Below are 115343 nucleotides of genomic sequence, written 5' to 3' on the forward strand. Positions count from 1 at the left end.
CTCCCGCCGGAAGTCCCCCTGGACTCCCTGCCCGCCGCCCCGCGCGGCCAGATCACCTTGGGGCTGGCGGAATCCACCCTGCGCCCCGTCCATCTCGACTTCCGGACGGACCCGCACTTCCTGGCCTTCGGCGACGTCGAATCGGGCAAGAGTTCCTTGCTGCGCGCCCTCATCACGGGCATCTGCCAAACCACCACGCCCGACGAAGCGCTGATCCTGGTCGGCGACTACCGCCGGGGCCTGCTGGGTGTGGTCGACCAACCGCACCTGCTCGGCTACGCCGGTGCGGAGAACACCCTGACGGACCTGGTGAACCAATGCGCGACCGCGATGCGCAACCGGCTCCCCGGCCCGGACGTCACGCCCGAACAACTGCGCAACCGCTCGTGGTGGCGCGGCCCGGACCTGTACGTGGTGATCGACGACTACGAACTGGTTGCCATCGCCGGACGGAACCCGGTGCTGCCGTTGCTGGAATTCCTCCCGCAGGCAAGGGACATCGGCCTGCACTTGATCCTGGCCCGCTCCTCGGGCGGCGCCGGACGAGGCTTGTACGAGGCGGTCATCCAACGGGTACGGGAACTGGGCTCGCCGGGTCTGATCATGTCCGGAGGAAAGGAAGAGGGCGCGCTGCTGGGCGATGTGAAGCCCTCGCCGCAGCCTGCCGGTCGAGGAACGCTGGTATCGCGACGGCACGGGACGGAACTGGTGCAGGTGGCGTGGACCAAGCCGGTGGAGGATTGAGCGGACTCAGCCGGGGCAGGAAACTTACGAAAGCCCGAGGACCGGGTAAGCCTTCTCGATCGCGGTCAGCCCCGCCACAACCTCCGCCAGCTGCGCGTATTCAAGCTCCTCGAGCCGGAACAACAACCGGTTCCCGCTCGAATGGTCGGCGACTGCGACGCCCTCCGCCTCGACCCGTCCATCAGCGGCGACGGTCACCGTCAGGTCCAGCCAATCCTCCAGCGACGTCAGCCGCGCACTGCCGCCGGACTCCGGGCAAGCCGCCAACTGCTGCCGGAACTCCCGCAGTTCGTTGGCCCGCAATCCGGCGTCCAAGCGCGCGGTGAACCCGCCCGACACGATCTCGATCGGGCTGACCAGCCAGTTCCCGTCCCAGAAATCGTCCGCGCCCGGATGCATCCGCCCGTGCACAGCGATCACCAGACGATCCCCGCGCGGCGCGCCGAACGTGACCGTGTGCATCCCTCTCCCCGGTAGTTGCCCGTCAGTTCTGCCAGCATATGCAGTCCGCGAGCGAGGGAGCCCTGATGCCCGGTCTGATCGAACTGGCTTACACCACCGGCGGAGGCGTCGTCGGCGCCGCGCTGACGAACTACCTCACCAAGGTCCAGGAACGCCGCCACCTCCGCGCCGAGGTCTAGCGGCGGCTCGAAGCGATCCGCGCGATTTTCGGCGGCGTGCCCGATATCCGGATCGGCCGGCCTCCGAACACCGCGGCCAGCCGGAGATCCCTCGCCGACGCACTCGGGATCGTTGCCGTCCTCGAAGACGGAACGGACGCCCACCGCGCCCTCCGCGAAGCGCGGAAACCACCAGCCTCCTGCTCGCCGTCCTCTGGCATCCGTGGCGAGCCCGGCTCCGAGTACGCGGCCGGATTCGCAAGCTCCGCGTCGCCGTGCACGCGCTGCACCTTCAGCAGCGAGCCGCCCTCACCGTGCTACCCGTCCGAAGCAAGCCGAGACCCTGCACCGGCGGCTGGACCCGGACGGCACCCTCCGCGAAACGTGGATCGAAGACCGACTTCCGTAGGTTACCGGATTTCCAGATGTTGCCTACGGTCGGGAAATCACCACCGAGGCGGAGGGATTTTCCATGCGTTACGCGAAAGCGGCGGCCGTGGTCGCCGGGGCTGCGATGGCGTTCGGGGTCGGGGCGGCGGTCCCGGCGAGTGCCGACACGCACATCATCGGCGGCACCACCGTGCAGTCGGCCCCGTGGGGCGCCCAGGTGTTCTGGGACGACGTCACCGACTACGGCGGCTTCGAATGCTCCGGCACGATCATCGCCTCCCAGTGGGTGCTCACCGCGCAACACTGCCTGAACAAGGGCGGCATGCACGTCAAGGTCGGCGACGTCGCGCTGGGCAAGGGCACCGAGGCCGCCGTCGACGAGCAGAAGGCCTCGCCGAACGGTGACATCGCGCTGCTGCACCTCAAGTCCGCCGTGGACACCACGTTCATGAAGCTGGCCGACAAGGACCCGGAAAACGGTGCCACCAACCAGATCTACGGCTGGGGCCGCACCAAGGACCAGAGCCCGCCCTCGGACACGCTCAAGACCGCGGACGTCCAGGTGACCGGCGAGAGCACGGACGCCTTCAACGGCAAGGCAATCGCGAGCAAGGGCGTCACCGGCTCCTCCTGGCACGGAGACTCCGGCGGCCCGCAACTGGCCGACGGCGTCCAGGTAGGCGTCTGCTCCACCGGCGAAAACTCCGGCAGCGACGAACACGGCACCCAGAACTACGCCAGCGTCGCCAACAGCCGCGACTGGATCAAGCAAACCGCAGGCGTCTAACCGCCGCGTACGTGAAGGGCTCCTTGCGGGAATCTGTTTCCCACAAGGAGCCCTTCACGGCATCCGGAGCCGGAATCGTCCGCCACCGCCCCCGCGACGCACCCAACCGCACACCGCGAACCCCACCCAACCACCCACCCCACTCACCAAACCGCCACCGACACACCCAACCCACCAAGCACCCACACCACCCCCGCACCCCGATACGAAGCCTCCCCTGCGGTCTGGGGGTGCTTGTCAAGGCATCTTTCCCGCCTTGACAAGCACCCCCAGACCGTCAGCACACTCGGGCTTCGGGGTGCCCCACGCAACCCCGGGGCGCAATGTCGCCGCCAGGCGACGAGCCGAAAGGACCCCAAGCACAACCCCCGCAACAGCTCCGCTGCTCGAGACCCGAACTCCCCCAACGCGTCAAACCGATACGCAACCCCCTTGTGCACCCCCGTGCTGCCGCTCGTGAAACGACCCACCGATCTCCTCACGCCTCCACAAGGCACCGGTTCCTCATACGCGGCAAGGATCTCCGGCCCCACCGAAAGCACCCAAGCCCCAGCGCCTGCACAGCCACCTGCGCGGCCCACCCCTCCGGCGCGCGCCGCAGCGAATCCAGCAACCCCTGGGGAAATGCCATGACACCGTCCTCCCCGTCAGGCCATCCGACCGCGGCTGGCCCAGCCACCGGTGCCGGAGAGATCTCAGAATCCCCTCAGCGCATGCCGCTCAGCGGGAACACGCGCCGCCAGCACGCCGCCCAGCGCCACTACCGTGACCAACCCGGCCGTCGCGGCGAGCGTCCAGAAGTCCGGCCGCACGATCGACTGTCCGCGCATCGCCTGCCAAGCAGTAATCGCGACGACCCCGGCGTAGCCGACCGCCCCTGTCCACACCAGCCGACGCCGCACGTTTTCGTTCGACAGCACCGGATACCGCCGAGACAACGCGACCAATGCGAGCGCCAGCAGCGGCAACGCCTGAATCGCATGGATCCCCACGAAATGCGGGATCCGCAGATCTCCGCCGACCGTGCTCCAGCCCAGCAGCGGCAACCCCGGCCCGCCGTCCTCGAGACCGACCGTGTGGCCACCGATCATCGAGGGTTTCCCGCCGCCGTCCAGCACCCGCTGCTGCGCCGGACTGGCCGAGAACATCATCAGTGCCAGGCCCATTCCACCCGCCGCGAGCGTGGTTCCCCACCGCAGCGCGGAGGTCAGCGCGCGGTCCGGGAGCTTTTGGAACAGCAGCAGGACGACCACCGCCGCGGTCGCGCCCCACGCGGTGAACGCGCCGGTGGCCAGGACGTTGCCGATCGTCACGTCGGCGGCCGTCTCGTGGTTGAAGTGCAGCGGACGGTCCTGGACGAGCACCTGCCACACCAGCAGCGCCATGTCCGTGCCCATGCCGACCGCGAACGCCGTGCCCATCCACCAGCCGGCCCGGCGGCCGCGCTTCGCCAGCGACAACAGCCACGCCAACGTCGGCGCGTACAACGCCACCGAAACCGCGAATTTGAACGGTTTAGAGCGTGTCTCACTTGGACTATGGGTGAGGTCCGGGCATGATCGTGATCTGTGATGGACGAGTTGTCGCGGCGTCTGGTGCCCGACGAGTTATGGGCGCTGGTGGAACCGTTGATCCCGCCGGGCAAGACGCGGCCGCAGGGCGGCGGGATGTCGCGCGTCGACGATCGGGCGGTGTTCACCGCGATCGTGTTCGTGCTGACCAGCGGATGCGCCTGGCGGCATCTACCGCCCAGCTTCGGGGTCACCGTGCCGACGGCGCATCGCCGATTCGCCGAATGGACCGAGGCCGGACTGTGGCGGCAGGTGCACCAGGCTGTACTGGACGAACTGGGCGCCACAGGCATGATCGACTGGTCCCGCGCGGTCCTGGACGGAGCCTCCGTCAGGGCCAAAAAAGGGGCGGTCTGACCGGACCGAGCCCGGTCGACCGGGGCAAACCCGGTTCCAAGATCCACGCGCTGTCCGACCGCGCCGGCCTGCCCCTGACCGTCGGGATCTCCGCGGCCAACACCCACGACAGCCACGCCCTGCGGCCGTTGGTCAACGCATTGCCGGCGATCCGGTCCCGCCGCGGACCGCGGCGCCGGAAACCGGCCAAGCTGCACGCGGACAAGGCCTACGACATCCCCGCCCTGCGCACCTGGCTCCGCCAGCGCGGGATCGTCCCGCGCATCGCACGCAAGGGCATCGAATCCGCCGAGAAACTCGGCAAACACCGGTGGGTGATCGAAAGGACGATCGCCTGGCTGACCGGCTACCGACGCCTGACCATCCGCTACGACCGCAAACCCAGCCACTACCTCGCCTTCCTCACCCTCGGCGCCGCCATCACCTGCTACAAGAAACTCGCCAAATGAGACACGCTTTTAGCCCAAAGCGGCGCGTTGACGAGCGTGCGATCATCCAGCAGCAGCCCGAACACGCACGCGACCGCCAGCAGCACCATCGCCCCGGCCAGCACGCCGAGCGGGCGGTGCAGCCGGAACACTCGCAATCCCCAGGAAGCCATGCGGCCAGCCTGGTCGCACGCGGGGAGACGAGCACTGGCGTCGTCCCCCGTCTCGAGGGTAGGGCGCGCCCCACCTGTGGGTAATAGTGCCGTCAAAGCGACCGGCAGTTGTGCCGTTTGACCGGACCCGCTCTTTTTCTAGCGTGACATTCACACCGCGCGGCCCACCGCGCACCGGGATTTTCCACGAGAGGGAAGGAGGTGGCCCGTCAGATGTCCAGTCCGGGATTCCAGGCAGATTCCGCTGCCATGACGCGCGCCGTCCAGGGCTTCGAGGAAACCGCTTCGAACGCGAAGACGACGATGGCCAGCTTGGAATCCGAGCTGACCGAAACGCTGCGGAACTACAAGGGCGACCAGGCGGTCGCCTTCTGGGACCTGCAGCGCAGGCTTCAGGAGAAGATGGGCGCCGCCGTCCGGGAGCTCGACACCATGTCGCAGCTCGTGCACACCAGCCACGCGAACTACAACGCGGGCGACGCCGACGTGCACCAGAGCTTCCAGAGCGTCAGCCACACCGTCGAGGGCAACGTGATCCCTCGCCTCAACCCCTGAGAGAGGACAAGACACCATGGCTGACGTCGTAGAAATCAGCTTCGGGGCCTTGCAGCACAGCTCCGCGTCGCTCGCCGCCAAGGCGAAGGCGCTGACCTCCCAGCTGGAGCAGCTGCACCAGAACCTGCAGCCGATCACCCAGACCTGGTACGCCTCGGGCAGCTCCGCCGGTGAAGCGGCGCGCGCGTCCGAGACCCGGCTCCGCCAGGCGACCGCCGACATCGTCGCGATCATCGCGCAGTTCGGCGCCAAGGTCGGCGACGCGCACGATCTCCAGCACCAGCTGGAGAACCGCAACCAGGGCTTGTTCGCCTGATCCGGCCCCGACGCCGGCCGTCCGGGGCGGGACCACCCCCGCCCGCTCCGGACGGCCGGCTTTCCCGCGTCCTGCCGCACGAGAGGTCACCGGCCGATGCCCGACCAGTCGTACTACGTCCACCTGGAATCGCTGACGGACTTCGTCCGGGAGCTGGAAACCCAGATCCACGCGATGTCCCGGCCGAACGACTTCCTGCGCACCCTCGGGGAGCATCCGCTGCTGTTCGGGGAGTTCGGGGAAGCCGCTTCGCTCGCCGACGCCCACCGCGCCGCGGTCGCCGAAATGCAGGGCCTGCTGGAGCAGGTCCGCGGGGCGATCACGTTCGCGCAGGACGTCACCACCACCGTCGCCGACGGATACGCCCAGGCCGACCAGTCGGTCGCGGGCGACCTGCACCGATCGGGACAGCAGACTGGTCTGCTGGACCCGGTTTTTTCGTTGCTGGGCCTCGATTCTTCAGGGGGTAAGAACGCATGAGCGGCCCTCGCACCAACTTCGCCGGCTACACCCACCAGCAGCTTTACGCGATGCTGCAGGCGGGCGACCCGACCACCGCGCGCGCCGCGGCCGAACAGTGGAATTCGGCCTCGCGCGGGCTGTACGACCAGGCCGAGAACCTGTCGGATCAGCTCACCGACTTCTCCAGCTCGTGGACCGGCGGCGCGGCCGACCAGTACCGGACCATGATGACCGACCTGGTCGGCGGCATCCGCAAGGTCGCCGTCACCGCGCAGGGCATGCGCGACATGCTGGAGGACGCCGCGGACGCGCTGGTCAAAGCGAAGGCCGAGATGCCGCCGCCGGTCGCGGTGCCGGACGTCTCCCCCGCCGACGTCGCGCTGGCGGTCAACCCGCCGCTGCTCCCTCCGGACACCCCGCCGGCCACGATCATCGCCGCGACACAGCAGCGGCAGCAGGCGATCGCCAACGTCGAAGCGCAGCAACAGGCCGCCAACGCCGCCGGGTCCGCACACGCGAAGGCGATCGTCGTCATGAACAACCTCGCGACGAATTACGACACTGCCGAGGATTCGATCCCGGTTTCGCCGAACGCGGCCGCCCCGCCTCCTAAGCAGCTTCCCGGCGGCGGCGCCTCGACCGGCGGCACTGGCGCCGGAAGCATCGGCGCGATCGGCAACAGCCCGGACGGCGGAACCGCGGTCGGCGCCCCGATCGACTCGCACCCGCTGCCCACCGACGGCGGGCAGCTCCCCGGTGCCGAGCCCGGGCAGCCGGGCCAGACCTCGGCGGGCAGCCCGCTCTTCGGCGACATGTTCACCGCCGGTCTCGCGGCCGCGTCCGCCGCCGCGTTCGGCCGCTTCGGCTCGATCATGCCGAAAGTTCCGTCGTGGGCGTCGGGCAAGAACGATAAAAACGACAAGAAAGACCAGGACGGCAAGAAGGGGGACGAGCCGGTCGTCCCTCCGGGCACGAAGCTCGGCGCCGGAGCCGGCCCGGCAGGCGGTGGCGGCGGCGGAATTCCGGTCGGCGGCGGGGAAGCTCCGTCGATCGACGGCGGCGGCATTCCGTCCGGCGGCGGCCTCAGCGGTTCCGGGGAAGCTCCGGCCGCGCACTCCGGGCTCGCCGGGAACGCGCCGTCGAACGTCCTCAGTGGACTCGCGGGCGGTGCCGCCGGTGCGGCGGGCGCGGCGGCCAAGAGCGCCATGCCGATGATGCCCATGATGCCGATGGGTATGGGCGCCGGTGCCGACCTGGGGTCCGGCCGCCGGATTCCGGCGTGGCTCGTCGAAACCGAGAACGTATGGGGCCAGCAAGCTCCGGTCGCGCCCTCGGTCATCGGCGAAGAGCCGGCCGACCAGCCGTGACCGACGGCTACCGGGTCGTCCCGGCGAAACTCGCGACCGCGGCGTCCGGATTGGACGGTCGTGCCGGTGCGCTCCGGACCGTGCAGCAGGCCGTGGCGGGCGAACGCGTGCCCGCCACGGCCTTCGGCCAGGTGTCCGCGTCGTCCGGATGCGCCGCCGGGCTGGCGAAAACGCTCAGTGCGCTAGCCGCGGACGTCGACCAGCGCATCGTGCGCGCCCAAGTCCTTCGCGACGGCCTCACCGCGTCGTCGGCGGGTTACCGGCGCGCTGACGAGCAGGTCGCGGCGATGTACCGTTCGCTCCTGCCCGAAGATCCGGTGCCGTCAGCCGGAAAATCCGCCAGCAGCGGCGGATGGGCCGGGACCATCGCGGCCAACCGGACGAAGGTTTCCGACGCGCTCGCCGCCGAACGGACCCGCCTGGCCGGGCTGTCCGATCCGGACGCCGTCGCCCGCTCGAAGCGGCGGATCGCGTTGTACCAAAGCATTCTCGACGACCACCGGCAGATCCTGCGGTTCGATCCGTCCGGCAACGGCCGGATCGCCGAACTGGTCGGCTCGATCCAGCCGGGCACACGCAATGTCGGGCTGTTCGTGCCCGGTGTGCACACCCGGATGGACACCTTTCAGTCCTACGCCGACCTCGGCCGCAGCCTCGTCGCCGCCGACCCGAGCGGCCGGACCGCGATGGTCGTGTGGGCCGACGGGGTGTTCCCGCAGAACGTCACCACCGAGGGCGCCGAAGCCAGCTACGCGCAGACGATGGCCCCGAACCTCAAGGCGTTCGGCGACGAACTCCGCGGCCAGGTCGACGCCCAGACCGGCGGCGCGGCCACGATCACCGCGATCGGCCACAGCTACGGCGGCGCCACCGTCGGGCTCGCTGACCAGCAAGGCTTGCCAGTGGACCGGGTGCTGCACGTAGAGTCGGCGGGCATGGGACACGGCGTATGGAGCCCCGCGGACCTGCCGCCGAGCCAGGCCGGCGTGCAGCGGTACTCGATGACCGCACCGCTGGACCCAATCATCCTCGCCCAGGGCAACGCCGGTGCGCTGGAATGGACCGGCATCGGCCACGGGGCCGACCCGGACACCTTCCCGGGCGTCACCGAACTCACCACCGGCCACGACGCCGCGGGCGACGTGCAGTGGGGCCTGTCCTCGCACAGCGGCGTGCTCAAACCGGGTTCGGATTCATGGGAGAACATCTACGGCGTGCTGACCGGCGGCCACGTCACCGAGGCACCCGTGCCGGTTCCGGCGGTGCTGCCGTGATCACGCGCGAGTTGAAGGACCTGGCCGCCGAGCTGACGAACGTCATCGACAGTGTCGCTGCCGCGTTCGGCCGGCGCGCACTGCCCACAGTGGACGGTGAGCTGGACTGCGATCCCGCGCAGCCGGGGCATTTGGTGTGCTGGCAGTACGGCGTCCGGATGGAAGACAGCCCGGCCGCATTGCGAGTGCTGGGCGAAGCTGTGCGTCCGACGCTGGAAGCGGCGGGCTGGGAATCGTATGACCGCAGCACTTACCGGGAAGTGATCGCGCGCTTTTCCCGCGACGGCGCGGATTTCAGCGTGCACATCGCCCGCGACGGACGCGGCGTGGCGATCATCGGCTCGACCCGTCTCGTGCGCGCTAATCCCGGTTAGAACCGCGATCGCCGCTCACGAGACCTCACCCCCGGAACCGCGAGGGCCGCCACCCGCGCCGTCGTCCCCTCCGGAACGCCGCCACGCCAATCCCGGCCGCAGCAGCCACCGCGACCCCGCCCACCGCGACGACCCCGGCCGCCACATCCGACGTCGGCCGAGCTTGCGCCGCAGCGGGAACCACCTCGGGCAGCTCAGACCGCACCGCCGCCGCGCTCGGACCGGGCGCGTTGGCTGGCAATGCCGAAGACACCGCGGCGTAAGCGTCGACCATTCCCTAGCCCCGGCGCGGATCGTGTGCCCCGGACGGCGGGCGGGAAGCGGTGAGCAGCAACCGGTTCACCACCTGCTCGCCCTTCAGGTCCGGATGCGCCGAGCGAACCAGCGCGGCCACCCCGGCGACATACGCCGCGGCCAGGCCCGGGTCGGTGATCGGCCACCGGTGCGCGACCGCGCCCCCGCCGCCCGCCGACGTGCTCACCAGATTCGCGCCCGGCGCGGCGATTCCGAGGTAATCCCCGGCTTCGGTCTGGACCGGCGCGCCGGATTCGTCCGTCGAGCCGACCGCGACCACGCCCGCCGACGCCGTCGGATAAGTATGCGCCCCTTGCTGAGCGGCCGCCGCGGCCGAAATCACCACGGCCCCGCGCGCCTTCGCGTGGTCGAGCGCCGCGCCGAGCGCCGGGCTGTCCGAACCCGCCGGTACCGCCACGAGAATCACTCCCGCGCCGCGGTCGACCGCCGTGTCGATCGCGCCCGCCAATGCGCCCGGATCGCCGCCGCCGTCCGAGGAAGAGCCGTTGCTTTCGGTGTAGCGCAAGGGAAGCAGCTTCACCCCGGGCGCGACGCCGGTGAAGGTGGTCTCGTTCGCCGGCTGCGCGCCGACGATGCCCGCGGCGATCGTGCCGCGGCCGTCGCAGTCGGAATCCGCGGTGCCCGCGCCGCCGAGCACCTGTCCCGGCCCGAATTGCGCGTTCTGCTTGTCGACGCCGGTGCCGATCACCGCGACGGTCTGGCCCTCGCCCCTGGTCAGCGCCCACAGCCGCGGCGGGTTGACCAGCCGTTGCCCCCAGGACACCGGCCCGGTGTACGGACCGGACGGATTCGCGCACGAAGCCGCTCCGGCCGAGGTCGCCGTGACGGGCACGCCGAGCGCCACGAGCGCGGCCACCGCTCCGGCGGCAATTCCCCGCACCGCGGCCCCCTCCCCTTGTCCGACAAGGAGATTCTAGTGGAGAGCGGGCCGCGGCGACAGGGTTAACGCAGGTCCATCCCGAGATCCAGCGCGGGCGAGGAATGCGTGAGCCCGCCCACCGAGAGATAGTCCACACCGGACTCGGCGTACGCCCGCGCGCGGTCGAGCGTCAGCCCGCCGGAGCACTCCAGCCGCGTCTTCGGCGACAGCTCGTCCCGCCGCACGACCGCCTTCACGCACTCCTCCGGGGTGAAGTTGTCCAGCAGCACCTCGTCCGCCGCGGCGGCCAGTGCCTCGTCCAGCTGGGCCAGATCGTCTACCTCAACCTCGCACGGCAGCTGCGGCGCGTGTTGCCTCGCCGCAGCGAGAGCCGCGGTGACCGAGCCGGCCGCGACCACGTGGTTGTCCTTGATCAGCACCGCGTCGCCAAGGCCCATCCGGTGGTTCACGCCGCCTCCGCACCGCACGGCGTACTTCTCCAGCAGCCGCAACCCCGGCGTGGTCTTGCGCGAATCCCGTACCGAGGCACCGGTTCCCTCGAGCGCGGACACCCACGCCGCGGTCGCCGTCGCCACTCCGGACAGGTGGCACAACAGGTTCAACGCCGTACGCTCCGCCGTGAGCAGCCCGCGCACCGGACCGCGCAGCACGAGCACCGGCTGCCCCGCGACCGCGGGCGAACCGTCCTCGCGGATCGAGACGACCTCGTAGTCGTCACCGAGCACCTCGTCGAAAACGGCCAGCGCCACCGGAATCCCCGCCACGACACCGGCGACGCGCGGCGTCAGCTCCGCCACCGCACGGGCGTCCGCCGGGACCGTGGACGCCGTCGTGGCGTCCGGCCCGTACCGCAAATCCTCTTCCAGCGCGGTGGTCACGACGCGCCGCACGTCGGCGACGTCCAGCCCGTCCACCACCAGTGCCTGGACAACTGCTTCGGAGAATTCCCCGCTCATGCCACCCCTTCCAGCGACGCCGCCTCGACCAGCACTGGCTGTCCCGACGGGCTCAGCCGGATCAGCTGGCTCCGCCGCAGCCCTTCGTCCCGCTCCGGGAAGTCCGTCCGCACGTGACATCCCCGCGATTCTGTCCGCCGCTCCGCCGCGGCGAGCAATGCCTGTGCCACCACGGTGAGCGCCGCGTCCTCAACCGCGCTGTGCGTCCACAACGGACTGTCCTTTGTCGACAAATCGAGCACCGATCCGGCGGCGGCGAGCCCGTCCGCGTCCCGGCCGATCGCCGCGTACCGGCTCATGACCCGTTGCAGCGCATCACGTTCCGCCGTCGGCGCGACTGTCCTTTCCGGAATCCGCCCGCGCGAAGGATCCGGCAGCAACCCAGCAGCCAGGTCCGCGGCGACCGCCTCGGCGGTCCGCTGCCCCACGACCAAACCTTCGAGAAGACTGTTGGACGCCAGCCGGTTCGCCCCGTGCAGCCCGGTCCTAGCCACCTCGCCCGCCGCGTACAGTCCGCGCACGGTCGAGCGTCCGTCCACAGTGGCCACCACGCCGCCGCACGCGAAGTGCGCCGCCGGAGTCACCGGGATCGCGTCCACCGCCGGGTCGATCCCGAGCACCGCGCACGCCGCGTGCACCGTCGGGAACCGCTTCGCGAAGCCCGGAATGCCAGTGGCGTCAAGGAAAACGTGATCGTCGATGCCACCGGGAGCCAAGGCCTGCCGCCGGGTGATCGCCGCCGCGACGACGTCACGGGGAGCCAGATCGCCGAGCGGATGCACCCCGGCCATCACCGACGCGCCCGCACCGTCCACGAGCGTCGCGCCCTCGCCGCGCACCGCCTCCGTGACGAGCGGACACCGTCCGCGCGCGCCCGGCGTGTACAGCACGGTCGGGTGAAACTGCACGAACTCGATGTCGGCCACCGCCGCGCCGGCGCGCAACGCGAGCGCCAGCCCGTCGCCGGTCGCGATCTCCGGATTGGAGGTCGCCTGGTACAGCTGCCCGAACCCGCCGCTGGCCAGCACCACCGCGGACGCGCGCACGACGCCCGGCACGCCGTTGCGGTCGAGCACCGTCACTCCGGCCACCTCGCCCGCAGCCGTGCGCAGCGCATCGACCGCGATGTGGTGCTCCAGAACCGGAATCCGCCGTTCGCCAGCCTGCGCGACCAATGCGCGCTCGACTTCGGCACCGGTCGCGTCGCCGCCCGCGTGGATCACCCGGAACGCACTGTGCCCGCCCTCGCGAGCGCGCGACAGCCCACCCGAGCCGTGGTCGAACACCGCACCGTTGTGCCGCAGCTCGGTGACTGCCGCCGGACCACCGCCGACGATCGACCGCACGGCGTCCTCGTCGCAGAGCCCGGCTCCCGCGGTGAGCGTGTCAGCCGTGTGCTTCTCGACCGTGTCGCCTTCGTCGCGCTCGCCATCGAGCACCACGGCCACGCCGCCCTGCGCCCACCGGGTGTTGCCGTCGGCGACCGCCGCCTTCGTCACGACCAGCACGTGCAGCCCGAGTTCGCGGGCCCGCAGCGCCGCGGACAGCCCCGCCACGCCGCTGCCGATCACCACGACATCGGCCCGCGCCTCCCAGCGCGGATCTGGTGAGGTTTTCGCCTGATCGGCGTTAACTAGGCCGCTCATTCCCCACCGCCAGGCTGCCCGATTTCGATCATCCGCTGCACCGACGCGCGGGCCCGCGAGGCCGTCTCCGGGTCGACGTGGACCTCGTCCGCGCCCTCGGTGAGGCTCCGCAGCAGTGCGGCCGGGGTGATCATCTTCATGTACCGGCACGACGCCCGGTCGTTCACCGCGCGGAAGTCGATCTCCGGCGCGGCCTTGCGCAGCTGGTGGATCATGCCGATCTCGGTGGCCACGAGCACCGAGGTCGCCTTGGTGTCGCGCGCCGCGTGGACCATGTCGCCGGTGGAGAGGATCTTGACCCGCTCCGGGGCCACCGCGCCCTCGCCGGCCAGGTAAAGCGCCGACGTCGCGCAGCCGCATTCGGGGTGGATGAACAGGTCGGCGTCCGGGTTCTCCTCAGCCTGCGCGGCCAGCTCAGCCCCGTTGATGCCGGCGTGCACGTGGCACTCCCCGGCCCAGACGTGCATGTTCTCGCGCCCGGTCACGCGCTTGACGTGCGCGCCGAGGAACTGGTCCGGCAGGAAGAGAACTTCCTGGTCAGCCGGGATGGACGCGACCACGTCGACCGCGTTCGACGACGTGCAGCAGATGTCCGTCTCGGCCTTGACCTCGGCCGTCGTGTTCACGTACGAGACGACCACCGCGCCCGGGTGCTCGGACTTCCACTCGCGCAGCTGGGCGCCGGTGATGGAGTCGGCGAGCGAGCAGCCGGCCCGTGCGTCCGGGATCAGCACCGTCTTCTCCGGGGCCAGGATCTTCGCGGTCTCGGCCATGAAGTGCACGCCGCAGAAGACGATGGTGGACGCGTCGCTGCTGGCCGCGATGCGGCTGAGCGCCAGCGAGTCGCCGGTGAAGTCCGCGATGTCCTGGATCTCCGGGACCTGGTAGTTGTGCGCGAGCAGCACCGCGTCGCGTTTGCGGGCGAGCTCCCGCACGCGGGCCGCCCAGTCCGCGTCCGCCTCGACCCCGCCGTAGGGAGTCAGGTCCTGGTCAAGCGTGGTGGTCATGTCTTCGGCCCTCTCGACTTTCGCCGGCCTGGCGAACCGGATCGACCCCGGTTCCGCCCCATCCGGTTTTCGCCTTATAATCGAAAACCGTGCGAAGCCATCTTAACACCCGAGCCCCCCTAGCCCACGAGGTTCTGGCGGCAGTCCTTCAAGTGCGCTCGGACACACTGCGCGTGCTGCTGTGGCGCCGAGCGCTCGATCCGCACCTCGGCCGCTGGTCGCTTCCCGGCGGCCGGCTGCGCCCCGACGAGGACGTCGAGACGTCGATCCGGCGCCAGCTCGCGGAGAAGGTGGACGTGCGCCAGCTGAAGCACGTGGAGCAGCTCGCCGTGTTCAGCGCACCCGACCGCGTCCCCGGTCCGCGGGTCGTGGCCACCGCGTTCCTCGGCCTGGTCCCCTCCGACGTCGACCCGGCGGTCCCCGAAGACACCGAGTGGCACGACGTGGACGCCCTGCCGCGCACCGCGTTCGACCACGAGGCGATCGTGCTGCGCGCCCGCGACCGGTTGCGGTCGAAATTGAGCTACACCAACCTGGGTTTCGCACTGGCCCCCGAGGAATTCACCATCTCCGCGTTAAGGGGGCTGTACTCCGCCGCACTCGGCTACAAGGTGTCCGCGACAAATCTTCAACGGGTACTTCAGCGACGTGGTTTGCTCATCCCCACCGGACACACCGCCGCCCCCGGCCGCACCGGCGGACGACCTGCGGCGCTGTTTTCTTTCGCCGCGAAAGACATGCACATCACCGACCCTTTCGCCGTCCTGAAGCCCCCGCCGCGACGGTAAACACGAACTGCGCCGGGGCTCGGCAGCCCGTACCGTGGACGCGTGACCGAGCCAGAGCAATGCCCCAGCGGAACGGCGACACTGCCGTTGTTCCCGCTGCAAACGGTGCTGCTCCCCGGTACGCACCTGCCGCTGCACATCTTCGAACCGCGCTACCGGCAGCTGACCGCGGACCTGGTCACCGGCACCGTCCCGGAGCACGAGTTCGGCGTGGTCGCCCTGCGCGCGCCACTCGTTCGCGAGGTCAGTGGTCTGGACCATGTGTACAGCGTGGGCTGCAGCACGATCCTGCGCGAAGCGAAACGCCTCCCCGACGGCCGCTACGACGTAGTCACGCGCGCCGCCCGCCGCTTCCGCCTGCGCGAACTGCACCGAGCGTCCGCGCCCTACCTGATGGGCGTGGTCGACTGGCTTCCTGACGACCCAGTCCCCGCCACAGCGGAATCGACAGCCCGCCAACTAGCGGAAGTAGCCCGAGGCGCCCACGAGCGATACTGCGAAGCCGCCTGGCACGCAGACGACTGGCACCCCCCACACGACGACGCCGACCTGGGCGAACTCGCCTACCAGCTGGCCGCCGACTGCCTTCTCCCGCTGGAAGACCGGCAACTGCTGCTGGAGGAAACGCACCCGCTGCGCCGCCTGCGCATAGTCTGCCGCCTGCTCACCCGAGAAGCCGGTTTCCTGGAAACCCTGGGCGCGGTGCCGCTGCCGCCGACCGAACTGGCCACCTTCAGCAAACCCGCAGACCTGAACTAGCCGCCCGCCTGGCGCTCCGCTCCCTCCGTGAGGGACCCCTTCACGGACTCAGATTCCCTCAATGAGTCCTTCACGGACCCCGCCGCCGCCGCAACGCACCCACCGCCACATTGGGGTGCCACCCGCACGCCGCGAACCCCACGCGACCCCTACCCAAGCCGCGCACCCCACTCACCAACCGCCACCGACGCACCCAACAGTCGAGGCACCCACACCACCCCCGCACCCCGATACGAAGCCTCCCCTGCGGTCTGGGGGTGCTTGTCAAGGCATCTTTCCCGCCTTGACAAGCACCCCCAGACCGTCAGCACAATTAAGCTTCGGGGTGCCCCAACGAGGCCCACGTGCAACGTCGCCGCCAGGCGACGAGCCGAAAGGACCTAAGAACAACTCACCCCAACCGCCGCCCAAGATCCTCGCGGCCGTTCCACGCGGTCATCAACGCGTAAACCAAACACGTCACCAACGGCGCGGCCAGCACCACCCACCCGGTCTCGATCCGAGGCGCCTGCTCGAGCACCGCCCCCAACGCAGGCGGCGCGTCCACCGAATACTTCGAATTGGCGAACGCGGGCCCCATCTGCGTCCCCAGCCAAGCCGCCACCAACGCCCCGCCAGCAGCGGCCACCAGCACCACCGGCCCGCGCCGCTCCCGCAGGAACCACACCACCAGCCCGATCAGCAACCCGGTGGCCATCGCCAGAAACCCGAACACCGCCAGATCGTCGAACCGATGCCAGCTCTCCAACTCCAAAGGCGCCAGCTGGCCGTTCGTGCCGATCACCCGCACCCGCTCAGCCGGAGCCAGCAGAGACCACAGCCAGCCCATCGGAATCCCCAGCAACGCAGCCGTCGAGAGAACGCTCACCGCGGGCAGCAGATCAGCCTTCACCACCACGCGAGGACGCTGCGGCGGAAACAACACCGGCACCGACCAACCCTCAGCCACCGCTGACGACCGATGCGCCGCCTTGCCCGCGGAATCGACCACCCGAGGCTCCCTTCCCTGCGCGTGCGTTCCCTGCGAGTGTGCGGGACCGAGAGTAACTGGTTGTGCTCCGTTGTATGGCCGCGACTCCGTGTTGGATTGCCGCGACTCGGTGTTGGATTGCCGCGACTCCGTCGCGGCGGAGAAATCGCCTTTATCCGGTTTCTTCCCTCCCGATCCGCTCGGCCTGGGGGCCGAGCGGATCGCTCAGTCCAGAAACCGGGGCGATTTCTCGTGCCGGGCAAGTGAGGACGTCAAGTGCCGGAGCTGAGTGCGGGAAAGAAGGGTTAGTTCTGGGTGGAGGCGGCGGTGAAGGCTTCCGGGTCGAACTCTCCGCCGAACCACGGCGACAGGCCTTGGCGGGCTTGTTCGACGAAGGTGTCGGGGTCCGCGGCGCCCAGTCCGGCCGGGAGGGCGCCCAGCAAGGGAGCACCGGCGGCCACGGGGAGGTCGCGGAGGTTTTCCAGGGAGGCCAGGTCCGGATCAGCGGGCCAGGAGCCGATGATGACGCCCACGACGTTCAACCCGCGCCGAGTGGCGACCTCGGCCGTCAGGGCAGTCGTGTTGAGCGTGCCCAGCCCGGCTTGCGCGACGAGAACCACCGGCGCGCCCAGCGACCACGCCACATCCGCCAGCGTGCTCCCCTGCGGATCGAACCGGACCAGCAGCCCGCCCGCACCCTCGACCAGGGTCAGATCGTGCTCCGCGTCCAGCTCGCTGGCCGCGGCGGCGATTTCGCCAGGGCCGACGGTCGGGAGCCCGGAGCGGCGGGACGCGGCTTCCGGGGACAGCGGATCCGGGTAGCGCCGCAGCTCGCGGATCGTCAGGTCCTTGCCCGCCATCCGCACCACCTCGGCGAGGTCGCCGTCCTCGCCGGGGAGCACGCCTGTCTGCGCGGGTTTCAGCACCGCGACGCGTTGCCCCTGCGCGAGGGCCAGCGCCGCGATCGCCGCGGTGGCGACCGTTTTGCCGACGTCGGTCCCGGTTCCGGTCATCACGAGCGTCGTCACGAGCCATCAAGATATTGACGTGCTCCCCGATGTCAACACTCGGGGTTCCCTCGCGCGCACCCGGGGGCACGCGCGAGGGCCCGGGTCAGCCGGCCGGGGCAGCCGCGGGCGCTCCCGCGGCCACGAACTCGCCCTTCGCCGGGTCGGCGAGGTACACCTGCGCCGCGCCGACGTCGAAGTACAGCCCGGTCAGCGCCAGCTCGCCGCGCGCTTCCGCCTCGGCCACCAGCGGGTACTGCCGCAAATGCGTCAGCTGCTGCAGGACGTTGTGCAACGCCAGCCGGTCCGGTTCGCGCTCCGGCCGTTCCCCGTCGAGGGTCACCGCCCCGGCCCGCTTCCGGCTCGGTTCGGCGTGCACCAGCCAGGTCGCCAGCGCGGTGTCCGCGGGCGGACCGCTGGCCAGCGCGCCCATCGCACCGCACGAGGAGTGCCCGCACACCACGATTTCCCGCACCCCCAGCACCCCGACGGCGAATTCGATCGCCGCGTTGGTCGACGGATCGGCCTGTCCGGGCGGCACCAGGTTGCCGATGTTGCGGATGGTGAACAGATCGCCCGGACCGGACGTGGTGATCAGGTTCGGCACGATCCGCGAATCACCGCAAGTGATGAACAGCGTGTGCGGCTGCTGTGCGTGCGCGAGCCCGCTGAGGACGTCCTTCAGCAGCGGCGCGGCCCGGCGCTGGAACTCGGTCGCGCCCCGGTGCGTGCGCTGGCCGGGCACCCGCACGTCCGCGGCCTGCCAGGCCGACCACGGAGCCAGCCACCTCGGCATCGCACCGGCCGCCGCGGTGCGCCGGAGCGTCGGGCGGCCTTCCTTGCCCTTCGCGAACCACGGATGCCCGATTTCGTCGACGACCACGGTGCCGCCGGTTCGCTCATGCGCCTGCTGCCAGGCGGAGATGCTTTCGAACGCCGCGTGGTCGAGGTAATCGGCGACCAGCTCCAGCGTCACCTTCGAGCCCGCCGGAATCGTGCCGAGCACCTTCGTCAGCCGCGGCACGGACAGGAACGTCAGCACGCCTTCGACGATCACGCGCCATTCGCCGCCGTGGCGCTCGGCATGCACGCCCGACCACACGGTCCGGCGCAGCATCAGCAGCACGGCCAGGACGATCCCGGCGAGCACCCCGGTCAGCAGGTCGAACACGACCACCCCGGCGACGGTCACCAGGTAGAGCGGCAGATCGCCGTGTCGCAGCACCTGCCGCAGATGTCCGGGATTGACCAGCTTCGCGCCGACGTGCACGAGCAGCCCGGCCAGCGCGGCCAGCGGGATCGACTTCAGCAGCCCGGCGAGCGCGACCACGAACACCAGCACCCACACGCCGTGCAGGACAGCCGACGCCCGCGTGCGCGCCCCCGCCGCGACGTTGGTGGAACTGCGCACGATCACGCCGGTGACCGGCAGTCCGCCGAGCGCACCGGACACCATGTTCGCCGCGCCCTGGCCGATCAGTTCGCGGTTCAGGTCGGCGCGCGGGCCGTTCTGCAGTTTGTCGACCGCGACCGCGGACAGCAGGCTTTCGACGCTGGCGATCAGCGCGATCGTGAGCACCGCGACCGCGACCTGGCCCCATCCGCCGTCCGGCAGCTGCGGCGCGAAGCGGATCTGCAGCAGATCACCGGGCAGTTCGACACGCGGCAGCGTCATCCCGGCGGCAACGGACACGAGCGTCGCGACGGCGATCGCGGCCAGCGGTCCGGGGATTTTCCTTACCGCTGAAGGAAGTTTGGGCCACCCCAGCAGGATGGCGAGGGTCAGGACGCCGATCAGCGCGGCGGCGTCGTGGTGCGCGGCGATCTGCGCGGGCAGCTGGGCGATGTTCTCCAGCGCCGAACTCCGCGCCTTTCCGCCGAGCAGCACGTGCAGCTGGCCGAGCACGATCGTGACGCCGATGCCGGCGAGCATCCCGTGCACGATCGCCGGCGAGATGGCCAGCGCGGCCCGCGCGACGCGGCTCAGGCCGAACAGGATCTGCAGCGCACCGGCGAGGACAGTGATCAGGCAGGTGACCGCCCAGCCGAAGGTGGAAATCGTCTCGGCCATCAGCACGGTCAACCCGGCGGCGGGCCCGCTGACCTGCAGCGGAGAACCGCCGAGGGCACCGGCGACCACGCCGCCGACGACGGCGGCGATCAGGCCGGCGACGATCGGTGCGCCGGACGCGAGCGCGATCCCGAGCGAAAGCGGGACCGCGACGAGGAAGACCACGAGCGAGGCGGGCACGTCGTGGCGAAGCACGGCAAGTCGTCTCATGATCACCAGGAAACCGGCAACCCTGTGAAATGTCCGCTATGTACCACTCCACGGAGTGGATCTTTATCGAATAACCCACGATCGGGTTGCGCAAATCGGACATATCCACTACGGGCAGCCGCGCCAAACCCGAAGTAACCTCAGGCCTTCGCCGCGGCGGCCCGCATCGCCGACGTGACCACCTCCAGGTCGGCGTCGGTGCTGACGTACGGCGGCATCGCGTAGATCAGGTCCCGGAACGGTCGCAGCCACGCACCTTCGGCCGTCACCACTTCGGTCGCGACGCCCAGGTCCACCTCGTGATCGAGTTGCAGCACACCGATCGCGCCCAGCACTCGCACATCCACGACATGCGGCAGCTCCCGAGCCGGTTCGAGTCCTTGCCGCAGCGCGGTTTCGATCCGGGCGACGTCGGCCTGCCATTGACCTTCAGCCAGCAAACCGAGCGAAGCGTTGGCGACCGCCGACGCCAGCGGATTTCCCATGAACGTCGGGCCGTGCGCGAGCACCGGCAGCTCGCCGCGCGTGATGCCGTCGGCGATTTCAGGCGTGCACAACGCGGCGGCCATGGTGAGGTAGCCGCCGGTGAGCGCCTTGCCGAGACACAGCACGTCGGGCGTCACGCCGGCGTGCTCGGCCGCGAAAAGCTTGCCGGTACGGCCGAATCCGGTCGCGATCTCGTCGAACACGAGCAGGACGTCGTGCTCACGAGTCGCTTCGCGCAGCGCGCGCAGGTAACCGGGATGGTGAAACCGCATGCCGCCCGCGCCCTGCACCACGGGTTCCACGATCACCGCGGCCAGTTCGTCCGCGTGCTGCTCGATCGCCTTCGCCAGTTCGTCCACATAGGACTGATCGACCGGCGCGTCGAACCCGGACGGCGGCACCGGCACGAAAACCTGTTCCGGCAGCACTCCGCGCCACAGCGAATGCATGCCGCCGTCCGGATCGCAGACGCTCATCGGCGTGAACGTGTCGCCGTGGTAGCCGCCGCGCCAGGTCAGCAGCCGGTGTTTGCCGGGCAGCCCGCGGGAACGCTGGTACTGCAGGCACATTTTCACCGCGACCTCGACCGAAACCGAACCCGAATCGCACAAGAACACGTGCTCGAGCCCGTCCGGGGTCATCTCGACCAGGGTTTTCGCGAGCGTGATCGCCGGTTCGTGGGTAAGCCCGCCGAACATCACGTGGCTCATCCGCCCGGCCTGCTGCGCCAGCGCCGCGTCGAGCACTGGGTTCCGGTAGCCGTGCACCGCCGCCCACCAGGACGACATGCCGTCGACCAGTTCTCGCCCGTCGGCGAGCTTCAACCGCACCCCGCTCGCCTCTTCCACGAGCAGGGGCGGCACGCGGCCCGGCATCGGCGCGTACGGATGCCAGACGTGCGCGGCGTCAAGAGCGAGGAGATCGGCAGCACTGGGTTCCACCCGCCGACCCTAACCGGGCGGCGGGCGGATCCGCAGTGACAGCCGCTACTCCCCGTTCGGCCGCACCGGCAGCGCCAGCACGCCGTGCACCAGCGAACTCGGCCGGTAGACGATGCTGTCGGCCGGCACCGCGAGGCTCAGCTTCGGGAACCTCGCCAGCAGCGAGCCCAGCGCGATCTGCGCCTCCAGCCGGGCCAGCGGGGCGCCGACGCAATAGTGGATGCCGTGCCCGAACGCGAGATGCCCGCCGGGCGGGCGCGTGACGTCGAGCGTGTCCGGGTCGGGGAACTTCTCCGGGTCCCGGTTGGCCGACAGCAGGGAGACCTGCAGGAACTCGTCGGCCGGGATGGTGGTGCCGCCCGCCTCGACGTCCTCGACCGTGTAGCGCAGCGTCGCGAAGTTGATCGGCCCGTCGAACCGGAGGAATTCCTCGACCGCGCCGGGCATCAGGCTCGGGTCGGCGCGCAGTTTCTCCGCTTGTTCGGGCACCCGCAGCAACGCGAACGTGGCGTTGGCGATCAGGTTGACCGTGGTCTCGTGCCCGGCGACCAGCAGCAGGAACGCCATCGAGATCAGTTCGTTCTCGTCGAGCGAATCGCCTTCGTCGCTCGCGTGCACGAGGTCCGACAGCAGATCCTCCGCCGGCTCGGCGCGTTTGCTCGCGACCAGTTGCTGCAGGTAGTTCTGCATGGCCCGCGCCGCGGCGGCTTGGGACTCCTGGTCCATCGCGAACGACAGCAGCGTGTGCGACCAGGCGGTGAACTCGCTGCGGTCTTCGACGCGCACGCCGAGCAACTCGCAGATCACCGTGATCGGCAACGGCTCGGCGAACGCCTGCACCAGGTCGATCTCGTCGTGCCGGGCCATCTCGTCCAGCAGCGCATCGGCGATCTCCTGGATCCGCGGCCGCAGCCGGGCGACGGTGCGGGCGGTGAACGCCTTGTTCACGAGCTTGCGCAGCCGGGTGTGGACCGGCGGGTCGCTGTTGAGCATGTGCCGGGTGAGCAGAGTGCCGAAGTCAGGCCCCTGGACGTCCTGGCCGACCTTCGCCGCGATCACCCGCTGCACGTCCGTGCTGTCCTTGCTGACCCGCGGATCGTTGAGCAGCTCGCGCGCCTGCTCGTATCCGGTGACCAGGTAAGATGGAATGCCGCGCCCGGCGGTAATCGGGCACACCGCACCGGATTCGCGCCGCCGCGCCAGCCATTCGTGCGTGCTCTGCCACAATTCCTCGCCCGCGAAAGGGAGTTCCCCGGTTCGTTCGTCGACGCTCACTGATGGGGCCCCCAGTGCAGTTCGGTCAGCGTTCGGCCAATGCCGCCTCGACGCGCTCGACCACCTGCTTCCAATATGCCCGCTGCTCGGCCTTTTCCGCCACGTCCGCGAGCCGCTCCTGGCGGATCTTGAGCGTGCTGCGCTTGCCGAGGTCCGCGACCTCGAGCTCCAGCAAGGAATCGTGGTCCCAGTCCGTCGGACGCCAGGTGAGCCGCACGCGGTCCTCGGAATAGCTGCGGATTTCGCCGGTCGTGCCGTGTTCGGTCTCGTATCCGGCCCCGCGTTCGCGCGGCAGCTCGACGCCGGGGCCCAGCCAGATCTCCACGCCGTCCCCCACCAAGAACTCCCACACCCGGCTGCCCGGGTACGGCATCGTGCGGGAAACGGCTGTCTCCCAACCACTCCGTCCGGTCTTGCCCGCCTCGTTGGCCATGCCGCCATCATGGCATCGGGGACCGACGGAAACCGGTGCGGGATCATGCGATCGTGCGCTACCGCCCCATCTCCCCCGACGCCCTCGCCGCCGAGCTGACCGAGCGCGTCAACGCGCTTACCCACCGCCGACGAATCGCCGTCGCGATCGACGGCGCGGCGGGAACGGGCCCGCTCGCCGAGGCGCTGATCGACCCGCTGAAGCTGCTCGGCCGGGCCGCTCTGCGCGTGCCCGCCGCCGGATTTCTGCGACCAGCGTCACTCCGTTTCGAGCACGGGAAACGGAATCCGGACGCGCGGTATACCGATTGGCTCGATTTAGGCGGTCTGCGCCGGGAAGTCCTGGACCCGCTCGCCGACGACGGAAGCGGCGAAGTGCTGCCCGCGCTGTGGGACGCCGAACGCGACCGGGCGACCCGGCTGCCGCGCGTCCCGGTCCCGGACCGCGGCGTCGTCCTGGTGGACGGGGAGTTCTTGCTGGGCGCGGGATTGGCGTTCGATTTCGTGGTGCATTTGTGGCTTTCGCCGGGTGCGCTGCGCCGCCGCGTGCCGGACGAATGGGCGTTGCCCGCTTTCGAACGCTACGAAAACGAAGTCGATCCCAGCGCCCTCGCCGACGTCGTGGTCCGCGTGGACGACCCGCGCCACCCGGCGATTTACGAACCCTGATCCAGGGTCAGCGCACCGCCGCCACCGGATCGCCGTCCAGGAGCGTCGAGAGGCGGTGCGCCATCGTGTCCCAGCGCCAGCTCTCGGCGACCCAGGAACGGCCCGCCTCGCCCATCCTGCGAGCCCGGACCGGGTCGGACAGCAGGGCCGAGAGAGTCTCCGCCAGCTGGCCCGGGTCGCGGCCGTCGACCACGTGGCCGGTCACCTCGTCCAGCACCGCCTCCGGCGCGCCGCCGGACGTGCCCGCGACCACCGGCAGTCCAGTCGCGGACGCCTCCAGGTAGACGATGCCGAGCCCTTCCACGTCGAGCCCCTTGCCGCGCGTGCGGGCAGGCATCGCGAAGACGTCGCCCGCGTTGTAGTGCGCGGGCAGTTCCTCCCAGGGCACCGAGCCGGTGAAGACCACGTCGTCGGTCACGCCGAGCGCCGCGGCCAGCTGAGTGAGGCGCTTGCGGTACGGGCCGCCGCCGACGAGGAGCAGCGCCGCGCCGGGCACGCGCTCGCGGATCGCGGGCAGCGCGGAGATCAGCATGTCCTGGCCCTTGCGGGGAACGAGCCGCGAAACGCAGACGACGGTCGGCCGGTCGCCGAGCCCGTGCCGAGCGCGGATTTCCTCCCGACCGGCCGGGTCCGGAGCGAAAACCGTGGTGTCGACGCCGCTCGGCAGCATTTCCAGCCCAGCATGCCGACCGAACGCGGCGGCGAACCGGCTACGCGTGTACTTGCTGACGTACGTGACGACGTCGACCGTCTCGCCGATGCGCCGCAGTGCTTGCCGCGAGCCCGGAAGCATCGACCAGCCGACTTCGTGCCCGTGCGTGGACGCGACGATCCGGCGCGCGCCAGCCTGCCGCAGCGGGTGGCCCAGCAGCGCGAGCGGGGCGGCCGCGCCGAACCAGACCGCCTCGCAGTCGCGGGCGCGCATGATCTCCTTCGCGCGGCGCAGGACGTCGGGCGTAGGCAGCATCAGCGACGTCGGATGACGGACCACTTCGAACGGCGCGGCGGCGTCGAACTCGACGTGCGAACCGCTGCTGCGCTCCCAGGACGGCGCGTAGACGACGAGGTCGTCCGCGGGCAGCCGGGTGGCCAGCGAATTGAGGTAATTCTGGATGCCCCCGGGGCGCGGCGGGAAGTCGTTCGTCACGAGCAGGGTCCTCAGCACCCCCGCAGGCTACCGACGAGCGATCCTCGTCGGAGACGACACCGGTGCGGTGCCGCCCCGGGGAAAGCGGGAACGACCGCTCGAGCGACCCGGCGCGCCCACGGACTGGCTCAGCAGCGGCGACACCTCGACCACATCACCGGCAGCCAGCGCGCATCCGGCGAAACCGACAAACAATCCCCCCACGCACAAACGCCGGGGCGACACCGCATTCGCGGCACCACCCCGGCGAAAGCAGGAACAACCAGTCAAACGACCCGCCGCCGCCGCGGACTGGCTCAGCAGCAACGAACCTCGAGCCGCACATCCGACGAACAGCACACACAAAAACACCGGGGCGGCACCGCATGTGCGGCACCGCCCCGGCGGAAGCGAGAACGTCCGGTCAGGCGACCCGGCGCGCGCCCACGTACTGGCTCAGCAGCGGCGAGACCTTGACGACGTCGCCGCTGGTCGGCGCGTGCACCATCATCCCGTTGCCGATGTACATGCCCACGTGCGACACCGGCGAGTAGTAGAACACCAGGTCGCCGGGCTGCAGCTGGCTGCGCGGAACCGGCGTGCCGGTGGTGCTCTGCTGCTCGCTCGACCGCGGCAGCGAGATGCCGGCCTGCTTGTAGGCCCACTGCATCAAGCCCGAGCAGTCGTACGAATCCGGCCCGGTCGCGCCCCACACGTAGGGCTTGCCCCGCTGGCTCAGCGCGGCCTGGACCGCCGCCGCGGCGGCGGGGCCCGCGTTCGCGAGGTCCACCGAGATGTCGCCGCCGGTGTCCTTCTGCGCGTTGCGGTCGGACTGGCTCAGCAGCGGCTCGGTCTTCTTCAGCTCGGCGATCTGGTCGTCGAGCGTCTTCTTCTTGGCGGTGATGTCGTCGGTCAGCTTCGCCGCGGCGTCGCGCGCCGCGGTGGCCCGCTGCGCGGCGTCGGCGGCCAGCTTCTCGGCGGCGTTGGCCTGGTCGACCGCGCCCTGGAGCTTCTCGAGCGCGGCGGCCTTCTGCCCGGCGATCTGGTCGAGCGCTGACGAACGGTCGAGGAACTCCTGCGTCGACGTGCCCGCCAGCAGCGCGGACAGCTTGTTCATCTGCACGCCGGACAGGAACGACGCGTTCGCGAACTTGTCGACGTCGACCTTGTACTTCTTCACGTTCTCGGCGGCCTGCGCGGAGAGGTTGTGGGCGTTGGCGACGTCTCCGTTGGCCTTGTCGAGGTCGCCCTGCCGGGCGGCGAGGTCGTCCTTCGCTTTGAGGAGATCCTCGTTCGCCTTCTCCGCCTGCGCCGCGAGGTCGCGGTACTTGGCGAGAGCGTCCGAACCGGAGTCCGGCGGGGCCTGGAGGACGGGGAGGGGGGAAGCGGCTGCGGTGCCCGCAGGCTGCGCCGCGGTGACGATTGCGATCACCGAGGCGGCCGCGAGGGCGCCTGACACCACGCGCTTGACTGGATGCGACTGCACGGCCGCGCGGGTCTCCTTTGCTCGTCGGGCCGCCGTGGCCGGAACCCCGGGCGCGGAAGAGGTCGGGGGCCCTCTTCGCGCACGCTGTCCGTCCGCGTTCCGGCCGTCGTGTTCCACAACAGCTTTTCCCGCGCACGGTGTTTGGTTCCGGTCCTGACTCCCCGACAAAGCCGAACCGGCGGCGATCCCGCGTCGCCGTCGTTCGACGGCTGCCTGGCGCGAGATCTCGGCTAGGTTACGAAAAGACCTTCGGCGCGTCCACCGGGCCCCCCGTAAAAACTCTCCGTAGTCCGGCGAAACACCATCGGACCAGCACGGCAGCTGGATGTGACTTAGGTCATACGCTGCGGCAGCTCAAACGAGCCTCTCGACTACTTACCGTTCACCGCACCCCAGCGACCGCTCGGCGAGCCAGTGTCACCCACTGGTGTCACGCCGACCTACTGTCGGTCTCCGGAACCAGGCGCAGCCGAGGCACCATCCCCGCCTCGGCGAGCGCGTCGACCGCCCGCCGCTCGTCCGCGTCCCAGACGAGGCCGACCGGCGGCCCGAGCAGCACGCTGACCACGCAATCGGCACACGCCGCCCCGCGCACCGCACACCGGTCGCAGTCGACGACGAACGTGTCGATGTCCTCGACCGCGACGTCCACCGCACCGGCTGGCCGCCGCTCTTCCCGGAGGGAGGCAACGGGTTTCGTGCTCCGTGGCGCTCCCGCGCGCCGCCGCATCGAGCGCCGAGGCTCGGCGAGGTCGGCAACTTCGCCTGGCGAGTCCGCGGGCTCGTGGGCATCGGGCCGCATCTGCTCCTCACTCAGCGAACCCGCCGCCGCCTCTCCGCTCGGCCGCGTCTCCGCACCGCTCCCCTCGCCGTGCCGCCGCAGAGCACCAGCCGCGCCCGCCGCTTTTCCATCGGAACCAGCCGAAACGCCGCTTTCCCGGCGCGCTTCGAGGTCCCGGTCCCGTGCCTGGGCCGTGGCCGGACTCACCCCAGTGGCAAGACTCACCGTCGGACCCGCCCCGCCCGGGTGACCGCCCCGGTCCGGCGGCCGCGACCGTTCCGCCGCCGCGCCGTCCACAAAACCGGCCCGATCCCCCGGACCAGCCTCAGCGCGAACTCCCGCACTGCCGTCGGCTGTGTTCGCCCGCACGCCGGATCCGGTCCCGAACCGCTCCTGCTTCTTCTCGCCCATCGCCGAGCCTCCGTTCGTCCGCGAGGCTCCCGGACCGCTTCCGGGAATCGCCTCGGGAACAAACGGTAGGAAGCACCACCGACAATTTCGGACGCCCGCACGACGGGCAGGATCAGACTCGACCCAATCGGCTGACCAGCACCGCCGCCGGAGCGGGATGCGCACCGGCCGCGCGGACCGAGTCCGCCACCGCCCGGTCGGACGTCGCGACGACCATCGGACGGCCCTTCGGCTCGGCCGCGACCAGAGACCGGATCACGTCGTCGGCAAGCACGCCACGCTCGGAAAACAGCACTCGCACCCCGCGCGGCACCGCGGCGGGCACCGACAGCACACCAGCCCCGTCGAACACCACCGTGACCTCCGCCGACGTGCGCGCCGCCAGCGCCGAAAGCTGATGCACCAGCCGGTCCCGCTGATCGGCCAGCGCCAGCTCCGGATAACCCGTTTTGGTGACGTTGTAGCCGTCCACGATGAGATGGACGTTCGGCAGCGCCAGATGCCGGTCGAGCGCCGTGACGTCCTGGATCCGCCCGCCCGGGCCGAGTCCGGACCGCGCGCCGCTCACCATGTCGGCGGGCCGTGCGCCGCGGTCGCCCAAAGCGAGTTCGCGGCGCAGGCCGTGCACAGCGCCGTCGATCGTGTCCACGAGCAACGCCAGCCGGACCTCGTCGGCCTCCCTGGCCTCGCGCGCCGACTGCCGGGCCATCTCGGCGTCCGCCACCGCCCGTTCGGCACGCGTGCGTTCCGCCGCGACCCGGCGGCGTTCCCGGTCGAGCTGCGCGTTCAGCATCTCGATCTCGCGTTCCCGCGTCGCTCCTCCGTCGGCCAGTTCGGCCCGCGCCGCCTCGGCCGCGTCCTTCGCCTGCCGCAACTGCACGCCCTGCTCACGCAGCCGGCGCAGCAGCTTCTCGACCTCGGCCTCGCGTTCGCCTCGTGCGCTCTCGACCGCCGCGCGCGCCTCTTCCAGCTCGGCCCGCAGATCGGCGATTTCCGCTTCCAGACGTTGATTCCGAGCCAGCGCCGCGTCCCGCTCAGCGCGCAGCGCCGTTTCCTCAGCATTCTTCGCGACCAGCCGCACGCGTCCGGCCGCACCGGATTCGCCGAGCAGCACCGCGGCGGCAGCGGCCGCGACGGAATCCGAAACGTTCGGGTCCAGCGCGTCGGTCCGGTGCTCTCGCAGCCACTCCAGCACCGCGGTCCGGAACTGCGCGGAGTCCCCCAACGCGGTCAGCAGCGCGGTGCCGCCGAGCTTCGCACGCTTGGCCGGGGCGAACTTCGCGACCGGCCGCAGCTGCCGCGGCACGTCCGCGACCGGCAGTTTCGCGACCGCGGCCGCGGCCAGTTCGGCGATCCGCTCGCGCACCGCCTCCGGCAGGCTCGTCCACGTCGCCGGTTCCGGACACGTCCCCGCTTCCGGGGCCTCCGCGTCCTCCTCCGCCCGCGCCGGAACCGCCGAGGGGCCGACGGCCTCCTCGGTTTCCTCCGGTTCGACGGGCTGGGGGTGCATTGGTCCAGGGTAGGCCCCGCCGCCGGATCCCGCGCCGCACCGGCCCGTTCCGCTGGTCACCATCGGGCCACGGGCGGTGCGCGCGAAGATTGTCGGTGGTCGGTCCTACTGTGCGCGATCATGGAGACCCGACCGAGGCCGGATCAGGCTCAGCTGGCGTTCGACGAGCTCGGCACCCCGCTGCGGGACACCACGTTCGTCGTGTTCGACCTCGAGACCACCGGCACCAAACCGGGCCCGGACGGGATCACCGAGATCGGCGCGGTCAAGGTCCGCGCCGGTCAGGTGCTGGGCGAGTTCGCGACGCTGGTCAACCCGGGCACGCCGATCCCGCCGCAGATCGTCGAACTGACCGGGATCACGCAGGCGATGGTCTACGACGCGCCGCGGATCGAACGCGTGCTGCCGGCCTTCCTGGAGTTCATCGGCGGCGCCGTGCTGGTCGCGCACAACTCCGGCTTCGACACCAGCTTCATGAAGGCAGCCTGCGAGGGGCACGGCTACGTCTGGCCGCGCCCGACCGTCGTCTGCACGGTGAAGCTCGCGCGCCGCGTCATCCCGCGCGAAGAAGCACGCAGCTACCGGTTGTCGTCGCTGTCCATGCTGCTCGGCGCGCGCACCCGGCCGACGCACCGCGCGCTCGACGACGCCCGCGCCACCACCGACGTCCTGCACGCGCTGCTGGAACGCGTCGGCAACCTCGGCGTGCACACCGTCGAGGAGCTGATCGACTACCTCCCGGACGTCACGCCGGCCCAGCGCCGCAAGCGAAACCTCGCCGCCGACCTCCCGTCGCGGCCCGGCGTGTACCTCTTCAAGGGACCGCGCGACGAAGTCCTGTATGTCGGCACCGCGCGCGACCTGAGGCGACGCGTACGGACGTATTTCACCGGTTCGGAGAGCCGGGGCCGGATCCGGGAAATGGTCGCGCTGGCGGAGCGTGTGGACGCCATCGAGTGCGCGCACTCCCTCGAAGCCGAGATCCGCGAACTGCGCCTGATCGCCGCGCACCGGCCGGCGTACAACCGGCGCTCGAAAAATCCGCACCACGGCTGGTGGATCAGCCTCACCGACGAAGCCTTTCCGCGGCTTTCCGTGGTGCGCCTGCCGCGCGCGGGCACGCTTGGGCCGTTCCGCAGCCAGGCCGACGCGCGCACCGCCGCCGAAACCCTCGCCGACGCCTCCGGTCTGCGCACCTGCACCCAGCGCATCTCCGCCACCTCCGCGTCCGGAACGCCGTGTGTCCTGGCCGAACTCGGCCGCTGCGGGGCTCCGTGCGCGGGCAGGCAGACCGTCGCCGAGTACTCCCCCGCCGTGGAGGCCGCCCGCGGACTCATCGCCGGTCACGACGGCCGTCCGTTGCACCTGGCCGCGGCGAGGCTGGAGGAGATGTCGGCACGAAGGCATTACGAACAGGCCGCCCGCCACCGCGACGAACTGGCCGGACTGGTCCGCGCCGTCGGCCGCGCACACCGGCAGGCCGCGCTCGCGTCGGTCGCGGAACTCATCGCCGCCGCCCCGGACGGCAACGGCGGCTGGGAACTGTCCGTCATCCGCTACGGCAGGCTCGCCTCCGCCGGGGTCGCCCGCCGCGGGGTCCCGCCGATGCCGGTGGTCGAATCCCTCGTCGCCGCGGGCGAAACCGTGCTGCCCGGCGACGGTCCGCTGCGCGGTGCCCCCGGCGAGGAAGTCGGAATCCTGCTGCGCTGGCTCGCCCGCCCCGGCACCCGGCTCGTCCGCACCACGCGGCCGTGGGCCGAGCCCGCCGCTGTCGCCGGATGGCAATCGTGGCTCGCGAGAGTGGCCGACGCCCGCTCCCTCGAACATGTCGCCGGATGACGCGCCCCGCGGCCGACGACGCCGGGGGCCGCCTGGGAACCTCCGCCGACGTCCCGCCCCATGACCGGGACGGGCCAGACCGGCGGCCGGGATCGGGGTTGTTGTCCAGTCAGATAGCGACGAATCGGGCGCTTCGTGGAGCCTGGCGTCCTTTGTGGACGCTCAGCAGCCGGTGAGACCACTCCGTTCCACCAGCGCCGGGGTCGAACACGTCGAGGCCTGAGACGCCCCGCTGCGGCGTGTTCGGGCGCGTTCCCGGCTACGATCGCGCTCGTCGGTTACCGCCAGGAAGTGGGAGGAACGCTGTGATCACGGCGATCGTGCTGATCAACGTAGAGGCCGAGGAAATCCCGCAGGCCGCGCAGGCGATCGCGGACCTCGACCAGGTGTCCGAGGTCTACTCGTGCGCAGGGGACGTCGACCTCATCGCCACCGTGCGCGTGCAGGCCCACGAAGACCTCGCGGACCTGATCCCCGGCCGGATCGGCAAGGTCCGCGGCGTGCTCGACACCGTCACCCACATCGCGTTCCGGTCCTACTCGCGGGCCGACACCGACTCCGCGTTCGAGATCGGCGTCGAAGGAGCCTGAGGTGCCGGGAATTGTCGTACCCCCGGGCTAACGTCCGGGGCATGACGACACCGCGGCTGGCCGAGGTCACCAGGGACAACGTGGGCGCGGCCTGCGATCTGTCGGTGGCACCGCACCAACAGGATTACGTGGCCCCGGTCGCCCGCTCGCTGGCCGAGGCCTACACCCAGCCGGACGTCGCCTGGCCGAGGCTGATCTATGCCGGAGACGACCTCGTCGGGTTCGTCATGGCCGCCTTCGATCCGGGCTGTCCGATCGACTACTTCCGCTGCGGCATCTGGCGGCTGAACATCGCCGCCGAGCACCAAAAGAAGGGCTACGGGAAGTTCGCCGTCGAAGCGGTCCTGGCCGAAGCACGCCGCCGCGGAGCCGAATCGGCGACGGTGCTCTGGGCGCCCGGCGAGCACAGCCCTGAGCCGTTCTATCTGCGGCTGGGATTCCAGCCCACCGGCCAGCTCCACGAAGGCGAGGTCGTCGCCCGCATCCGGCTCTGAACCCCGCGGACCGCGCTACCGTTTTCGCATGACGACCCCGAGACTGGTCGAAGTCACGGTCGACAATGTGGAAGACGCCTGCGATCTCAAAGTGGCGAAACACCAGCGGGACTACGTAGCCCCGGTCGCCTGCTCGCTCGCCGAAGCCTATGTCCGGTACGACGTCGCCTGGCCGAGGCTGATCTACGCCGGGAAGAAACTCGTCGGCTTCGTCATGGCCGCCTTCGACCCGGACAACCCGACCGACTACTACCGCACCTATCTGTGGCGGCTGAACATCGCCGCCAAACACCAGAAAAAAGGCTACGGCCGATTCGCGGTCGAAGCGGTTCTGGCCGAAGCTCGCCGCCGCGACGCCGAATCCGTGACGGTCAGCTGGATGCCGGGCAAGCACAGCCCCGGCCCCTTCTACCTGCGGCTGGGCTTCCAGCCGACCGGCGAAATGGACGACGACGAGATCGTCGCCCGCATCCGGCTCTGAAAACGCCGACGCACCAGCAAGAAGGCCCCTCCCTCGCGTTGAGGAAGGGGCCTTCCGGCGTTCTGCGCTGACTTCAGGGACTCAGTGCCCGGAACCGACCTCGGTGGTCGATTCCTCGGAGCCTTCGAGCTTCCCGTGCCCGGCCCCGTGGCCGTTGCCGCGAGCGCGCTCGAGCGCCTTCGTCTCGTCCGCCGGGTCCGGCGTCCAGAGCGAACCCGGGACGGCGCTGCCCGCGGTGCCGAGCTTGTTCATCTTCTTCGGCACGGCCGCGCCCTGGTACTCGAGCGGGATCGCGTGGCCGTGGCTGTCCGTGCCGCCCAGCGGCTGGTGGATCTCGATGAACTCGCCGTGCGGCAGCCGCTTGATGATGCCGGTCTCGACGCCGTGCTCCAGCACCTCCCGGTCGGACCGCTGCAGGCCCAGGCAGATCCGGTAGGTGAAGTAGTACGCCAGCGGCGGCACGATCAGCACGCCGATGCGCCCGGCCCACGTCGTCGCGTTCAGCGAGATGTCGAACTGGTCGGCGATGATGTCGTTGAAGCCGGACAGCTCGATCACCGCGAAGAACCCGAGCGCCATCATGCCCAGCGCGGTGCGGACCGGTGCGTCGCGCGGCCGCTGGAGCAGGTTGTGGTGCGCGGTGTCCTTGGACAGCTTGCGCTCCAGGAACGGGTACGTCAGCAGCAGCGCGAACAGGATCGGCATGCCGATCGCGCCGGGGAAGAACACCGCCGGGATCGTGTAGTTCCCGAGGTAGACCTCCCAGGCCGGCCAGATCCGGAGCATGCCGTCGGCCCAGGCCATGTAGTAGTCCGGCTGGGATCCCGCGGACACCATCGACGGGTTGTACGGCCCGAAGTTCCACACCGGGTTGATCTGGAACAGGCCGGACATCAGCGCCAGCACGCCCACGACCAGGGTGAAGAACGCGCCGCCCTTGAGAGCGAAGTACGGCATGATCCGCACGCCGACGACGTTGGTCTCCTTGCGCCGCACGCCGGGGAACTGGGTGTGCTTCTGGTACCAGACCAGCGCGAGGTGCGCGCCGATCAGGGCCAGCATGATGCCCGGGACCAGCAGGATGTGCAGCGTGTAGAGCCGGGGGATGATCTGGTCGCCGGGGAACTCCCCGCCGAACAGCGCCCAGTGGATCCAGGTGCCGATCACCGGCACCGACAGCACGATGCCGGACAGGGTCGCGCGGATACCGGTGCCGGACAGCAGGTCGTCCGGGAGCGAGTAGCCGAAGAAGCCCTCGAACATGCCCAGGATCAGCAGCAGACCGCCGATGACCCAGTTCGCTTCGCGCGGCTTGCGGAACGCGCCGGTGAAGAAGATCCGGAGCATGTGCACCATCATCGACGCGACGAAGATCAGCGCCGCCCAGTGGTGCAGCTGCCGCACGAACAGGCCGCCGCGCACGTCGAACGAGAGGTCCAGCGTGGTGCGGAACGCCTGGGACATTTGCATGCCCTGCATGTTCGTGAAGCTGCCGTGATACGTGACCTCCTGCATGGAGGGGTCGAAGAACAGCGTCAGGTACACCCCGGACAGCAGGATGACGATGAAGCTGTACAGGGCGATCTCGCCCAGCAGGAAGGACCAGTGGGTCGGGAACACCTTGTTCATCTGGTGCCGGAGGCCCTTGGCCAGCTTGTACCGCTGGTCCGCGTTGTCCGCGGCCTCGCCCAGGTGCTTCTGGAGTGCGCTCGTGCCCTTGGTCGGCGTGGTGAGTGAACTCATGACTTACGCTCCCAGAAGGCCGGTCCGATGGCCTCGTTGAAGTCGCCCTTCGCGATCAAGTATCCCTCTTCGTCAACCGTGATCGGAAGCTGAGCCAGCGGACGGGTCGCCGGGCCGAAGATCGGCTTCGCGTAATGCAGGGCGTCGAACTGCGACTGGTGGCACGGGCAGAGGATGCGGTTCGTGCGCTGCTCGTACAGGGAGGTCGGGCAGCCGACGTGGCTGCAGATCTTCGTGTACGCGTAGTAGTCGCCGAAGTTGTAGTCCTCCTGGCCCTTGCGCTTGACCACGCGCGCGGCGTCGGTCGGGCGCAGCCGGATGAGCATGACCGGGTTGTCGACCCGCATCAGCGCCTCGGACAGGGCCTTCTCGTCGCCCTTCTCCGATTCGCGGTACGGGAAGACCGTCTCCATCGCGCCCGCGTCGAGGTCCTCGGCCTTGACCAGCGCGACGCCCTTCTTGACGTCCTCTTCGAGGTTGCCGGTGTTGCGCCGCAGGTAGACCTTCTCGCCCGGGAACTTCGGCTGCCATCCGGTGTGCCAGAGGCCGTTCTCGTTGTCGCTGTCCTTCCACGGGTCCTTGATGAAGGACGCGATCGGCAGCGCCGCCACCGCGAGGCCGAGCGCACCCGCGCTCGCGCCGGCCGTGCGCTTGATCAGCGACCGGCGGGCAATGCCGTTGCGGGTCCCGGCGTCGGCCAGGTGGGCCAGGATGGTGGCCCGGTCGACCTCGGCCGACGGGCCGTCGCTGCGCTGCTGCACCGCGACCTCGTGCGGGACGAACTTCTTGGTGTAGAGGATCACGCCGATGCCGAGCGACAGCACCGCGAGGCCGAGCGTGACGCCGAGCGCCGGGGTGTAGAGGCTGTAGGTCGCGTGCCCGCTCGGGTCGCTCGGGTCCTTGTACTCCCACCACTTCGGCCAGGCCATGACGACCACGAACGCCAGGCCGGCGAGCGCGGACAGGGCGAACCAGAACGCGACGCGGCGCTGGGCGCGCCGTTCCGCGCGGGTGTCCTTGACCGGCCACGGCTCGGGGTACTCGACGATTTCGACGCCGTCCAGCTGACCGCCGAGCTTGAGCAGCTCGTCGCGGTCCATCTCAGCCAGCTCCGCCTCCGAGGGCGGCTTGGGCCCTTCGGCACTCATGCCTTCGATCCAATCCACAGCGTAATGCCGACGAGCGCGGCGATTCCGACGACGAAGGCGATGACGCCTTCGGAGGCGGGGCCGACCCCGCCGAGACCGTTGCCGCCCGGGTCGTTGTTGCCGTCGGACACCGACTTGACGTAGGCGATGATGTCCTTCTTCTCTTCCGCGCTGAGCTGGCGGTCGGAGAACTTCGGCATGTTCTGCGGCCCGGTGAGCATCGCGTCGTAGATCTGCTCCTCGGTGGCCGGGTCCAGCGGCGGCGCGTACTTGCCCGCCGACAGCGCGCCCCCGCGGCCGGTGAAGTTGTGGCACGACGCGCAGTTGAGCCGGAACAGCTCGCCGCCGCGCGCCGGGTCGTTGCCGCGCAGCGCCTCGCCGCGCTCCTGCGGACGCTGCGCGCCGCCGCCGTGCGCCTGCACGTAGGCGCCGACCGCGTCGATCTCGCTCGGCGTCAGCTTCGGCGGCTTGCGGGCGATCTGCGCCTCCTGGCGCGCCGCGGGCATCCGGCCGGAGGAAGTCTGGAAGTAGACGGCCGCGTCGCCGATGCCGATGAGGCTCGGACCGCGGTCCTTGACGCCCTCGAGGTTCGCGCCGTGGCATTCGATGCAGGTGTTGTTGTAGACCTGCTCGCCCTGGCGCAGCAGCGCCGGGTCGCCCTGTGCCTGCGCGGTCTGCGGTTCCGGGGCGAAGACGGCGTACAGGGCGCCGGCCCCCACCAGGGCGACGCCGAGTGCGAGCACGCCCGCGAGGCGCCTGCGCATCTTCGAGCGCGCGCGGAACCGGCGCTCCGAGGATTTGGTGCTGGTGGTCATCTTGCGGCAACCCTTGCTGTCAGTTCAGGCCGTTTTGTGGTGGGCGGTGCGGAGATCAGGGAAGGATGTAGATCACCGCGAAGAGGCCTACCCACACGATGTCGACGAAGTGCCAGTAGTACGACACGACGATCGCCGAGGTGGCCTGCGCCGGAGTGAACTTGCTGAGCTTCGTGCGGATCAGCAGGAACACGAAGGCGATGAGCCCGCCGATCACGTGCAGGCCGTGGAAACCGGTCGCGAGATAGAAAACCGTGCCGAACGGACCGGACGGGATCGTCAGGCCTTCCTCGACGAGGTTGTGGTACTCGTTCCCCTGTCCGGCCACGAAGATCGCGCCCATGATCAGCGTCACGATGTACCAGCGCCGCAGGCCGTAGACGTCGCCCCGCTCCGCGGCGAACACGCCGAACTGGCAGGTCAGCGACGACAGCACGAGGATCACCGTGAAGGGGATCGCGTAGCCGACGTTGAGGTGGAACTCCTCGCCGTGCAACGGCGGCGGCCAGGACGCCCCGGCCGGATTCTGCGCCTTCACGGTGAAGAACATGGCGAACAGTCCGGCGAAGAACATCAGTTCGCTGGACAGCCACACGACGGTGCCGACGCTGACCATGTTCGGCCGGTTCAGCGAGTGGACCCGCTGGCTGATGGTGGGAGCTGCCGTTGTCACGAATCGCATTATGTCCTCTCGCGACCGCACCCCGCCCGCCGGGTCTGCGGCGGGTCGTGGGAGCTTCGCGTCACACCCGCGCGCGAGACGCGGACCAGCGACGGAAGGAGCTACTCGTGAGTTGGCTGGAGAAGCTCCGTGACCTGGTGAGAAAGCCGGAGAAGGCGGTTCTCGACCCGGACTCGCCCGGTCTGCGGGTCGTCGTTTCGGCGTTCGATCCGGCCGTCGCGGACTCCGCGGTTCTCGCCGGTTCACCCGGCTGGGCAAGCGAAGCGCCCGCGGTCCTCGTCCATCACCTCGTCCTCCCGGCGGAGCGCGTCGAGGAGGCGGCGGCGATCCTCGCGCAGGACGGCTACGACCTGCGCGAACAAAGCCGCGACGGCGACCGGGTGCTGGCGCATGCCCGGCGGGTGCAGGTGCTGGACGCCCTGCACTGCGCCCAGGAACGGTCCCGGATGGCCGGACTGGCGCAGCGGCTCGGCGGCGACGCCCCGGGCTGGGAGGCGTGGCAACCGGGTGACTAGCCCACCGCGTCCGCGTGAGATGCGTCTCGGCGGATACGATCGCGGCTGTTCCACCCGTGACGAGACGGAGGCGTGCTCAATGAGCGAGCAGTCCCAGCGGATCCTGGTGTTCAGCCACAAGGCCGAGGTCCGCGAGGCGATCATGAACGCCGTCGGCAGGCGCCCGGCGGCCGACCTCGGCCGCGTCGAGTGGGTCGAGGCGGCCGGCATCGCCGACGTGCTCGCCGAAATGGACGCGGGCTCGGTCGACCTCGCGATCCTCGACGGCGAGGCGCAGCCGACCGGCGGCATCGGCCTGACCCGCCAGCTCAAGCACGAGATCGACGACTGCCCGCCGATCGTCGTCGCCGTCCGCCGCCGCGACGACCGATGGCTCGCCACCTGGGCGCTGGCCGACGCCGTGCTGGTGCACCCCCTCGACCCGCTGACCGCGGCGGAAACCGTCGCCGGCGTGCTGCGCGCCGGGCGGGTCCCCGCCGTCAACGGCGGCTGAGCCCGGTGGGCGCCACCCCGCACACCTGGCCCGCGCTGCTCACCCGGCTCATCGCGGGCGAGGACCTGTCCGCGGAGGACACGGCGTGGGCGATGGACCAGATCATGTCCGGCAGCGCCGGGCAGGCGCAGATCGGCGGCTTCGCGGTCGCGCTGCGCGCCAAGGGCGAAACGCCCGCGGAGATCTCCGGCATGGCCGACGCGATGCTGGCGCACGCCCGGCGGATCACGCTGAGCCGTCCCGCGGTGGACATCGTCGGCACCGGCGGAGACCGGTCGAACTCGGTGAACATCTCCACGATGGCGACGATCGTCACGGCGGCGGCGGGCGCGCCGGTGGCCAAGCACGGCAACCGGAGCGCGTCGTCGAAGTCCGGCGCGGCCGACGTGCTGGAAACCCTCGGCGTGAAGATCGACCTGCCCCCGGAGGCGGTGCTCGCGTCGCTCGAGGAGATCGGCATCGGGTTCTGCTTCGCGCCCGCGTTCCACCCGGCGTTCCGGCACACCGGCCCGCCGCGGCGCGAACTGGGCGTGCCGACCACGTTCAACCTGCTGGGCCCGCTCACCAACCCGGCGCAGCCGCGGAGCGCGCTGATCGGGTGCGCCTACGCCGACAAAACCCGTGCCCTGGCGGAGATTTTCGCCGACCGGGGCATGTCGGTGCTGGTGGCCCGCGGCGACGACGGGCTGGACGAGATCACCACCACGACGACGACGTCCGTCCTGGTGGTCTCCGAGGGCACGGTGACGGAACGCACCTTCGACCCGCAGGCGCTCGACATCCCGCGCGCCACCGCCGAGGACCTGCGCGGCGGGGATGCCGCGGCGAACGCGGAGGTCGTCCGGGAACTGGTCAACGGCAAAACCGGCCCGGTGCGCGACGCGGTGGTGCTCAACGCCGCCGCCGCGCTGGCCGCCTTCGCGGGCTTCTCGGATTCGCTCGAGGACGACTTGGCGGCCGGGCTGGACCGAGCACGCCAGGCCATCGACAGCGGCGCGGCAGCGGCGCTGCTGGACCGGTGGATCGCGTTCTCCTCGGCTGCTCGCTGAGCGTTCGCCCGCCCCACGAGGCATTCGGCGCGGCCGTGAAGGGCTCCTTGAGGGAATCTGATTCCCTCAAGGAGCCCTTCACGGACCTCTGCGGTCCGGTCAGGAACGGAAGGCGGTCCGGTAAGCGCTGGGCGTAGTCGAGCGCAGCCGCGAGAACTGGTGCCGCAACGCGGCCGCGGACGCGTACCCGCACGCCACCGCGATGTCCTCTACCGACAGAGAACCTTCCTCCAGCAACGCCTGCGCCCGGTCGAGGCGGCGTTCGGTCAGCCAGCGGTGCGGAGTCGTCCCGGTCGCGGCGGAAAAGCGGCGCAGGAACGTCCGCTCCCCCAGTCCGCTGCGGCGAGCCAGTTCCGCGACCGTGAACGGCTGATCCAACCGCCGTTCCACCCATTCGAGCGCTTCGGCGACCACCGCGTCGTCCGGTGCGGCCGTCGCGGGCACCGGGGCTTGCACGAACTGGGCTTGCCCACCGGCACGGTGCGGCGCGGCCACCATCCGCCGGGCCAACGCCGTCGCCGCCGCGACTCCGCGCAACCGCCGGACCAGGTGCAGGCACAAATCCACCGCGGCGACCGTCCCGGCGCTGGTGAACACGCCGTCGTCGTCCGCGTAGAGGGCTTGCGGGTCTACTTCCGCCGAAGGGAACAAGCGACGGAATTCCGGTTCGTAGATCCAGTGCACCGTGCAGCGGCGGTCGTCCAGAAGTCCTGCGTAGCCAAGGGAAAACACGCCCGCGCAGAACCCGGCCACCCATGCGCCGCGTTCCCGGGCAGCGCGCAACGCGTCCAGCAACGGCTCCGGCGGCGGCGCGGTCCGCGGCGCTTGGGTGGGCACAATCACCAAATCAGCGGACTCCGCGAAATCCAGATCGCGCAGTCCGGCGAGGCCGAATCCGGACCAGCTGGCCACGTCCGCCCCGCCCGGCGAGCACACGCCGAAGTCCCAGCCGGGCATGCCGTCCGCGCTGCGGTCGGTGCCGAACACCTCGCACGCGACCCCCAGCTCGAACGGCGAAACCCGGTCCGCGAGCAGCACGGCCACCCGGTGCACGTCCATGCGAGCCAGCATGTCACAAGTTTTGCGGTCATTGTCATCTCTGACACTGGTTGAGCGTCGCCGCGAAGGCGAGTCTTGGTCGCATGACGAACCCCGAATCCCGCCCGGTCCTGCAGTGGTCCGCGGCGATGGCGTTGTCCGGCACGATCGGCGCGGTCGTGCTCGAAAGCGGCGCGGCCGCCCCGGCTGTCGCGTTCGCCCGCTGCCTGGTCGGCGGCGTCCTGCTGGTCGTGTGGTCGCTGGCCCGAGGCTGGTTCCGCGACTGGCGGCCGACCCGCCGCGACCTGCTGCTCGCCGTCGCGGGCGGTCTGCTGCTGGTCGGCAACTGGGTGCTGCTGTTCGCGTCCTACTCGCTGTCGTCCATCGGCGTCAGCACCGTCGTCTACCACACGCAACCACTGATCCTGGTCGGGATGGCCGCGATGTTCCTCGGCGAGAAAGTCGGCCGTTCGCACCTCGTGCGCGCGGGCGTGGCGTTCGCCGGAGTCGTCGTGATTTCCCTTTCCGCACAAGGAGATGACGGTCACCCAGTGCGGTTCGCGGGGATCGCGCTGGCGCTCGGCGCGGCCCTGCTCTACGCCGGTGCGTCCTTCATCGCGAAGCAGCTCAAGCACATCCGCCCGCATCTGCTCGCGGCGCTGCAGCTGACGGTCGGCGCGATCGTGCTCGCACCCGCGCTGATGTTCACGCCGCTGCCGAGTACGGCTCCGGGCCTGCTGTGGCTGCTGCTCCTGGGCACGGTGCACACCGCGGTGATGTACGTGCTGATGTACGCCAGCATCGGCAAGCTGCCGACCACGACGGTGGCGCTGCTGTCCTACCTGTACCCGGTGGTCGCGGTCGTGGTGGACATGGCGGCGTTCGGCCATCGCCTGACCTGGCCCGAAGGCCTGGGGATGCTGGCGGTCCTCGCCGCGGCGCTGGCGCCGCAGCGCACCAAGGCAGACATGCGAAACGCCCAGCCGGGAATTCCCAGCCGGGCGTCTCGGTGAAGCGGAAAAGCTCAGTCGTGCTCGGGACCGGTGTGGTACTCGAACACCAGGCCGCCCACGGCGATGAGCAGGGCCACGATCGCCATCACGAGCAGCCAGATGTGGAAGAACGCGAGGGCGAGGCCGGCCAGCCCGGCCGCCGCAGCCAGCGCGATCGGCCAGTAGCTGCCGGGGCTGAAGAAGCCCAGCTCGCCGGCGCCGTCGCTGATCTCGGCGTCCTCGCGGTCCTCCGGGCGCTCCTCGATCCGGCGGGACACGAACTGCATGTAGCTGCCGGCCAGGAACGCCAGGCCGCCGGTCAGGAACAGCGCGACGATGCCGACCGGCTCCGCCTTCTGGTTGGTGGTGAAGAGCGCGGTCATGACCCAGTAGACGGCGGTCATGAGGACGGCGAATCCCGCCACCATGTAGAAAATCCGGGCTTCGACCTTCATGGGATTGGTCCCCTACTCCTCTGGGTTCGCCGTCAGTTGGACGCGGTGCGCGCGGTGCGGTCGGTGTTGAACGGCTTCGTGGTCACCGCGTACGGGCTGCACAGCTCGCCGCAGTTCATCGCCGCCAGCGCCTCGGACGCGGTGTTCGGCTTGCCGGTCTTCGGGTTCGTTTCGGTGCGCAGCTTGAGGTACTGGTCGTACTTGTCCGGGGACAAGGCCCGCACCTCGAAGTTCATCACCGAATGGTACGTCCCGCACAGCTCGGCGCAGCGGCCGACGAACGAGCCCTCGCGGTCGATCGAGTTCTGGAACGAGCTGTCCTGGTTGTTCTTCTCCGGGTCCGGCATCACGTCGCGCTTGAAGTTGAACTCGGGGACCCAGAACGAGTGGATGACGTCCGTCGAACGGAGCCGGTACTCGATGGTCTTGTTCGTCGGCAGCACGAGCAGCGGGATCTCGCCGGAGGAGCCGACGGTGCTCACCTGGGTGCCGTCGGGGCGCTTCGCGGCGTCGCCCTCGTACTTGAACTCCCAGTTCCACTGGAAGGCGACCACGTCGACGACGACGTCCGGGTTCGGCTTCTTGTCGAGGACCTTGCTCTCGGTCGTCGCGGTGAAGAAGAACAGCACGCAGACCATGATCGTCGGCAGGACGACCGTGAAGATCTCCAGCGGGATGTTGTACTGGAACTGCCGGGGCAGGTCCTCGGGGCCCTCGACGGCCGCGCCCTTCTTCTTGCGGTGGAAGATCGCGGTCCAGAAGATCAGGGCCCACACGATCGCGCCGACGACGAGCGCGGCGATGACCGTCCACGTCCAGAGAGTGCGCATCTGGTCGGCCTGCGGCGTGACGCCCTTGGGCCAGCCGAAGCGGAGGATCTCGTCTCCCGAGCAGCCCGTCGCGGTCAGCGCCACCAGCACGGCCAGCGCGGCGACACGCCCGACCCGCTTACCCACCGGGGTGCGCTCTGGTTTTCCCACTGCGCCCTGCCCTTTCACCCAACAGGCCCTCTCACACCGGGCCTTCTTCGACCGATCTTCGTGACAGGCGGAGCCTAGCCGAGTTGGCCGCTCCCGCTGACCAAGGGGTGACCAGTTGCGCCACGCGTCACCCGCTTTCCGCGCGACCGGCCCCGCCCCGGCATACTGGGCCCTTCCCCGGACCGGCCCGACCCTGAGGTGTGTGAGTACACGTGTGCGGCCTGCTTGGACTGATCTGCGCGACCGAAAACGACGCCGCGGACGCCCGCGGCAGCGTCGGCGCGGCGATGCGCTGCCAGCGCCACCGCGGCCCTGACGAGCAGGACACCTGGGCGGATGCCGAGGTCGTGTACGGCTTCAACCGGCTCGCCTTCATCGACGTGGACCACGCGCACCAGCCGCTGGTGTGGGGTCCGCCGGAGGCCCCGGGCCGGTACACGCTGAACTTCAACGGCGAGATCTACAACTACCGCGAGCTGCGCGACGAGCTGGCCGAAAAATTCGGTGCGAAATTCGCCACTGAGGGCGACGGCGAGGCGATCGTCGCGGCATATCACTACCTCGGGGACAAAGCGGTCGAAAAGCTGCGCGGCATGTTCGCCTTCCTGATCTGGGATTCGGCGGAAAAGGTCGTTTTCGGCGCGCGCGACCCGTTCGGCATCAAACCGCTCTACTACAGCTCCGGCCCGAAGGGCACCGCGTTCTCCAGCGAGAAGAAGAGCCTGCTGGAGCTGTCGGACACGCTCGGCGTCGCGCAGGAGCTGGACCGCACGGCCCTGCAGCACTACCTGGTCCTGCAGTACGTGCCGGAGCCGGAGTCGCTGCACACCGCGATCCGCCGCGTCGAGTCCGGCACCTCGTTCCGGCTCTCGCCGGGCGGGAAGCCGGAGTTCACCCGCTACTTCCACCCGAAGTTCGCCGCGAAGCCGGTGAACGGCCAGGCCGAGGCCGACGCCCTGTACGAGCGCATCGCCGATGTGATGCGCGACTCGGTCGGCAAGCACATGATCTCCGACCCGGACGTCACGGTCGGCGCGTTCCTCTCCGGCGGCATCGACTCCACCGCGACCGCGACGCTCGCCAAGGAGCACAACCCGAACCTCATCGCGTTCACCACCGGGTTCGAGCGCGAGGGCTACTCCGAGGTGGACGTGGCCGCCGAATCGGCCGCCGCGATCGGCGTGAAGCACGTGGTCCGCACGGTGTCGGCGGACGAGATGATGGAGGCGCTGCCGCTCATCGTCTGGTACCTGGACGACCCGGTCGCCGACCCGGCGCTGGTCCCGCTGTGGTTCATCGCGCGCGAGGCCCGCAAGCACGTGAAGGCGGTGCTGTCCGGCGAAGGCGCGGACGAGCTGTTCGGCGGCTACACGATCTACGGCGAGCCGATTTCGCTGGCCCCGTTCGAGAAGATCCCCGGCAGCGTGCGCAAGCTGCTGGGCAAGGTGTCCACGAAGATTCCGGAAGGCACCCGGGGCAAGGACCTGCTCCGCCGCGGCGCGCTCCCGCTGGAGGACCGCTACTACGGCAACGCCCGCAACTTCCGCGACGAGCAGCTGCGCGCCGTGCTGCGGACGTACCAGGAAGGCGTCGGCTTCAAGGACGTCACCGCCCCCTGGTACGACGTCTCCCGCGGCTGGGACCCGGTGGCCCGCATGCAGCACGTCGACCTGTACACCTGGCTCCGCGGCGACATCCTGGTCAAAGCGGACAAGGTGACCATGGCGAACTCGCTGGAGCTGCGGGTGCCGTTCCTGGACGCCGAGGTGTTCAAGGTCGCCGCGTCGATCCCGCTGGACCAGAAGCTCGCGCACGGCACCACGAAGTACGCGCTGCGCCAAGCGCTGGCGAAGATCATCCCCGGCCACGTGCTGAACCGGAAGAAGCTGGGCTTCCCGGTGCCGATCCGGCTGTGGCTGCGCAACGAGATGTACGACTGGGCGCGCGGCATCATCAACGACTCGAAGACCGACGAGCTGCTGGACAAGAACGCCGTGCTAGCCCTGCTGGAAGAGCACAAAGCGGGCCAGTTCGACCGCAGCCGCCAACTGTGGGCACTGCTGGTGTTCATGCTGTGGCACGGCATTTTCGTGGAACACCGCATCAAGCCGGAAATCCCGGAACCGGTCTACCCAGTCAAGCTCTAGAGAGGTCCGTGAAGGGCTCCTTGAGGGAATCAGATTCCCTCAAGGAGCCCTTCACGGCCCTAAAACCGCACCAGCGCAGCCAACTCGAGGTGCACCCACACCACCCCCGCACCCCGATACGAAGCCTCCCTGCGGTTCGGGGGTGCTTGTCAAGGCATCTTTCCCGCCTTGACAAGCACCCCCGAACCGTCAGCACACTCAGGCTTCGGGGTGCCCCACGCACACACCCACCTGCAACGTCGCCGCCAGGCGACGAGCCGCCCGAGACCCCTCAAGCAGGCAAAACCGCCGAAATCTCCTCAGCCGCCTCCGGACCGAACGCCTCCCCCAACCGGCTCAGCGCCCCCGTCCGCTCCAGCCGCCACTCCTGCGTCCCCACCGTCTCCAGCACGAGCACCGCGATCAAACACCCCAGCTGCGCCGCCCGCTCCAAGCTCAGCCCGCCGTCGATCGCGGCGAGGAAGCCGGCCCGGAACCCGTCCCCGACCCCGGTCGGATCCGCCTTCCCGCGCTCCGGAACCGCCCCGATCTGCAGCGCGGTCCCGTCCCGACCGACGATCTCCACGCCCTTCTCGCCCAGCGTGGTGATCCGCAGCCCGACGCGCTCCAGCACGTCCGCCTCGGTCCAGCCGGTCTTCTGCAGCAGCAACTCCCACTCGTAATCGTTGCTGAACAGGTACTTCGCGCCCTCGACGAAGGAGCGCACCTGCGCCCCGTCCATGCGGGCGAGCTGTTGCGACGGGTCGACGGCGAACGTGTAGCCGCGCTGACGGCATTCCTGCGCGTGCCGGACCATGCCCTCGGGGTCGTCCGGGCTGATCAGCACCAGTCCGAGCCCGCCGACGCGGTCGGAGATGGGGCCCAGTTCGATGTTGCGGGACTCGGCCATCGCGCCGGCGTAGAACGTCGCGATCTGGCACATGTCCTCGTCGGTGGTGCACACGAAGCGCGCGGTGTGCGCGACCTCGGACACCAGCACGCCCGAGGTGTCGACGCCGTGCCGCTGCAGCCACGACTGGTAGTCGGCCCAGTCCTGGCCCACGGCTCCGACGAGCACCGGCTGCACGCCGAGCACGCCGAGGCCGAAGGCGATGTTCGCGCCGATGCCGCCGCGGCGCACGACGAGGTCGTCGGCGAGGAAGCTCAACGACACCCGGTGCAGCTGCTCGGCGACGAGCTGCTCGGCGAACCTCCCCGGGAAGTGCATCAGATGGTCCGTCGCGATGCTGCCCGACACGGCGATCCTGGGCTTGTCTGCCACCGGTTCTCCTCACGAGGTGGATGAGCTGTCGTTTTCGCGCCCTGACGCAAGTTACCCGCTGGTCATGACCCTTCCGGGTATTTTCCGCGCCACGTTCCGACACTACCGGCCGGTACTCGTTTCCCGTTCGCATCCGGCTCAATAGCGTGGCATCCGTGAACCTCGCGACCGAACCGGAAACCATCGGCGACCTGATCGCCGACTGCGCCCATCTTCCGTCCGCGCTGCGGCCCGAGCGCCCCGCCGACCAGGCCCGGCTGCCGCGCCCGCGGGCCGCACAGCCGTGGTCGGTCGACGACGCCTGCCACGCGCAGGTCGCCGACCTCGACGCTTACGTCTGAGCCGGCGCACCGCGGCAGCCGAACGTCCTGAGCCCGGAAACGAGAACGGGCCCCAGCGCAGACGCGCCGGGGCCCGTTGTCGGCTCTGGGCTCAGTGGAAGCTGTCGCCGCAGGCGCAGGAGCCCGTGGCGTTCGGGTTGTCGATCGTGAAGCCCTGCTTCTCGATGGTGTCGACGAAGTCGATCACGGCCTCGGACACGTACGGCGCGCTCATCCGGTCCACGGCGACCCGCAAGCCGTCGAAGTCGCGGAACAGGTCGCCGTCGAGCGTGCGCTCGTCGAAGAACAGCTGGTAGCGCAGGCCAGCGCAGCCGCCGGGCTGCACGGCGATGCGCAGGTGCATGTCGTCGCGGCCCTCCTGTTCGAGCAGCGCCTTCGCCTTGGCGGCCGCGGCGTCGGTCAACGTCACGCCGTGGGTCTCCTCGGCGGTCTCGGCCGCAGCCGCACCGGTCTGCTCAGCGGTCGTCATGGCACTCCCTCTTGGTCGAACTCGCTGCGGGTACATCTCGTGTCCTAGGCACAACACGGGACTCGCCCGATCTGTTCCCCTCCATCGTCGCATATGGAACGACCTGGTGAACAAAGCCGTGACGCCTGCAATACCCTGGTGAGGTGAGGTTCCTGCGCCGAAGCACCACTGACCCCGCCGCCGACGAGTCCGCGGCCGAGACCGCCGCCGACGATTCCGCGGTCACGAGCAAGTCGTACACGCCGGGCAAGGGCAAGGCGACGCCGAAGCGGCGCGAGGCCGAGGGGCGCAAGCGCGGACCGGTCGCGCCGCCGCCCACCTCGATGCGCGAGGCGATGAAGCGCAACAAGGAACTGCGCAAGGCCAATCCGGTCAGCAAGGAAGAGCGCAGGGAAGCCGCCCGGCAGCGCCGCGAGCGGATGATGTCGGGCGACGACAAGTACCTGCCGCCGCGCGACAAGGGCCCGGTCAAGGCGTATGTCCGCGACCTGGTCGACTCCCGGCGCAACATCCTCGGCCTGTTCATGCCGCTGGCGATCCTGGTGTTCCTCGCGCTGCTGGTGCCCGCGCCGGCGGTGCAGCAGTACATCACCCTGGTCTGCATGGCGATGCTGCTGGTCATGGCCATCGAGGGCTTCGTGAACGGCCGCAAGATCTCGAAGCTGGTCCGCGAGCGCTTCCCGAAGGAGCCGCCCGCGGCCACCCGTGGTGTCGGCTGGTACGCCTTCGTCCGGGCGAGCCAGATCCGGAAGCTGCGGGTCCCGAAGCCGCGGCTGAAGGCCGGGGACCCGATCCCGAACTGAGCCGTGCGGCACACGGGTCGTTAGCCTCGCGAACGAAACGTTTACGCTGTCGGCATGGAGTTTCGACGTCTCGGCCGCAGCGGCCTCAACATCAGTGAGATCTCCTACGGCAACTGGCTGACCCACGGGTCCCAGGTCGAGGAGGACCAGGCGCAGGCCTGCATCAAGGCGGCGCTCGACGCGGGCATCACGACCTTCGACACGGCTGACGTCTACGCCAACACCGCCGCGGAGTCGGTGCTCGGGCGCGGGCTCAAGGGCCAGCGCCGGGAGAGCCTGGAGATCTTCACCAAGGTCTTCTGGCCGACCGGCCCGAAGGGCCCGAACGACAAGGGCCTCTCGCGCAAGCACATCCTCGAGTCGGCGAACGCGTCGCTGAAGCGGCTCGGCACCGACTACGTCGACCTCTACCAGGCGCACCGTTTCGACCGCACGGTGCCGCTGGAAGAGACGATGCAGGCGTTCGCCGACCTGGTCCGCCAGGGCAAGGCGCTCTACATCGGCGTCTCGGAGTGGAACGCCGAGCAGATCGCCCGCGGCGCGGCGCTCGCCCGCGAGCTGAAGATCCCGTTCGTGTCGAACCAGCCGCAGTACTCGATGCTGTGGCGGGTCATCGAGGCGCAGGTCGTGCCCGCTTCCGAGCACGAGGGCCTGAGCCAGATCGTCTGGTCGCCGGTGGCGCAGGGCGTGCTGACCGGCAAGTACAAGGTGGGCCAGCCGCTGCCCGCCGGTTCGCGCGCGACCGACGAGAACGGCGGCGCGAACATGGTGAAGCGCTTCCTCGACGAGAAGACCCTCACCGCGGTCGCGAAGCTGGAGCCGCTGGCGGCCGACGCCGGTCTGTCGATGGCGCAGCTGGCTGTCGCGTGGGTGCTGCAGAACCCGAATGTCGCGTCGGCGATCATCGGGGCCTCGCGTCCGGAGCAGGTCTACGACAACGTCAAGGCCTCCGGCGTGAAGCTCGAGCCGGAGCTGCTCACGGCGATCGACGAGGCGCTGGGCGACGTCGTGGTCACCGACCCGGCGCTCACCGTCTCCCCCTGATCAGCGCAGCAGAAACCGTTCCGCCACCGCGAGGTCGTGCGGATAGGTGATCTTCACGTTCTCCGCGCTGCCGGGCACCCACCGCACCGGCAGCGTGGAGAACCGCTCCATGCACGAAGCCGTGTCGGTGCCGAGAAACCCTTCCGCGGCAGCCTGTTCGTACGCCGCGAGCAGCGGTCGCGCCCGGAAGCCCTGCGGGGTCTGGACCCGGATCGCGCCCGGCAGCGGGCCCGCCACCGTGTCCGGTCCGGCCATCGAGACCACGTCGTCCGCGGCCAGGCCCGGCACCGCTCCCCCGTCTTCGCGGGTCCGCTCCAGCACCGCGGAGATCAGCTCCGGCTTCACCAGCGGACGGGCCCCGTCGTGCAGCAGCACGGAATCCACTGTCCCGTCGGCGATCCGCGGCGCGAGATGGCGCAGCGCGTTCAGCTCGGAAGCCTGCCGCGTCGGGCCGCCGGCGACGATCTCCACCGGAACGGGCAGTTCGGCCACGACTTCCTCGGCCAGCGGCGCGTCCTCGGGCCGGATGACCAGCACCAGCACGCCGGTCCCGGGCGCGGCGGCGAACGCGTCCAGCGACCACGCCACCACGCGCCGGCCCGCGACCGGCAGGTAGACCTTGTTCAGCGCGGCCCCGACCCGGGTCCCCGCACCACTGGCCAGCACGACCCCGGCCGCCGTCGATTCCCGCACGCCGACCGACCCTAAGGGCCCGGTCCGGCCGACGGTAGGTTGGGCGCCGGGACTCCCCGCGGCGAAAGGAAACCTGGCTGTGGACACCGGCGAAACGGGCATCGAGTTCGGCGAGATCGAACCGCCGAGCGAGCAGGCCCGGTCGGGCGCGATCGCGCTGCACGACAAGCTCGTCAAACCGGCCGGCTCGCTCGGGCGGCTCGAGGAGCTGGGCGTGTGGATCGCCTCCTGCCAGGGCCAGGCACCGCCGCGGCCGTTCACCCGGCCGCGCGTCGTCGTGTTCGCCGGCGATCACGGCATCGCGAAGAAGGGTGTCTCGGCGTATCCGCAGGAGGTCACGTCGCAGCTCGTCGGGACCATGCTGACCGGCGGCGCGGCGATCAACGTCCTCGCCGCGGCGGCGGGCGCGGGCGTGCGCGTGGTCGACATGGCCGTGGACACCGAGGAATCCGCGATGCGGTCGATCGGCGAGTTCAAGGTGCGCCGCGGTTCCGGCTCGATCGACGTCGAGGACGCGCTCACCGACGCCGAGGTACGAGCCGCGGTCAACGCCGGCCGGACGATTGCCGACGCCGAAGTCGACGGCGGCGCGGACCTGCTGATCGCGGGCGACCTCGGGATCGGCAACAGCACCCCGGCGTCGGTGCTGGTCGCGGCGCTGACCGGCAGCGAGCCGGTCGCCGTGGTGGGCCGGGGCTCGGGCATCGACGACAACACCTGGATGCGCAAGGCCGCCGCGGTCCGCGACGCACTGCGCCGGGCCCGCGCGGTGCTGGCCGACCCGCTCGCGCTGCTGCGGACGTCCTCGGGCGCGGACATCGCCGCGATGACGGGCTTTCTCGCGCAGGCAGCGGTCCGCCGCACCCCGGTCGTGCTCGACGGACTCGTGGTCTGCTCGGCCGCGCTCGTCGCCGAAGAACTCGCTCCCGGCGCCCGCCGCTGGTGGATGTCCGGGCAGCTCACCGGCGAACCTGCGCACGCCCTCGCGCTGGAACACCTCGACCTCGGGGCGCTGCTCGACCTCGACGTCCGCCTTGGCGAAGGCACCGGTGCCGTCACCGCGCTCCCGCTGCTGATGATGGCCAGCCGCGTGCTCGCGGAAATGACCACCCACGAGCAGTCCGGCGTATCCGGCCCGCTCACGTCCTGAAAGCCGTGAAGGGCTCCTTGCGGGAATCAGATTCCCGCAAGGAGCCCTTCACGGACAGCTAGAGCGTCAGGTGAGCGGGACCATCCAGCCCTCGGGGGCCGGGCGGGTGCCTTCCTGGATGCCGACGAGCTGCTCGCGCAGGGCCATCGTGACCGGGCCCGGCTGCCCGCCGGAGATCGAGAACTCGCCGCCGCCGTGCTTCACGTGGCCGACCGGCGTGATGACCGCCGCCGTGCCGCACGCGAACACCTCGGTCAGCTCGCCCGAGGCGGCCGCCTTCTCCCATTCGTCGGTGGAGATCCGGCGCTCCTCGACCTTGTGCCCGGCGTCCTTCGCCAGCTGCAGCAACGACTTCCGGGTGACGCCCGGGAGCAGCGAACCGGTGAGTTCCGGCGTGACCACGCGGACGTCGTCGCCCGAGCCGAAGACGAAGAACAGGTTCATCCCGCCCATCTCCTCGACCCAGCGACGCTCGACCGCGTCCAGCCACACCACCTGGTCGCAGCCCTTCTCCACGGCCTGCGCCTGCGCCACGAAGGACGCCGCGTAGTTGCCCGCGCACTTCGCCGCGCCGGTGCCGCCGGGGGCCGCGCGCACGTATTCGGTGGACAGCCACACGCTGACCGGCTTCACGCCGCCGGTGAAGTACGAGCCGGCCGGCGAAGCGATGACCGCGAAGACGTACTCGTCAGCCGGGCTGTTCACGCCGAGACCGGCCGAGGTGGAGATCATGAACGGGCGCAGGTACAGCGAATCGCCCTGCCGGGTGGGCACCCAGCGCTCGTCCACGGCGATCAGCTCGCGCAGGGAGTCGATGAAGGTCTCCACCGGCAGCTGCGGCATCGCCAGCCGCTCGGCGGAGTCCCGGAACCGGCGCGCGTTGGCGTCCGGCCGGAACGCGGCGATCGAGCCGTCCGGCTGACGGTAGGCTTTGAGGCCCTCGAAGATCGCCTGTCCGTAGTGCAGCACGGACGTGGCCGGGTCGAGGGTGAACGGTTCGTACGGCCCGACCTTGGCGTCGTGCCAGCCCTTCTCGGTGCTGTACTTGACCGTGACCATGTGGTCGGTGAAGTGCGTGCCGAACCCCGGCTTGGCAAGTACCTCGGCGACGCGTTCAGGACTCGCGGGGCTCGGGTTCGGAACGTGGGTGAACTGCGTCGCTGTCGTCATGCATAAACGATAGCGCTTGGTCGGAAGCACGTTAGTCGGAAGTCCTGTGGTTTCACTCGCCGCACAGACCCGCGCTCGCAGCGTCACCCCACTACGATGAACGCTGTGAGCACTCAACCAGCACGCCAGGCCGGGGCCGGGGCCGGGCCGGACGTCAAGACCTTCGGCACCGCCGCCCTGCTGACCTTCGGTGCCGGGCTGCTCGGGATGGTCGGCTGGGGCCTGCTTTCGAGCGGGTTCGGCTTCTTCCTCGGCCTCGTAGTCGCCGGCTTCGGCATCTACTGGTGGAAGAACCTGCACGGCAGGGTGATCGCGAAGGACCTGCCGACCAAATCGGTGGTGATCCTGCTCGTCGTCGACATCGTGCTGTTCGGCGCGCTGGTCCTGCTGGCCCAGTAGGTCAGCACAGTCCGGCGGGCAGCGCCGGCGCGGGCCAGTCCGGATCCGGCCGGAAATCGGTGTGCGTGCCGTCGAACGGGTACGCGCCCCGCTCGGCCAGCGCGCCCAGCCGTTCACCCTCGGCGCGCAGCTGGTCAAGGTCGGCCTCGGTGAGCCGCCCCGCCTCGACAGCCGCCTCCGCTTCGTCCTCGTCCTTCCACTTCCAGCCCGCGCCCGGCGTCACGACCAGGTCGAGAATGCCGTCGATCCGGTCCGGGCCGGTTTCGGTGCGCCCGCGCGGCACCTCGAGGTTCACGTACCAATCGCGGAACCGGCCGTCCGCCTCGAAAAACCACCACACCGACGACCAGGCCCGGTCCGGAATCAGCCGCAGCGTCGAGGTGCCGTGCCAGACGTCCGGCACGCACACGCGCGGCTCGCGAAACCGTTGTCCCAGCGGCGCTTCCCGGAGAGTCCGGCCGTCCGCGAGCCTGCTGCCGACGATCGGCGTGCCGAGCGGGAGCCAGCCGAGCAGCGTCTCGCCGTCGTCGGAGATCACGCGCAGCGGATGATGCTGGCCGATGCTGCCGTCCGGGCGGACGAAACGTTCGACGACTGTCTGTCCCGGCGCCCAGCGGTGCTCAGTCATGCACGCCACGGTAGCGGCGAACCCGCATCCGCAGCAGCAGTTCCGCGACTGCGCCGAGGCCTGCCGCGAGCAGCACCGCCGGCAGCGGAGCGAACGCCGCGGCGACCACTGCCAGCAGCGCGCCCACTGCGACCGGAGCCCCGCCGGACGGCGCGAATCGCTGTCGTGCCCCGACGAAAGTCGTGAATGCCGCGGGGAGAGTCGCCAGGACTGCGATCACCGTGAGCAACGGCTGGAGCTGTCCGGCGTCCGCGGCGGAGAGCAGATCCCGCATCGCCGTCCCGGACAATCCGAGCCGGATCGGGCCCAGCTGCAGCAGCGTCACCGCCGTGACGGCGAGCGCGACGAGGCTCAGAACGAGCGCGCGTCCGGTGCTCCGCTCGCCCGGTTCCGGAACCAGGAACGGCAGCAGGAACAACGCCGCGACGACGATCCCGGCCGCGTTCGGCGTCCCGATTCCGCCCGCTTGCGACACCGGAGCGATCACCAGGCACATCGCCACCAGGACCGCCGCGGCGGCCAGGAGCAGGCCGATTACCCACTTGACCAGCAGATCCGGCAGCTGAAGCCCGGCGAGGGCCGCCGCGGCGACGAACACCACCAGGGCAGCGGCGGCGTATCCGGGCCGCAGCGGAAACACGTACGCGCCGAACGCCTGCGCGAGCACGACGACCTGAGCCAGCCGGGATAATCCGCCGACGATCCGGCCAGCCGGATCGTCGCCGAGCGCGGGCAGCCGGGAGCCTCCGACCGCGACCAGCGCGGCGAGCACGACCCCGGCGAGAACCCAGTACCCGGCCCCGGCGGCACCGGCCGCCAGCGTCACCAGGAGTGCTCCCGCGAGCCGCACCGCGATCCCCCTCCCCCCGTCCGGATGGCTTTGTCATTAGCATGGCTCACGATCGACCGGGCAGATCGCCCGGCGCCACCGCGACGTCGCGAGGAGCCAGAAGTGACCGTGCCGAAGCTTGCCCTCACCGAGAACACGGATGCGGCAGTGGGCAAGACCCGCGCCGACGTCGTCGTGATCGGCACCCTGCAGGGCGAGGACGGCCTCGAGCTGGCCGCCGGTGCGGAGGTCGCCGACGCGGCGTTCGACGGCAAGCTCGCCGAGGTGCTGGGCACGCTCGGCGCGACCGGCAAGGCCGAGGAAATCGTGAAGCTGCCGACGCTGGGCAAGCTGCCCGCGGGCGTCGTGCTGGCGGTCGGCCTCGGCAAGCGGAAGGACGGGGCGATCACCCCCGAGCAGGTGCGCCGCGCGGCCGGTGCCGCGGCCCGCGCGCTGAACGGCACCGAGCGGGCCTTCGTCACGCTCTCGGCCGTCGACCTGCACGCCGCCACCGAAGGCATCGCGCTGGGCGCGTACGTCTTCACCGAGTACCGCTCGGAGAAGGGCGACGGCCCGCTGGCGAAGGCGGACCTGGTCAGCCCGGCCGAGGGCACCGCGCGCGAGCACAAGGCCACGCTGAAGGCGGCCGGGTTCATCGCCGAATCGGTGATCATCGCCCGCGACCTGATCAATACCCCGCCGAACGACCTGTTCCCGGCGTCCTTCGCGGACCGCGCGAAGAAGCTCGCCGACGCGAACGGCCTCGAGTTCGAGGTGCTCGACGAAAAGATCCTCAAGCGCAAGGGCTTCGGCGGCATCCTCGGCGTCGGCGGCGGTTCGTCGCGGCCGCCGCGCCTGCTGCGGGTCAGCTGGAAGCCGGCGAAGGCGCGCAAGAAGGTCGCGCTGGTCGGCAAGGGCATCACCTTCGACTCGGGCGGCATCTCGCTCAAGCCCGCCGCCAACATGGACCACATGACCTCCGACATGTCGGGCGCGGCCGCCGTGCTCGCGTCGGTCGTGCTGGCCGCGAAGCTGAAGTACCCGCTCGAGGTCACCGCCCACATCCCGCTGGCGGAGAACCTGCCCTCGGGCACCTCCTACCGCCCGGGCGACGTGCTGACCATGTACGGCGGCAAGACCGTCGAGGTGCTCAACACCGACGCCGAGGGACGGCTCGTGCTGGCCGACGCGATCGTGCGCGCGGCCGAGGAGAACCCGGACTACCTGATCGAGACCGCCACGCTGACCGGCGCGCAGGTGGTCGCGCTGGGCAACCGGATCTCCGGCGTGATGGGCTCGGACGAGTTCCGCGACCGCGTCGCGGGCATCATGCAGGCCACCGGCGAGGGCGGCTGGGCGATGCCGCTTCCCGACGAACTGCGCGGCGACCTCGACTCGCGGCTGGCCGACATCGCGAACGTCACCGGCCAGCGCTGGGCGGGCATGCTCGTCGCGGGCGTCTTCCTGCGCGAGTTCGTGCCCGCGGACCTGCCGTGGGTGCACCTCGACGTCGCGGGCCCGGCGTTCAACTCCGGCGGCCCGTGGGGTTACACCGGCAAGGGCGGCACCGGCATCCCGGTCCGGACCATCGCCGCGGTGCTGGCGGACATCGCCGACCAGGGCTGATCCCCACGCTTGACCGGAGGCCCCGCACCACGCCGGTGCGGGGCCTCCGTCGTATCCGCGGCCGTGTGGCACGCTCGCGCTCATGCAGCGCGACGACTATCTCGAGACCGCCGTTCGCGACGTGCTCACCGGCGACGAGGCCACGGCTGACCGCCGGATCGGCCACGCCGCGCTTCTCCTGGCCACCGCGGGCGCGTCCGACGCCGCGGACCGCCTTGTCACGCAATGGCACGCGGTGACCGGACGCCCGGCGTCCGTGCTCGCCGACAACGCGGTGCGCGCCCGCGCCTGGGCGATGCTCTTCGAGGCGCGCGGCGACCGTCCACAATGGGCAGACGCGCTGGTTCCGCTCGATCTGGACGCGGAAGAGCAAGCCCACCACGCACTTCTCGCCCGCCGAACGTCCGATTTGGACGGTCTGTTCGACGGTTCTCCGATCGCCGGCGCGGTCTCCGCGCTCGCTCCGGAGCGCCCCGATCCGGTGCGCGAAGCACTGGCCGCCGGCGACCTCGACGCGTGGGCCGCGCTCGTGGAAAACCACCCGGACCCGGACGTCGCGACGCTCGCCGCCACCCGCCCGCTCGCCGCCCGGCTGGCGGCCGGCGCGGACCCGCTCGGCCTCGGGACCGAGTGGCCGGACCAGTGCGCGGGCGCGCTGATCGCCGCGCTGCGCGAACGCCATCCGACCGGCCCGGGCAGCCTGCCGGAACTGGTCGCGGCCATCCTCCGGCTGCGCGGGCAGCAGGCCCCCGCCCCGGCGTCGCCCGAGGATCTCGCCGAGACCGAACACCGCCTCGGCTTCCGCCTGCCCGGCGACTACCGCGAATTCCTGACCATCGCGGACGGACTGCCCGCGGACGTGGTGTTCCCGCGGCTGCTGCCCGCCCGCGAACTGCGCGCCGACGGCACGGTCGTGATCATCTCCGACCCGGCGACCGTCCTGCTCGCGCACACCGGCGACAGCTGGCGAACGGTCGAAGTGGATCTCGCCTTCGGCAGCACCGCGCACGACTCGTTCCGCGCGTTGCTGGAACACCACCATCGGCTGCTCGAAGCGAGTGCCTGACTCGCAGCCGGACCACGCTCTCGCGTTCGGCCCGGGCACGATCGCGGAGCGCGGCTTGCGCGTGGCTGCCGGCGCGGGCGGTGATGACGAGCCAGCCCGCGGACTCGGCGGCAGCCCTTCGGGCCGGGCGACAGCTCGCGAACAGCCGACGCACCCCAGTCACGGGAAGCGAACGCCTGACTCAGCCGGCCGGACGGCGCTTCTGCCGTTCGGTGTACTCGCGCATGCGCTTCGGGTAACCGACGCGCGCGGCCTCGTACACCGGAATCGTGTGCTTGTGCCCGAACCGCTGGGCGGCGGCCAGGCTGCCGATCCGGCGGCGGGTCCATTCGCCGTCGTGCGCGACCAGCACCACAGTGGTGTCGGTCACCGTGGTCGGCGGCTCGACGTACGCCTCCACGCCGCGTCGCGCGGCCGCCCATTCTTCGAGGTAGCGGGTGTCGGCCGAGCTGCCGGAGCGGCCTGCTCCAGCGGCCGGACCGCGTCTGCCGCGGCGGCGCAACGAGTCGAAGATCCCCACTTCGACCACCTTTCTTCCGGCGAGAGTCCCGACTTCATTATTCCCGGCCGCGTGTGTGGCCGGTGTCGCAGCGCCGCCTTGGCCCGGCTAGGTCGCAACGCCGATCGGCGTAGTGACAAGATGGCGGTTGTCGCGCGCGCGGTTATACCGGGTGCCGCGGCGACCGAAGCTCCACCCCTATCGCTGCCGAGGAGTTATTGAAGTGAGCGACACCTCCGCCGACCTCGTGATCCTGGGAGGCGGATCGGGCGGCTACGCCGCGGCCTTCCGCGCGGCCGAGCTGGGCCTTTCCGTCACGCTGATCGAGAAGGACAAGCTGGGCGGGACCTGCCTCCACCGGGGCTGCATCCCGACCAAGGCCCTGCTGCACGCCGCCGAGGTCGCCGACGAGGCCCGCGACGCCGAGACCTTCGGCGTCAAGGCCGTGTTCGAGGGCATCGACATCGCGGGGGTGAACAAGTACAAGGACGGGATCGTCTCCCGGCTGTACAAGGGCCTCCAGGGCCTGGCCAAGGCGCACAAGGTGAACCTCGTCGAGGGCACCGGCCGGTTCGTCGGCGGCACGACCGTCGAGGTCGACGGCACGCGCTACACCGGCAAGAACGTCATCCTCGCCACCGGGTCGTACTCGCGCACCCTTCCCGGCCTCGAGCTCGGCGGCCGCATCATCGCGAGCGAGCAGGCGCTGACGCTGGACTACGTGCCGAAGAAGGTCGTCGTGCTCGGCGGCGGCGTGATCGGCGTGGAGTTCGCCAGCGTGTGGGCTTCCTTCGGGGTGGACGTCACCGTCGTCGAGGCGCTCCCGCGGCTCGTCCCGAACGAGGACGAGTACGCCTCCAAGCAGCTCGAGCGCGCGTTCCGCCGCCGCAAGATCGCCTTCAAGACCGGCGTGCGGTTCACCGGCGCGAAGCAGGACGACAACGGCGTCAGCGTGTCGCTGGAGTCCGGCGAGACGCTGGAAGCCGACCTGCTGCTGGTCGCCGTCGGCCGCGGCCCGAACTCGGCCGGGCACGGCTACGAGGAGGCGGGCGTCAAGATCGACCGCGGCTTCGTGCTCACCGACGACCGGCTGCGCACCAACCTGCCGAACGTGTACGCGGTCGGCGACATCGTGCCGGGCCTTCAGCTCGCGCACCGCGGCTTCCAGCAGGGCATCTTCGTGGCCGAGGAGATCGCCGGGCTGAACCCGCGCGCCATCGACGAGCGCGGCATCCCGCGCGTCACCTACTCGCACCCCGAGGTCGCGTCCGTCGGGCTCACCGAGTCCCAGGCCAAGGAGAAGTACGGCTCGGACGTCACCACGTTCACCTACGACCTCGGCGGCAACGGCAAGAGCCAGATCCTCAAGACCTCCGGCGGCGTGAAGCTGGTGAAGGCGCCGGACGGCCCCGTCGTCGGCGTGCACATGGTCGGCGACCGGGTCGGCGAACTGATCGGCGAAGCGCAGCTGATCTACAGCTGGGAGGCGTTCCCGGAGGACGTCGCCCCGCTGATCCACGCGCACCCCACGCAGACCGAGGCACTCGGCGAAGCGTTCCTCGCCCTCGCGGGCAAGCCGCTGCACGTGCACAGCTGACGCGCAACCAGCACAATCCAGACCACGTCTTAGCGATCAAGGGAGCCAGCGAACAATGGCCTACTCCGTCACGCTGCCGGAGCTCGGCGAGAGCGTCACCGAGGGAACCGTCACCCGGTGGTTGAAGCAGGAGGGCGACACCGTCGAGGTCGACGAGCCGTTGCTCGAGATCTCGACCGACAAGGTCGACACCGAAGTACCGTCGCCGGTCGCCGGCACGGTCGTGAAGATCAGCGCCAAGGAAGACGACACCGTCGAGGTCGGCGGCGAACTGGCGGTGATCGACGACGGCACCGGCGGCGTGCCCGAGTCCTCCGCGCCCGCCCAGCAGTCCGAACCGGAGCCCGCCCCGCAGCAGCAGGAGGCCCCTGCTCCGGCCCAGTCGGCCGCCCCGGCCGAGTCCGCTCCGTCGCAGCCGGACACCGCGCCGGCCGCCGGGGGTTCGGGCACCGAGGTGAAGCTGCCCGAGCTGGGCGAGAGCGTCACCGAGGGCACCGTCACCCGCTGGCTGAAGCAGGTCGGCGACTCGGTCGAGGTCGACGAGCCGCTGCTCGAGATCTCCACCGACAAGGTCGACACCGAGGTCCCGTCGCCGGTCGCCGGCACCGTGCTGGAGATCCGCGCGGGCGAGGACGAGACCGTCGAGGTCGGCGGAGTGCTCGCGGTCATCGGCGACGCGAGCGCCGCCCCGGCCGCCGCTCCGGCTCAGGAAAGCAAGCCGGAGCCCGCTGCCGAACCCGAGCCCGCCCCGGCCCCGGTCCAGGAAAGCAAGCCCGCCCCCGCCCCGGCGGCTCCGGCCCCCGCGCCCGCCGCTCCGGCTCCGGCACCGGCTCAGGAGAGCAAGCCCGCTCCGGCCGCCCAGGCCCCGGCGGACAACGGCTCCGCGGACGGCCCGTACGTCACGCCGCTGGTGCGCAAGCTCGCCTCCGAGCACGGCATCGACCTCGCGTCGCTGACCGGCAGCGGAGTCGGCGGCCGCATCCGCAAGCAGGACGTGCTCGCCGCGGCGGAGGCCAAGCAGAAGCAGGCCCCGGCCCCGGCTGCTGCCGCCCCGTCCGCTCCGGCCGCCGCCGCTCCGTCCGCGCCGCGCGCCGCCGCGGTCTCGCCGGAGGTCGCCGCCCTGCGCGGCACCGTGCAGAAGGCGAGCCGGATCCGGCAGATCACCGCCACCAAGACCCGCGAGTCGCTGCAGGTTTCCGCGCAGCTCACGCAGGTGCACGAGGTGGACGTCACCAAGATCGCCAAGCTGCGCCAGCGCGCGAAGGCGGCGTTCAAGGAGCGCGAGGGCGTCAACCTCACGTTCCTGCCGTTCTTCGCCAAGGCGACCGTCGAGGCGCTCAAGCAGCACCCGAACGTCAACGCGTCCTACAACGAGGAAACGAAGGAGATCACCTACCACGGCGCCGTGCACCTGGGCATCGCGGTGGACACCGAGCGCGGCCTGCTCTCGGTCGTGATCCACGACGCGGGCGAGCTGAGCCTGGCCGGTCTCGCGCACCGCATCGCCGACCTGGCGGCGCGGGCCCGGGCCAACAAGATCAAGCCGGACGAGCTGATCGGCGGCACCTTCACCGTCACGAACATCGGCTCCAACGGGGCCTTGTTCGACACGCCGATCATCGTGCAGCCGCAGTCCGGCATGCTCGGCACCGGCGCCGTGGTGAAGCGTCCGGTCGTGGTGAGCGACGCCGACGGCAACGACACCATCGCGATCCGCTCGATGGCGTACCTGCCGCTGACCTACGACCACCGCCTGGTCGACGGCGCGGACGCCGGCCGCTTCCTGACCACGATCAAGCAGCGGCTGGAAGAGGGCAACTTCGAGGACGAGCTGGGTCTCTGATCCGGTAGCTCCCCGCCCGACGGCCCCCGCACTTCACGGTGCGGGGGCCGTCGTCGTTTGCCGTTCCCGAAGGCTGGCTCGCCCGGCTCGCCGCGCATCCCGACGACGGGTCACCGGTCTTCGACGACGGCGCCGGCCGCCGGTTCAGCCATCTTCCGGAGCGCTCCCTGACGATCGCGTCCGCGATCAAGGTGATGCATCTGCTCGTCTACACGACCGCGGTCGCGCAGGGGCGCATCGATCCGGCCGCGCAGGTGCGCGTCGGCGATTGAGACGCCCGGCACCCGTACCTCGGAGACGGTCCGATCGGCCAGGGCAGCCACCGGAACGCGTTGCCCCGTCTGGGAATCCCCTGCGACGAGTACGGCGTCGCGAAGGGTCCGGACCAGCGCGTGCCGCTGCAAAGCATCGCGGAAATGATGATTCTCGTCAGCGACAACTCCGCGGCCGACTCCCTGCGCTCCCTGCTCGGCTACCGGGCGCTGCGAGCGGCCGCGGCCCGAGGCGGCTGGCGGATGCCGGACGTCCGGATGTTCGGCGGCGAGACGTTGCTGCGGTATTTCCCCGAGTACTGCCCGCCGCGGGGAGCCCGGTCATGGTGCGCCGCGCGGCGGGAGACGCGCTGTCGAACCGGTTCGCGTACGACCCGTCGTTCCGCGCCCAGGTGCTCCCCGCGCCGCCGAGAAACCGCCCTCCGCCGAAGCGGTCATGGCGTGGTCGGCAGCGACCGGCCAGGGCAGCGCCGCGCAATTGTCCGGCTTGCACCACGAAATCGCCGCGAGCCGCGATCGAGCGGCTGTCCTCGCGCACCAGGTCCTCGACGTGCCGGTCGTGGCCAAGCCGCCAGGAAGCTGCGCTGGGAAGTCCGGCTCACCACGCCCGCGATCCCTGTCGCTGCCGGACAGGCCGCGCGCCGAGGTGCTCGCCGGGACGGCTTTACCACCATCTCAGGGCGCTCGCCGCGGCCGGACTGGTCGAGCAGGACCGCCGCGGCAGCTACCGGCTCAAGCCGAGCGCCGCGATTCCCGCACTGGTGCTGCTGACCGCGGCCGCGGACGTCGCCGGTCAGCTCCGCCCGGGTGTGCGCGAACCGGGTCGATAGGACACGATCAGAGGCATGCGGGTACTCATCGCGGGCTCCGGCGGTCTCCTCGGCACCGCATTGACCGGACGGCTGCGCGAATCCGGGCACGACGTGCGCCGGCTCGTGCGGCGCACCGCGCGGGCGGAAGACGAACGCGGCTGGGACCCGCCGTCGGGACGGATCGACGACGGCGCGTTCGACGGCATCGACGCGGTGGTGAACCTGTGCGGCGCGCCGCTGCTGCCCGGCCGCTGGAGCGGAATGCGCAAACAGCAGCTGCTCGACAGCCGCGTGGAGCCGACCGAAGTGCTCGCCGAAGCCGTGGCGGAGCACGGCATCGGGGTACTGGTGAATGCCTCCGCGGTGGGCTACTACGGCAACACCGGGTCCACTGTGGTCGATGAGGACACCAAGGCCGGCAACGGTTTTCTCGCTGAAATGTGCGTCGAGTGGGAGAACGCCACCGCCGCTGCGGCCAACGCCCGCGTGGTCACGGTCCGCACCGGGCTCGTCCTCGCCCGGCACGGCGGCCTGCTCGACGTGCTGCGTCCGCTCTTCCGCTTCGCGCTCGGCGGGCGGCTGGGCGACGGCAGGCAGTACATGCCGTGGATCGCGCTGGACGACGAAATCGGTGCCCTGATGCACATCCTGGAGCACGACACGCTCTCCGGCCCGGTCAACCTCACCGGCCCGATCCCGGTGACCAACACCGAGTTCACCCGCGCCCTCGGCCACGCCGTGCACCGGCCCGCGCCGTGGTGGGTGCCGGAAATCGCGATGAAGATCGCCCTCGGCCAGGCCGCCGAGGAGATGGCGTTGTTCGGGCAGCGCGCAGTGCCGCGGAAGCTGGAGGCCAGCGGGTACGAATTCCGGCACCGCACCGTCGACGGCGCGCTCGCCGCGGCGACGTGACGATGCCGCGCGTGCGGTGGGTCGTCACCGGAGTGGTGCTGTTCGCCGCGTTCCTCTGGCTCGGCTTGCTCGTGGACCGGCAGCCGCTGCAGCTGGACGTCGAGGTCGCCACTGCCTTGCAAGGACAGAACACCCGCCCGGCCGGTCAGGTCGCGGGCGTGGTGACGAACGTCCTCGGTCCAGTCTTGCCGTACGTGCTCGGCGTCGTTCTGCTGGCGATCGTGCTGCGGAACCGGTCGCAGTTCTCACTGTGCGTGCGGCTCGCCGTGGTGCTGCTGCTGTGCCGGCTGACCAGCCTGGCGTTCAAGCCGGTGTTCCAGCGCCAGCGCCCGCGCGCGTACCCGGATCTGAGCTACCCCAGCGGCCACGTCGTCTCAGTGGCCGCCACCGGCCTGGTCGTGGTCCTGCTCTGCGCCTGGCTCCGGCCGCGGTTCGCGCGGTGGGCGATCTGGATTTCCGCCGCCGCCACCGTGCTGGCCGCGGCCTGCCGGATCGTGCTCGGCGTGCACTGGGTGACCGACACCGTCGGGGCCGTGCTCGCGGTGCTCGGCGTGGGGCTGGTGTCAGCGACCGCACTCCGGCTGATTCCCTTTCCGGCGCGCGAAAGGCGTAGCCTCGACGGGTGAGTTCTTCGAGCGCTAGCTGTCGTGCCGCCACCGAGCCCCTCGTCGTGCGCGAGGTCGGCACGATCGAGTACACCGAGGCCTGGGACCTGCAGCGGGAGATCCTCGCCGCACGCGCGGACGAAACCGGGCCGGACACCATGCTGCTGCTGGAGCACCCGTCGGTCTACACCGCGGGCAAGCGCACCGAACCCGAGGACCGGCCCGCCGACGGCACCCCGGTGATCGACGTCGACCGCGGCGGCAAGATCACCTGGCACGGCCCCGGCCAGCTGGTCGGCTACCCGATCCTGAAGCTCGCCGACCCGATCGACGTCATGCACTACGTGCGCAGGCTCGAGGAAGCGCTGATCGCGGTATGCGACCGGTTCGGCGTGCGCACTGGCCGCGTCGAGGGCCGCAGCGGCGTCTGGATCCCGGCCGACGAACGCGGCATCGAACGCAAGATCGCCGCGATCGGCATTCGCGTCCAGCGAGGCGTGACGATGCACGGGTTCGAGCTGAACTGCAACGCCGACCTGACCGCCTTCGACAACATCGTGCCGTGCGGCATCCGCGACGCGGGCGTCACCTCGCTGTCCTGGGAACTGCAGCGCGACGTCCCGGTCGCCGAGGTGCTGCCGCTGGCGAAGGAACTGGTGCTGGCCGCGCTCGAAGGCGAACTGCCGGTGAGCGACGACCGCTGGCTGCCGCGCCCGGAAACCCCGAAAGCCCCCGGCGTCACCTTCGCCCTGCAGAACTGAGCTGACAGCCCGGCCAAGACAGGACGGGCACGCCCACGCACCAGGGTGCCAGCCCCCACCCCGCACCCCGATACGAAGCCGGAAACACGGGCGGCGGGTGCTTGTCAAGGCATCTTTCCCGCCTTGACAAGCACCCGCCGCCCGTAGTCACAATCAGCTTCGGGGTGCCCCACCGCAACAGGCCCCACCGCAACGGACCCCACCGCAACAGGCCCCGTCGCAACCGCCTCAATCCAGCTGCGGAGCAACCTCCGACGCCACGAACTCGATGTGGTCCAGATCGGAAAGGTCCAGCACCTGCAGGTACAGCCGGGTGATCCCGGTCTTCTCCCGCCACTGCCCGATCCGGTCCACGATCTCCGCCGCGGTCCCGGCCAGCCCGTTGGCCCGCAGCTCGTCCACCTCGCGCCCGATCGCCCCGGCCCGGCGCGCGACCTCGGCCTCGTCGCGGCCCGCCGCCAGCACGAGCGCGACCGAACGCAGGATTTCCTTGGGGTCGCGGCCGATCGCCTCCGCCGCCGCGTCGACGCGCTCGAACTGCGCGAGCGCGGTTTCGGCGTCCACGAACGGCAGGTTGAACTCGTCGGCGTACTGCGCGGCCAGCGCCGGGGTGCGCTTCTTGCCGCCGCCGCCGATGATCACCGGCGGCGCGGGCGACTGCGCGGGCTTCGGCAGCGCGGGCGAGTCGGCGAGCGTGTAGTAGTCGCCGGAGTAGGAGAACGTCTGCCCCACTGGGGTCTTCCACAGGCCGGTGATCACCGCGAGCTGCTCGGCGTAGCGGTCGAAGCGCTCCTTGAGCGGCGGCAGGGTGAGGCCGTAGGCGGTGTGCTCGTCGTCGTACCAGCCGGTGCCGAGGCCGAATTCCACGCGTCCGCCGGACATCTGGTCCACCTGCGCGACCGAGATCGCGAGCGGGCCGGGGTGGCGGAAGGTGGCCGCGGTGACGAGCGTGCCGAGCCGGACCCGCTCGGTCTCGCGGGCGAGGCCGGCGAGGGTGATCCACGCGTCGGTCGGCCCGGGAAGACCGTCCGCGCTGCCCATCTTGAGGTAGTGGTCGCTGCGGAAAAAGGCGTCGTAACCCGCGGCTTCGGTGGTCCGCGCCACCCGCAGCAGGTCGTCGTAGCTCGCCCCCTGCTGGGGTTCGGTGAAGATCCTCAAGTCCATGCCGCCAGCCTATCGGCGGATCGGTCAGCCCGCGGCGGGCCGTTCCTGCTCTTCGGCCGGGCGGCGCAGCCGGGTCAGCATCCGCGTGATGACGTCCTCGATCTCGGCCCCGACCTTCTTGGGGTCGGCCGCGCCGGCGATCTCGGTCGCCGCGCTCGACAGGGCGCCGAACAGCAGCCGCGCGGTGAGGTCGACCGGCACCGGCTCCACCTCGCCCGCGTCGACGAGCAGCTGCAGCCCGGACCGCACGAGCCCGAAGCTGGACTGTTCCTCGGCCTCGCGCCAGCGTTCCCAGCCCATCACGACCGGACCCTCGTGGATGGCGATCCGCTGGTACGACGGGTCGAGGCAGCTGCGGATGAACGCCTGCAGCCCGCTCATCGCGCGCTCCCACGGCTCGCCGTCGCCGGTCATGATCTTCTGCAGCCGGTCGTAGACCAGGCTTTCCACCTGTTCGAACGCGGCCTCGAAGAGCGCTTGCTTCCCGCTGAAATGGTGGTACAGCGCGCCTTTCGTGACGCGGGCGCGTTTGGCCACCTCGTCGAGCGAGGTACCCGCGTATCCGCGTTTCGTGAACAGTTCGACCGCGCTGTCGACCAGGGCGGATCGGGTCGACTCGGAGTAGTCGAGTCGTCGGGACCTCATTGTCGGCACGCTCACAACCTTACGCCGGGGCCTGCCGGACCATACCCGTGGTATGTTGGCTGCGTCAGGTCCGTACCGGGAGTATGCCGCAGACCGGCAGTATGGCCCGGGTCACGGAAGGGGAGCCACACCATGAGCTGGACCGACTTCTACCGGCGGCGAGAGATCCTCGATGCCGCTGTCCGCCAGGCGAGGCGCGCACCGCGGGAACCGCTGTCGCTGGCCGAAATCCCGGGTGCCGCCGACGAGTTCGGCACCGAAGAGAACCTGTTGCTGGCACTGCAGTACAAGTGGACGCAGCTGCTCAGCGGCTACCTGCGCGCCGAGTTCGCCGACCCCGACGAGGCGGATCTGCCCGGCGACCAGGTCGACGCCGTCACCCGCGCGTGGCGGCAGGCACAGCAGGACCACGAAGACCTCCGCGCGGTGCTGGACGGCGCCCTCGAGCGCTGCCCCGCACTGGAACCGCTGCACCGCACCGAACTGCACATGCTGGCGCTCACCGCGGGCCTCGCCGAACCGGACGAGCCCGCCGACGAGATCGTCAAGGTCGGGCGCACGCTCGACGCGCTCATCCGCGCGGGCGACACCGGCCCGGTCCGCAGGCGCGGTCCGGTCGGGCATCTGATGCGCCTGCTCGCGCCGAGTGCGTGACATGTAGTTAGCTGACCCGATGAACGAACGCTGGACCGAGGCCCGGATCCCCGACCAGAGCGGCCGGACCGTCCTGATCACCGGAGCGAATTCCGGCCTCGGCCTGCGTTCGGCGGAAGTCCTCGCCGCACACGGCGCCCGCGTGCTGCTCGGCTGCCGCTCGCCCGAACGCGGCGAAACCGCCCTCGAACGGGTCCGCGCCGCGGCGTCCGGGACGAAACCCGAACTCGTCCGGCTGGACCTCGCCGACCTGGCGTCCGTCCGCGAAGCCGCCGCCAAGGTGCGCGAACTCACCGGCGACGCGCTGGACGTGCTGATGAACAACGCCGGCGTCATGGCCACCGCGCAAGGCCGCACCGCAGACGGTTTCGAGCTGCAATTCGGCACCAATCACCTCGGGCACGCCGCGCTGACCTGGCTGCTGATGCCCGCCCTGCGCGGCGCACCGGCCGGCCGCGTCGTCACCCTGTCCAGCGTCGCCGCTCTCGGCGCGCACCTGCACTTGGACGACCCGAACGCCGAACGCCGCCCGTACCGCGCGGCAGCCGCGTACGGCCAGGCGAAACTGGCGAACCAAACCTTCGGCATCGAACTGGACCGGCGCCTTCGCGCGGCGGATTCCACCGTGCTCAGCGTGCTCGCGCACCCCGGCTACAGCGCGACCGGCCTGACCACGAACATGGCCGGTTCGTATCAGAATCCCTTGCTTCGCACCGCGATCCGGGAGATCGGCAAGCTCGGCGGAATGCTGCTGGCCCAACGCGTCGAGCACGGCGCGCTGCCGCAGCTGTACGCCGCGACGGCCCCGGACGTCGAAGGCGGCGACTACCTCGGACCGGTCTTCGCCGTCCGCGGCCGCCCGGCGAAGGTCCGCACCCTCGCCCCGGCCCGGGATCCGCAAGCCGGGACCAGATTGTGGGAGCTCACCGCCGAGCTGACCGGCGTCACTCCCGACCCGAGTTGAGGGCGGTTTCCCGGGCGTAGGGTGGAGCCCGTGAGTGCTGCACCGGAGGGGCGGAAGTTGTTGCGGCTTGAGGTGCGCAACAGTGAGACGCCGATTGAGAAGAAGCCGTCGTGGATCAAGACGCGGGTGCGGATGGGTCCGGAGTTCACTGAGCTCAAGGGCCTCGTCAAGCGCGAGGGCTTGCACACCGTGTGCGAAGAAGCCGGGTGTCCCAACATTTACGAGTGTTGGGAGGACCGGGAAGCCACCTTTTTGATTGGCGGGGATCAGTGCACGCGGCGGTGCGATTTCTGTCAGATCGACACGGGCAGGCCTGCTGAGCTGGACCGCACGGAGCCGCGGAAGGTCGCGGAGAGCGTGCAGGCGATGGGGCTGCGGTATTCGACGATCACCGGTGTCGCCCGGGACGATCTGGCCGACGGCGGGGCGTGGTTGTATGCGGAGACGGTGCGGCAGATCCACGCGTTGAACCCGGGCACGGGGGTGGAGTTGCTGATCCCGGATTTCAATGCGGAGCCGGAGCAGTTGGCGGAGGTGTTCGGGTCGCGGCCGGAGGTGCTGGCGCACAATGTGGAGACGGTGCCGCGGATTTTCAAGCGGATCCGTCCCGGGTTCCGGTACGCGCGTTCGCTGGAGGTGATCACCCGGGCTCGTGCGGCGGGTTTGGTGACGAAGTCGAACCTGATCCTCGGCATGGGCGAGACCCCGGACGAGGTGTCGACGGCGTTGCAGGACCTGTTCGACGCCGGGTGCGAGATCATCACCATCACCCAGTACCTGCGGCCCTCCCCGCGCCACCACCCCGTCGACCGGTGGGTCAAGCCGGAAGAATTCGTCGAACACGCGAAAACCGCGGAGGCGATCGGGTTCCCGGGCGTCATGGCCGGTCCCCTGGTCCGCTCGTCCTACCGCGCCGGACGGCTCTACGCCCAGACCAAGGCCCACCGCGGCGAGGAACTCCCGGAGAACCTCGCCCACCTGACCGCCGAAGGACCGGCTGCACAAGAAGCCAGCAGCCTCCTGTCCCGCTGAAGCCGTCCGAGTCAGGGGCCCCGGTTACCCACCGGGGCCCCTGACTCGTCTCCGGGCCCCTCGAGCGCGGCCCCCGATTCCCAAGAATCAGTAAAGTGATGGTGTGGCTTTAGTAACGGACCTCCTCGACTGGTTGCAAGCACTCCCCCAACCAGGCCTTGTCGCGGCAGCCGGCGGCCTCGTGCTGGCCGAGTGCACGATCGGCCTCGGCTTCATCGCCCCGGGCGAATCGGGCCTGCTGATCGCGGCGACCACGGCGACGTCCGTGCCCCGCTTCCTGACGCTGTGGGCGGTCATCACCGTCTGCGCCGCGCTGGGCGACTCGATCGGGTACGCGCTCGGCCGGAAGTTCGGACCTCGGCTGCGGGAGACGAAGCTCATCCGCAAATACGGCCTGGACGCCTGGGACCGAGCCGCCGGCGTCCTCGAACGCCGAGGTGCGTGGGCGGTGTTCTTCGCGCGGTTCCTGCCGGTGCTGCGCACCCTGACGCCGGCCGCCGCGGGAGCGTCGAACCTGCCGTTCCGCAAGTTCCTCCCCGCGACCGCCGCCGGCGCGTTCTGCTGGTCGCTCGTGCACATCAGCCTCGGCGCGGCGCTGGGCGAGGCGGCCAAGCAGGTCGAGAGCGCGATGAACACCGGATTCCTCGTGGTGGCGGCGCTGGTGCTCGGGGTGCTGGCGTTCTTCTTGCTCCGCTTGAAGAAACGCAAGGCGCTGGGCGTGGCCGGTTCGCCGGACGAGCAGCCGGAAGAGCCCGCCCGCACCGGCACCTAGCGCAGCGATCCACCTCACCCGAAGTCACCCGCCCGGGGACCGTCCGGCTGATTAGATTCGACCGTATGCAGGCACTAGACCTCCCGAAGCCCGTCGCGTTCGTCCTCGGCGGGGGCGGCAGCCTCGGCGCGCTGCAGGTGGGCATGCTGCAAGCGCTCGACGAAGCGGGCATCACGCCGGATCTGGCGGTCGGCACGTCCGTCGGCTCGCTGAACGCCGCGGTGCTCTCGCTGCCCGGCGACGACCGGCTCCGGCGGCTCCGCGACATCTGGGCGCACATGACGAAGGCCGAGGCCTTCCCCGGCGGCGTGCTCAGCCAGGTCCGGACGCTCCGGCACAGCAAAACCCATCTGTTCCCGAACACCGGCCTCGCCAAGATCATCGACGACCACGTCGGCACCGGCCGCCGGTTCGAGGACCTGGGGATGCCGCTAGGAGTCGTCACCACCGATGTCGACACCGCCGAGCCGATCCTGATCACCTCCGGGCCGCTGCAAGCGCCGCTCCTGGCGAGCTGCGCGATCCCCGGCATCTATCCGCCGGTGCCGCACGAGGACCGGCTCCTCTACGACGGCGGCCTGGTCGCCAACGTCCCGATGCGGCAGGCGTTGCGCATGGGCGCGAAGTCGCTGGTCGTGCTGGACTGCGCGTTTCCCGGCAAAATGCCCGGCGCACCCCGGACGTTCGCCGAGGTGATGATGTTCACCGCGATGATCAGCATGCGCAACCAAGCCGTGCTGGAAGCGCCGATCGCCGCCCGGAAGGTGCCGGTGGTCTATCTGCCGGGCCCGGCGCCGGTTCGGGTGAGCCCGCTCGACTTCTCGCGCACCGACGATCTCGCGTCGGAGGCCTACCACGCGGCCAGGGATCACCTGAAGGAACTCACCGTCGACGGCCCCGGCCTGTACGGAGCCCCCGGATTGCTGCGTCCCTGATCCGCCCGGACCCGGAATCGCGCTCGTGATACGCGTCACCCCAATGCACCGATCCGCCGGTAGCGGCGTCTTTCCGATCGCGTAGTTTTGCAGTCGAACCTGCCGGTCCTGGACCCTCACAAAAGAGACATAATGTTCCCGAAGAAGACATTTTTTCCGCTCGCCGGAATTCTCGCGGCGACCTTGCTGCTTTCCGCCTGTTCCTCCGGGGACGGCGGCGGCGACTCCGGCACGCCCGGGTCGCCGGGCGGGTCGAGCCAGACCGCGACGCCGGCGTCGGTGACGATCGAACCGGCCAACGCGTCCGGGATCAGCCCGACGACGCCGATCGTCGTGAAGGCGGCGAACGGGAAGCTCACGGACGTCACGGTCACGAGTTCCAAAGGCAAAACCGTCGCGGGCGAGTTCTCGCCGGACAAGCTCAGCTGGAAGACCACCGAGGTCCTCGGCTACGCCGGCACCTACCAGGTGAAGGCGCACGCCCAAGGCGCGGACGGGAAAACCGTCGAACAGCAGGGCCAGGTGACCACGCTGGCTCCGAAGAAGCAGGCGAACGCGAACCTGATCCCGGCCCCAGGCGCGGTGAAGAGCACGGGTGTCGGCGTCGGGCAGCCGATCGTGTTCAGCTTCGGCGCCCCGGTCAAGAACAAGGCGGCCGTGGAGAAGGCGCTCACGGTCGAGTCGTCGCCGAAGCAGGACGGCAGCTGGTATTGGATGGACGACAAGAACGTCCATTACCGGCCGAAGGAATACTGGCAGCCGGGCACCACGATCACGGTCACCGCGAAGATTTACGGCGTCGATTTCGGAGATGGCGTCTACGGAGCGGAGGATCGGACCGAAACGTACAAGGTGCACGATTCGTGGATCGCGAAAGCCGACGGCAGCAGCGAGCAGATGCAGATCTTCCACAACGGTTCGATGGTGAAGTCAATGCCGATCTCGATGGGCAAGGACGCGACGCCCACCCATCTCGGCCCGCACGTCATCTCGGACAAGCAGGCGAACTACACGATGGACTCCTGCACGTACGGCGTGTGCCCGCCGGACCCGAAGGCGTACCGCTCGGACGAGAAGTTCTCCGAACGCATCTCGAACGACGGCGAGTTCGTCCACGAGAACCCGAACAGCGTCGGACAGCAGGGCAACTCGAACGTCTCGCACGGCTGCATCAACCTGAACGCCGCCAACGCCGAATGGTTCTTCAACAACTTCGGCCTCGGAGACGTCGTAGAGGTCACCAACTCGGGCGGCCCGCAGCTCCCGGTGTGGGACCTGTACGGCGACTGGTCCAAGTCCTGGGCCGACTGGCAGAAGGGCTCGGCCCTGCAGTAAAGCCAGCGGCCCAGGCTGAGGCCAGGGCAGAGGCCGGGTTCGGTTGAACGGTTCGACAGAGAAGGGTGCCGGAGCTTCGCGCTCCGGCACCCTTTTCGTTGCCCGGGACCGGAATCCACGCGGATCTAGGACCGAGCTGGGTTGCCGCGGGGGCGGGCGGAGGGAAGCCCGAGCCGGACAGCCGCTCTTTGCTGCCTTCGCTGCTGCTGGGGCTACATTCCTGTCCGTTGCGCCGCGCTGGTTCCTTGCCGCTGACTGGGTTCCTGCCGCAAACGCTCCTGGCACTCGCGCCGCGCTGGTTCCGCGCTTGTGCCGGGCTGGTTCCGTGCTGCTGGGTTCCTGCCGCAACACGTCTACCTCTCGCGCTGGTCGCCCTAGCCAGCGCCATGTTCTGCGCGTCTATCGCTTCGCATTCGCCCACTACTGGCGCTCCGCCGCATCGCCTCGGGGGCGGCTCGCTGCATTTCTGCCACGCCGCGCCCATCCAGTTCCTTGGCGCAGGCTGCGTTCCGTTCGCAGGCACGGAACGCCTGTACAGATGACCGGGGAGATCACTGCAATCCGGTCCGCACCGCACAACGTCTTCCGGGAGACGCGGGCCGCGGCTCGGGAGCGGCACGGGTGGATCATGGACACGTATTTGCTGCGCCGGCCGGAGTGAGGGCGGCGGGCCGTCTTCGCGGTCCGCCCGTTTTCGGGCATGAAAAAAAGGGGCGGGGCTCCGGGAAAACCTTGTCAGGTTCTCGACCGGGGCCCCGCCCCTTCTTCTCAAGTAAGTTCGGCGGTGTCCTACTCTCCCACAACCCTTCGGTTGCAGTACCATCGGCGCAGTCAGGCTTAGCTTCCGGGTTCGGAATGGGACCGGGCGTTTCCCTGACGCTAAAACCACCGAAACACTCCGAAACAACACACACCCACCCGCAAAACCGGGCGGCCGGTGTGGTGTTTCAGAACCGTAGAGTGGATGCGCAACATCTTCGTAGGCAAGTCCTCGGCCTATTAGTACCAGTCAACTCGACAACACATTACTGTGCTTCCATTTCTGGCCTATCAACCCAATCGTCTCTTGGGGGCCTTAACCCACAAAGGGGTGGGATACCTCATCTTGGAACAGGCTTCCCGCTTAGATGCCTTCAGCGGTTATCCCTTCCGAACATAGCCAACCAGCCATGCCACTGGCGTGACAACTGGCACACCAGAGGTCCGTCCGTCCCGGTCCTCTCGTACTAGGGACAGCCTTCCTCAAGTATCCTGCGCGCGCGGCGGATAGGGACCGAACTGTCTCACGACGTTCTAAACCCAGCTCGCGTGCCGCTTTAATGGGCGAACAGCCCAACCCTTGGGACCTACTCCGGCCCCAGGATGCGACGAGCCGACATCGAGGTGCCAAACCATGCCGTCGATATGGACTCTTGGGCAAGATCAGCCTGTTATCCCCGGGGTACCTTTTATCCGTTGAGCGACACCCCTTCCACCAGGAGGTGCCGGATCACTAGTCCCGACTTTCGTCCCTGCTCGACATGTCTGTCTCACAGTCAAGCTCCCTTGTGCACTTGCACTCGACACCTGATTGCCAACCAGGCTGAGGGAACCTTTGGGCGCCTCCGTTACCCTTTAGGAGGCAACCGCCCCAGTTAAACTACCCATCAGGCACTGTCCCTGAACCAGATCATGGTCCGAGGTTCAGATTCCCAATCCGACCAGAGTGGTATTTCAACAACGACTCCACACCCACTAGCGTGAGCGCTTCACAGTCTCCCACCTATCCTACACAAGCCGAACCGAAAACCAATACCAAACTATAGTAAAGGTCCCGGGGTCTTTCCGTCCTGCCGCGCGTAACGAGCATCTTTACTCGTAATGCAATTTCGCCGGGCCTGTGGTCGAGACAGCCGGAAAGTCGTTACGCCATTCGTGCAGGTCGGAACTTACCCGACAAGGAATTTCGCTACCTTAGGATGGTTATAGTTACCACCGCCGTTTACTGGCGCTTAAATTCTCAGCTTCGCCATTGCTGGCTAACCGGTCCTCTTAACGTTCCAGCACCGGGCAGGCGTCAGTCCATATACATCGTCTTGCGACTTCGCATGGACCTGTGTTTTTAGTAAACAGTCGCTTTCCGCTGGTCTCTGCGGCCAACCACCGCTCCACCCGCGAAGGGCTTCACAGTGCTTGGCCCCCCTTCTCCCGAAGTTACGGGGGCATTTTGCCGAGTTCCTTAACCACAGTTCACCCGATCGCCTTGGTATTCTCTACCTGACCACCTGTGTTGGTTTGGGGTACGGGCCGTGCATGCACTCACTAGAGGCTTTTCTCGACAGCATAGGATCACCCGCTTCGCCTCAAACGGCTACGCATCACGTCTCAGCCTATATGTCATGCGGATTTGCCTACATGACGGCCTACACGCTTACACCAGGACAACCATCGCCTGGCGGAGCTACCTTCCTGCGTCACCCCATCGCTTGACTACTACGGAATCAGGTCCCACGCTCCACACACAGACTCCGTCCGAAGACATTGCCTGCGGCTTCGGGTGGTTAGTGTCAACCGCCTCGCCATGGGCGCACATGCTCGGGTACGGGAATATCAACCCGTTGTCCATCGACTACGCCTGTCGGCCTCGCCTTAGGTCCCGACTTACCCTGGGCGGATTAGCCTGGCCCAGGAACCCTTGGTCATCCGGCGGCAGAGTTTCTCACTCTGCATTCGCTACTCATGCCTGCATTCTCACTCCCGCACCCTCCACGACTCGCTTCCGCGGCCGCTTCCCTGGATGCAGGACGCTCCCCTACCCACCCGTGCCACTGCACCGTTTCCGAAGAAACAGCGGATGTATTGCACGAGTGACACAGCTTCGGCGGTGTGCTTAAGCCCCGCTACATTGTCGGCGCAGGACCACTTGACCAGTGAGCTATTACGCACTCTTTCAAGGGTGGCTGCTTCTAAGCCAACCTCCTGGTTGTCTGGGCAATCCCACATCCTTTCCCACTGAGCACACACTTAGGGGCCTTAGCTGGTGTTCTGGGCTGTTTCCCTCTCGACGACGAAGCTTATCCCCCGCCGTCTCACTGCCGCGCTCTCACTAACCGGTATTCGGAGTTTGGTTGATTTCGGTAACCCGGTAAGGCCCCTAGACCATCCAGTAGCTCTACCCCCGGCAAGAAACACGCGACGCTGCACCTAAATGCATTTCGGGGAGAACCAGCTATCACGGAGTTTGATTGGCCTTTCACCCCTACCCACAGCTCATCCCCTCAGTTTTCAACCTAAGTGGGTTCGGGCCTCCACGACGTCTTACCGTCGCTTCACCCTGGCCATGGGTAGATCACTCCGCTTCGGGTCTAGACCACGCGACTCAGATCGCCCTGTTCGGACTCGCTTTCGCTACGGCTACCCCACCCGGGTTAACCTCGCCACGCAGCACTAACTCGCAGGCTCATTCTTCAAAAGGCACGCCATCACTCAACACGTGAGCTCTGACGGCTTGTAGGCACACGGTTTCAGGTACTCTTTCACTCCCCTCCCGGGGTACTTTTCATCTTTCCCTCACGGTACTCGTCCGCTATCGGTCTCCAGGAAGTATTTAGGCTTACCGGGTGGTCCCGGCAGATTCACGGCAAATTCCACGAGCTCGCTGCTACTCGGGAACACCGCCAAGACCTACAACGACAGCTTTCGCGTACGGGGCTCTCACCCGCTCCGGCCGCCCGTCCCAAGGCGTTCCGCTAACCATCGCGTACATCCGGAGAAATGTCAGTCTCTCCAAGGCGGGTCCCACAACCCCGACCACACAACCCCTGACAGGTATCACATGCAATCGGTTTAGCCTCATCCGCTTTCGCTCGCCACTACTTACGGAATCACTTTTGTTTTCTCTTCCTGCGGGTACTGAGATGTTTCACTTCCCCGCGTTCCCTCCACACCGGCTATATATTCACCGGCGGGTAACACCACATCACTGGTGCTGGGTTTCCCCATTCGGAAATCCTCGGATCACAGCTCGGTTGACAGCTCCCCGAGGCATATCGCAGCCTCCCACGTCCTTCATCGGCTCCTGAAGCCAAGACATCCACCATGTGCCCTTAACAACTTGACCACAAAGATGCTCGCATCCACTCTACAGTTCTCAAACACCACACCAGAAACAACGTGTGTTGCCTCAGGACCCAACAGCGCGCCAGCGAACACCCGACCACCCGGACTCCGTCCCCCCGTTCCACGCGGGACAAACCCGCAGTACTAGACGAGAACATCCTCCGCCGCAGCCGGCGATAACCAGTAGTTCCACAATTCCTTGAGCAACCGGGACAAGCACGCATTCGGCGCTTGAGCCCCAGCCACCCCACGCCCCGTGCTCCGGGCATCCCGGGAGGCGTGGATGTGTTGTGCTCCTTAGAAAGGAGGTGATCCAGCCGCACCTTCCGGTACGGCTACCTTGTTACGACTTCGTCCCAATCGCCAGTCCCACCTTCGACCACTCCCTCCCTTGCGGGTTGGGCCATGGGCTTCGGGTGTTACCGACTTTCATGACGTGACGGGCGGTGTGTACAAGGCCCGGGAACGTATTCACCGCAGCGTTGCTGATCTGCGATTACTAGCGACTCCGACTTCACGCAGTCGAGTTGCAGACTGCGATCCGAACTGAGACCGGCTTTAAGGGATTCGCTCCACCTCGCGGTATCGCAGCCCTCTGTACCAGCCATTGTAGCATGTGTGAAGCCCTGGACATAAGGGGCATGATGACTTGACGTCATCCCCACCTTCCTCCGAGTTGACCCCGGCAGTCTCCCACGAGTCCCCGCCATGACGCGCTGGCAACGTAGGATAAGGGTTGCGCTCGTTGCGGGACTTAACCCAACATCTCACGACACGAGCTGACGACAGCCATGCACCACCTGTACACCAACCACAAGGGAAGCCCCATCTCTGGGGATGTCTGGCGCATGTCAAGCCCAGGTAAGGTTCTTCGCGTTGCATCGAATTAATCCACATGCTCCGCCGCTTGTGCGGGCCCCCGTCAATTCCTTTGAGTTTTAGCCTTGCGGCCGTACTCCCCAGGCGGGGCGCTTAATGCGTTAGCTACGGCACGGACAACGTGGAATGTCGCCCACACCTAGCGCCCAACGTTTACAGCGTGGACTACCAGGGTATCTAATCCTGTTCGCTCCCCACGCTTTCGCTCCTCAGCGTCAGTATCGGCCCAGAGACCCGCCTTCGCCACCGGTGTTCCTCCTGATATCTGCGCATTTCACCGCTACACCAGGAATTCCAGTCTCCCCTGCCGAACTCAAGTCTGCCCGTATCGACCGCACGCTCCACGTTAAGCGTGGAGATTTCACGGCCGACGCGACAAACCGCCTACGAGCTCTTTACGCCCAATAATTCCGGACAACGCTCGCACCCTACGTATTACCGCGGCTGCTGGCACGTAGTTAGCCGGTGCTTCTTATCCAGGTACCGTCACTCGCGCTTCGTCCCTGGCGAAAGAGGTTTACAACCCGAAGGCCGTCATCCCTCACGCGGCGTCGCTGCATCAGGCTTGCGCCCATTGTGCAATATTCCCCACTGCTGCCTCCCGTAGGAGTCTGGGCCGTGTCTCAGTCCCAGTGTGGCCGGTCACCCTCTCAGGCCGGCTACCCGTCGTCGCCTTGGTAGGCCATTACCCCACCAACAAGCTGATAGGCCGCGGGTTCATCCCATACCGCCGGAACTTTCCACCCTCGAAGATGCCTCCGAAGGTCATATCCGGTATTAGACCCAGTTTCCCAGGCTTATCCCAGAGTACAGGGCAGATTACCCACGTGTTACTCACCCGTTCGCCACTCATCCCCGGCCGAAACCGGATCAGCGTTCGACTTGCATGTGTTAAGCACGCCGCCAGCGTTCGTCCTGAGCCAGGATCAAACTCTCCAACAATGAACAGTCCGATCGAGACTACTTCTCAATCAATCTCAAAGGAAACCCCGACGAGGGGGTTTCAAATAAGCTCTACTGGCTTAGTTCACTAGCACACTGTTGAGTTCTCAAGCAACACACCCCGAACCAGTCCCGGAATCAACCAGGCCAAGCTCGATGCGTTATTTCAAGCTTTTGTTTTTCCGGAGTCCGACTCTACACCCTCTGAAGCTCGAGGCTTCGTCGGGGGCTGGTTCAGCTCCGGAGGTTTTGGGACCACCCACTCTACCACTACTGTGGGAGCTTGGTTCGTGGCCCCGGCGGCCGCCCGGTCTCCCTGGCGACGAAGAGAACATTACACGGCCCGAAACAGCCCTCGAACAGGGGGGTCCCTTTTTTCGCGCCAAGCCGCTGACCTGCGTCGATCCGGCACCCCGGCCCGAAGGCGGTCAGCCCGGCTCGCGCTCCCCGTGCGTCGCGATCACCGTGACCCCGACGAGCACCGCCGCGAGGACTGCCGTCACGTGGATCGGCGCCGGCCCGAACGACGCCGCCAGCACGAGCACCGCGGCCGCCGGGAAGCCGATCGCGATCGGACGGCATTCGTTCGTCGGGCCGATGTGCAGCAGCCACACGCTCAGCAAGAAGACCGCGACCGGGATCGTCACGGCCAGCGCGGTGACGACGCCGCTCACGTGCGCCTGCCCGCTGTCGAAGCCGACCGCCAGTTCCAGCCCGGCGCCGACCGCCGCGGCCGAACCGAAAATCAGGTAGTGCCCGTATCCCCAGCTCAACGCGGTCCGCAACGAGTTGCCGCGTTCGAGCCGGGCGTGGCCGGGCTGGTCGAAATAGAGCCACCACATCGAGAACACCAGGACGAGGCCCGCGGCGGCGAGCGACACCAGCTCCCCGGTGTGCTCGCCCTCCGCGATCCCCTCCTTCACCGCGTTCGTGGCACTGAGCACGGTCTCGCCGAGCACGATCAGCGTGAAAAGCCCGTACCGCTCGGCGATGTGGTGCGGGTGCCACGCCGTGCCCGACCGTCGCTCCGCCAGCACCGGCACCGCGAGTTCCAGGACGACCAGAACGAAGAACCCGATCAGCCCCGAGGTGCCGGGCAGCGCGAGCCGGACGATCCAGAGGATCTGGCAGAGCGTGATGCCGGCCGCGTAGAAGTACGCGGTCGGGCGCGCTTCCGGGGCCTGCCGCGCCGCGCGAAGCCACTGGGTGACGGCGGCCAGGCGCATCAGGACGTACCCGATGACCACGATCGTGAAGTCGCCCTCGAAGGCTTTGTCCACGCCGGCCGCGACGGTCAGGCCGCCGGCGATCTGGACGAGGGTGGCCAGCCGATAGGGCACGTCGTCGGTGTCGAACGCGGACGCGAACCAGCTGAAGTTCAGCCAGCCCCACCAGATCGCGAAGAACACCATCGCGAAGCTGAGCACCCCGTGCCCGAGGTGGCCTTCGGAAAGCGCGTGGTGCAACTGTGCGGCGGCCTGCCCGACGGCGACCACGAAACACAGGTCGAACAGCAGCTCCAGCGGCGTCGAGACGCGGTGTCCTTCGGCGCTGTCGCGTGGCCGCATCGGCCGGTACCACACCCGGATCCGGTTGCCCGGCAACGACTCGTGGGCCATGTGCGCTCCCCTTTCCGCTGGACGCGGCCCATCCCAACATGATCGACGGCCCGGCGCGAGCGCGACATCCCCGAGGAGCGGAAACCGGGTGAAACCGGACGCCTCAGCGCAGCCGGACCGCCAGTTCGAAGACCGGGTCGTCGAGGCCGGCCCGCCCGGGGTCGCACAGGAAGATCTGGCGCGGCTTCCAGTCCGCCCGCAGGTCGTGGTCGGCCAGCCAGCGGTGAAGGGACTCCGCCCCGAGCGCGGTCATCATGTTCGCCTTCAGCACGGTCACGTACGCCTCGCGGCCTGCGTCGTCGGCGCTGAGCGTCATTTCCGGAAAGGCGATTTTCTCGCCTTCGGGGTCGATCGGACAGCAGAACTCGACCAGGCCGTCGCTGTCATTGCTGATTTCGCCGTGGTAGCGCAGGAACGGCCGCGCGCCTTCCGGGCGCGGAACCGACGGGTCGCCGAAGAACGCGAACAGCGGGGCGGCGAACTCGCCGATCCGATCGGCGGTCAGGTGCTCGGAGGCGGTGAGCAGCGTGTGGGCGGGCACTTCGCGGACAGACACGTCGTACATCGGGGTTTCCTTCCCGGCCAGTCGGTCGAGGAAGAACCCGGCGAGTTCCTGCTTCGCGCGCCATTCCCGCTCCTGCTCGTCCCAGTACGCGCGGACCTCGGCTACCGCGGCTTCGGGCGACAGGTCGAGGACGGTCCGGATCCGCGACAGCGGCATTTCGATCCGGCGCAGCTGGACGACGCTGCGGGCCCGCTCAAGCTGGTCCGGCGAGTACCAGCGATAGCCGGTGTCCGGGTCGACGCGGGCGGGCGGCAGCAGGTTCGTCTCGTCGTACAGCCGGAGCGCCTTGGGCGAAAGGCGGGCCAGGCGCGCGAACGCGCCGATGGTCAGCAGGTCCGTCATGGGTTCTCCCTCGTTCGGAATATGCCGAGCGTGGAGCCGGTCCCAAGGGGAAGGTCAAGCGCTCTCCGGCATTCCCGCTGTCCGAAGCCGCGTGTGGCAACGACAAGACAGGGCGAACCTCGGCGCGAAGACGAGAAGGGACGCAAGCGTCCCGCGGGCGAGCAAGGTCCAGCCGAGAAGGGCGGGCGGGCCCGGCTCCCCCTCGCCCGGGCCCGCCCCGTTGCCTTCGCGCGCACTCGGCCGGCCACTCCGGGCAGTGCCCCGGCGATTCGCCGTACGGTCCCCCGCGGACGCCGACGAATTTCGTACCGGGATGCGACTCCGGGTGTCCATTCCCCGGAACTTCGGACTCCCGGGCCGCTCGGCCGATCGACCCATCCCCGGTCGATCGAACGAATTGCCACTGTAGGTAGCCAAAGTGTCGTTCTGAAGGCTCCATAAGGTCTACTCGGTTGCTCTGAGTAGCACTAGGGCCGAAGGTCACCTGTCACTCGGATGGAGTATCACCTGGTGGCGGCAAGAAGGGGGAGAGCAGCGTGGCGAGCTTACGTTCGGTGAATATTCGCTGCGGACTGCGCCGCTTGCTGGTCCTCCGTCAGGATGGCCCGCCGCCGGCGGGCACGAAGTTCGAGAGTCGCGAAAGCCAGCGCGACCAGGGTGAGCCCGGCCGCGCAGCACATCGCCGCGGTGAGCGCGGTCTGGTGACCGGACGTCGCGACCACCGATTCGAACACCGACGCCAGCACGGCCGTGCCGATCGCGGTGCCGATCCGCTGGCCGGTCTGCAGCGCTCCCCCGGCGACACCGGCCAGCCGGTTCGGCACGCATTCGAGCGTGAGCGTCGTGTTCGGCGAGATCACCATCCCGCCGCCGATCCCGCCGATCAGCAGCGGACCGGCCACCGCGAACCCCGCGGCCGACGGCGGCACCAGCTGCACGACCACTCCGACCGACAGCAGCGCGAGCGCGACGATGCTCAGCCCGGCGACGGTGAGCCGCCTGCCGAACCGGGCCACGAGCCGTCCGGCGACAGCCGCCGTCACGGCCGAACTCAGCGCGAACGGCGTGACGGCCAGCCCCGACTGCAGGGGCGTGTATCCGAGCCCCTGCTGGAAGAAGAGCGCGAACACCAGCCAGATCCCGGCGAACCCGCAGAAGTACAAGGCCCCGACCGCCGCGCCGCTCGCGTAGCCCGGGGTGCCGGTGAAGAGCCGGATGTCCAGCAGCGGCGGCCGGTTCTTTCGCGTGACGCGGCGTTCCCACCACACGAAAGCCGCGCCGAAGACGATCGCCACCCCGAACAGCCACCAGAACCGGCCGAGCCCGCCCCGTTCGGATTGCACGAGCGGCAGCAGGACACCGAGCACCGCGACGGCCAGCAGCACGATCCCGGCGAAATCGATTTCCGTGCGCAGCCGGAATTTCCGCCGGCCCGTGCGGGGCAGCAGTTTCATCGCGAGCCCGAACGCCACCACGCCGATCGGCACGTTCACGTAGAACACCCAGCGCCAGCCGTCCGGGTCGCCGAACAGCGCGAGGATCACGCCGCCGAGCACCGGCCCGACCGCGGTGGAGATGCCGACGACCGCACCGAACATGCCGAATGCCCGGCCGCGCTCGGTGCCGCGGAAAAGATCCTGGATCAGGCCGCTGTTCTGCGGCGTCAGCATCCCCGCGGCACAGCCCTGGGCCAGCCGGGCGGCGACGAGCGTCGCCGGGTCGGGGGCCGCTCCGGCGAGCGCGCTCGTCGCGACGAACCCGGCCAGCGCGAGGAGGAACATCCGCCGGCGGCCCAGCGCGTCGCCGAGCCTGCCGCCGGTGACCAGGACCAGTCCGAAGGCGAGCGCGTAGCCCGAGACGACCCATTGGATGGTGCCCGCGCCGGTGTTCAGGTCGCGCTGCATGGAGGGCAGAGCCGTGTTGACGATGCTGACGTCCAGCAGCGTCATGAACCCGGCGGTGAGGGTCACCGCGAGCGCCCGCCAGCGGCGGGGATCCGGCTCCGCCCCGGTCATCAGGTGTTGGCGGTGATCCCAGGGATGCCCTTGAGCTCACCGATGAGCATCGAACTGACCTTCACCGGGTAATCGTAAAGCGCGAAGACCGTCTGGTTCTTGCCGACGAGCTTCAGGTGCACCGGCGTATCGCCCTTGTGCGCCAGCAGCGTCGACTTCAGCTCGCTGACCACGGCCTGGTCGATCTTCTCGGCGGCGGCCAGCAGCACCAGCGGCGGTTCCTCGTCGCCGTTGCCGATCTCGGAGAGGTCCAGCGGCACGAGCCCGCCGCCGAACACCGACATCTTGTCCTCGCGCCAGTTGACCCGGCCCTTCACCAGCACCGCGTTGTCCTCGACCAGGTCCGCGGCGAACATCGAGTACGCCTTGGCGAAGAACAGTACCTCGATCGCGGCGTCCATGTCCTCGACGGTGCAGATCGCCCAGGGCTCGCCCTTTTTGTTGACCCGGCGTTCGAGCGAGGTGAGGAGGCCGGAGATGACGACCTCGCCCTCCTTCGGCGGGTCGGCGAGCAGCGCGGCGATCGGCTTCGGCGCGTGTTTGCGCAGGATGCGCTCGGCCCCGTCGAGCGGGTGCGCCGACACGTACAGGCCCAGCATTTCGCGTTCGTAGGCGAGGAGTTGCTTGCGCGGGTACTCCTCCTCGCCGAACTTGAGGTGCGCGAGCGGCGAGGACGACGGAGCCGCCTCGGCCGCGTCGCCGTCGTCGGCTCCGAACGAGCCGAACAGGTCGAACTGGCCCATCGCTTCCTGGCGCTTGAGCGGCACCACGGCTTCCACCGCGTCCTCGTGCACCTGGATCATCGACAGCCGCGTGTGCCCCATCGAATCGAACGCGCCCGCCTTGATCAACGACTCGATCACCCGCTTGTTGCAGGCCACCAGCTCCGACTTGTCGAGGAAGTCGGTGAACGAGGAGTACTTGCCCTTCTCCTCGCGCGTCTTGATGATCGACTCCACCACGTTCGCGCCCACGTTGCGCACCGCGCCCAGACCGAACCGGATGTCGTTCCCGACGGCCGCGAACCGCAACGCCGATTCGTTCACGTCCGGCGGCAGCACCTTGATCCCCAGCCGGCGGCACTCCGACAGGTAGATCGCCGATTTGTCCTTGTTGTCGCCCACCGACGTGAGCAGCGCGGCCATGTACTCCGCGGTGTAGTTCGCCTTGAGGTAGGCGGTCCAGTACGCGATCAGGCCGTAGGCGGCGGCGTGCGACTTGTTGAACGCGTACCCGGCGAACGGGAGGATCGTGTCCCACAGCGCCTTGACCGCTTCCGGCGAGAAGCCGCCTTCGACGAGCGGGCTCGATTTCATGCCCTCTTCGAAGCCCTCGTACTCCTTCTCGAGGACTTCCTTCTTCTTCTTGCCCATCGCGCGGCGGAGCGTGTCCGCTCGGCCCATCGTGTAGCCCGCGACCTTCTGGGCGATCTGCATGATCTGCTCTTGGTAGACGATCAGGCCGTAGGTCTCGGACAGGATCTCCCGCAGCGGTTCCTCCAGCTGCGGGTGGATGGGCTTGATCTGCTGCCGGTTGTTCTTGCGGTCGGCGTAGTCGTTGTGCGCGTTCATGCCCATCGGGCCGGGGCGGTACAGCGCGAGCACCGCGATGATGTCCTCGAACCCGGTCGGCTGCATGCGCCGCAGCAGGTCGCGCATCGCGCCGCCGTCGAGCTGGAACACGCCGAGCGTGTCGCCCCGGCCGAGGAGCTTGTACGCCTCGGGGTCGTCGAAGCCGAGCCGGTCGAGGTCGATCTCCTCGCCGCGGTTGGCCTTGATGTTGTCCAGCGCGTCGCCGATGACGGTCAGGTTGCGCAGGCCCAGGAAGTCCATCTTCAGCAGGCCGATGGCCTCGCACGACGGATAGTCCCAGCCGGTGATGATCGAGCCGTCGTCGCGCTGCCACACCGGGATCGCGTCGGTGAGCGGCTCGCTCGACATGATCACCGCGCAGGCGTGCACGCCGGCGTTGCGGATCAGGCCCTCGAGGCCGCGGGCGGTCTCGAAGATCGTCTTGCACTCTTCGTCGGTCTCGACCAGCGTGCGGACCTCGGCCGCCTCCGCGTAGCGCTCGTGCTTCGAGTCGACGATGCCCGACAGCGGGATGTCCTTCGCCATGATCGGCGGCGGCAGCGCCTTCGAGATCCGGTCCGCGATGGAGTAGCCGGGCTGGCCGAAGTGCACGCGGGCGGAGTCCTTGATCGCCGCCTTGGTTTTAATCGTGCCGAAGGTGATCACCTGCGCGACCCGGTCCGCGCCGTATTTCTCGGTGGCGTACCGGATCATCTCGCCGCGCCGGCGGTCGTCGAAGTCGATGTCGATATCGGGCATCGACATGCGCTCCGGGTTCAGGAACCGCTCGAACAGCAGCTTCTGCGGGATCGGGTCGAGGTTCGTGATGCCGAGCGCGTACGCGACGAGCGCGCCCGCCGCGGAACCGCGGCCGGGGCCGACCAGGATGCCGACCTCCCGGGCGTGCTGGATCAAGTCGGCGACGATCAGGAAGTAGGCCGGGAAGCCCTTGCCCTCGATGACGTTGAGCTCGTAGTCGCAGCGTTCCTCGTAGCCCTCCGGGATGCCCTCGGGGAACCGCCACTTGAGCCCCTCGGCGACCTGGTGCCGCAGCCAGCTGGCTTCGGTGTGGCCCTCGGGGACGTCGAAGACCGGCATCCGGTCCTTGTGCGCGTACACGTCCTCGTACGACTCCACGCGCTCCGCGATCAGCAGCGTGTTGTCCGCCGCCCCCGGGACCTCCTTGTCCCAGTACTCGCGCATTTCCTGCGCGGACTTCAGGAAGTAGCCGTCCCCGTCGAACTTGAACCGCGTCGGGTCGTTCAGCGTCTTCCCGGCCTGCACGCACAACAGCGCCGAGTGCGTGTCCGCCTGGTCCTTGGTCACATAATGCGAATCGTTCGTCGCCAGCGGCGGCAGGTCCAGCAGCTTCCCGATCTCCAGCAGCCCCTCGCGCACCGACCGCTCGATCGGCAGCCCGTGGTCCATCAGCTCCAGATAGAAGTTGCCCGCCCCGAAAATGTCCTTGTAGTCCGAGGCCGCCTGGATCGCCGCCTCCCGCTGCCCCAGCCGCAACCGCGTCTGCACCTCGCCCGACGGGCAGCCCGTCGTCGCGATGATCCCCTCGGCGTTCTCGGCGATCAGCTCCCGGTCCATCCGCGGCTTGCGGTAATACCCCTGGATCGACGCCAGCGACGACAGCTTGAACAGATTCCGCAACCCGGTCGCGTTCCCCGCCACCATCGTCATGTGCGTATACGCACCGCCGCCCGAGACGTCGCCGCCCTCGCCGAACTCGTCCGACCCCCGCTGCGACGCCTGCCCCCAGAACACCGGCTTCTTGTGAAACCGGCTCTCCGGCGCGATGTACGCCTCGATCCCGATGATCGGCTTGATCCCGTGCTTCTTCGACGTCTGGTAAAACTCGTCGCCGCCGTACATGTTGCCGTGATCGGTCATCCCGACCGCGGGCATCCCCAGCCGGGCCGCCTCCTCGAACAGGGGTCCGATCTTCGCCGCACCGTCCAGCATGGAGTACTCGGTGTGGACGTGCAGGTGGACGAAAGAATCGTTCGACACCAGCGAAAACCTCCCCTAGGCAGACGGCTTCCCGGCTCCGGTCGACGCGGCGGGCCCGGGCTGCCCACCCTAGTCCGCCGCGGCAGGAGCGCCGCGGTTGGGCGCTCCGGCTCCATCCTCCCTCCGAACCCGCCGGGCCCGGCCCCGACGCGCCGGGCGGCAGGGCCTGCCGCGTTCCCGGCGATGATCACCGGGAACGCTCTCCTGACTCGCTTGCCCGGACACGGTCGCACCCGGCACCGACAAAAACCGGGGCCGCCGGGAGCCGCACCGCTCAGAGTCACCCGGGAGCGTGAACCAAGCCACAACCGCCGAGCAAGGGGCCATGGCGTCGCTTGACAGCGGCCGGGCCGGAACCGACTATCCGTCGCGTGAACCTGTCTGACAGCCGGGCAGCCGGACCGCTCCCCCGGCGCGTCAGCGCGATGGAGGCCGTCCTGGCCCATCTGCGGCAGGCGATCGAGCAGGGCGAGTACGCGGTCGGCGACCAGCTGCCCTCCGAGGCCGCGCTGAGCAGGGAGTTCGAGGTCAGCCGCTCGGTCGTGCGCGAGGCGCTGCGCGGGCTGCAGGCGCTCGGGCTGACCGTGTCGCGCACCGGCCGCGGCACGTTCGTGACCGCGAGCGGCCCGCCGGAGAACCCTACGTTCGGCGACTACTCGGCCCGCGACCTGGTCGAGGTGCGCAGGCACGTCGAGGTCCCGGTGGCCGGATACGCCGCGCGCCGCCGCGATGCCGACCAGCTCGCCCTGCTCGCCGATCTCGTCGACCGGATGGACGCCGAGACCCGGGACGCCGCGTGGGTGGCGCTCGACTCACAGTTTCACGTCACGATCGCGCGGGCATCAGGCAATCCGGTGTTCGCGAAGGTGATCGAAGAGATCCGCGACGCGCTGGCCCGCCAGTCGGCGTTCCTGAACCAGCTCGGCGGGCGGCGGACCCAGTCGAACGTCGAGCACCGGCGCATCGTCACGGCGATCGCCGAAGGCGAGGAAGACGCGGCCGCGGCCGCGATGACCGAGCATCTCGATCACGTCGAGAAGACCCTGACCACGATCGTACGACCGGCGCGCGCCGGCGAAGCAGAAACAGGTACCACCGCGTGACTGAAGAAACCCTGCCCGCGACTGCCGAGGCGGACACCGCCGACGCGGGCGACGCCGGATACCGCAAGGCGCTGAAATCCCGGCACATCAACATGATCGCCATCGGCGGCGCGATCGGGACCGGTCTGTTCCTCGGAGCGGGAGGGCGGCTCGCGCAAGCCGGTCCGGCGCTCGCGATCGTGTACGCGGTGTGCGGGCTCTTCGCGTTCTTCGTGGTGCGCTCGCTCGGTGAACTGATCCTGCACCGTCCGTCGTCCGGCGCGTTCGTGTCCTACGCGCGCGAGTTCATGGGCGAGAAGGGCGCGTACGTCGCGGGCTGGATGCACTTCCTCAACTGGTCGACCACCGGCATCGCGGACATCACCGCCATCGCGCTGTACGCGCACTTCTGGTCGTTCTTCACCCCGATCCCGCAGTGGGTGCTGGCGCTGATCGCGCTGGCCGTAGTGGTGTCGCTGAACCTCGTGTCGGTGAAGCTGTTCGGCGAGATGGAGTTCTGGTTCTCGATCGTCAAGGTCGCCGCGCTGGTGCTGTTCCTGATCGTCGGGATCGTCCTGCTGGTGACGCAGCATCCGATCGACGGCCACGTGCCCGGTCCGCAGCTGATCGCCGACCACGGCGGCGTGTTCCCGGCGGGCATCGTGCCGATGATCCTGATCGTGCAGGGCGTCGTGTTCGCCTACGCCTCGTGCGAACTGGTCGGCGTCGCGGCGGGCGAAACCGAGAACCCGAAGGCGATCGTGCCGAAGGCGATCAACTCGATCATGTGGCGGATCGCGCTGTTCTACGTCGGCTCGGTCGTGCTGCTGGCGATGCTGCTGCCGTGGAACGCCTACACGGCCGACCAGAGCCCGTTCGTCACCGTGCTGGCGAAACTGGGCGTGCCCGGCGCGGACAGCATCATGAACCTGGTCGTGCTGACCGCCGCGCTGTCGAGCCTCAACTCGGGGCTGTACTCGACCGGGCGGATCCTGCGCTCGATGTCGCTGGCCGGGTCCGCGCCGAAGTTCACCGGCGTGATGAACCGCAACCAGGTGCCCTACGGCGGGATCCTGCTCACGTCGTCGGTGTGCGTCGTGGGCGTCGGGCTCAACTACGTGGTGCCGAAGGACGCGTTCGAGATCGTGCTGAACTTCGCCGCCGTCGGCATCCTCGGCACCTGGGCGATCATCGTGCTGAGCCATCTGCTGTTCGTGCGCAAGGCCAAGCGCGGCGAGGTGACCCGGCCGCACTTCCGGCTGCCGTTCTCGCCCTACACCGAGATCGCGACGCTCGCGTTCCTCGCCGCGGTCGTCGTGCTGATGGGCTTCGACAAGACCGGCCGGATCACCCTGCTGGCGCTGCCGCTGATCATCGCCGCGCTGGTGGTCGGCTGGTTCGTCGTGCGCAAGCGGATCGACATGAGCGCGTTCGACAAGGCAGAGGCGTCGTGACTCCGCAGGAGCGCGACCCGCGGCACGTTCCGCTGGTCCACCTTCTGCGCGACGGCATGGTCGAGGGCGTGCACCACGGTTCCGTCGTGGCGCTCGCTCCCGACGGCTCGACGCTGTTCGAGGCGGGCGACCCGGACGTCGCGATGTACCCGCGATCGACCGCGAAACCGCTGCAGGCCACCGCGATGGCCCGCCTCGGACTGCGACTCGATCCGGCCGGTTTCGCGATCGCCGCGGCCAGCCACTCCGGCGAACCGCGGCATCTCGAGGCGGCGGCCGCTGTCCTGGCGAGCCGAGGCTTCGCCGAAACCGACCTGGGCAACCCCGCTGACCTCCCGTATGACCCGGTCGAACGGGACGCCTGGATCGCCGCCGGACGGCAACCGTCGCGCCTCGCGCACAACTGCTCCGGCAAGCACGCCGCGATGCTGGCCGTCTGCCGGGAGCAGCAGTGGGACGTCGACGGTTACCTCGATCCGGCGCATCCGCTGCAGCGCGCGATCCGGGAGACCGTCGAGGAGCTGACCGGACAAACCGTGCCGCGAGTGGCCACGGACGGCTGCGGCGCACCGCTGTTCGCGCTCTCCCTGAGGGGTTTGGCGCGTGCTGCTTCGCGAATCGCGACTGCGCCTGAGGGTTCGCCGGAATCGTTGGTGGCCAACGGGATCCGGGAACATTCGGATCTGGTGGCGGGCAGTCGCCGCGACGTCACCCGGCTGATGCGAGCCGTGCCAGGGCTGATCGCGAAGGACGGTTTCGAAGCAGTGCAACTCGCCGCGCTGCCAGACGGAACCGCAGTAGCCCTGAAAATCGCCGACGGCGGCGACCGCGCCCGGCCCGCGGTGCTCGCCGCAGCACTGGCCCGAGCCGGAGTCGACCCGGACCTGCTTGCCCCCTTCAGCAATCCAGCCCTCCGGGTGACGGACGCGCTGGCCGCGTAGCCCAACAGGAACCAGCGCACCCAACGCATCGAGGCGCCCAGCCCCTCCCCCGCACCCCGATACGAAGCCTCCCCTGCGGTCTGGGGGTGCTTGTCAAGGCATCTTTCCCGCCTTGACAAGCACCCCCGAACCGTCAGCACACTCGGGCTTCGGGGTGCCCCACGCACACCCGCCTGCAATGTCGCCGCCAGGCGACGAGCCGCCCCGCAGGAAGAAGCGAACCCCTAACAACTCGCGTACGTTCGATTACGTGCTGAACCGAATCGTCGACCGACTGCTCGGTCTTCCCGCCGCCGAAGGCCCGGCGATCGCCGCCAAGGGTCTCCGCATCCCGATGCCGGACGGCGCGCACCTCCTCGCCGACCGCTACACCCCGCCCGGCCTGACCTCCGGCCCGGTTGTCCTGATCCGCACCCCCTACGGCCGCACCGGCCCGCTCGCCAAGCTGTTCGGCGAAACCTTCGCGAGGCACGGACTGCAAACCGTCCTGCAAAGCACCCGCGGCACCTTCGGCTCCGAAGGCGAATTCCGCCCGTTCCACACCGAGCGCGAGGACGGGCTCGCGACCGCGGAATGGCTGCGCGCACAGCCCTGGTGCGACGGGCGGATCGCGATGGCGGGCGCGAGCTATCTCGGGCACACCCAATGGGCGGTCGGCCCGTACCTCGATCCTCCGCTGGAAGCCATGTGCCTCGGGATCACCGCGTCGGAATTCGTCAGCACGTTCTATCCGGGCGGGGTGCTCGCGGCGGACAACATGGTGTCCTGGTCGGCCATGATCGGGAAGCAGGAGGAGCGGTTCGCCGCGCTGCCGAATCCGCTGCAGAAGCGGCGCACGCGCAACGCGATGGCGTACCTGCCGATCGCGGGCGCGGACGTGGCGGCGATCGGCAAGCCGGTGCAGTTCCTGCAGGACGTCACGGAGCACGCGGACCCGGACGACGATTTCTGGCAGATGTCTGACCACAGCGCCGAAGTCGCGAAGCTCGAGGTGCCGGTCAGCATGGTCACCGGCTGGTACGACCTGTTCATCCGCGCGCAAATGCGGGACTTCCGCACGCTGCAGGACGCCGGACGGTCGCCGCGGATCACCGTCGGCCCGTGGTCGCACGGCGAACCGGCCAGCTTCCGCGTGCTGATCCAGGACCAGCTCGGCTTCCTGCGCGCGCACCTCGCCGACGACCGCACCCAGTTGCAGCGCTCTCCCGTGCGGATTTTCCTGCAGCAGGCGTCCGCCTGGCTCGATTTCGACCACTGGCCGCCCGCTTCCGAACCCACGCACGCACATCTGCGGCCGGTCGGCGGCCTCGGCGAAACGGTGCCCGGCGCGGCCTTGCCCACGTCGTTCACCTACGACCCGGCGGACCCGACCCCGGGCGTCGGCGGTCCGCTGCTGATGGGGAAGAACAAGCAGCGCGACAATTCCGCGGTCGAGGCACGCGACGACGTGCTGGTCTTCACCGGCGAACCGCTGGTGCACGACGTCGACGTGATCGGCGACGTGTCGGCCACCGTGTTCGTGCGGACCGAACTGCCCGACGCCGACGTGTACGTGCGGCTGTGCGATGTCGACCCCAACGGCATCTCGCGCAACGTCACCGACGGAATTCTGCGGCTGCGTCCCGGCGTGCCCGAGGCCGACGCCGACGGCGTCGTGCGGGCCGACGTGGAACTCGACCCGACCGCGTACCGCTTCCGTCGCGGGCACCGGTTGCGCGTTCAGGTCGCGGGCGGCGCGTTTCCGCGGTTCGCGCGCAATCACGGTACGGGAGAACGGGTTTCGTCCGCGGTGCGCGGCACGCCGAACCGGTTCGAGGTGTTCCACGACGAGACCCGGCCGTCGCGGGTCACGCTGCCGGTCTTTACCCGGTGACCGCGCGCTGATGCGTCGTCAGCCTGCCGTCGTCGTGCAGCACGTGCAGCAGAAGCGACGGCGGGGTGCCGAAGTCCAGCGGCCCGCCCTCGTCCCAGCCGCGGCCCGCGCCGGGTTCCACCGGCAGCAGTGATCCGGACACGACCCCCGGCGCGATCCGCACCGGCACGCCCGCGAACTCCGTCGCCGCGCCAGTGTGCACGTGTCCGCACAGCAGCGCCGCCACGCCGGGATGCCGCTTCAGCACGGCGGCAAGCCGGTCTTCGCCGGTCTGGCGGATCGCGTCCACCAGCGGCACCCCGACGTCGAGCGGCGGGTGGTGGAACGCGACGAGCGATGGACCGTCATGGCTGGCGAGCGTGTCGTCCAGCCAGGCGAGCGTCTCGTCCGCGAGGTATCCCGCGCCCTTGCCGGGGATCGTCGAATCGCACGACACGAGCAGCACGCCGGCCACCTTGGTCGCGGTGTTCACCGGGGCGTCGCCAGCCGGTTCTCCCAGCAGCGCCTCACGAAACCGCGCGCGGACGTCGTGGTTGCCGGGGCAGACCACCACCGGCACCGGAAGGTCCAGCAGTTCGGCCGCGCGACGGTATTCCTCGGGCAGGCCGTGATCGGCGATGTCGCCGGTGGCGAAGACGGCGTCGACCGGTTCTTGGAGGTTGCGCAGGTACCGCGTCACCGCGGCGGCCCGTGCGTCGGCGCGCTCGCTGCCGTCGAGGTGGATGTCGGAGAGATGCGCGAAAACCCGCACCGGATCAGCTCCCTTTCAAGTACGCCAACGCTTTCACCCAGTTCTGGACAAGCAGCGCGGACGCACGGGGCAGGTCGCCCGCCCGCAGCGCCGCCGCGATCTCGCGGTGTTCGGCCACGCTCTCCGCCGCGCGGTCCCGCCCGCCGAAGTATGCCGTCTCGTAGCGTTTGAGCAACGGCTTTGTCTGCTCGATCAAGCGCAGCAGATGCGGGTTGTCGCAGCGGGACGTGAGCAGCGCGTGCCAACGGTCGTCGGCCGCGGACGGGTCGGCGGAATCGGCTGTCTCGTCGGAAATCCGGTCGAGCGCGTCCGGGAGCGAGGCGAGTTCGAGCGGCGACGTCCACCGCAGCGCGAGCGCTTCCAGTTCGGCGACCAGCGGGTACAGCCGGCGCGCCTCCTGCGGATCGAACGGCGCGACGAGGAACCCCCGCCCCGGCGCGGCGACGAGCAGCCCGCGATCGGCCAGACCGATGAGCGCCTCGCGCAGCGGCGTCCGGGAAACACCCAACTCGCTGGCCAGATGGACCTCGTTGACGCGGGTGTCCGCGGGAAGCCGTCCGTCGAGCACGCGCGCGGTGATCTCTTCGAGAAGTTCGCCGCGCATGAGTCTCTTGCCCATGGCGGCGAGTATTGCACACAGTTTACTCGTACTGTATTCAGTTCATATGGCCAGCACTTTCGATGTCGACCGCGCCAGGCGCGAAACGCCCGGGTGCGTCGGAGTCGCGCACTTCAACAACGCCGGCTCCGCTCTCCCGTCTGCCCGTGTCACCGACACCGTGATCGACTACCTGCGCACAGAATCCCTGCTCGGCGGCTATGAAGCGGCCGAACAGGCCAAGGACCGCATCGACGGCGTGTACGCCTCGGTCGCGCGCCTGCTCAACGCCGCGCCGGACGACATCGCGCTCAGCGACAACGCGACTCGCTCGTGGCAGGCGATCTTCTACGCGCTCCCGTTCGGACCGGGCGACCGGATCCTCACCGCGAGCGCCGAATACGCCAGCAACGCCATCGCCTACCTCCAGATCGCGCGCCGGACCGGAGCGACCGTGGAGGTCGTGGACAACGACGAAACCGGCCAGCTCGACGTCGACGACCTGCGCCGCCGGATCGACTCCGACGTCAAGCTCATCGCGGTGACCCACGTGCCGACGCAAGGCGGCCTGGTGAACCCGGCCGAGGAAATCGGCGCCGTCGCGCGCGAGGCGGACATCCCGTTCCTGCTGGACGCGTGCCAGTCGGCCGGTCAGCTGGACCTCGACGTCGAACGCATCGGCTGCGACGCCCTGACGTCCACCGGCAGGAAGTACCTGCGCGGCCCCCGCGGCACCGGCTTCCTGTACGTGCACCCGCGACTGCGCGACCGCCTCGAACCGGCGATGCTCGACCTGCACTCGGCGACGTGGACCTCCCCCACCGAGTACGTCGTCGACCCGACCGCGAAGCGGTTCGAGGTATGGGAACGCGATTTCGCCGCCGTCCTCGGTCTCGGCGCGGCAGTGGACTACGCGATGGAATGGGGCCTGCCCGCGATCGAAGAACGAGTCGCCGCCCTGGCCGCGACGCTGCGCTCCCGCCTGGCCGACGTGGACCGGGTCACCGTGCACGACGCGGGCGCGCGCAAGTGCGGTCTCGTGACGTTCAGCGTCGACGGACTGCCCGCGGAGGAGATCAAGAACCGGCTGAACGCGGCCAAGATCAACACGAGCGTCACGCACGCGTCGTCGGCACAGTACGACTTCACCGCACGCCGCCTGCCGGACCTGGTGCGCGCGTCGGTGCACTACTACAACACCGACAAGGAAATCGACCGGCTGACCGGCGAGGTAGCCGCGCTCGCGCGGTGAGGGCGGCGAACGGAGATCACCCGTTTGACGCAGTATCCAGGACCGCCGAAGCCGCCTCTTGTCTCGCGTACACCCGCGGAGAGCGCCGCGGCCGGGCCTGTCGAGGGGGCAGGCCCGACGGGGCCGGCGGGGGAAACGAGAAGGCCCCCTGGGCCGGGATTGGGGGACCCGGCCCAGGGGCTTTCTCTTGCGTTCGGGGACTTCCTGGCGAGCCCAGAGCCGCCACCGCCCCGGAACGGCGTGAAAAACAACAAACCCCATCCAGTGAAGACTTCACCGGATGGGGTTTGCCGGATCGAGCACGGTGGGCGCAGCAGGGATCGAACCTGCGACCGCTCGGGTGTAAACCGAGTGCTCTCCCGCTGAGCTATGCGCCCGCGCGCCGGAGCAGGACCGAAACCCCGCCCCGGCGGACGAAACAATCAGGCGGTCAGTTCCTCGACGGCCTTCTTCCACCCCGCCTGGTCGCGCGCCTCGCCCGGCGCGTTGACCTCGGCGAAGCGGACCACGCCTTCGGTGTCGATCAGGAAGGTGCCGCGGACGGCGAGCCCTGCCTGGTCGTTGAAGACGCCGTACTTCTGCGCCACCTCGCCGTGCGGCCAGAAGTCCGACAGCAGCGGGAACTGGTAGCCCTCGTGCTCGGCCCACGCCTTGAGCGAGAACGGGGTGTCGACCGAGACGCCGAGGACCTGGACGCCCTTGCCGTCGTAGTCGCCGAACTCGTCGCGCAGCTGGCACAGCTCGCCGGTGCAGATCCCGCTGAAGGCGAACGGGTAGAACACCAGCAGAACCGGCTTGTCGCCCTTGAACTGCGACAGCGTGACCGGCTGCTTGTTGTAGTCGTTGAGCGTGAAGTCAGGGGCCTGCGAACCGACCTCGACGGCCATACCGGCGATTCCTCTCCAGAGCGGACACGAGCGTGCCCGCCCACCCTATCGCGGCCTCAGCGCTGCTTGGCCTTCGAGGACTTCGGCGACACCAGCCGGGTGCCCAGCCAGCCCGGGCCCACGCTGATGTTCGCCGTCTGGGCGAGCCCGACCTGCGGCACCGCCTCGGCGATGTCGCTGGGCTCGACGTGCCCGGGCTGCCCGGTCTTCGGGGTCAGCACCCAGATCACGCCGTTCTCGTCCAGCGGGCCTCGCGCGTCGACCAGCGCGTCCCCGAGGTCTCCGTCGTTGTCGCGCCACCACAGCAGCACGACGTCGATGACCTCCTGCGCGTCTTCGTCGAGGAGCTCACCGCCGATCGTTTCCTCGATCGCCGCGCGGACGTCGTCGTCGACGTCATCGTCCCAGCCGATCTCCTGGACCACCATGTCCGGCTTGATGCCAAGGCTCTCGGCGACGCCGGCAGTGCCTGCGTCTCCCGCGGCGACCACTGCTTCCACTCCTCCAACTACGACGGAGCGCGGCGGTAGGTCCGCCGCACTCGGATACACGGTTGTCGAACAGCGAACACTGACGCGGCGCTGCGCGCAACCGTCCACACCGGATCTTTGGCAAGTCGTGTCTGCAGCGTAGGGGCCCGCCGCGGCATCGCCCGACTCCGGGTGGCACTCAGTACCCCACCACTGCGGAGCCCTCCCGGGGAGCCTCCTTTAGGGTGGAGGAGAGAAAACGCGCGCGCGATACACCGTGCGCGGGGAGTGGCGACACTCGGGCGGCCGATGTTACCGGGCAGTACAGGTGACGGGAACCCCAACCGGGACGACCATGGACGTCGGCGAGCACTCCCGCCCACCAGCTACAACGGCTACAACCAGCTACAAGGAGACCCCTTGGCCCCGCAGAACGACGGCGCCTCCGGCAAGGAGACCCCGGCTCGCGTACGCGTCATCCGTGACGGACTCGCGGCGCACCTTCCCGACATCGACCCGGAAGAGACCAGCGAATGGCTGGACTCCTTCGACGAGGCGCTGGCGCGAGGGGGCCAGCAGCGGGCCAGGTACCTGATGCTGCGCATCCTCGAGCGCGCCCGGGAGCGCAACGTCGGCGTCCCGGCGCTCACGTCGACCGACTACGTGAACACGATCCCCACCGAGAACGAACCGTGGTTCCCGGGCGACGAGGAGATCGAGCGCCGCTACCGCCGCTACATCCGCTGGAACGCGGCGATCATGGTGCACCGCGCGCAGCGGCCCGGCGTCGGCGTCGGCGGCCACATCTCCACCTACGCCTCGTCGGCGGCGCTGTACGAGGTCGGCTTCAACCACTTCTTCCGCGGCAAGGACCACTCCGGCGGCGGCGACCAGGTCTTCTTCCAGGGCCACGCCTCCCCCGGCATGTACGCCCGCGCGTTCCTCGAGGGCCGCCTCACCGAGCAGCAGCTCGACGGGTTCCGGCAGGAGTACAGCCACGCGGGCGCGGGCGGCGGCCTGCCGTCGTACCCGCACCCGCGGCTGATGCCGGAGTTCTGGGAGAACCCGACGGTGTCGATGGGCCTCGGCCCGATGAACGCGATCTACCAGGCGCGGTTCAACCGCTACCTGCGCGACCGCGGCATCAAGGACACCTCCGACCAGCACGTCTGGGCGTTCCTCGGCGACGGCGAGATGGACGAGGCCGAATCGCGCGGCCTGATCCACGTGGCCGCGGGCGAGGGCCTGGACAACCTGACCTTCGTGATCAACTGCAACCTGCAGCGGCTCGACGGCCCGGTGCGCGGCAACGGCAAGATCATCCAGGAACTCGAGGCGTACTTCCGCGGCGCGGGCTGGAACGTGATCAAGGTCATCTGGGGCCGCGAGTGGGACTCGCTGCTGCACGCCGACCGCGACGGCGCGCTGGTCAACCTGATGAACGTCACGCCGGACGGCGACTACCAGACGTACAAGGCCAACGACGGCGCCTTCGTCCGGGAGCACTTCTTCGGCCGCGACCCGCGGACGAAGGACCTGGTCAAGGACCTCACCGACCAGGAGATCTGGAACCTCAAGCGCGGCGGCCACGACTACCGCAAGGTGTACGCGGCGTACAAGGCGGCCATGGAGCACTCCGGCCAGCCGACGGTGATCCTGGCGCACACGATCAAGGGCTACGGCCTCGGCCCGGCGTTCGAGGGCCGCAACGCCACGCACCAGATGAAGAAGCTCACCCTCGACGACCTGAAGCTGTTCCGCGACACCCAGCGGATCCCGATCAGCGACGAGGAGCTCGAGCGCGACCCGAAGCTGCCGCCGTACTACCACCCGGGCCCGGACTCGCCGGAGATCGAGTACATGCGCGGCCGCCGCAAGGCGCTGGGCGGGTACCTGCCGGAACGCCGCCCGAAGGCCGCCAAGGCGCTCGTGCTGCCCGGCGACAAGGTCTACGAGGGCGTCCGCAAGGGCTCGGGCAAGCAGGAGGTCGCCACCACGATGGCGATCGTCCGGCTCATCCGCGAGCTCGCGAAGGACTCGGAGATCGGCAGGCGGATCGTCCCGATCATCCCGGACGAGGCGCGCACCTTCGGCCTCGACTCGATGTTCCCGACCGCCAAGATCTACAACCCGCACGGCCAGACCTACACCTCGGTCGACGCGAGCCTGATGCTGGCGTACAAGGAGTCCGAGAAGGGCCAGCTGCTGCACGAGGGCATCAACGAGGCGGGTTCCACCGCGTCGTTCACCGCCGTCGGCACGTCGTACGCGACGCACGGCGAGCCGATGATCCCGATCTACATCTTCTACTCGATGTTCGGGTTCCAGCGCACCGGCGACGGCCTGTACGCCGCGGCGGACCAGATGGCCCGCGGTTTCGTGCTCGGAGCCACCGCCGGCCGCACCACGCTGACCGGCGAGGGCCTGCAGCACGCGGACGGGCACTCGCTGCTGCTGGCGGCGACCAACCCGGCCGTGGTGGCCTACGACCCGGCTTACTCGTTCGAGATCGCGCACATCGTCAAGGACGGCCTGCGCCGGATGTACGGCGAGACCGGCCCGGACGGCAACGGCGAGAACATCTTCTACTACATCACCATCTACAACGAGCCCTACCAGCAGCCGGCCGAGCCGGAGAACCTGGACGTCGACGGCGTGCTCAAGGGCCTCTACCGGTACGCCGACGCGCCCGGCGGCGACGGCCCGGAAGTGCAGGTGCTGGTCTCCGGCGTCACGATGCCGGACGCGCTCAAGGCGCAGAAGATGCTGGCCGAGGAGTGGGGCGTGCGGGCCGCGGTGTGGTCGGCCACGTCGTGGGGCGAACTGCGCCGCGAAGCGGTCGAGATCGACCACGACAACCTGCTGCACCCGGACGAGACGCCCCGGATTCCGTACGTCACGCAGAAGCTGTCGGAGGTTTCCGGCCCGGTCGTGGCGGTCTCGGACTGGATGCGCGCGGTGCCGGACATGATCCGCCCGTGGGTGCCCACCGACATGCTCACGCTCGGCACCGACGGGTTCGGCTTCTCCGACACCCGCCCGGCCGCGCGGCGCAAGTTCCTGGTGGACGCCGAGTCGATCACCGTCGGCGCGCTGTCCGCGCTCGCCAAGCGCGGCGAGTTCGACCAGGCGAAGGTCGCCGAGGCGGCGCGCCGCTACCGGCTCGACGACGTGGCGGCCGCGGGGCCGCAGACGTCCGACTCCGGAAACGCGTGAGCGGAGCCTGACCGCGTCGCCCTGACCGGGTGAAGGTCGCGAGAGGCCCCTCCGGGACGGACACTGTCCCGGAGGGGCCTCTACTTTAAGCTAGACATCGGATGTATCCCGGATGCCTGACGAAAGGTGGTCGAGCGTGACCCAGCGTCGCCTGCCCCGGCCCAGCGAGCTCAAAGAGATCCTGCGGCCGAAGCCGATCGTGCTCAACCCGACTGACCGGCGCCTGGCCGGCGCGCACACGATCGCCGACCTGCGGATGATCGCGCGCAAGCGCACCCCGCGCGCGGCGTTCGACTACACCGACGGCGCCGCCGAGCTCGAGGACAGCCTGCGCCGTGCCCGGCAGGCCTACCGCCGCGTGGAATTCCAGCCCAACGTGCTGCGCGGAGTGTCCGATGTGGACACCAGCAGGGAGATCCTCGGGAAGCGCTCGGCGCTGCCGTTCGCGTTCGCGCCCACCGGGTTCACGCGGATGATGCAGACCGAGGGCGAACGCGCGGTGGCCCGCGTGGCGCAGCGCAACAACATGCCGATGGCGCTGTCGACGATGGGCACCACGTCGATCGAGGACCTCGCGGCGGCCGCACCGGACGCGCGCAAATGGTTCCAGCTATACGTGTGGCGCGACCACGGCGCGGGCGAAGATCTGATGAATCGCGCCTGGGAGAGCGGCTACGACACGCTCCTGCTGACCGTCGACACCCCGGTCGCGGGCCAGCGGCTGCGCGACGTCCGCAACGGGCTCACCATCCCGCCCGCGATCACGCTGAAGACCTTCGTGGACGGCGCGATGCACCCGGCGTGGTGGTTCAACATGCTGACCACGGAGCCGCTGAACTTCGCGTCGCTCAACCGGTTCGGCGGCACCGTCGCGGAACTGCTGGACAAGCTGTTCGACCCGACGCTGAACTTCGACGACCTCGACTGGGTGCGCCAGACCTGGCCGGGGAAGCTGGTGGTCAAGGGTGTGCAGAACGTCGACGACGCGCGCGACGTGGTGAAACACGGCGCGGACGCGGTGCTGCTGTCGAACCACGGCGGCCGCCAGCTCGACCGCGCTCCGACGCCGATCGAACTGCTGCCCGCGGCACTGGACCAGATCCAGGACAGCGCCGAGGTTTGGGTCGACACCGGCATCCTGTCCGGCGGCGACATCGTGGCCGCGCTCGCCCGCGGCGCGAACGCGGTGCTGATCGGCCGCGCGTTCCTGTACGGCCTGATGGCCGGCGGCGAGCGCGGCGTGCAGCGCTGCGTGGACATCCTGCGCACCGAGATGATCCGCACGATGCAGCTGCTCGGGGTCCGGCGGGTGGACGACCTTCGTCCCACGCACGCGACGCTCCGCTGAACCCCAGCCCGTGAGGGACTCCTTGCGGGAATCTGATTCCGCCAAGGAGTCCTTCACGGACTTTCCGGCCCGGCTGGCACAGTCGGCGTAATCCGGTATCCAGTGACGGACATCACGTCTCCTGCCTTCGGATCGTCCGAGGGAGAAGGCCATGTCCGTTCCGCTGAACCGCCGCGAGCTGGCGATGCTGCGCGCGATCGCCGCCGGTCGAGCCGAACTCACCCGCAGCTGCGAACCGGACCTGAGGGTCGACGGCCTGCCGTGCTGCGACCAGACGACCGCGCACGCCCTCGTCCGGGAAGGCCTGGTCCGCCCGGTGTCCGCGCCGGGCGGCACGGTCGGGCAGTGGACGCGGGCCGAGCTGACGCCGGACGGCCGACTCGCGCTCGGCGCCTGACCTCAGCGCGCCGCGGCGACGGCCTTCTCGCCGGCCACCGCGGTGCGCGCCGAGCGGTTCCAGCTGATCCAGCCGTGGATCACGAGTGCGGCGAAGACGATGTAGATGGCGGCCGAGAAGTACAGGCCGGAGCTGATCTGCAGCGGCACGCCGATCGCGTCGACCACCAGCCACACGCCCCAGAACTCCACGAGCCCGACGCCCTGCGCGGTGAACGCGACGAGTGTCCCGACGAAAATCGCGGCATCCGGCCAGGGTGCCCACGAGGCGTTGAGCGCCTGCAGGGTCAGCGCCATCGCGACCGTGCCCAGCCCGAACGCGCCGAGCATCGCGGCCCGCTCGGTCCAGCGGCCCTTGCGCACGGCGACGCCGTACACCGGGTCGGTCCGGCGATTCCAGGCCCACCAGCCGTAAAGCGAGATGAGCAGGATCGCGACCTGCCGTCCGGCGAGGCCGCCGAGGTGCGCGGACGCGTAAACGGCGAAGAGCAGGACGGTCGCGCCGACCTGCACCGGCCAGGTCCACAGCGTCCGCCGCTGCGCGAGGAACACGACCGCGAGCGCGAACACCTGCCCCGCCAGCTCGGCAATCGAGATCCACTGCCCGAACACGGTCACGCCGTGGTGCAACAGGAAGTCCACGTCGGCACCCCTTCCGATCTACGCCTCCCAACATGCAACACGGAGCCGCCATTCCCGTGCCGATGTGAGACTGCGGACAGTCCCGCGGAGTGGACGCCGAGGCCGGACCTGGCAACGGCCCGGAGCCGGACGCCAGGTGGCTGGCCCGGCCTTTCCGTTGCCGGGCTGACGCGAATGAATCAAGGTCGCGGACAGGCCGAGGGGCCGCGCTGCCGAAGCAACGCGGCCCCTTGCTCAACCCCGATCCGCGGATCGGGGAAAGGCCGTCAGCGAAGCGACCGACCGGGTCCGACCCCGGTCAGCAGCACGGCCCGGGCGCCAGCGAGTGCCCGCGGATCAGCCCGCGGACGTCGCCAGTTCGCCCTCCCTGCCGGTACCGGCTCAGCGCTCCACGCGCCCGAAGCCGGCCGGCGGGGTCGGCGGCTCCGGCGGGCGTCCGCCGTCCGCGGGCATCTGGCGGGTCTGCTCGCCGGGCTGCGGAAGGCTGCCCGACTGCGACTGCGGGTAGCTCGCCGTCCGGGTCTGCCCGGCGTGCGCGTGCTGCCCGCTCACCTGGCCCGGCTCCCGCGAACCGGGGGCCGAGCCCGAGCCCGAACCAAGCTGGCCCTGCAGGTTCGACAGCCAGCCGTCCCACCGTTGCTGGGCCGGTTTGATCAGGCCGCCGCCGAAGCCGACCACGATCACGCCGCCCGCGGTCGCCAGCGCCGCGATCAGCAGCGGGCCGGTCACCGTCGTCGCGATGTTCACCTGGCCGAGCGCCGCGATGATGCCGAACGCCATCACCAGCCAGTACGCGACCGTGCTGAGCAGCCGTCCGGCCGGCCGGCCCGACAGCGCGCCCGCGACGACGTCCCGCACGACCTTCGCGATCGCCGCGGCCACGATGATCAGCACCACCGCGACCAGGATCCTCGGCAGGAACGCGATGATGTCGTTCAGCAGCTGGCTCACCGGGTTCGACTGCCCGAACACCCCGAACGCCAGCTGCAGCGCGATCAGCAGAATGAAGTAGTAGACGAGTTTCACGAGCACGGCGGTGGCGTCGAGATTCGCGCCCTTCACCATTCCGGTCAGCCCGGTCTTCTCGACCATCCTCGTGAAACCGAGCTTTCCGAGAACAAGCCCGACGGCTTTGGAGACGGCTTTCGCGATCAGCCAGCCGATCAAGAGGATGATCAGAAAACCCACGAGTTTCGGGACGAACGTGGCCACCAGATTCCAGGCCTGTCCGAGTCCGTCCTTGAGTTGTTCACCCACGCTGGCTCCCTTCGCCGCGGTTCGACGTGGATTCCGGCACCGTCCTGTCGCACCGGGTCGCAGGACAGGTACCCACTGGGCCCGGGTGCTGTGCACCACGATCGAGTGAGACGACTGGCGCGGGAAGATCAATGGCCGCCATACTTGTCGTACCGGTGGGGACCGGGGAGACGAGGCCGCTCGGCGCAGCGAAAACCGCAAGCGCCGAGCGGCCTCGAACATTTCCCGCTCTTTATCGCCGCGCGGAGGCGCTTCCGAGACGAATAGGGTTCGGGTTTTCTCCGCCGTTCATCTGGCCTTCATGTTCGGCCGATTGGCGAGCTGTCGACGGATGTGCGCGCCGACCTGGGCGTGGCGGCGGAGATCTCCGGACGGGAATCCTCGCGAGGCGCGATCTGTACGGAGCGAATTCGCGTTGCCCGACCACCCTCGGCGGCGAATTGCGCTGATCTTCCGCGCGCCTGCCGGATAACGGCGACACGGCAATAGCACCCCGGACGAGAGTCCGGGTGAACGGCATTAACCGATGCTCGGCGGACGATCGGCACAGCGGGCTCGCGAGGGCGGCGTTCACGCAACTCACCCATTGCCGCTAACCCACCTGGGTTAGGGCCTCCGCCGCGCCGGTCCCTCACACGTTCGGCGCGCCCACCGAGAGTAGAGGCTTTCGGCACCTCTCCACACCAACGGCGGGCCGCGGCATCGCGCCGCGGCCCGCCGTCCGGAACTCCGCGGTCAGGCCGCGCTCAGCGCGTCCCGCAGCTTCACCTTCGCGCCGGTGCGCATCACCGCGTTGCGGTAGATCCGCGCGGCCAGCCAGATCAGCGCCGGGATGAGCGCCACGACCAGGCCGATCGACAGCACCGCCTCCCACACCGGCACGCCGCCCATCGCCAGCCGCATCGGCATCATCGTCGGCGCGAAGACCGGGATCAGCGACAGCACCTCGGCCAGCGGGCTCGCCGGATTCGACGGCAGGATCGAAATCCCCACCACGTACCCGGCGATCACGAACATCAGCGCGGGCATCGTCGCGCCGCCCACGTCCTCCTGCCGCGACACCAGCGCGCCGAGAGCGGCGAACACGATCGAATACATGAAGAACCCGAGCAGGTACCAGACGATCAGCCAGAGCACCGTGCCGATCGCCGCGTTCGCCGAGATCGTCAGCACCCCGAACCCGAGCCCGGCCGCCACGCCCGCCACGCCGATCGCCAGCATCTGGATCAGCCCTACGGTCCCGATGCCGAGCACCTTCCCGGCCATCAGCTGCCACGGTTTGATCGTCGACAGGAGCAGTTCGACCACGCGCGACGTCTTCTCCTCGACGACGCCCTGCGCGACGCTCTGCCCGTTGAGCATCAGCGACAGATAAATCAGGATGCCCGCGATGATGCCGAGCACGAGCTGCTGCCCGTTGTAGTCGTACGGTTTCTCGAGCGGCGGCAGTTCGTCGATCGTCGCCGAAGCGGTCGCCTGGCGCACCTTCGCCGGATCGCCGCCGAGAGACTCGATCTGCTGGTTGAGCGCCAGCTGCCCCTCGAGCACGGTGAACGTGTTCTTCAGCTTCGCGTCCAAGGTCTTCTTCACCTGGACGTGGACCCGTTTCGCGTCCTGCACCAGCAGTGCGTCGATGGAGCCGTCCCGCAGCTTCGCCTGGCCCGTCTTCTCGTCCGGCACCTGCTGCGTCGCGACGGTCTGGCCGATCGACTTGCCCGTCGCGGTCAGCGGCGCGGCCAGCTGCGAGGCGGCCGGCACGTAGCCGACCGTCGCGTCGGCGCTCCCGCCGCCGTTGAAGAACTTGAAGATCAGCGCCAGCGCGACGACGATGATCACCATCACGAGCGTCGTGACGCGGTAGGCCTTGGAATTGACGCGCGTGCTGATCTCCCGCCCGGCCACGAGGCCGACCGCGGACAGCGGGCTCATCTGGACGTCGGACCCGGTCATGCCGCCGCCTCCTGGTGCTCGGACACGACGGAACGGAACAGTTCGGTCAGGGACGGCAGTTTCCGGGCGAATTCCCGCACCGGTCCGGTCGCCAGCGCGGCGCGCAGCACCGCCTGGTCGTCCGCGCCGTCGGCCAGTTCCAGTTCGGTCACCGCTCCCCTCCGGCCCACGACGGTCACGCCGGACAGCGCGGCCGCCCAGTTTTCGGGCGCCTCCGGGGCGTCCACGAGCAGCCGGGTCGTCCCGCCCGCGCGCAGTTCCGCCACCGTGCCGCACGCTTCCATCCGTCCACTCCGGACAATCCCGATCCGGTCGCACAGCCGCTCCACCAAATCCAGCTGGTGGCTCGAAAACACGACCGGAACGCCCTCGGCCGCCTTTTCCTTCAGCACGTCGCTCATCACGTCGACGGCGACCGGGTCCAGTCCGGAAAACGGTTCGTCCAGCACGAGAATCCGCGGTTCGTGCACCAGCGCGGCGGCCAGCTGCACCCGCTGCTGGTTGCCGAGGCTGAGCTTCTGCACCTCGTCGTCGCGGCGCGCGGCCACGCCGAGGCGTTCGGTCCACCGCTCGCTCGACGCCTTCGCCTCGGCGGCGGGCATTCCGTGCAGCCGGGCCAGATACGTGAGCTGGTCGCCGACCTTCATTTTCGGGTACAGCCCGCGCTCCTCGGGCATGTAGCCGATCTGCCGGCGCGTTTCGTGCGTGATCGGCTCGCCCGCGTACCGCACCTGCCCCGCGTCCGCGCTCAGCACGCCGAGCGCGATGCGCATCGTGGTCGTTTTGCCCGCCCCGTTGCTGCCGACGAATCCGAAAAGCTCCCCCGGCCGCACGTCGAACGTCATTCGCTCGAGCGCCACGACGGCGCCGTAGCGTTTGGAGATCCCGTCGATCTCCAGTCCGGGCTCTGGCATGGCCCGTCCCCCTGTTCTTTTTTCTCCGGGGTGATCCCCTACCACCCCACTGGGGATCCTAGGCACTTCGGCCAGGCGCCGCCCACCATCCGAGGTCGCCGCCGCGTCCGCCTAAAGTTGCGGGCCGCGGGCGGCACGTAGGATCGGACCCGACATGGCCGACACCACAGGACGCCCCGCGCCCAAGCACCACGGGCTGTCCGCGAAAACCCTGCGCAGCCTGGAGCACGCCTCCGGGCGGCTGGCGAGCGCGAGCGTCGCGGAAATGGAACGCCGCCTGGTCTGGTTCGCGCGGCTTCCCGCCGACCAGCGCGCCAGCGTCCTGCTGATCACGCAGACCGGAGCCAGCGGATTCGTCGCGTGGCTCCGGGATTCGAAGGAAGCGCTGCAGCTCACCACGGAAGCGTTCCGCGACGCCCCGACCGAAGTGTCGCGCTGGATCAGCCTGCGCCAGGCCGTCGCGATGGTGCGGCTCGCGATCGAGGTATTCGAAGAACAGCTGCCGGAATTCGCCGCTTCGGAAGCCGAACGCGCGGCCTTGATCGAAGGAATTCTGCGCTACGGCAGGGAAATCGCTTTCGCCGCGGCCAATTCCTATGCCGCCGCGGCGGAAGCGCGCGGTGCGTGGGACGCCCGGCTCGAAGCGCTCGTGGTCGACGGAATCGTCCGCGGGGATGCCGAAGAGTCCGTCCTGTCGCGTGCCGCCGCGCTCGGCTGGGACCCGGCCGCCGCGGCGACGGTGCTGGTGGGGAATCCGCCCTCGGACGACCCGCCGACGGTGGTTTTCGACGTCCGCGCCCGCGCCGCGCGCGTCGGACGTGCGGTGTTGCTGTCAGTGCAGGGCTCGCGGCTGGTGATCGTGATCGGCGGCCCGACCGAAGGCGGGCCGAAGGAACGCGAAATCCTCGCCCGGATGTCGACGGTCTTCGCCGAGGGCCCGGTCGTGGCCGGACCGACGATGCCGACGCTGGCCGAAGCCCACCACAGCGCGGCCGAGGCGTTGTCCGGACTGCGCGCGGTGGTCGGCTGGCCCAGCGCGCCGCGTCCGGTGCGGTCCGACGACCTGCTCCCCGAACGCGCGCTCTCCGGCGACCCGGGCGCGGAACGGCTGCTGGTCGATCGGGTGGCCCGGCCGCTGGAGGAGGCCGGAGCGGCCTTGCAACGCACCGTCGAGACCTATCTGGACACCGGCGGGGTGCTGGAACGCTGCGCGCAAACGCTCTTCGTGCACCCGAACACGGTCCGGTACCGGCTGCGCAAAGCCGCCGAACTCACCGGCCGCAACCCGACCGACGCCCGAGACGCGCTCGTGCTGCGGGTCGCGCTCACCGTCGGCAGGCTCGCCCGCGCCCGCGGCCTCTGGTAACCGCACTGACGCCGCAGTCGGGTTTTTCAGCGGGGTGCGGTGCTGGATGGAGGGAGCAGAGCCGCGTCTCCCTCCGCACCCGCGCTGCCAGGAAACCCATTCGCAGGGGGACGCATCCAAGGCGGCGTCCCCCCAATGTCGCGTTGGGGATCTCGCACAGCGGAGACGGCGTGGGGCATCCGCGCGCCCGAGGACGCCCCGAGTCCGGCGGAAGCGCCGCGAACCCGTCCCGCTCCCGGAGTCCCTCCGCGCCGAGGCGCGACGGAGCGTGGCAGGTGACAGACTTCACGGCAAGCGCTGGTTGAATCCCACAAGGCGGATGGGTTAAGGGCTGGGTTCTCCGGCCGGTCTTTGGAGGTTTCCTCCAATAACGCCGCACGGACTTGGTGACCGCCCGCATCTGAAGCACCGACCCCTCCCGTGGTCTCATAGACACTGTGACAGTTGCAGTCCTCTCCCCCGGTCAGGGTTCGCAAGCCCCCGGCATGCTCGCTCCGTGGCTCGAGCTCGACGGCGCCCGCGCGCCCGTCGAAGAATGGTCCGCCCGCTCCGGGCTCGACCTGATCCGGCTCGGCACGGAAGCCGACGCCGAGGAGATCCAGGACACCGCTGTCGCGCAGCCGCTGATCGTCGCGCTGTCCCTGCTGTCCTTCGAGCACCTGCCGGTTCCCGCCGACGCGCCGGTCGCCGGCCACTCCGTCGGCGAACTGGCCGCGGCCGCGATCGCCGGCGTGCTCACCCCCGCCGACGCCGTCGCGCTCGCCGCGGTCCGCGGCGCGGAGATGGCCAAGGCCTGCGCGCTCGAACCGACGTCGATGGCCGCGGTGATGCTCGGCGATCCCGAGGAAGTCACCGCGTGGCTGGAAGGCCAGGGCCTCGCCGCCGCGAACCGCAACGGCGCCGGGCAGATCGTCGCCTCCGGATCCGCCGCCGCGATCGAGCGGATCATCGCCGAGCCGATGGAGGGCACGAAGATCCGTGCGCTCAAGGTCGCCGGCGCCTTCCACACGCCCTACATGGCCCCCGCGGAAGACGCCCTGCGCGAGCACGCCGCCGGTCTCTCCCCGGCCGACCCGACGCGCCCGCTGCTGTCCAACGCCGACGGTCAGGTCGTCACGAGCGGCGCGGAGTACCTGCGCAGGCTCGTCGCCCAGGTGACCCGCCCGGTCCGCTGGGACCTCACCATGGACGGACTCGTCTCGCTCGGCGTGGACCGCACCGTCGAACTGGCGCCCGCGGGCACCCTGACCGGACTGGTCAAGCGGCAGCTCAAAGGCGTCGTCACCACTACCACCGCGCTGAAGTCGCCCGCCGAGCTGGCGGCGCTGCGCGAGGAGGACGCCCAGTGACCGCCCGCCCCACCCTGCGCCTCGCCCAGGGCGCCCCCGCCGCCCGGATCCTCGGCTTCGGCAGCCACCAGCCGGACCGGATCGTCACGAACGACGACCTGTCGCAGGTCATGGACACCAACGACCAGTGGATCCGCGACCGTGTCGGCATCATCGAGCGGCGGTTCGGCGAGAAGGACGACGTGCTGGTCGACTACGCCGTCGCCGCCGGAGCCAACGCGCTCGCCGACGCGGGCGTCGACGCGTCCGAAGTGGACACCGTCATCGTCCCCAACTGCACCATGCCGTCCCAGATCCCGAACGCGGCCGGACAGATCGCCGCGCGGATCGGCGCCCCGAGCCCCGGAGCTTTCGACCTCAACGCCGCGTGCGCCGGGTTCTGCTACGGCCTCGGCGTCGCCTCCGACCTCGTGCGCGCGGGCTCGGCGAAGAAGGTCCTCGTGATCGGCGCGGAGAAGCTCACCGACGTCGTCGACCCGACCGACCGCGCGAACGCGATCATCTTCGCCGACGGCGCGGGGGCCGCGGTGGTCGGCGGCTCCGACGAACCGGGCATCGGCCCGGTGGTGTGGGGCAGCGCCGGCGACCTCGTCGACCTGATCTACATGCGCGACAACCAGTGGATCTACCAGGAGGGCCAGTCGGTCTTCCGCTGGGCGACCACGCAGATCGCGCCGATCGCACTGCGCGCGCTGGAGGCCGCCGGGCTGCAACCGTCCGATGTGGACGTGCTGGCGCCGCACCAGGCGAACCTCCGGATCGTCGAATCGATCGCCAAGAAACTGCGCGCCAAGGGGGCGCGCGAGGACATGGTGGTGGCCGACGACATCAAGTACTCGGGCAACACCTCGTCCGCTTCGATCCCGATGGCGCTGGACCACATGCGCAAGGCGGGGACGGCGAAAAGCGGCGACGTGGTGCTGGCGGTCGGCTTCGGAGCCGGGCTTTCCTATGCCGCGCAGGCGTTCGTCCTGCCCTGAGCGATACTTCCCCCGCGGGCGCCGTGCCCGCGAGCGGACCCGCAAGAACCGAGAAGGGAACAACACCGATGGCTGACAACACTGAGATCCTCGCCGGCCTCGCCGAGATCGTCGAAGAGGTCGCCGGCGTGGCTCAGGACGACGTCACCGCCGAGAAGTCGTTCGTGGACGACCTGGACATCGACTCGCTGTCGATGGTCGAGATCGCCGTGCAGGCCGAGGACAAGTTCGGCGTCAAGATCCCGGACGACGAGCTGGCCAACCTCAAGACCGTCGGCGACGCGGTGAACTACGTGTCCGCCAACTCGAAGTAAGTCCTCTTCGTACCCGGGCCCCGGTCCGGAGCCGACCTTGGGGAGACTCCCATGAGCAACATCGACGTCGTGATCACCGGCATGGGCGCGACCACGCCGCTCGGCGGTGACGTCGCGTCCACCTGGGACGGTCTGCTGGCCGGCCGCAGCGGGATCCGCACGATCGAGGCGGACTGGGCGGCGGAGCTGGACCTGCCGGTGCGGATCGCGGCGCAGCTCGCCGTCGAGCCGACCGACATCCTGCCCCGCGTGCAGGCCCGCCGGCTCGACCGGTGCGAGCAGGTGGCGCTCATCGCCGCCCGCCAGGCCTGGGCCGACGCCGGGTTCGCCGAGCAGACCGACGAGCACACGGACGTCGAGCCGGAACGTCTCGGCGTTTCGATCGGCACCGGGGTCGGCGGGCCGGTGACCCTGCTGACCCAGAACGATCTGTTGCACAAGCAGGGTCTTCGCAAGGTGTCGCCGCTGACGGTGCCGATGCTGATGCCGAACGGCCCGGCCGCGCACGTGGGCATCGACCTGAAGGCGCGGGCCGGGGTGCATTCGCCGGCGTCGGCGTGCGCTTCCGGGGCCGAGGGCATCGCGAACGGCTTCGAGATGATCCGGTCCGGACGGGCCGACGTGGTCGTCGCGGGCGGTTCCGAGGCGTGCATCCACCCGATCACCGTCGCCGGATTCGCCCAGGCGCGCACGGTGTCGACGCGCAACGACGACCCCGCGGCGGCGTCGCGTCCCTTCGACGTCAGCCGGGACGGTTTCGTGCTCGGCGAGGGCTCCGGCGTCGTCGTGCTCGAGCGGGCCGACCGAGCGAAGGCCCGCGGCGCGCGGATCTACGCGAAGCTGGCCGGCTACGGCCTGACGTCCGACGCTTACCACATCACGGGCAACCACCCGGAGGGCATCGGGCAGATCGCGGCGATGCGCGCGGCGATGGCGATGGCCGGGCTGTCCCCGTCGGACGTCGGCCACGTGAACGCGCACGCGACGTCCACTGTGGTCGGCGACATCGGCGAGGCGGCCGCGATCCGGTCGGCGATCGGCGAGCACCCGGTGGTCACCGCGCCGAAGGGCGCGCTCGGCCACCTCGTCGGCGGTGCCGGAGCGGTCGAGGGCATCGCGACGATCCTCTCGGTGTACGAGGGCATCGTGCCCGCGACGCTGAACCTCACCGAACTGGACCCGAAGGTGCAGCTCGACGTCGTGGCCGGGGAGAACCGCAAGGTCGAACTCGCCGCGGCGCTGTCCAACTCGTTCGGGTTCGGCGGGCACAACACCGCGCTGCTGTTCACGCCGGCGAACTGAGTCCTGATTCCGGGAAGGGCCCCGCGGGAATTCCGCGGGGGCCCTTCCTGGTTTCGCTGGGTTCTAGCCGGTCAGCACACGTCGTGTTCGGTGGCGGTGCCGTCGACGGTGTCGATCCGGTACGAGCCGTGCTCGAATTTCATCGGCAGTACCAGCCGCCAGCGGATGCACTCGTGCGGGAAGTCGACCGGGGCTTCGTTCAGAGACTGGGTGCTGGTGAAGCCGACCAGCGCGCGCAGCGAGCCCTGCGCGCCCGGTTCGATCCGGTACAGCCGGATGCTGCCGTCCTTCGTGGACTGGAAGTTGCGGTGCCAGTCCGCCTCCGGCGTCTTGGCGCGGCGCGCGTCGCTGACCGTCTCCGCCCAGGCGTCGTAGTCCTTCGCGTTGAGCGCCTTGAAATAAGCCTGCAGCACCGACCGGACGGCCTCGTCCTGCGGATGGTTCGCGGCGTCGGCGGTGACCTCGACGCGGTCCGGTCCGGGTTTCTCGCCTGAAGCGTCGCTGGTCGTGACCGGCGGCGCGATGACTTCCCCGTCGGCCGGCTGCGGGGCGTCGGGGCGGCGGTACAGCTCGCGGGCGAGCAGACCCCCGGCCACGGTGATGGACAGCACCACCACGAGCACGGGGATCAACCACCGCTGACGGGAGGGCGGGGCCGGAGGAACGCTCACCCGGACGAGGGTACCGCTCGTGGTCACCCGACCTGGTGCAGCCAGGTGACCGGGGCGCCGTCGCCCGCGTGCCGGTACGGCTCGAGCGCCTCGTCCCAGGCGGCGGCGAGGAGTTCGTCCAGTTTGTGCGCGAGGGTTTCGCCGCCGCGGGTCATGCTGACGAGCGCGCGCAGCTGGTCCTCGCCCACGACGATGTCGCCGTTCGCGCTGGTGCGGCCGTGCCAGAGCCCGAGGCCGGGCGCGAAACAGAACCGCTCGCCGTCGACGCCCGCGCTGGGTTCCTCGGTGATTTCGAAGCGCACCATCGGCCACGCCTTGAGCGCGCTGGCGAGTTTGCCCGCGGTTCCCGCGGGCGCGCTCCAGCTGCATTCGGCCCGGAGCTGTCCGGGACTGGCCGGCTGAGCCGTCCACTTCAGCTCGACTCGGGCGCCAAGGGTGCCCGAAATAGCCCACTCGACGTGCGGACATACCGCAGACGGCGACGAGTGGACGTACACCACGCCTCGGGTGCTGCCACGGGTGCTCACTGCTGACCTCCGCTTGTTCGACGAGGGACGTCTTCCCCTACGACCTCTCGAACCCTGCGCAGGTTGCGTAGCCTCCACGGCAGTTCCCGACCTGTGTAGCACATTCTGCACCCCCACCGTGCCCTTTGGCCACATGAACACCACAAGTCGCAGCGGACGACCCGTTGTGGTGAGCCACGCCGACGCGAGGGCGCGGAGCACGGTTCCGGCGGCCCGGCACGCTAGCGTGGTGCACCGGAAACGCTGCGGATTCGACAGGAGAGTTTCGGTGCGACTGGTCCGTCTCGGGCAGCAGCCCTCGCGCGTCGCGGAAGACGTGCGGGCCGCACTGGCCTCCCTCGGGCGGGGGAGCACGGTGATCGGCGGCGTCGCGCTCGTCGGCGCCCGCCCGACCGGAGACCGTCCGGTCGAGGCGGTGGTCGTGCTGCCCGCGGGCGTGCTCGTCGTGATCGGCGTGGACCTGCCCGACCCGGCCCTGCGCCTCGAAGCCCCGCTGAGCGGCCCGTGGAAGGCGGACGGCTGGCCCCTCGTCCACGGCGACGACGTCAACCCCGCCACCGAAGCGCTCGATCTCTCCCAGGAATGCGAACGCCGGATCGCGGAACTCGGCGGAGGCCCGGTCGGCACGATCGTGGCGGTCGGCCCGTATGTGGAGACGGTCGACCAGCCGCCGGGCGACCTCGCGGGCCCGGTCCGGGTGCTGCACCCGACGCCGACGACCATGCTGGCCGCGACGGTCTCCCTGGCCACCGCGCGGCATCCGCGGTCGGTGGACCAGGCACGGGCGTTGATCTCGGCGCTGGCCCCCGACGCGCCGGAGCTTTCGGACGAGGTGCTGCGCGGCGAGGGGTTCGTTCGGTTCGCGGACGACGTCCCGGTTCCGCCTGGGCCTCGGTCTTCCGCGGGCGGGGCCGGTGCTGCTCCCCACCCTGCAGCGGCTGGCCCAGGAGTTGCACCGGATGCTGCCGTCGGCGCGGCTGACTCCGGTTCCGCGGCCGCTGCTGGCCCACAGAATGGCTCTCGGCCTGGCACTGCCTCGGCAGATTCCGGCCCTGCTCCTGCGGTTCCCGGACCCAACGCCGGGTCGAGCACAGCAGCCGTTGCCAGCGCAGGAACGGCCGGGGTCTCGGCAGCCGCCGCTGTGTCCAACGCGGCAACGTCTGGCCCCGCCGGAACCGCCGCCGAGCCCGGTGCGGCCGGAGCCAGCACCGTTCCCGGCTCGCCAGGCCCAGGAAACGCCACGCCGGGCTCGGGCCGAGTCGGCACCGGTCAACCGGCTGCCGGTTCCGCCCCCGACCAGATCAGCACGAGTCCCGGCTCGGGCACTGCCAACGCCGTCCGATCAGGCGCGGCCGGGCCCGGCGCCACCGACGGGACCCCAGCAGGTGCCGTCGGGCCCAACGCCGCGGGTTCAGGTCCGGCTGGTTCCGCCAACGTGGGATCCACTGCGGATGCCGTCCCCGGCGGCGCTGCGACCACCGCGATGCCGAAGGCCCCGGCAGGTGCCGGAAATACCCCAGGGCTTCCCGTCTTCCCCGGTGCCACCCCATCGGGACCGGCTGGCGTCACGGCACCGAAGGCTGCTGCTTCCCCCAGCAGCCCTTCCGCCGCACCGAAATCCGCCCCTCCCGTGCCCCGGCCGAAGATCATCGCGGTGCGGCCGCCTCGACCGGAGATTCCGTCGATCGAACTGGAGTCGCTGTCCGAGGCGCCCACCGAGTCCACTGACCCGCCCGAGGCTCCGACCGAGAAGATGCCTTCTCCGGCGAAGCCGCAGGGCACCGGACGTCCGCGCGGGGCCGTCCCGCCGATCGCGCCGGTGCATGTTCCCGGGCCGAGCAGTCCGCCGCGAGGTGCGCCTCAGCCTCCGCGCCCGGCTCCGGCCGCCTCGGGACCAGCTGCCGCAGCGGGGACAGCCGCCGGTGCGGGAGCGACCGCCGCGGCGGGAGCCGGACCAGGGACGGCCGCTGGAGCAGGCCCGAACACCCCGGCCGGACCGGGACAACCGGCCTCCCGGACCGTCAAATGGGTGCCGATCGCGGCGATCGTGTTGCTGGTCGTCCTGGTGGTGTCGGCGATCGTCGTGGCGACCAGCGGCAGCGGGGACACCGCCGCCGCTCCGCCCGCCAGCAGCGCGGCGCCCAGCAGCGTTCCGAGTCCGGCGCCGAGCAGCGCCAAGTCGAGCGCCCCGCCAGCCCCGACTCTCACCTTCGAACCCCGGGCGAGCAGCGCCGACCAGAAGTGCGCCTCGCACGCGTTCGGGGACGTCCAGGCGAGCCTCCAGCAGACCAGCTGCTCCGGGGTCCGCCGCGCGAGTTACACGGCGCTCGTGGACGGGCGGCCCGCCGCGGTCACCGTCGCGGTGGTCGAGTTTCCCGATGCGGGACAGGCCAGCCGCCTGAAGGAGATCGCCGACAACCCGGGCGGCGGCGGAATCCTGGACGTCGCCACGGAAACCGGCAAGTGGCCGTCGGGTCCGCCGCAGTTCGACGGCGCCGCCTACGCCAGCAAGATCGACGGGAACGGCGTCCGGCTCGTGCAGGCGGTCTGGCAGCCGGGACCGTCCACTGCGGACGATCCCGGACTGGCTCGGGCGGCGAAGGGCGCGCTCGACCTGCAACTGCCGTCCTGAGCAACCCGCCAACTGAGGAACCCGGCTTACCGGGCCGTGCCGAGCGAACGGCTCATTGCCACCCGTTCTCCAACAGGTCGAACGCCACGTCGACAACCCGCGGCGGATCGTCCGAGCGGTCGGCCAGCGCGGCCGTCTCCAACGCGAAGTGGGCCAGCACCGCACACCGCGGATCTCCCTCCGGCGCACCGGTTTCCTCCGCGATGACGCGGCTCAGCGTGTGCTCGTGCCCCATCCACATCTTGTGCCAGTACTCGGAAAGCGCGGGCGTTTCCCGCACCAGCCGCAGCAACGGTTCGGCCTCCGCGCGGATGCCGGAGATCGCCCGCACGTGCACATGCGCGCGGAGCGCCTCCAGCACCGACGTGCCCTCGGGCCGGTCGCGAACCGCCGAGACCAGCTGCTCGTCCACCTCGGGCTCCCGGTCGAAAACGAGGGCTTCCTTCGTCGGGAAATGCTTCATCAGCGTGGTGGTGGACACGTCCGCGGCGTCGGCGATCTCGCGCACGGTCACCTGGTCGTAGCCGCGCTCCAGGAACATCCGCAGGGCGGCATCGGCCAGCGCCTGGCGGGTCGCCGCCTTTTTGCGTTCGCGTCGGCCGGGAACGGGGGCACTGGTCATGCCTCGACGCTACCGGAAAGCAACAGCTCAGAGCCCGTAAGCCTCCAGCAGCCGCAGCCACACCTCGCTGATCGTCGGGAACGCGGGGACCGCGTGCCACAACCGGTCCAGCGGCACTTCGCCGACGACGGCGATCGTCGCGGAGTGCAGAAGTTCCGCGACGTCCTGGCCGACGAACGTGACCCCCAGCACGATGCCGCGCTCGGTGTCGACGACCATGCGCGCCTTGCCCTGGTACCCGTCGGCGTGCAGGGAGGAACCGGCGACCGCGATGTCGATGTCGACGACCCGGTCCGCGGATCCGTCGCGTGCTTCGGTCAGGCCGACTGACGTCACCTCCGGGTCGGTGAACACCACTTGCGGCACCGCGTGGTGGTCGGCGGTCGCGCTGTAGCGGCTCCACGGTTCGGTCGAGATCTCCTCGCCGCGGGCACGGGCGGCGACCGAGTCCCCGACGACGCGCGCGGCGTATTTGCCCTGGTGGGTCAGCAAAGCACGGCCGGTGACGTCGCCCGCGCCATACAGCCAGCCACCCTCCACACCGGACACTCGGCCGCTTTCGTCGACGTCGAGCGGGCGATCGGTGGGCAGCCCGAGCACGTCCAGCCCGATGGTGCTGGTCGCGGGCGCGCGGCCGGTCGCGACCAGCAGTTCGTCGACCACGATCTCTTCTCCGCCGGACAGTTTCAGTCGCGTCCCACTGTCCACAACGGACACTTCGCTCAAGCCCGAATGGGCGTGCACGCGGACGCCTGCCTCGCGCAATCCGTCCAGGACCAGGTCGCCGGCGAACTCCGGCAGCCGCGGCAGAGGGCGTTCGCCGGTGATCACGAAGTCGACCTGCGAGCCGAGCCGTGCCCAAGCCTGCGCCATCTCGACGCCGACCACGCCGCCGCCGAGCACGCCGAGCCGTCCGGGCACCTCGGTCGCCGACGTCGCTTCCCGCGAACCCCACGGCTTGATGGTGTCCAGACCCGGAATCCGCGGCGTGCGCGGAACGCTGCCGGTGCACACGATCACCGCGTGCCGGGCGGCGAAAACGCGGCCGTCGTCGAGCGTGACCTCGCGCTCGCCGGTGATCCGGCCGTAGCCGCGCACCGGTTCGATGCCCGCCCCGCGCGCCCATTCGACCTGACCGGAGTCGTCGCCCTTGCCGGTGAACCAGTCGCGCCGCGCGAGCACCTTCTCCGCGTCGAGCGCGTCGCCGATCGGCACCCCGGGCATCCGCTTGGCCGCGGCGAGCAGGTTTCCCGGGCGCAGCAACGCCTTGCTCGGGATGCACGCCCAGTACGAACACTCCCCGCCGAACCGTTCGTGCTCGACGAGCGCCACCTTCAGCCCGCCCTTGGCGGCCCGTTCGGCGGCCACTTCCCCGACCGGACCCGCCCCGATGACCACGACGTCGAAAGTCTCTGCTGCCATGGGCACAGCGCACACCACCGCGCAGGTTCGCGCAAGCCTGCCGCTATTCTCGTCAGCGAGCTGCAAGAAACCGGCGGCACCGCGAAATCCGGGTCGTCGCCGTGCCGGTTGCACGCACGACCACGATCGAGCACGGGAGGCTCCCATGGCGAGGAACACTGCTGTCCGCACTCTGGACGACCTGACCGGGG

Annotated in this window: 105 protein-coding genes, 1 tRNA gene and 3 rRNA genes (2 of these 109 running past the window's edge); 56 read left to right on the forward strand and 53 right to left on the reverse strand. The window is 69.6% G+C overall.

Annotated elements, in window-relative coordinates; genetic code table 11:
• Positions 1-744, forward strand: the 3' end of a protein-coding gene (eccCa, locus tag ATK30_RS07650; protein WP_101434969.1) for a type VII secretion protein EccCa. 3201 nt of this gene lie to the left of the window's left edge; only the last 744 of its 3945 coding nucleotides appear in the window; its start codon lies beyond the left edge, outside the window; its stop codon occupies positions 742-744.
• Between the two features lie 24 nt (positions 745-768).
• Here the strand turns inward: eccCa and ATK30_RS07655 are convergent, their stop codons facing one another.
• Positions 769-1206 (reverse strand): WapI family immunity protein, encoded by a 438-nt coding sequence (locus ATK30_RS07655; RefSeq protein WP_101434970.1) that lies wholly within the window; start codon positions 1204-1206, stop codon positions 769-771.
• A gap of 630 nt (positions 1207-1836) precedes the next feature.
• Between ATK30_RS07655 and ATK30_RS07660 the strand changes: the two genes are divergently transcribed.
• Positions 1837-2541, forward strand: a complete 705-nt coding sequence (locus ATK30_RS07660; RefSeq protein ID WP_101434971.1) for a S1 family peptidase — start codon at positions 1837-1839, stop codon at positions 2539-2541.
• A gap of 695 nt (positions 2542-3236) precedes the next feature.
• Here ATK30_RS07660 and ATK30_RS07665 read toward each other — a convergent pair.
• Positions 3237-4034: a hypothetical protein gene (locus tag ATK30_RS07665; protein ID WP_341867341.1), complete on the reverse strand. Its 798-nt coding sequence runs from the start codon at positions 4032-4034 to the stop codon at positions 3237-3239.
• 78 nt (positions 4035-4112) lie between these two features.
• On the opposite strand from ATK30_RS07665, the gene ATK30_RS07670 reads away from it, so the two are divergent.
• Positions 4113-4918, forward strand: a protein-coding gene (locus ATK30_RS07670) for an IS5 family transposase (RefSeq protein WP_244194550.1) whose coding sequence is annotated in 2 segments (ribosomal slippage) — positions 4113-4458 and positions 4458-4918 — 807 coding nt in all. Because the reading frame shifts where the segments join, the coding sequence is not laid out codon by codon here.
• Here the strand turns inward: ATK30_RS07670 and ATK30_RS44990 are convergent.
• Positions 4897-5070, reverse strand: coding sequence for a hypothetical protein (locus ATK30_RS44990; RefSeq protein WP_158242457.1), 174 nt, complete (start codon positions 5068-5070; stop codon positions 4897-4899). The two genes, ATK30_RS07670 and ATK30_RS44990, sit on opposite strands and share 22 nt — an antisense overlap.
• A gap of 213 nt (positions 5071-5283) precedes the next feature.
• Between ATK30_RS44990 and ATK30_RS07675 the strand changes: the two genes are divergently transcribed.
• From ATK30_RS07675 to ATK30_RS07700, 6 genes are all read left to right on the forward strand, one after another.
• Positions 5284-5625 (forward strand): WXG100 family type VII secretion target, encoded by a 342-nt coding sequence (locus ATK30_RS07675; protein ID WP_101434972.1) that lies wholly within the window; start codon positions 5284-5286, stop codon positions 5623-5625.
• Between the two features lie 16 nt (positions 5626-5641).
• Positions 5642-5941, forward strand: a complete 300-nt coding sequence (locus ATK30_RS07680) for a hypothetical protein (RefSeq protein ID WP_020657677.1) — start codon at positions 5642-5644, stop codon at positions 5939-5941.
• Between the two features lie 96 nt (positions 5942-6037).
• Positions 6038-6421 (forward strand): hypothetical protein, encoded by a 384-nt coding sequence (locus tag ATK30_RS07685; protein WP_101434973.1) that lies wholly within the window; start codon positions 6038-6040, stop codon positions 6419-6421.
• The gene (locus ATK30_RS07690; RefSeq protein ID WP_101434974.1) at positions 6418-7770 is read left to right on the forward strand and encodes a WXG100 family type VII secretion target; all 1353 of its coding nucleotides are present in this window, start codon (positions 6418-6420) and stop codon (positions 7768-7770) included. The genes ATK30_RS07685 and ATK30_RS07690 overlap by 4 nt, the downstream gene beginning before the upstream one ends.
• Positions 7767-9044 carry an alpha/beta hydrolase gene (locus tag ATK30_RS07695; RefSeq protein WP_101434975.1) on the forward strand — a complete coding sequence of 426 codons (1278 nt, stop codon included), beginning with the start codon at positions 7767-7769 and terminating at the stop codon, positions 9042-9044. The genes ATK30_RS07690 and ATK30_RS07695 overlap by 4 nt, the downstream gene beginning before the upstream one ends.
• On the forward strand, positions 9041-9418 hold the full coding sequence (locus ATK30_RS07700; protein WP_101434976.1) for a hypothetical protein: 378 nt from the start codon (positions 9041-9043) through the stop codon (positions 9416-9418). Before ATK30_RS07695 ends, ATK30_RS07700 begins: the two co-directional genes overlap by 4 nt.
• Before the next feature lie 277 nt (positions 9419-9695).
• Here ATK30_RS07700 and ATK30_RS07705 read toward each other — a convergent pair whose 3' ends face one another.
• The 4 genes from ATK30_RS07705 to nadA form a co-directional block, all read right to left on the reverse strand.
• Positions 9696-10613, reverse strand: a complete 918-nt coding sequence (locus tag ATK30_RS07705; protein WP_416332625.1) for a S8 family serine peptidase — start codon at positions 10611-10613, stop codon at positions 9696-9698.
• Positions 10614-10675: 62 nt separating this feature from the next.
• A complete protein-coding gene (gene nadC, locus ATK30_RS07710) occupies positions 10676-11569 on the reverse strand; it encodes a carboxylating nicotinate-nucleotide diphosphorylase (RefSeq protein WP_101434977.1) in 894 nt (297 codons plus the stop codon).
• Complete coding sequence (locus ATK30_RS07715; protein WP_101434978.1) at positions 11566-13215, reverse strand: L-aspartate oxidase; 1650 nt, start codon at positions 13213-13215, stop codon at positions 11566-11568. Before ATK30_RS07715 ends, nadC begins: the two co-directional genes overlap by 4 nt.
• Positions 13212-14222, reverse strand: a complete 1011-nt coding sequence (gene nadA, locus ATK30_RS07720) for a quinolinate synthase NadA (protein WP_101434979.1) — start codon at positions 14220-14222, stop codon at positions 13212-13214. The genes ATK30_RS07715 and nadA overlap by 4 nt, the downstream gene beginning before the upstream one ends.
• Positions 14223-14356: 134 nt before the next feature.
• Between nadA and ATK30_RS07725 the strand changes: the two genes are divergently transcribed.
• Together ATK30_RS07725 and ATK30_RS07730 are read left to right on the forward strand one after the other, a co-directional pair.
• Complete coding sequence (locus tag ATK30_RS07725; RefSeq protein WP_220817736.1) at positions 14357-15010, forward strand: NUDIX hydrolase; 654 nt, start codon at positions 14357-14359, stop codon at positions 15008-15010.
• Positions 15011-15052: 42 nt separating this feature from the next.
• Positions 15053-15769 carry an LON peptidase substrate-binding domain-containing protein gene (locus ATK30_RS07730; RefSeq protein WP_101434981.1) on the forward strand — a complete coding sequence of 239 codons (717 nt, stop codon included), beginning with the start codon at positions 15053-15055 and terminating at the stop codon, positions 15767-15769.
• 391 nt (positions 15770-16160) lie between these two features.
• Here the strand turns inward: ATK30_RS07730 and ATK30_RS07735 are convergent, their stop codons facing one another.
• The 6 genes from ATK30_RS07735 to ATK30_RS07760 form a co-directional block, all read right to left on the reverse strand.
• Positions 16161-16760 (reverse strand): DUF2567 domain-containing protein, encoded by a 600-nt coding sequence (locus ATK30_RS07735; RefSeq protein ID WP_101434982.1) that lies wholly within the window; start codon positions 16758-16760, stop codon positions 16161-16163.
• 284 nt (positions 16761-17044) lie between these two features.
• Positions 17045-17767 carry a dethiobiotin synthase gene (bioD, locus tag ATK30_RS07740; RefSeq protein ID WP_101434983.1) on the reverse strand — a complete coding sequence of 241 codons (723 nt, stop codon included), beginning with the start codon at positions 17765-17767 and terminating at the stop codon, positions 17045-17047.
• Between the two features lie 85 nt (positions 17768-17852).
• Positions 17853-20027, reverse strand: coding sequence for a SulP family inorganic anion transporter (locus ATK30_RS07745; protein ID WP_208637295.1), 2175 nt, complete (start codon positions 20025-20027; stop codon positions 17853-17855).
• A gap of 140 nt (positions 20028-20167) precedes the next feature.
• Positions 20168-21454 carry an adenosylmethionine--8-amino-7-oxononanoate transaminase gene (locus ATK30_RS07750; RefSeq protein ID WP_101434985.1) on the reverse strand — a complete coding sequence of 429 codons (1287 nt, stop codon included), beginning with the start codon at positions 21452-21454 and terminating at the stop codon, positions 20168-20170.
• Positions 21455-21499: 45 nt separating this feature from the next.
• A complete protein-coding gene (locus tag ATK30_RS07755) occupies positions 21500-22729 on the reverse strand; it encodes a cytochrome P450 family protein (protein WP_101434986.1) in 1230 nt (409 codons plus the stop codon).
• Positions 22730-22754: 25 nt separating this feature from the next.
• Positions 22755-23162, reverse strand: coding sequence for an SRPBCC domain-containing protein (locus ATK30_RS07760; protein ID WP_101434987.1), 408 nt, complete (start codon positions 23160-23162; stop codon positions 22755-22757).
• Positions 23163-23215: 53 nt separating this feature from the next.
• Between ATK30_RS07760 and ATK30_RS07765 the strand changes: the two genes are divergently transcribed.
• Complete coding sequence (locus ATK30_RS07765; protein ID WP_101440688.1) at positions 23216-23830, forward strand: nucleoside/nucleotide kinase family protein; 615 nt, start codon at positions 23216-23218, stop codon at positions 23828-23830.
• Between the two features lie 7 nt (positions 23831-23837).
• Here the strand turns inward: ATK30_RS07765 and ATK30_RS07770 are convergent, their stop codons facing one another.
• The 4 genes from ATK30_RS07770 to ATK30_RS07785 all read right to left on the reverse strand — a co-directional run bounded on the left by ATK30_RS07770 (position 23838) and on the right by ATK30_RS07785 (position 29144).
• Positions 23838-24995: a glycosyltransferase family 4 protein gene (locus ATK30_RS07770; RefSeq protein WP_208637296.1), complete on the reverse strand. Its 1158-nt coding sequence runs from the start codon at positions 24993-24995 to the stop codon at positions 23838-23840.
• A 385-nt stretch (positions 24996-25380) separates the two neighbouring features.
• Entirely contained in the window at positions 25381-26442 is a 1062-nt protein-coding gene (locus ATK30_RS07775) for a C40 family peptidase (RefSeq protein ID WP_101434988.1), read from the reverse strand.
• A 430-nt stretch (positions 26443-26872) separates the two neighbouring features.
• Positions 26873-27094, reverse strand: coding sequence for a hypothetical protein (locus ATK30_RS47650; protein WP_037358162.1), 222 nt, complete (start codon positions 27092-27094; stop codon positions 26873-26875).
• A 652-nt stretch (positions 27095-27746) separates the two neighbouring features.
• Entirely contained in the window at positions 27747-29144 is a 1398-nt protein-coding gene (locus tag ATK30_RS07785; RefSeq protein ID WP_101434989.1) for an NYN domain-containing protein, read from the reverse strand.
• 120 nt (positions 29145-29264) lie between these two features.
• Between ATK30_RS07785 and ATK30_RS07790 the strand changes: the two genes are divergently transcribed.
• The 4 genes from ATK30_RS07790 (at position 29265) to ATK30_RS07805 (ending at position 32548) form a co-directional block, all read left to right on the forward strand.
• Positions 29265-30983, forward strand: coding sequence for a DEDD exonuclease domain-containing protein (locus ATK30_RS07790; protein WP_101434990.1), 1719 nt, complete (start codon positions 29265-29267; stop codon positions 30981-30983).
• Positions 30984-31288: 305 nt separating this feature from the next.
• Complete coding sequence (locus tag ATK30_RS07795; protein WP_009074830.1) at positions 31289-31573, forward strand: Lrp/AsnC family transcriptional regulator; 285 nt, start codon at positions 31289-31291, stop codon at positions 31571-31573.
• Positions 31574-31614: 41 nt separating this feature from the next.
• A complete protein-coding gene (locus tag ATK30_RS07800) occupies positions 31615-32067 on the forward strand; it encodes a GNAT family N-acetyltransferase (RefSeq protein ID WP_101434991.1) in 453 nt (150 codons plus the stop codon).
• Positions 32068-32095: 28 nt separating this feature from the next.
• Positions 32096-32548 (forward strand): GNAT family N-acetyltransferase, encoded by a 453-nt coding sequence (locus ATK30_RS07805; RefSeq protein ID WP_101434992.1) that lies wholly within the window; start codon positions 32096-32098, stop codon positions 32546-32548.
• A gap of 81 nt (positions 32549-32629) precedes the next feature.
• Here ATK30_RS07805 and qcrB read toward each other — a convergent pair whose 3' ends face one another.
• From qcrB to ctaE, 4 genes are read right to left on the reverse strand one after another with little or no spacing between them, the layout of a single operon-like run.
• Positions 32630-34291, reverse strand: a complete 1662-nt coding sequence (qcrB, locus tag ATK30_RS07810; protein ID WP_101434993.1) for a cytochrome bc1 complex cytochrome b subunit — start codon at positions 34289-34291, stop codon at positions 32630-32632.
• Positions 34288-35439: a cytochrome bc1 complex Rieske iron-sulfur subunit gene (gene qcrA / locus ATK30_RS07815; protein WP_101434994.1), complete on the reverse strand. Its 1152-nt coding sequence runs from the start codon at positions 35437-35439 to the stop codon at positions 34288-34290. The genes qcrB and qcrA overlap by 4 nt, the downstream gene beginning before the upstream one ends.
• Positions 35436-36254 carry a cytochrome bc1 complex diheme cytochrome c subunit gene (qcrC, locus tag ATK30_RS07820; RefSeq protein WP_101434995.1) on the reverse strand — a complete coding sequence of 273 codons (819 nt, stop codon included), beginning with the start codon at positions 36252-36254 and terminating at the stop codon, positions 35436-35438. Before qcrC ends, qcrA begins: the two co-directional genes overlap by 4 nt.
• A gap of 55 nt (positions 36255-36309) precedes the next feature.
• Complete coding sequence (gene ctaE / locus ATK30_RS07825) at positions 36310-36936, reverse strand: aa3-type cytochrome oxidase subunit III (protein ID WP_167441854.1); 627 nt, start codon at positions 36934-36936, stop codon at positions 36310-36312.
• A gap of 107 nt (positions 36937-37043) precedes the next feature.
• On the opposite strand from ctaE, the gene ATK30_RS07830 reads away from it, so the two are divergent.
• From ATK30_RS07830 to trpD, 3 genes are all read left to right on the forward strand, one after another.
• Positions 37044-37451 (forward strand): ribonuclease E inhibitor RraB, encoded by a 408-nt coding sequence (locus ATK30_RS07830; protein ID WP_101434996.1) that lies wholly within the window; start codon positions 37044-37046, stop codon positions 37449-37451.
• A 79-nt stretch (positions 37452-37530) separates the two neighbouring features.
• Positions 37531-37944 (forward strand): hypothetical protein, encoded by a 414-nt coding sequence (locus tag ATK30_RS07835; RefSeq protein ID WP_009074814.1) that lies wholly within the window; start codon positions 37531-37533, stop codon positions 37942-37944.
• Between the two features lie 5 nt (positions 37945-37949).
• On the forward strand, positions 37950-38993 hold the full coding sequence (gene trpD, locus ATK30_RS07840) for an anthranilate phosphoribosyltransferase (protein WP_183125890.1): 1044 nt from the start codon (positions 37950-37952) through the stop codon (positions 38991-38993).
• A 99-nt stretch (positions 38994-39092) separates the two neighbouring features.
• On the opposite strand, the gene ATK30_RS07845 is transcribed toward trpD, so the two are convergent.
• A complete protein-coding gene (locus tag ATK30_RS07845) occupies positions 39093-40052 on the reverse strand; it encodes a GlxA family transcriptional regulator (protein WP_101434997.1) in 960 nt (319 codons plus the stop codon).
• Positions 40053-40135: 83 nt separating this feature from the next.
• Between ATK30_RS07845 and ATK30_RS07850 the strand changes: the two genes are divergently transcribed.
• Positions 40136-41044: a DMT family transporter gene (locus ATK30_RS07850; protein WP_101434998.1), complete on the forward strand. Its 909-nt coding sequence runs from the start codon at positions 40136-40138 to the stop codon at positions 41042-41044.
• 11 nt (positions 41045-41055) lie between these two features.
• Here the strand turns inward: ATK30_RS07850 and ATK30_RS07855 are convergent, their stop codons facing one another.
• The gene (locus tag ATK30_RS07855) at positions 41056-41478 is read right to left on the reverse strand and encodes a cytochrome c oxidase subunit 4 (protein WP_101434999.1); all 423 of its coding nucleotides are present in this window, start codon (positions 41476-41478) and stop codon (positions 41056-41058) included.
• A 32-nt stretch (positions 41479-41510) separates the two neighbouring features.
• On the reverse strand, positions 41511-42458 hold the full coding sequence (ctaC, locus tag ATK30_RS07860; protein ID WP_101435000.1) for an aa3-type cytochrome oxidase subunit II: 948 nt from the start codon (positions 42456-42458) through the stop codon (positions 41511-41513).
• Positions 42459-42670: 212 nt separating this feature from the next.
• On the opposite strand from ctaC, the gene asnB reads away from it, so the two are divergent.
• A complete protein-coding gene (gene asnB, locus ATK30_RS07865; protein ID WP_101435001.1) occupies positions 42671-44605 on the forward strand; it encodes an asparagine synthase (glutamine-hydrolyzing) in 1935 nt (644 codons plus the stop codon).
• Between the two features lie 271 nt (positions 44606-44876).
• Here asnB and ATK30_RS07870 read toward each other — a convergent pair whose 3' ends face one another.
• Positions 44877-45866, reverse strand: coding sequence for a carbohydrate kinase family protein (locus ATK30_RS07870; protein ID WP_101435002.1), 990 nt, complete (start codon positions 45864-45866; stop codon positions 44877-44879).
• Positions 45867-46021: 155 nt separating this feature from the next.
• Between ATK30_RS07870 and ATK30_RS07875 the strand changes: the two genes are divergently transcribed.
• Positions 46022-46207: a hypothetical protein gene (locus ATK30_RS07875; RefSeq protein WP_101440692.1), complete on the forward strand. Its 186-nt coding sequence runs from the start codon at positions 46022-46024 to the stop codon at positions 46205-46207.
• A gap of 91 nt (positions 46208-46298) precedes the next feature.
• Here the strand turns inward: ATK30_RS07875 and ATK30_RS07880 are convergent, their stop codons facing one another.
• A complete protein-coding gene (locus ATK30_RS07880; RefSeq protein ID WP_009074796.1) occupies positions 46299-46676 on the reverse strand; it encodes a HesB/IscA family protein in 378 nt (125 codons plus the stop codon).
• Positions 46677-46819: 143 nt separating this feature from the next.
• On the opposite strand from ATK30_RS07880, the gene ATK30_RS07885 reads away from it, so the two are divergent.
• Both ATK30_RS07885 and ATK30_RS07890 read left to right on the forward strand, forming a co-directional pair.
• The gene (locus tag ATK30_RS07885; protein WP_101435003.1) at positions 46820-47479 is read left to right on the forward strand and encodes a DUF3043 domain-containing protein; all 660 of its coding nucleotides are present in this window, start codon (positions 46820-46822) and stop codon (positions 47477-47479) included.
• Positions 47480-47533: 54 nt separating this feature from the next.
• On the forward strand, positions 47534-48523 hold the full coding sequence (locus ATK30_RS07890; protein ID WP_101435004.1) for an aldo/keto reductase family protein: 990 nt from the start codon (positions 47534-47536) through the stop codon (positions 48521-48523).
• Here ATK30_RS07890 and ATK30_RS07895 read toward each other — a convergent pair whose 3' ends face one another.
• Complete coding sequence (locus tag ATK30_RS07895; protein WP_101435005.1) at positions 48524-49216, reverse strand: IspD/TarI family cytidylyltransferase; 693 nt, start codon at positions 49214-49216, stop codon at positions 48524-48526.
• Between the two features lie 79 nt (positions 49217-49295).
• On the opposite strand from ATK30_RS07895, the gene cobT reads away from it, so the two are divergent.
• Complete coding sequence (gene cobT, locus ATK30_RS07900; RefSeq protein ID WP_101435006.1) at positions 49296-50366, forward strand: nicotinate-nucleotide--dimethylbenzimidazole phosphoribosyltransferase; 1071 nt, start codon at positions 49296-49298, stop codon at positions 50364-50366.
• A gap of 66 nt (positions 50367-50432) precedes the next feature.
• On the opposite strand, the gene ATK30_RS07905 is transcribed toward cobT, so the two are convergent.
• Positions 50433-51536 carry a branched-chain amino acid aminotransferase gene (locus tag ATK30_RS07905; protein WP_101435007.1) on the reverse strand — a complete coding sequence of 368 codons (1104 nt, stop codon included), beginning with the start codon at positions 51534-51536 and terminating at the stop codon, positions 50433-50435.
• Between the two features lie 96 nt (positions 51537-51632).
• Here ATK30_RS07905 and ATK30_RS07910 point away from each other — a divergent pair, with 96 nt between their 5' ends.
• A complete protein-coding gene (locus tag ATK30_RS07910; RefSeq protein WP_101435008.1) occupies positions 51633-51935 on the forward strand; it encodes a hypothetical protein in 303 nt (100 codons plus the stop codon).
• Between the two features lies 1 nt (position 51936).
• On the opposite strand, the gene ATK30_RS07915 is transcribed toward ATK30_RS07910, so the two are convergent.
• Positions 51937-52563: a ribonuclease FAU-1 family protein gene (locus tag ATK30_RS07915; RefSeq protein ID WP_101440693.1), complete on the reverse strand. Its 627-nt coding sequence runs from the start codon at positions 52561-52563 to the stop codon at positions 51937-51939.
• Positions 52556-53413 (reverse strand): sulfatase, encoded by an 858-nt coding sequence (locus ATK30_RS07920; RefSeq protein ID WP_101435009.1) that lies wholly within the window; start codon positions 53411-53413, stop codon positions 52556-52558. Before ATK30_RS07920 ends, ATK30_RS07915 begins: the two co-directional genes overlap by 8 nt.
• 102 nt (positions 53414-53515) lie before the next feature.
• On the opposite strand from ATK30_RS07920, the gene ATK30_RS07925 reads away from it, so the two are divergent.
• The gene (locus tag ATK30_RS07925) at positions 53516-55018 is read left to right on the forward strand and encodes a leucyl aminopeptidase (RefSeq protein WP_101435010.1); all 1503 of its coding nucleotides are present in this window, start codon (positions 53516-53518) and stop codon (positions 55016-55018) included.
• Positions 55019-55100: 82 nt separating this feature from the next.
• Complete coding sequence (locus ATK30_RS07930) at positions 55101-56084, forward strand: SMI1/KNR4 family protein (RefSeq protein WP_101435011.1); 984 nt, start codon at positions 55101-55103, stop codon at positions 56082-56084.
• A 181-nt stretch (positions 56085-56265) separates the two neighbouring features.
• Here ATK30_RS07930 and ATK30_RS07935 read toward each other — a convergent pair whose 3' ends face one another.
• Positions 56266-56613 (reverse strand): oxidoreductase, encoded by a 348-nt coding sequence (locus tag ATK30_RS07935; RefSeq protein WP_101435012.1) that lies wholly within the window; start codon positions 56611-56613, stop codon positions 56266-56268.
• A gap of 193 nt (positions 56614-56806) precedes the next feature.
• On the opposite strand from ATK30_RS07935, the gene lpdA reads away from it, so the two are divergent.
• From lpdA to lipB, 6 genes are all read left to right on the forward strand, one after another.
• Entirely contained in the window at positions 56807-58180 is a 1374-nt protein-coding gene (lpdA, locus tag ATK30_RS07940; protein ID WP_101435013.1) for a dihydrolipoyl dehydrogenase, read from the forward strand.
• A 55-nt stretch (positions 58181-58235) separates the two neighbouring features.
• Positions 58236-60023 carry a 2-oxoglutarate dehydrogenase, E2 component, dihydrolipoamide succinyltransferase gene (gene sucB, locus ATK30_RS07945; protein ID WP_101435014.1) on the forward strand — a complete coding sequence of 596 codons (1788 nt, stop codon included), beginning with the start codon at positions 58236-58238 and terminating at the stop codon, positions 60021-60023.
• A gap of 38 nt (positions 60024-60061) precedes the next feature.
• Positions 60062-60295, forward strand: coding sequence for a serine hydrolase (locus ATK30_RS46055; RefSeq protein WP_101435015.1), 234 nt, complete (start codon positions 60062-60064; stop codon positions 60293-60295).
• 845 nt (positions 60296-61140) lie between these two features.
• Positions 61141-62019, forward strand: coding sequence for a TIGR01777 family oxidoreductase (locus ATK30_RS07960; RefSeq protein WP_101435016.1), 879 nt, complete (start codon positions 61141-61143; stop codon positions 62017-62019).
• Positions 62016-62645 carry a phosphatase PAP2 family protein gene (locus tag ATK30_RS07965; RefSeq protein WP_167441855.1) on the forward strand — a complete coding sequence of 210 codons (630 nt, stop codon included), beginning with the start codon at positions 62016-62018 and terminating at the stop codon, positions 62643-62645. The genes ATK30_RS07960 and ATK30_RS07965 overlap by 4 nt, the downstream gene beginning before the upstream one ends.
• The gene (gene lipB / locus ATK30_RS07970; RefSeq protein WP_101435018.1) at positions 62642-63385 is read left to right on the forward strand and encodes a lipoyl(octanoyl) transferase LipB; all 744 of its coding nucleotides are present in this window, start codon (positions 62642-62644) and stop codon (positions 63383-63385) included. The genes ATK30_RS07965 and lipB overlap by 4 nt, the downstream gene beginning before the upstream one ends.
• Positions 63386-63613: 228 nt before the next feature.
• Here the strand turns inward: lipB and ATK30_RS07975 are convergent, their stop codons facing one another.
• The gene (locus ATK30_RS07975; RefSeq protein WP_101435019.1) at positions 63614-64549 is read right to left on the reverse strand and encodes an LLM class F420-dependent oxidoreductase; all 936 of its coding nucleotides are present in this window, start codon (positions 64547-64549) and stop codon (positions 63614-63616) included.
• Between the two features lie 24 nt (positions 64550-64573).
• Positions 64574-65194, reverse strand: coding sequence for a TetR/AcrR family transcriptional regulator (locus ATK30_RS07980; RefSeq protein WP_101435020.1), 621 nt, complete (start codon positions 65192-65194; stop codon positions 64574-64576).
• 132 nt (positions 65195-65326) lie between these two features.
• On the opposite strand from ATK30_RS07980, the gene ATK30_RS07985 reads away from it, so the two are divergent.
• The 7 genes from ATK30_RS07985 to ATK30_RS46830 all read left to right on the forward strand — a co-directional run bounded on the left by ATK30_RS07985 (position 65327) and on the right by ATK30_RS46830 (position 71547).
• A complete protein-coding gene (locus ATK30_RS07985) occupies positions 65327-65848 on the forward strand; it encodes a hypothetical protein (protein ID WP_101435021.1) in 522 nt (173 codons plus the stop codon).
• A gap of 19 nt (positions 65849-65867) precedes the next feature.
• Positions 65868-66812, forward strand: coding sequence for an oxidoreductase (locus ATK30_RS07990; protein WP_101435022.1), 945 nt, complete (start codon positions 65868-65870; stop codon positions 66810-66812).
• Positions 66813-66842: 30 nt separating this feature from the next.
• Entirely contained in the window at positions 66843-67844 is a 1002-nt protein-coding gene (gene lipA / locus ATK30_RS07995; protein WP_101435023.1) for a lipoyl synthase, read from the forward strand.
• 103 nt (positions 67845-67947) lie between these two features.
• Complete coding sequence (locus tag ATK30_RS08000; protein WP_101435024.1) at positions 67948-68616, forward strand: DedA family protein; 669 nt, start codon at positions 67948-67950, stop codon at positions 68614-68616.
• Positions 68617-68681: 65 nt separating this feature from the next.
• On the forward strand, positions 68682-69551 hold the full coding sequence (locus tag ATK30_RS08005; protein WP_101435025.1) for a patatin-like phospholipase family protein: 870 nt from the start codon (positions 68682-68684) through the stop codon (positions 69549-69551).
• A gap of 132 nt (positions 69552-69683) precedes the next feature.
• Positions 69684-70886 carry a L,D-transpeptidase gene (locus tag ATK30_RS08010; protein WP_101435026.1) on the forward strand — a complete coding sequence of 401 codons (1203 nt, stop codon included), beginning with the start codon at positions 69684-69686 and terminating at the stop codon, positions 70884-70886.
• A 538-nt stretch (positions 70887-71424) separates the two neighbouring features.
• The gene (locus tag ATK30_RS46830; RefSeq protein WP_279629986.1) at positions 71425-71547 is read left to right on the forward strand and encodes a hypothetical protein; all 123 of its coding nucleotides are present in this window, start codon (positions 71425-71427) and stop codon (positions 71545-71547) included.
• 115 nt (positions 71548-71662) lie between these two features.
• Here the strand turns inward: ATK30_RS46830 and rrf are convergent.
• From rrf to dnaE, 7 genes are all read right to left on the reverse strand, one after another.
• Positions 71663-71779, reverse strand: a 5S ribosomal RNA gene (rrf, locus tag ATK30_RS08015).
• Positions 71780-71865: 86 nt separating this feature from the next.
• Positions 71866-74985, reverse strand: a 23S ribosomal RNA gene (locus ATK30_RS08020).
• A gap of 300 nt (positions 74986-75285) precedes the next feature.
• Positions 75286-76805 (reverse strand): 16S ribosomal RNA (locus ATK30_RS08025).
• The 16S, 23S and 5S rRNA genes sit together here, the layout of an rRNA operon.
• Before the next feature lie 428 nt (positions 76806-77233).
• A complete protein-coding gene (locus ATK30_RS08030; protein ID WP_101435027.1) occupies positions 77234-78424 on the reverse strand; it encodes a low temperature requirement protein A in 1191 nt (396 codons plus the stop codon).
• Positions 78425-78527: 103 nt separating this feature from the next.
• Positions 78528-79331, reverse strand: a complete 804-nt coding sequence (locus ATK30_RS08035) for a MerR family transcriptional regulator (protein WP_208637298.1) — start codon at positions 79329-79331, stop codon at positions 78528-78530.
• Positions 79332-79876: 545 nt separating this feature from the next.
• Complete coding sequence (locus ATK30_RS08040; protein WP_101435028.1) at positions 79877-81346, reverse strand: MFS transporter; 1470 nt, start codon at positions 81344-81346, stop codon at positions 79877-79879.
• Complete coding sequence (dnaE, locus tag ATK30_RS08045) at positions 81346-84936, reverse strand: DNA polymerase III subunit alpha (protein WP_101435029.1); 3591 nt, start codon at positions 84934-84936, stop codon at positions 81346-81348. Before dnaE ends, ATK30_RS08040 begins: the two co-directional genes overlap by 1 nt.
• A 425-nt stretch (positions 84937-85361) precedes the next feature.
• Between dnaE and ATK30_RS08050 the strand changes: the two genes are divergently transcribed.
• The 4 genes from ATK30_RS08050 (at position 85362) to ATK30_RS08065 (ending at position 90286) form a co-directional block, all read left to right on the forward strand.
• On the forward strand, positions 85362-86039 hold the full coding sequence (locus ATK30_RS08050) for a FadR/GntR family transcriptional regulator (RefSeq protein WP_101435030.1): 678 nt from the start codon (positions 85362-85364) through the stop codon (positions 86037-86039).
• A complete protein-coding gene (locus ATK30_RS08055) occupies positions 86036-87472 on the forward strand; it encodes an amino acid permease (RefSeq protein WP_101435031.1) in 1437 nt (478 codons plus the stop codon). Before ATK30_RS08050 ends, ATK30_RS08055 begins: the two co-directional genes overlap by 4 nt.
• Positions 87469-88413: an asparaginase gene (locus ATK30_RS08060; RefSeq protein WP_101435032.1), complete on the forward strand. Its 945-nt coding sequence runs from the start codon at positions 87469-87471 to the stop codon at positions 88411-88413. The genes ATK30_RS08055 and ATK30_RS08060 overlap by 4 nt, the downstream gene beginning before the upstream one ends.
• Before the next feature lie 250 nt (positions 88414-88663).
• Positions 88664-90286 (forward strand): CocE/NonD family hydrolase, encoded by a 1623-nt coding sequence (locus tag ATK30_RS08065; RefSeq protein ID WP_101435033.1) that lies wholly within the window; start codon positions 88664-88666, stop codon positions 90284-90286.
• Here the strand turns inward: ATK30_RS08065 and ATK30_RS08070 are convergent.
• Positions 90276-91037 (reverse strand): metallophosphoesterase, encoded by a 762-nt coding sequence (locus ATK30_RS08070; protein ID WP_101435034.1) that lies wholly within the window; start codon positions 91035-91037, stop codon positions 90276-90278. The genes ATK30_RS08065 and ATK30_RS08070 overlap by 11 nt on opposite strands.
• A 4-nt stretch (positions 91038-91041) precedes the next feature.
• A complete protein-coding gene (locus ATK30_RS08075; RefSeq protein WP_101435035.1) occupies positions 91042-91656 on the reverse strand; it encodes a GntR family transcriptional regulator in 615 nt (204 codons plus the stop codon).
• A 46-nt stretch (positions 91657-91702) separates the two neighbouring features.
• Here ATK30_RS08075 and ATK30_RS08080 point away from each other — a divergent pair, with 46 nt between their 5' ends.
• Positions 91703-92887 carry an aminotransferase class V-fold PLP-dependent enzyme gene (locus ATK30_RS08080; RefSeq protein ID WP_101435036.1) on the forward strand — a complete coding sequence of 395 codons (1185 nt, stop codon included), beginning with the start codon at positions 91703-91705 and terminating at the stop codon, positions 92885-92887.
• A 305-nt stretch (positions 92888-93192) separates the two neighbouring features.
• On the opposite strand, the gene ATK30_RS08085 is transcribed toward ATK30_RS08080, so the two are convergent.
• The 3 genes from ATK30_RS08085 to ATK30_RS08095 all read right to left on the reverse strand — a co-directional run bounded on the left by ATK30_RS08085 (position 93193) and on the right by ATK30_RS08095 (position 94265).
• Positions 93193-93264 (reverse strand) — tRNA-Val (locus ATK30_RS08085).
• Between the two features lie 45 nt (positions 93265-93309).
• Positions 93310-93774 carry a peroxiredoxin gene (locus tag ATK30_RS08090; RefSeq protein ID WP_101435037.1) on the reverse strand — a complete coding sequence of 155 codons (465 nt, stop codon included), beginning with the start codon at positions 93772-93774 and terminating at the stop codon, positions 93310-93312.
• Positions 93775-93830: 56 nt separating this feature from the next.
• A complete protein-coding gene (locus ATK30_RS08095) occupies positions 93831-94265 on the reverse strand; it encodes a DUF3052 domain-containing protein (protein WP_101435038.1) in 435 nt (144 codons plus the stop codon).
• A gap of 399 nt (positions 94266-94664) precedes the next feature.
• Between ATK30_RS08095 and aceE the strand changes: the two genes are divergently transcribed.
• The 3 genes from aceE to ATK30_RS08110 all read left to right on the forward strand — a co-directional run bounded on the left by aceE (position 94665) and on the right by ATK30_RS08110 (position 99205).
• Complete coding sequence (gene aceE / locus ATK30_RS08100; protein WP_101435039.1) at positions 94665-97460, forward strand: pyruvate dehydrogenase (acetyl-transferring), homodimeric type; 2796 nt, start codon at positions 94665-94667, stop codon at positions 97458-97460.
• A gap of 136 nt (positions 97461-97596) precedes the next feature.
• Positions 97597-98808, forward strand: a complete 1212-nt coding sequence (locus tag ATK30_RS08105; RefSeq protein WP_101435040.1) for an alpha-hydroxy acid oxidase — start codon at positions 97597-97599, stop codon at positions 98806-98808.
• A 151-nt stretch (positions 98809-98959) separates the two neighbouring features.
• Entirely contained in the window at positions 98960-99205 is a 246-nt protein-coding gene (locus tag ATK30_RS08110) for a hypothetical protein (protein ID WP_101435041.1), read from the forward strand.
• Positions 99206-99207: 2 nt separating this feature from the next.
• Here the strand turns inward: ATK30_RS08110 and ATK30_RS08115 are convergent, their stop codons facing one another.
• From ATK30_RS08115 to ATK30_RS08130, 4 genes are all read right to left on the reverse strand, one after another.
• Positions 99208-99846, reverse strand: a complete 639-nt coding sequence (locus ATK30_RS08115) for a nicotinamide mononucleotide transporter family protein (RefSeq protein ID WP_101435042.1) — start codon at positions 99844-99846, stop codon at positions 99208-99210.
• 381 nt (positions 99847-100227) lie between these two features.
• Complete coding sequence (locus ATK30_RS08120) at positions 100228-101103, reverse strand: mechanosensitive ion channel family protein (RefSeq protein ID WP_244194552.1); 876 nt, start codon at positions 101101-101103, stop codon at positions 100228-100230.
• A gap of 735 nt (positions 101104-101838) precedes the next feature.
• Positions 101839-103053, reverse strand: a complete 1215-nt coding sequence (locus tag ATK30_RS08125; protein ID WP_101435043.1) for an ABC transporter permease — start codon at positions 103051-103053, stop codon at positions 101839-101841.
• On the reverse strand, positions 103050-103967 hold the full coding sequence (locus tag ATK30_RS08130) for an ABC transporter ATP-binding protein (RefSeq protein ID WP_101435044.1): 918 nt from the start codon (positions 103965-103967) through the stop codon (positions 103050-103052). Before ATK30_RS08130 ends, ATK30_RS08125 begins: the two co-directional genes overlap by 4 nt.
• 154 nt (positions 103968-104121) lie before the next feature.
• Between ATK30_RS08130 and ATK30_RS08135 the strand changes: the two genes are divergently transcribed.
• From ATK30_RS08135 to ATK30_RS08155, 5 genes are all read left to right on the forward strand, one after another.
• Positions 104122-105333, forward strand: coding sequence for a PucR family transcriptional regulator (locus ATK30_RS08135; RefSeq protein WP_101435045.1), 1212 nt, complete (start codon positions 104122-104124; stop codon positions 105331-105333).
• Between the two features lie 437 nt (positions 105334-105770).
• Positions 105771-106682: an acyltransferase domain-containing protein gene (locus ATK30_RS08140; RefSeq protein ID WP_101435046.1), complete on the forward strand. Its 912-nt coding sequence runs from the start codon at positions 105771-105773 to the stop codon at positions 106680-106682.
• Positions 106679-107662 (forward strand): beta-ketoacyl-ACP synthase III, encoded by a 984-nt coding sequence (locus ATK30_RS08145; protein ID WP_101435047.1) that lies wholly within the window; start codon positions 106679-106681, stop codon positions 107660-107662. The genes ATK30_RS08140 and ATK30_RS08145 overlap by 4 nt, the downstream gene beginning before the upstream one ends.
• Before the next feature lie 68 nt (positions 107663-107730).
• Positions 107731-107976 carry an acyl carrier protein gene (locus ATK30_RS08150; protein WP_037820481.1) on the forward strand — a complete coding sequence of 82 codons (246 nt, stop codon included), beginning with the start codon at positions 107731-107733 and terminating at the stop codon, positions 107974-107976.
• Positions 107977-108027: 51 nt separating this feature from the next.
• A complete protein-coding gene (locus ATK30_RS08155) occupies positions 108028-109278 on the forward strand; it encodes a beta-ketoacyl-[acyl-carrier-protein] synthase family protein (RefSeq protein ID WP_101435048.1) in 1251 nt (416 codons plus the stop codon).
• Positions 109279-109349: 71 nt separating this feature from the next.
• Here the strand turns inward: ATK30_RS08155 and ATK30_RS08160 are convergent, their stop codons facing one another.
• Both ATK30_RS08160 and ATK30_RS08165 read right to left on the reverse strand, forming a co-directional pair.
• Positions 109350-109949: a hypothetical protein gene (locus tag ATK30_RS08160; protein WP_167441856.1), complete on the reverse strand. Its 600-nt coding sequence runs from the start codon at positions 109947-109949 to the stop codon at positions 109350-109352.
• A gap of 23 nt (positions 109950-109972) precedes the next feature.
• On the reverse strand, positions 109973-110476 hold the full coding sequence (locus ATK30_RS08165; RefSeq protein WP_101435050.1) for a DUF3145 domain-containing protein: 504 nt from the start codon (positions 110474-110476) through the stop codon (positions 109973-109975).
• 268 nt (positions 110477-110744) lie between these two features.
• Between ATK30_RS08165 and ATK30_RS08170 the strand changes: the two genes are divergently transcribed.
• Positions 110745-113108 carry a hypothetical protein gene (locus ATK30_RS08170; protein ID WP_101435051.1) on the forward strand — a complete coding sequence of 788 codons (2364 nt, stop codon included), beginning with the start codon at positions 110745-110747 and terminating at the stop codon, positions 113106-113108.
• Between the two features lie 52 nt (positions 113109-113160).
• Here ATK30_RS08170 and ATK30_RS08175 read toward each other — a convergent pair whose 3' ends face one another.
• Positions 113161-113730: a TetR/AcrR family transcriptional regulator gene (locus ATK30_RS08175; RefSeq protein ID WP_101435052.1), complete on the reverse strand. Its 570-nt coding sequence runs from the start codon at positions 113728-113730 to the stop codon at positions 113161-113163.
• A 27-nt stretch (positions 113731-113757) separates the two neighbouring features.
• Positions 113758-115152 carry a dihydrolipoyl dehydrogenase family protein gene (locus ATK30_RS08180; RefSeq protein WP_167441857.1) on the reverse strand — a complete coding sequence of 465 codons (1395 nt, stop codon included), beginning with the start codon at positions 115150-115152 and terminating at the stop codon, positions 113758-113760.
• A gap of 145 nt (positions 115153-115297) precedes the next feature.
• On the opposite strand from ATK30_RS08180, the gene ATK30_RS08185 reads away from it, so the two are divergent.
• Positions 115298-115343 carry the 5' end (the start) of an Lsr2 dimerization domain-containing protein gene (locus ATK30_RS08185; RefSeq protein WP_101435053.1) on the forward strand. Its footprint extends 698 nt past the window's final position, so only the first 46 of its 744 coding nucleotides appear in the window; it begins with the start codon at positions 115298-115300; the stop codon falls past the right edge of the window.

The sequence above is a fragment of the Amycolatopsis echigonensis genome, assembly GCF_002846615.1.
GTDB lineage: Bacteria > Actinomycetota > Actinomycetes > Mycobacteriales > Pseudonocardiaceae > Amycolatopsis > Amycolatopsis echigonensis.

Excerpts from the sequence above, each read along its gene's own strand:
- ATK30_RS07980 (WP_101435020.1), bottom strand. The coding sequence starts at position 65,194 with ATGAGGTCCCGACGACTCGACTACTCCGAGTCGACCCGATCCGCCCTG.
- ATK30_RS07890 (WP_101435004.1), top strand. The coding sequence starts at position 47,534 with ATGGAGTTTCGACGTCTCGGCCGCAGCGGCCTCAACATCAGTGAGATC.
- ATK30_RS08135 (WP_101435045.1), top strand. The coding sequence starts at position 104,122 with ATGGCCGACACCACAGGACGCCCCGCGCCCAAGCACCACGGGCTGTCC.
- ATK30_RS07960 (WP_101435016.1), top strand. The coding sequence starts at position 61,141 with ATGCGGGTACTCATCGCGGGCTCCGGCGGTCTCCTCGGCACCGCATTG.
- ATK30_RS08090 (WP_101435037.1), bottom strand. The coding sequence starts at position 93,774 with ATGGCCGTCGAGGTCGGTTCGCAGGCCCCTGACTTCACGCTCAACGAC.
- nadC (WP_101434977.1), bottom strand. The coding sequence starts at position 11,569 with ATGAGCGGGGAATTCTCCGAAGCAGTTGTCCAGGCACTGGTGGTGGAC.
- ATK30_RS08080 (WP_101435036.1), top strand. The coding sequence starts at position 91,703 with ATGGCCAGCACTTTCGATGTCGACCGCGCCAGGCGCGAAACGCCCGGG.
- ATK30_RS08180 (WP_167441857.1), bottom strand. The coding sequence starts at position 115,152 with ATGGCAGCAGAGACTTTCGACGTCGTGGTCATCGGGGCGGGTCCGGTC.
- ATK30_RS07805 (WP_101434992.1), top strand. The coding sequence starts at position 32,096 with ATGACGACCCCGAGACTGGTCGAAGTCACGGTCGACAATGTGGAAGAC.
- ATK30_RS07985 (WP_101435021.1), top strand. The coding sequence starts at position 65,327 with ATGAGCTGGACCGACTTCTACCGGCGGCGAGAGATCCTCGATGCCGCT.
- ATK30_RS07975 (WP_101435019.1), bottom strand. The coding sequence starts at position 64,549 with ATGGACTTGAGGATCTTCACCGAACCCCAGCAGGGGGCGAGCTACGAC.
- ATK30_RS07835 (WP_009074814.1), top strand. The coding sequence starts at position 37,531 with ATGAGCGAGCAGTCCCAGCGGATCCTGGTGTTCAGCCACAAGGCCGAG.
- ATK30_RS07760 (WP_101434987.1), bottom strand. The coding sequence starts at position 23,162 with ATGGCCAACGAGGCGGGCAAGACCGGACGGAGTGGTTGGGAGACAGCC.
- ATK30_RS07675 (WP_101434972.1), top strand. The coding sequence starts at position 5,284 with ATGTCCAGTCCGGGATTCCAGGCAGATTCCGCTGCCATGACGCGCGCC.
- ATK30_RS07680 (WP_020657677.1), top strand. The coding sequence starts at position 5,642 with ATGGCTGACGTCGTAGAAATCAGCTTCGGGGCCTTGCAGCACAGCTCC.
- ATK30_RS08130 (WP_101435044.1), bottom strand. The coding sequence starts at position 103,967 with ATGCCAGAGCCCGGACTGGAGATCGACGGGATCTCCAAACGCTACGGC.
- ATK30_RS08075 (WP_101435035.1), bottom strand. The coding sequence starts at position 91,656 with ATGGGCAAGAGACTCATGCGCGGCGAACTTCTCGAAGAGATCACCGCG.
- ATK30_RS07915 (WP_101440693.1), bottom strand. The coding sequence starts at position 52,563 with ATGACTGAGCACCGCTGGGCGCCGGGACAGACAGTCGTCGAACGTTTC.
- ctaE (WP_167441854.1), bottom strand. The coding sequence starts at position 36,936 with ATGCGATTCGTGACAACGGCAGCTCCCACCATCAGCCAGCGGGTCCAC.
- ATK30_RS07850 (WP_101434998.1), top strand. The coding sequence starts at position 40,136 with ATGACGAACCCCGAATCCCGCCCGGTCCTGCAGTGGTCCGCGGCGATG.
- ATK30_RS07785 (WP_101434989.1), bottom strand. The coding sequence starts at position 29,144 with ATGCACCCCCAGCCCGTCGAACCGGAGGAAACCGAGGAGGCCGTCGGC.
- ATK30_RS08005 (WP_101435025.1), top strand. The coding sequence starts at position 68,682 with ATGCAGGCACTAGACCTCCCGAAGCCCGTCGCGTTCGTCCTCGGCGGG.
- ATK30_RS07745 (WP_208637295.1), bottom strand. The coding sequence starts at position 20,027 with ATGAGACGACTTGCCGTGCTTCGCCACGACGTGCCCGCCTCGCTCGTG.
- sucB (WP_101435014.1), top strand. The coding sequence starts at position 58,236 with ATGGCCTACTCCGTCACGCTGCCGGAGCTCGGCGAGAGCGTCACCGAG.
- ATK30_RS08175 (WP_101435052.1), bottom strand. The coding sequence starts at position 113,730 with ATGACCAGTGCCCCCGTTCCCGGCCGACGCGAACGCAAAAAGGCGGCG.
- ATK30_RS08035 (WP_208637298.1), bottom strand. The coding sequence starts at position 79,331 with ATGACGGACCTGCTGACCATCGGCGCGTTCGCGCGCCTGGCCCGCCTT.
- ATK30_RS07790 (WP_101434990.1), top strand. The coding sequence starts at position 29,265 with ATGGAGACCCGACCGAGGCCGGATCAGGCTCAGCTGGCGTTCGACGAG.
- ATK30_RS07990 (WP_101435022.1), top strand. The coding sequence starts at position 65,868 with ATGAACGAACGCTGGACCGAGGCCCGGATCCCCGACCAGAGCGGCCGG.
- nadA (WP_101434979.1), bottom strand. The coding sequence starts at position 14,222 with ATGACCACCACGCTTGACCAGGACCTGACTCCCTACGGCGGGGTCGAG.
- ATK30_RS07880 (WP_009074796.1), bottom strand. The coding sequence starts at position 46,676 with ATGACGACCGCTGAGCAGACCGGTGCGGCTGCGGCCGAGACCGCCGAG.
- ATK30_RS08155 (WP_101435048.1), top strand. The coding sequence starts at position 108,028 with ATGAGCAACATCGACGTCGTGATCACCGGCATGGGCGCGACCACGCCG.
- ATK30_RS07930 (WP_101435011.1), top strand. The coding sequence starts at position 55,101 with ATGCAGCGCGACGACTATCTCGAGACCGCCGTTCGCGACGTGCTCACC.
- ATK30_RS07715 (WP_101434978.1), bottom strand. The coding sequence starts at position 13,215 with ATGAGCGGCCTAGTTAACGCCGATCAGGCGAAAACCTCACCAGATCCG.
- ATK30_RS46830 (WP_279629986.1), top strand. The coding sequence starts at position 71,425 with ATGACCGGGGAGATCACTGCAATCCGGTCCGCACCGCACAACGTCTTC.
- ATK30_RS08125 (WP_101435043.1), bottom strand. The coding sequence starts at position 103,053 with ATGACCGGGTCCGACGTCCAGATGAGCCCGCTGTCCGCGGTCGGCCTC.
- ATK30_RS08050 (WP_101435030.1), top strand. The coding sequence starts at position 85,362 with ATGGAGGCCGTCCTGGCCCATCTGCGGCAGGCGATCGAGCAGGGCGAG.
- ATK30_RS08150 (WP_037820481.1), top strand. The coding sequence starts at position 107,731 with ATGGCTGACAACACTGAGATCCTCGCCGGCCTCGCCGAGATCGTCGAA.
- ATK30_RS08010 (WP_101435026.1), top strand. The coding sequence starts at position 69,684 with ATGTTCCCGAAGAAGACATTTTTTCCGCTCGCCGGAATTCTCGCGGCG.
- qcrA (WP_101434994.1), bottom strand. The coding sequence starts at position 35,439 with ATGAGTGCCGAAGGGCCCAAGCCGCCCTCGGAGGCGGAGCTGGCTGAG.
- ATK30_RS08040 (WP_101435028.1), bottom strand. The coding sequence starts at position 81,346 with ATGACCGGGGCGGAGCCGGATCCCCGCCGCTGGCGGGCGCTCGCGGTG.
- ATK30_RS07905 (WP_101435007.1), bottom strand. The coding sequence starts at position 51,536 with ATGACGACAGCGACGCAGTTCACCCACGTTCCGAACCCGAGCCCCGCG.
- ATK30_RS08110 (WP_101435041.1), top strand. The coding sequence starts at position 98,960 with ATGTCCGTTCCGCTGAACCGCCGCGAGCTGGCGATGCTGCGCGCGATC.
- ATK30_RS07855 (WP_101434999.1), bottom strand. The coding sequence starts at position 41,478 with ATGAAGGTCGAAGCCCGGATTTTCTACATGGTGGCGGGATTCGCCGTC.
- ATK30_RS07800 (WP_101434991.1), top strand. The coding sequence starts at position 31,615 with ATGACGACACCGCGGCTGGCCGAGGTCACCAGGGACAACGTGGGCGCG.
- ATK30_RS07685 (WP_101434973.1), top strand. The coding sequence starts at position 6,038 with ATGCCCGACCAGTCGTACTACGTCCACCTGGAATCGCTGACGGACTTC.
- ATK30_RS07655 (WP_101434970.1), bottom strand. The coding sequence starts at position 1,206 with ATGCACACGGTCACGTTCGGCGCGCCGCGCGGGGATCGTCTGGTGATC.
- ATK30_RS07845 (WP_101434997.1), bottom strand. The coding sequence starts at position 40,052 with ATGGACGTGCACCGGGTGGCCGTGCTGCTCGCGGACCGGGTTTCGCCG.
- ATK30_RS44990 (WP_158242457.1), bottom strand. The coding sequence starts at position 5,070 with ATGGCTTCCTGGGGATTGCGAGTGTTCCGGCTGCACCGCCCGCTCGGC.
- ATK30_RS07660 (WP_101434971.1), top strand. The coding sequence starts at position 1,837 with ATGCGTTACGCGAAAGCGGCGGCCGTGGTCGCCGGGGCTGCGATGGCG.
- ATK30_RS08030 (WP_101435027.1), bottom strand. The coding sequence starts at position 78,424 with ATGGCCCACGAGTCGTTGCCGGGCAACCGGATCCGGGTGTGGTACCGG.
- ATK30_RS07690 (WP_101434974.1), top strand. The coding sequence starts at position 6,418 with ATGAGCGGCCCTCGCACCAACTTCGCCGGCTACACCCACCAGCAGCTT.
- qcrB (WP_101434993.1), bottom strand. The coding sequence starts at position 34,291 with ATGAGTTCACTCACCACGCCGACCAAGGGCACGAGCGCACTCCAGAAG.
- qcrC (WP_101434995.1), bottom strand. The coding sequence starts at position 36,254 with ATGACCACCAGCACCAAATCCTCGGAGCGCCGGTTCCGCGCGCGCTCG.
- ATK30_RS07910 (WP_101435008.1), top strand. The coding sequence starts at position 51,633 with ATGAACGCTGTGAGCACTCAACCAGCACGCCAGGCCGGGGCCGGGGCC.